Origin of the sequence: Bradyrhizobium sp. 87 (assembly GCF_023073015.1) — a bacterium.
Lineage (GTDB): Bacteria > Pseudomonadota > Alphaproteobacteria > Rhizobiales > Xanthobacteraceae > Bradyrhizobium > Bradyrhizobium canariense_D.
The window spans coordinates 52,645-141,063 of the sequence record NZ_JADPIQ010000135.1; the positions used below are offsets into that span (position 1 = coordinate 52,645).

The 88,419-nt window shown below is 63.9% G+C and carries 86 protein-coding genes, 1 tRNA gene and 2 pseudogenes (1 of these 89 only partly in view); 51 read left to right on the top strand and 38 right to left on the bottom strand.

What is annotated here, in order from left to right:
• Positions 1-64, top strand: the 3' end of a protein-coding gene (yidD, locus tag IVB50_RS36850; RefSeq protein WP_247299741.1) for a membrane protein insertion efficiency factor YidD. It extends 275 nt beyond the left edge of the window; 64 of the gene's 339 nt are visible here — the last part of the coding sequence; the start codon falls outside the window, past its left edge; its stop codon occupies positions 62-64.
• Positions 65-155: 91 nt separating this feature from the next.
• Positions 156-368: a hypothetical protein gene (locus tag IVB50_RS36855; protein WP_026232939.1), complete on the top strand. Its 213-nt coding sequence runs from the start codon at positions 156-158 to the stop codon at positions 366-368.
• Here IVB50_RS36855 and IVB50_RS36860 read toward each other — a convergent pair whose 3' ends face one another.
• Positions 369-1,583, bottom strand: a complete 1,215-nt coding sequence (locus IVB50_RS36860; protein ID WP_247299742.1) for a hypothetical protein — start codon at positions 1,581-1,583, stop codon at positions 369-371.
• Positions 1,584-1,585: 2 nt separating this feature from the next.
• Positions 1,586-2,953, bottom strand: coding sequence for an amino acid permease (locus tag IVB50_RS36865; protein WP_247299743.1), 1,368 nt, complete (start codon positions 2,951-2,953; stop codon positions 1,586-1,588).
• Positions 2,954-3,282: 329 nt separating this feature from the next.
• Here IVB50_RS36865 and IVB50_RS36870 point away from each other — a divergent pair, with 329 nt between their 5' ends.
• Complete coding sequence (locus IVB50_RS36870; protein ID WP_247299744.1) at positions 3,283-4,623, top strand: alpha/beta hydrolase; 1,341 nt, start codon at positions 3,283-3,285, stop codon at positions 4,621-4,623.
• A gap of 68 nt (positions 4,624-4,691) precedes the next feature.
• On the opposite strand, the gene IVB50_RS36875 is transcribed toward IVB50_RS36870, so the two are convergent.
• On the bottom strand, positions 4,692-5,081 hold the full coding sequence (locus IVB50_RS36875) for a hypothetical protein (RefSeq protein ID WP_247299745.1): 390 nt from the start codon (positions 5,079-5,081) through the stop codon (positions 4,692-4,694).
• Between the two features lie 92 nt (positions 5,082-5,173).
• Positions 5,174-6,346 (bottom strand): MFS transporter, encoded by a 1,173-nt coding sequence (locus IVB50_RS36880; RefSeq protein ID WP_247299746.1) that lies wholly within the window; start codon positions 6,344-6,346, stop codon positions 5,174-5,176.
• Positions 6,347-6,532: 186 nt separating this feature from the next.
• Here IVB50_RS36880 and thrS point away from each other — a divergent pair, with 186 nt between their 5' ends.
• The 3 genes from thrS to IVB50_RS36895 all read left to right on the top strand — a co-directional run bounded on the left by thrS (position 6,533) and on the right by IVB50_RS36895 (position 10,591).
• Entirely contained in the window at positions 6,533-8,602 is a 2,070-nt protein-coding gene (gene thrS / locus IVB50_RS36885; RefSeq protein ID WP_247299748.1) for a threonine--tRNA ligase, read from the top strand.
• Between the two features lie 93 nt (positions 8,603-8,695).
• On the top strand, positions 8,696-9,259 hold the full coding sequence (locus tag IVB50_RS36890) for a nitroreductase (RefSeq protein ID WP_018455367.1): 564 nt from the start codon (positions 8,696-8,698) through the stop codon (positions 9,257-9,259).
• 63 nt (positions 9,260-9,322) lie between these two features.
• Complete coding sequence (locus IVB50_RS36895) at positions 9,323-10,591, top strand: serine hydrolase domain-containing protein (RefSeq protein WP_085361737.1); 1,269 nt, start codon at positions 9,323-9,325, stop codon at positions 10,589-10,591.
• Between the two features lie 883 nt (positions 10,592-11,474).
• Here IVB50_RS36895 and IVB50_RS36900 read toward each other — a convergent pair.
• Positions 11,475-12,326, bottom strand: a complete 852-nt coding sequence (locus IVB50_RS36900) for a LysR family transcriptional regulator (protein ID WP_247299749.1) — start codon at positions 12,324-12,326, stop codon at positions 11,475-11,477.
• A 104-nt stretch (positions 12,327-12,430) separates the two neighbouring features.
• Between IVB50_RS36900 and IVB50_RS36905 the strand changes: the two genes are divergently transcribed.
• Entirely contained in the window at positions 12,431-13,423 is a 993-nt protein-coding gene (locus IVB50_RS36905; protein WP_247299750.1) for a zinc-dependent alcohol dehydrogenase family protein, read from the top strand.
• 80 nt (positions 13,424-13,503) lie between these two features.
• Here IVB50_RS36905 and IVB50_RS36910 read toward each other — a convergent pair whose 3' ends face one another.
• The gene (locus IVB50_RS36910) at positions 13,504-13,785 is read right to left on the bottom strand and encodes a hypothetical protein (protein WP_018455363.1); all 282 of its coding nucleotides are present in this window, start codon (positions 13,783-13,785) and stop codon (positions 13,504-13,506) included.
• 312 nt (positions 13,786-14,097) lie between these two features.
• A complete protein-coding gene (locus IVB50_RS36915; RefSeq protein ID WP_018455362.1) occupies positions 14,098-15,171 on the bottom strand; it encodes a hypothetical protein in 1,074 nt (357 codons plus the stop codon).
• A gap of 242 nt (positions 15,172-15,413) precedes the next feature.
• Between IVB50_RS36915 and IVB50_RS36920 the strand changes: the two genes are divergently transcribed.
• Positions 15,414-16,457 carry a patatin-like phospholipase family protein gene (locus tag IVB50_RS36920; protein WP_026232935.1) on the top strand — a complete coding sequence of 348 codons (1,044 nt, stop codon included), beginning with the start codon at positions 15,414-15,416 and terminating at the stop codon, positions 16,455-16,457.
• Between the two features lie 17 nt (positions 16,458-16,474).
• Here the strand turns inward: IVB50_RS36920 and IVB50_RS36925 are convergent, their stop codons facing one another.
• Together IVB50_RS36925 and IVB50_RS36930 are read right to left on the bottom strand one after the other, a co-directional pair.
• Positions 16,475-16,903: a CBS domain-containing protein gene (locus IVB50_RS36925; protein WP_018455360.1), complete on the bottom strand. Its 429-nt coding sequence runs from the start codon at positions 16,901-16,903 to the stop codon at positions 16,475-16,477.
• A gap of 189 nt (positions 16,904-17,092) precedes the next feature.
• A complete protein-coding gene (locus tag IVB50_RS36930) occupies positions 17,093-17,869 on the bottom strand; it encodes a rhomboid family intramembrane serine protease (protein ID WP_018455359.1) in 777 nt (258 codons plus the stop codon).
• Between the two features lie 526 nt (positions 17,870-18,395).
• On the opposite strand from IVB50_RS36930, the gene IVB50_RS36935 reads away from it, so the two are divergent.
• On the top strand, positions 18,396-18,950 hold the full coding sequence (locus IVB50_RS36935; RefSeq protein WP_018455357.1) for a PAS domain-containing protein: 555 nt from the start codon (positions 18,396-18,398) through the stop codon (positions 18,948-18,950).
• A gap of 13 nt (positions 18,951-18,963) precedes the next feature.
• Here the strand turns inward: IVB50_RS36935 and IVB50_RS36940 are convergent, their stop codons facing one another.
• On the bottom strand, positions 18,964-19,353 hold the full coding sequence (locus tag IVB50_RS36940) for a hypothetical protein (RefSeq protein ID WP_018455356.1): 390 nt from the start codon (positions 19,351-19,353) through the stop codon (positions 18,964-18,966).
• 145 nt (positions 19,354-19,498) lie between these two features.
• Here IVB50_RS36940 and IVB50_RS36945 point away from each other — a divergent pair, with 145 nt between their 5' ends.
• Positions 19,499-20,005 (top strand): GNAT family N-acetyltransferase, encoded by a 507-nt coding sequence (locus IVB50_RS36945; protein WP_018455355.1) that lies wholly within the window; start codon positions 19,499-19,501, stop codon positions 20,003-20,005.
• Between the two features lie 32 nt (positions 20,006-20,037).
• Here the strand turns inward: IVB50_RS36945 and IVB50_RS36950 are convergent, their stop codons facing one another.
• On the bottom strand, positions 20,038-22,023 hold the full coding sequence (locus IVB50_RS36950; protein ID WP_247299803.1) for a DEAD/DEAH box helicase: 1,986 nt from the start codon (positions 22,021-22,023) through the stop codon (positions 20,038-20,040).
• A 368-nt stretch (positions 22,024-22,391) separates the two neighbouring features.
• On the opposite strand from IVB50_RS36950, the gene IVB50_RS36955 reads away from it, so the two are divergent.
• Positions 22,392-23,132, top strand: a complete 741-nt coding sequence (locus tag IVB50_RS36955; protein ID WP_007602584.1) for a metallophosphoesterase family protein — start codon at positions 22,392-22,394, stop codon at positions 23,130-23,132.
• Positions 23,133-23,184: 52 nt separating this feature from the next.
• Positions 23,185-23,538: a cupin domain-containing protein gene (locus tag IVB50_RS36960; protein ID WP_085361730.1), complete on the top strand. Its 354-nt coding sequence runs from the start codon at positions 23,185-23,187 to the stop codon at positions 23,536-23,538.
• Between the two features lie 37 nt (positions 23,539-23,575).
• Here the strand turns inward: IVB50_RS36960 and IVB50_RS36965 are convergent, their stop codons facing one another.
• From IVB50_RS36965 to IVB50_RS36975, 3 genes are all read right to left on the bottom strand, one after another.
• A complete protein-coding gene (locus IVB50_RS36965) occupies positions 23,576-24,088 on the bottom strand; it encodes a hypothetical protein (RefSeq protein ID WP_247299754.1) in 513 nt (170 codons plus the stop codon).
• A gap of 114 nt (positions 24,089-24,202) precedes the next feature.
• Positions 24,203-24,631, bottom strand: coding sequence for a VOC family protein (locus tag IVB50_RS36970; RefSeq protein ID WP_247299756.1), 429 nt, complete (start codon positions 24,629-24,631; stop codon positions 24,203-24,205).
• Between the two features lie 113 nt (positions 24,632-24,744).
• Positions 24,745-25,896, bottom strand: a complete 1,152-nt coding sequence (locus IVB50_RS36975) for a zinc-binding dehydrogenase (RefSeq protein WP_247299758.1) — start codon at positions 25,894-25,896, stop codon at positions 24,745-24,747.
• Positions 25,897-26,196: 300 nt separating this feature from the next.
• Between IVB50_RS36975 and IVB50_RS36980 the strand changes: the two are divergent.
• The 4 genes and pseudogenes from IVB50_RS36980 to IVB50_RS36995 all read left to right on the top strand — a co-directional run bounded on the left by IVB50_RS36980 (position 26,197) and on the right by IVB50_RS36995 (position 30,246).
• Positions 26,197-27,389: pseudogene (locus IVB50_RS36980) on the top strand (MFS transporter).
• Between the two features lie 52 nt (positions 27,390-27,441).
• Complete coding sequence (locus tag IVB50_RS36985; RefSeq protein WP_247299760.1) at positions 27,442-28,608, top strand: MFS transporter; 1,167 nt, start codon at positions 27,442-27,444, stop codon at positions 28,606-28,608.
• Positions 28,609-28,676: 68 nt separating this feature from the next.
• Positions 28,677-29,288, top strand: coding sequence for a PilZ domain-containing protein (locus IVB50_RS36990; RefSeq protein ID WP_085396156.1), 612 nt, complete (start codon positions 28,677-28,679; stop codon positions 29,286-29,288).
• A 331-nt stretch (positions 29,289-29,619) separates the two neighbouring features.
• A complete protein-coding gene (locus IVB50_RS36995; protein WP_247299762.1) occupies positions 29,620-30,246 on the top strand; it encodes a transglutaminase-like cysteine peptidase in 627 nt (208 codons plus the stop codon).
• Between the two features lie 120 nt (positions 30,247-30,366).
• On the opposite strand, the gene IVB50_RS37000 is transcribed toward IVB50_RS36995, so the two are convergent.
• Positions 30,367-32,118, bottom strand: coding sequence for a CYTH and CHAD domain-containing protein (locus IVB50_RS37000; protein WP_247299764.1), 1,752 nt, complete (start codon positions 32,116-32,118; stop codon positions 30,367-30,369).
• Between the two features lie 332 nt (positions 32,119-32,450).
• Here IVB50_RS37000 and IVB50_RS37005 point away from each other — a divergent pair, with 332 nt between their 5' ends.
• Positions 32,451-33,263, top strand: coding sequence for a helix-turn-helix domain-containing protein (locus IVB50_RS37005; protein WP_247299766.1), 813 nt, complete (start codon positions 32,451-32,453; stop codon positions 33,261-33,263).
• A gap of 164 nt (positions 33,264-33,427) precedes the next feature.
• Positions 33,428-34,357 carry a tripartite tricarboxylate transporter substrate binding protein gene (locus IVB50_RS37010; protein ID WP_247299768.1) on the top strand — a complete coding sequence of 310 codons (930 nt, stop codon included), beginning with the start codon at positions 33,428-33,430 and terminating at the stop codon, positions 34,355-34,357.
• 42 nt (positions 34,358-34,399) lie between these two features.
• Here the strand turns inward: IVB50_RS37010 and IVB50_RS37015 are convergent, their stop codons facing one another.
• Positions 34,400-35,107 carry a GntR family transcriptional regulator gene (locus IVB50_RS37015; RefSeq protein WP_085396146.1) on the bottom strand — a complete coding sequence of 236 codons (708 nt, stop codon included), beginning with the start codon at positions 35,105-35,107 and terminating at the stop codon, positions 34,400-34,402.
• Between the two features lie 265 nt (positions 35,108-35,372).
• Here IVB50_RS37015 and IVB50_RS37020 point away from each other — a divergent pair, with 265 nt between their 5' ends.
• From IVB50_RS37020 to IVB50_RS37045, 6 genes are all read left to right on the top strand, one after another.
• Complete coding sequence (locus tag IVB50_RS37020) at positions 35,373-36,359, top strand: ABC transporter ATP-binding protein (RefSeq protein WP_085396144.1); 987 nt, start codon at positions 35,373-35,375, stop codon at positions 36,357-36,359.
• A gap of 42 nt (positions 36,360-36,401) precedes the next feature.
• Complete coding sequence (locus IVB50_RS37025; protein WP_007602563.1) at positions 36,402-37,691, top strand: PotD/PotF family extracellular solute-binding protein; 1,290 nt, start codon at positions 36,402-36,404, stop codon at positions 37,689-37,691.
• A gap of 4 nt (positions 37,692-37,695) precedes the next feature.
• Positions 37,696-38,655 (top strand): ABC transporter permease, encoded by a 960-nt coding sequence (locus IVB50_RS37030; RefSeq protein ID WP_018455339.1) that lies wholly within the window; start codon positions 37,696-37,698, stop codon positions 38,653-38,655.
• A gap of 3 nt (positions 38,656-38,658) precedes the next feature.
• Positions 38,659-39,537 carry an ABC transporter permease gene (locus IVB50_RS37035; protein ID WP_085351118.1) on the top strand — a complete coding sequence of 293 codons (879 nt, stop codon included), beginning with the start codon at positions 38,659-38,661 and terminating at the stop codon, positions 39,535-39,537.
• A 20-nt stretch (positions 39,538-39,557) separates the two neighbouring features.
• Positions 39,558-40,289: an aspartate/glutamate racemase family protein gene (locus tag IVB50_RS37040; protein ID WP_085361723.1), complete on the top strand. Its 732-nt coding sequence runs from the start codon at positions 39,558-39,560 to the stop codon at positions 40,287-40,289.
• Between the two features lie 176 nt (positions 40,290-40,465).
• A complete protein-coding gene (locus IVB50_RS37045; RefSeq protein WP_018455336.1) occupies positions 40,466-40,960 on the top strand; it encodes a hypothetical protein in 495 nt (164 codons plus the stop codon).
• Between the two features lie 179 nt (positions 40,961-41,139).
• On the opposite strand, the gene IVB50_RS37050 is transcribed toward IVB50_RS37045, so the two are convergent.
• From IVB50_RS37050 to IVB50_RS37070, 5 genes are all read right to left on the bottom strand, one after another.
• Positions 41,140-41,508: a hypothetical protein gene (locus IVB50_RS37050; protein ID WP_026232928.1), complete on the bottom strand. Its 369-nt coding sequence runs from the start codon at positions 41,506-41,508 to the stop codon at positions 41,140-41,142.
• 103 nt (positions 41,509-41,611) lie between these two features.
• Complete coding sequence (locus IVB50_RS37055; RefSeq protein WP_026232927.1) at positions 41,612-41,911, bottom strand: hypothetical protein; 300 nt, start codon at positions 41,909-41,911, stop codon at positions 41,612-41,614.
• 64 nt (positions 41,912-41,975) lie between these two features.
• On the bottom strand, positions 41,976-42,149 hold the full coding sequence (locus IVB50_RS37060; RefSeq protein ID WP_018455333.1) for a hypothetical protein: 174 nt from the start codon (positions 42,147-42,149) through the stop codon (positions 41,976-41,978).
• 71 nt (positions 42,150-42,220) lie between these two features.
• Complete coding sequence (locus tag IVB50_RS37065; protein ID WP_018455332.1) at positions 42,221-42,751, bottom strand: gamma carbonic anhydrase family protein; 531 nt, start codon at positions 42,749-42,751, stop codon at positions 42,221-42,223.
• A 90-nt stretch (positions 42,752-42,841) separates the two neighbouring features.
• Entirely contained in the window at positions 42,842-43,171 is a 330-nt protein-coding gene (locus IVB50_RS37070; protein WP_007602553.1) for a hypothetical protein, read from the bottom strand.
• Positions 43,172-43,393: 222 nt separating this feature from the next.
• Between IVB50_RS37070 and IVB50_RS37075 the strand changes: the two genes are divergently transcribed.
• A complete protein-coding gene (locus tag IVB50_RS37075) occupies positions 43,394-44,101 on the top strand; it encodes a hypothetical protein (RefSeq protein ID WP_026232926.1) in 708 nt (235 codons plus the stop codon).
• Positions 44,102-44,364: 263 nt separating this feature from the next.
• Entirely contained in the window at positions 44,365-44,949 is a 585-nt protein-coding gene (locus IVB50_RS37080) for a DUF1349 domain-containing protein (protein ID WP_026232925.1), read from the top strand.
• Positions 44,950-45,038: 89 nt separating this feature from the next.
• Here IVB50_RS37080 and IVB50_RS37085 read toward each other — a convergent pair whose 3' ends face one another.
• Together IVB50_RS37085 and cysE are read right to left on the bottom strand one after the other, a co-directional pair.
• The gene (locus IVB50_RS37085) at positions 45,039-45,257 is read right to left on the bottom strand and encodes a DUF3126 family protein (protein ID WP_007602550.1); all 219 of its coding nucleotides are present in this window, start codon (positions 45,255-45,257) and stop codon (positions 45,039-45,041) included.
• Between the two features lie 150 nt (positions 45,258-45,407).
• Positions 45,408-46,232 carry a serine O-acetyltransferase gene (cysE, locus tag IVB50_RS37090; protein WP_007602549.1) on the bottom strand — a complete coding sequence of 275 codons (825 nt, stop codon included), beginning with the start codon at positions 46,230-46,232 and terminating at the stop codon, positions 45,408-45,410.
• A 275-nt stretch (positions 46,233-46,507) separates the two neighbouring features.
• Here cysE and IVB50_RS37095 point away from each other — a divergent pair, with 275 nt between their 5' ends.
• Positions 46,508-47,866, top strand: a complete 1,359-nt coding sequence (locus IVB50_RS37095; RefSeq protein ID WP_247299770.1) for a hypothetical protein — start codon at positions 46,508-46,510, stop codon at positions 47,864-47,866.
• 157 nt (positions 47,867-48,023) lie between these two features.
• Here the strand turns inward: IVB50_RS37095 and IVB50_RS37100 are convergent.
• Together IVB50_RS37100 and IVB50_RS37105 are read right to left on the bottom strand one after the other, a co-directional pair.
• Positions 48,024-48,625, bottom strand: a pseudogene (locus IVB50_RS37100) (hypothetical protein).
• A gap of 188 nt (positions 48,626-48,813) precedes the next feature.
• On the bottom strand, positions 48,814-49,584 hold the full coding sequence (locus tag IVB50_RS37105; RefSeq protein ID WP_247299772.1) for an alpha/beta hydrolase: 771 nt from the start codon (positions 49,582-49,584) through the stop codon (positions 48,814-48,816).
• A gap of 214 nt (positions 49,585-49,798) precedes the next feature.
• On the opposite strand from IVB50_RS37105, the gene IVB50_RS37110 reads away from it, so the two are divergent.
• On the top strand, positions 49,799-50,761 hold the full coding sequence (locus IVB50_RS37110; RefSeq protein ID WP_247299774.1) for an AraC family transcriptional regulator: 963 nt from the start codon (positions 49,799-49,801) through the stop codon (positions 50,759-50,761).
• Between the two features lie 119 nt (positions 50,762-50,880).
• On the opposite strand, the gene IVB50_RS37115 is transcribed toward IVB50_RS37110, so the two are convergent.
• Together IVB50_RS37115 and IVB50_RS37120 are read right to left on the bottom strand one after the other, a co-directional pair.
• Positions 50,881-51,636: an alpha/beta hydrolase gene (locus IVB50_RS37115; RefSeq protein WP_026232923.1), complete on the bottom strand. Its 756-nt coding sequence runs from the start codon at positions 51,634-51,636 to the stop codon at positions 50,881-50,883.
• 34 nt (positions 51,637-51,670) lie between these two features.
• Entirely contained in the window at positions 51,671-52,807 is a 1,137-nt protein-coding gene (locus IVB50_RS37120; protein ID WP_247299776.1) for a hypothetical protein, read from the bottom strand.
• Between the two features lie 303 nt (positions 52,808-53,110).
• Here IVB50_RS37120 and IVB50_RS37125 point away from each other — a divergent pair, with 303 nt between their 5' ends.
• Together IVB50_RS37125 and IVB50_RS37130 are read left to right on the top strand one after the other, a co-directional pair.
• The gene (locus IVB50_RS37125; protein ID WP_007602543.1) at positions 53,111-53,356 is read left to right on the top strand and encodes a zinc-finger domain-containing protein; all 246 of its coding nucleotides are present in this window, start codon (positions 53,111-53,113) and stop codon (positions 53,354-53,356) included.
• Between the two features lie 19 nt (positions 53,357-53,375).
• Positions 53,376-54,578, top strand: a complete 1,203-nt coding sequence (locus IVB50_RS37130; RefSeq protein ID WP_247299779.1) for an FAD-dependent monooxygenase — start codon at positions 53,376-53,378, stop codon at positions 54,576-54,578.
• A gap of 25 nt (positions 54,579-54,603) precedes the next feature.
• Here the strand turns inward: IVB50_RS37130 and IVB50_RS37135 are convergent, their stop codons facing one another.
• A complete protein-coding gene (locus IVB50_RS37135) occupies positions 54,604-55,035 on the bottom strand; it encodes a twin-arginine translocation pathway signal (RefSeq protein WP_085351108.1) in 432 nt (143 codons plus the stop codon).
• Between the two features lie 172 nt (positions 55,036-55,207).
• Between IVB50_RS37135 and IVB50_RS37140 the strand changes: the two genes are divergently transcribed.
• Together IVB50_RS37140 and IVB50_RS37145 are read left to right on the top strand one after the other, a co-directional pair.
• A tRNA-Leu gene (locus IVB50_RS37140) sits at positions 55,208-55,296 on the top strand.
• Between the two features lie 160 nt (positions 55,297-55,456).
• Entirely contained in the window at positions 55,457-56,707 is a 1,251-nt protein-coding gene (locus tag IVB50_RS37145; protein WP_026232922.1) for a multidrug effflux MFS transporter, read from the top strand.
• A gap of 204 nt (positions 56,708-56,911) precedes the next feature.
• On the opposite strand, the gene IVB50_RS37150 is transcribed toward IVB50_RS37145, so the two are convergent.
• Complete coding sequence (locus IVB50_RS37150) at positions 56,912-58,507, bottom strand: glycosyltransferase family 39 protein (RefSeq protein WP_346771316.1); 1,596 nt, start codon at positions 58,505-58,507, stop codon at positions 56,912-56,914.
• 240 nt (positions 58,508-58,747) lie between these two features.
• Positions 58,748-60,355 carry an ABC transporter substrate-binding protein gene (locus IVB50_RS37155; protein WP_231190580.1) on the bottom strand — a complete coding sequence of 536 codons (1,608 nt, stop codon included), beginning with the start codon at positions 60,353-60,355 and terminating at the stop codon, positions 58,748-58,750.
• Between the two features lie 280 nt (positions 60,356-60,635).
• On the opposite strand from IVB50_RS37155, the gene IVB50_RS37160 reads away from it, so the two are divergent.
• The 8 genes from IVB50_RS37160 (at position 60,636) to IVB50_RS37195 (ending at position 70,807) form a co-directional block, all read left to right on the top strand.
• A complete protein-coding gene (locus IVB50_RS37160) occupies positions 60,636-61,766 on the top strand; it encodes a M20/M25/M40 family metallo-hydrolase (RefSeq protein ID WP_085361718.1) in 1,131 nt (376 codons plus the stop codon).
• A gap of 168 nt (positions 61,767-61,934) precedes the next feature.
• Positions 61,935-62,876 carry an ABC transporter permease gene (locus IVB50_RS37165; RefSeq protein WP_007602533.1) on the top strand — a complete coding sequence of 314 codons (942 nt, stop codon included), beginning with the start codon at positions 61,935-61,937 and terminating at the stop codon, positions 62,874-62,876.
• 20 nt (positions 62,877-62,896) lie between these two features.
• Positions 62,897-63,784 carry an ABC transporter permease gene (locus tag IVB50_RS37170; protein WP_085351104.1) on the top strand — a complete coding sequence of 296 codons (888 nt, stop codon included), beginning with the start codon at positions 62,897-62,899 and terminating at the stop codon, positions 63,782-63,784.
• Positions 63,785-63,798: 14 nt separating this feature from the next.
• Positions 63,799-65,448, top strand: a complete 1,650-nt coding sequence (locus IVB50_RS37175) for an ABC transporter ATP-binding protein (protein WP_247299806.1) — start codon at positions 63,799-63,801, stop codon at positions 65,446-65,448.
• A 212-nt stretch (positions 65,449-65,660) separates the two neighbouring features.
• A complete protein-coding gene (locus IVB50_RS37180) occupies positions 65,661-67,166 on the top strand; it encodes a M81 family metallopeptidase (RefSeq protein ID WP_247299781.1) in 1,506 nt (501 codons plus the stop codon).
• Between the two features lie 13 nt (positions 67,167-67,179).
• Positions 67,180-68,352: a M20 aminoacylase family protein gene (locus tag IVB50_RS37185; protein WP_085351102.1), complete on the top strand. Its 1,173-nt coding sequence runs from the start codon at positions 67,180-67,182 to the stop codon at positions 68,350-68,352.
• The gene (locus tag IVB50_RS37190) at positions 68,345-69,766 is read left to right on the top strand and encodes an amidase (RefSeq protein WP_247299782.1); all 1,422 of its coding nucleotides are present in this window, start codon (positions 68,345-68,347) and stop codon (positions 69,764-69,766) included. Before IVB50_RS37185 ends, IVB50_RS37190 begins: the two co-directional genes overlap by 8 nt.
• Positions 69,767-69,916: 150 nt before the next feature.
• The gene (locus IVB50_RS37195) at positions 69,917-70,807 is read left to right on the top strand and encodes a crotonase/enoyl-CoA hydratase family protein (protein ID WP_085351100.1); all 891 of its coding nucleotides are present in this window, start codon (positions 69,917-69,919) and stop codon (positions 70,805-70,807) included.
• Positions 70,808-70,819: 12 nt separating this feature from the next.
• On the opposite strand, the gene IVB50_RS37200 is transcribed toward IVB50_RS37195, so the two are convergent.
• Together IVB50_RS37200 and IVB50_RS37205 are read right to left on the bottom strand one after the other, a co-directional pair.
• Positions 70,820-71,797: an NADPH:quinone oxidoreductase family protein gene (locus tag IVB50_RS37200; RefSeq protein ID WP_247299783.1), complete on the bottom strand. Its 978-nt coding sequence runs from the start codon at positions 71,795-71,797 to the stop codon at positions 70,820-70,822.
• The gene (locus tag IVB50_RS37205; RefSeq protein WP_247299784.1) at positions 71,797-72,405 is read right to left on the bottom strand and encodes a 2-hydroxychromene-2-carboxylate isomerase; all 609 of its coding nucleotides are present in this window, start codon (positions 72,403-72,405) and stop codon (positions 71,797-71,799) included. Before IVB50_RS37205 ends, IVB50_RS37200 begins: the two co-directional genes overlap by 1 nt.
• Before the next feature lie 110 nt (positions 72,406-72,515).
• Between IVB50_RS37205 and IVB50_RS37210 the strand changes: the two genes are divergently transcribed.
• On the top strand, positions 72,516-73,538 hold the full coding sequence (locus IVB50_RS37210) for a methionine synthase (protein ID WP_085351098.1): 1,023 nt from the start codon (positions 72,516-72,518) through the stop codon (positions 73,536-73,538).
• Positions 73,539-73,542: 4 nt separating this feature from the next.
• Complete coding sequence (locus IVB50_RS37215) at positions 73,543-73,770, top strand: hypothetical protein (RefSeq protein WP_085351097.1); 228 nt, start codon at positions 73,543-73,545, stop codon at positions 73,768-73,770.
• Here IVB50_RS37215 and IVB50_RS37220 read toward each other — a convergent pair.
• The 3 genes from IVB50_RS37220 to IVB50_RS37230 form a co-directional block, all read right to left on the bottom strand.
• Positions 73,767-74,384 (bottom strand): hypothetical protein, encoded by a 618-nt coding sequence (locus IVB50_RS37220; protein ID WP_026232920.1) that lies wholly within the window; start codon positions 74,382-74,384, stop codon positions 73,767-73,769. The genes IVB50_RS37215 and IVB50_RS37220 overlap by 4 nt on opposite strands.
• A gap of 107 nt (positions 74,385-74,491) precedes the next feature.
• Positions 74,492-75,019, bottom strand: coding sequence for a xanthine phosphoribosyltransferase (gene gpt / locus IVB50_RS37225; protein WP_007602504.1), 528 nt, complete (start codon positions 75,017-75,019; stop codon positions 74,492-74,494).
• Between the two features lie 36 nt (positions 75,020-75,055).
• On the bottom strand, positions 75,056-75,793 hold the full coding sequence (locus IVB50_RS37230; protein ID WP_018455305.1) for a molybdopterin-binding protein: 738 nt from the start codon (positions 75,791-75,793) through the stop codon (positions 75,056-75,058).
• Positions 75,794-76,070: 277 nt separating this feature from the next.
• Between IVB50_RS37230 and IVB50_RS37235 the strand changes: the two genes are divergently transcribed.
• The 5 genes from IVB50_RS37235 (at position 76,071) to IVB50_RS37255 (ending at position 81,021) form a co-directional block, all read left to right on the top strand.
• Positions 76,071-77,489: a circularly permuted type 2 ATP-grasp protein gene (locus IVB50_RS37235; RefSeq protein WP_018455304.1), complete on the top strand. Its 1,419-nt coding sequence runs from the start codon at positions 76,071-76,073 to the stop codon at positions 77,487-77,489.
• 4 nt (positions 77,490-77,493) lie between these two features.
• On the top strand, positions 77,494-78,438 hold the full coding sequence (locus tag IVB50_RS37240) for an alpha-E domain-containing protein (protein ID WP_018455303.1): 945 nt from the start codon (positions 77,494-77,496) through the stop codon (positions 78,436-78,438).
• A gap of 68 nt (positions 78,439-78,506) precedes the next feature.
• A complete protein-coding gene (locus IVB50_RS37245) occupies positions 78,507-79,355 on the top strand; it encodes a transglutaminase family protein (protein WP_247299785.1) in 849 nt (282 codons plus the stop codon).
• A gap of 122 nt (positions 79,356-79,477) precedes the next feature.
• A complete protein-coding gene (locus IVB50_RS37250) occupies positions 79,478-80,236 on the top strand; it encodes a proteasome-type protease (protein ID WP_026232918.1) in 759 nt (252 codons plus the stop codon).
• Between the two features lie 26 nt (positions 80,237-80,262).
• Positions 80,263-81,021: an SDR family oxidoreductase gene (locus IVB50_RS37255; RefSeq protein WP_247299787.1), complete on the top strand. Its 759-nt coding sequence runs from the start codon at positions 80,263-80,265 to the stop codon at positions 81,019-81,021.
• A 238-nt stretch (positions 81,022-81,259) separates the two neighbouring features.
• Here the strand turns inward: IVB50_RS37255 and IVB50_RS37260 are convergent, their stop codons facing one another.
• On the bottom strand, positions 81,260-82,498 hold the full coding sequence (locus tag IVB50_RS37260) for an MFS transporter (RefSeq protein WP_247299788.1): 1,239 nt from the start codon (positions 82,496-82,498) through the stop codon (positions 81,260-81,262).
• Between the two features lie 158 nt (positions 82,499-82,656).
• Between IVB50_RS37260 and IVB50_RS37265 the strand changes: the two genes are divergently transcribed.
• Positions 82,657-83,907 (top strand): nucleoside transporter C-terminal domain-containing protein, encoded by a 1,251-nt coding sequence (locus IVB50_RS37265; RefSeq protein ID WP_085361711.1) that lies wholly within the window; start codon positions 82,657-82,659, stop codon positions 83,905-83,907.
• A gap of 103 nt (positions 83,908-84,010) precedes the next feature.
• Positions 84,011-86,137 carry a tetratricopeptide repeat protein gene (locus tag IVB50_RS37270; RefSeq protein WP_247299790.1) on the top strand — a complete coding sequence of 709 codons (2,127 nt, stop codon included), beginning with the start codon at positions 84,011-84,013 and terminating at the stop codon, positions 86,135-86,137.
• 12 nt (positions 86,138-86,149) lie between these two features.
• Here IVB50_RS37270 and IVB50_RS37275 read toward each other — a convergent pair whose 3' ends face one another.
• Both IVB50_RS37275 and IVB50_RS37280 read right to left on the bottom strand, forming a co-directional pair.
• On the bottom strand, positions 86,150-86,689 hold the full coding sequence (locus IVB50_RS37275; RefSeq protein WP_247299792.1) for a cupin domain-containing protein: 540 nt from the start codon (positions 86,687-86,689) through the stop codon (positions 86,150-86,152).
• 149 nt (positions 86,690-86,838) lie between these two features.
• A complete protein-coding gene (locus IVB50_RS37280; protein ID WP_007611911.1) occupies positions 86,839-87,126 on the bottom strand; it encodes an usg protein in 288 nt (95 codons plus the stop codon).
• Positions 87,127-87,499: 373 nt separating this feature from the next.
• Here IVB50_RS37280 and IVB50_RS37285 point away from each other — a divergent pair, with 373 nt between their 5' ends.
• The gene (locus IVB50_RS37285; protein WP_007611913.1) at positions 87,500-87,814 is read left to right on the top strand and encodes a co-chaperone GroES; all 315 of its coding nucleotides are present in this window, start codon (positions 87,500-87,502) and stop codon (positions 87,812-87,814) included.
• 44 nt (positions 87,815-87,858) lie between these two features.
• Positions 87,859-88,419, top strand: a 561-nt coding sequence (locus IVB50_RS37290) for a TCP-1/cpn60 chaperonin family protein (protein WP_275974681.1), incomplete at its 3' end; no start/stop codon positions are given.

Below are 88,419 nucleotides of genomic sequence, written 5' to 3' on the forward strand. Positions count from 1 at the left end.
ACAGGGCGCGCGCTGGTACTTGCCCTGGCGCTACGGCCGCTGGCGCGGCGTCAACGCATCCTGAGCATGATGCGGCGCCTCAGGTGTCGCTACCTTGAGTGGAACCGAAACTCTCTCCTCGCGTTGCTGTGATGCTCCCGCGGGAGGAAACAACAATGCGCTGGAAAATCAGCCCTCATTTTCACGTCAGACTTGGACCGGATTCCCGGGGTGGTTCGCGAGGCCACGATCCCAGAACCCTCGACATGCTCGCCATCATCGCCCTGCTGCTGCTCGTGGTCGGTTCCGGCTGGTATCTGGAGACGAGTCTTGCCACGCCGCCTAGCACAACGGCGTTCATCGTGCCAAGCCAGAGCGTGCACTGGTAATTAGCGGGACCAGAAAAAGCGTCCGGGTGGCGGCGGGACCGGCTCAGGCGGACGTGGCCGCTTCGGACGCAGCGGTTTCGGCGACGGCTCGGCGGACGAGGTGGTCTCCGCCCCCGGCGCCGTCTCGCTTCCCGGCACCTTCACCGCCAGCAGCAAGTTCGACTCGTGCATCCGCCAGCGGTAGCCGACGCCGAAATCGATCGGCTGGGCGCGCGTGAACAGCGCGGCGTAGCGTTCCTGGTAGCGGCCGGGAAATTCGCTGATCGGTCCGAGATAGCGGCCGAACGGGAAGAACCGCCATTGCCGCGAATTGTAGCTCGAAAGCGGAATGCCGGAATCGTCCTGGACGATGGTCGCGCTGTTGGCGAGCAACCAGTCGCGCGCCACGGTGAAATTGCCGGAGTGCAGCAGATAGGACGCACTCTTGATCAGGCTGTTGCCGGGTCCGAGCGTCTCGCAGAACTTCAGGAATCCTGCCGCGCGTGCACCTGAATTGGAGAGATCGGTCGAGAAATAATACAGCGTGCGCGCCTCGCCGTCGGGGCCCGCAAAGGTGATGCGGGCGCCGCGCGTCGCGTTCGGTCCTGGATTGTCGTTGCCGACATGCACGCCGCCCTTGTCGTCGAGTGCGACCATCTCGACATTGCGGATGATCTTGCCGGAGCGGACGAGGAAGACGTAGAGGATCGGCAAGGTGCCGTTGACCTGGTTGGTGTGCAGGTCGACCTTCATTTGCTTGGTGATGAAGAAGGAAAAACTCAGGATCGAGCCGAGCGAGCGCTCGACATTATAGAGCGCGGCGCCGACCGAACTGCGCGGCAATCGCGTCAGGTCAGCCACTGCACCGACCGGCTCCAGCGCGCCAAGCACGTAAGTGCTGGCCTTGGGATAGAAGGCGTTGGCGTAGAGGAAGTCGGGGCCGCTGAACCAATAAAACATGGTCGGCCTGGGCGCCGCCAAATTGACGTCGGCCCAGTTGCGGATCTTCGCGAGCTGGCGCTCCTCGAGCTGGGCGAAGGCACTGTCGAAGAATCTCGCGTGGCGTTGCCAACCCGAGTCCTTTGTGAGCGGCACCAGCGGCGAATCCGCCGAAGGCTGCATGCCCGCGAGGAAGCGCGCGGTGTCGTCGAAGGTTGCCTCGGCAGCACGTGCGGACGAGACGGCCGCAGCCAGCAAGGCGAGAGCCACGGCCGCAATTCTCATGGGTCGAAACATGTCTATTCGCGATTGTGTGACGTGCCAGCGGCGACCGGCCGCCTGCGGAAAACAGCATAAATCAACAGGCCCGAGACCATGACGAGCATCCCCGATAGCGATTGCACCGGCCGCTCAGTCAATAAATAGTACATCATCAACGCGGTCACGAGCAGGAACACGAGCGGCGTGAACGGGTATCCCCAGGCACGATAGGGCCGCGGCAAATCGGGATCCGTGATGCGCAGCTTGATGACGCCGGCGACCGTGAAGAACGAGCAGAACAGCAGCGCGAACTGGATGAAGTCGAGCACGGCCTCGAAGCTGCGCGTGAACAGCAGCAAATTGGCGACGGCGAGCTGAAACAGGATGGCATAGGCCGGCGCGCCGCGCACCGATCTCCGCGAGAACACGCGCAGCGCCGGAATATCCTCCCCCATCGTCATCATCACGCGCGGGCCGATCCACATCATCGCGCTGATCGAGGAGATCAGGCCGAAACAGATCATCGCGCCGACGATCCGGCCGCCGAGATTGCCGAAGATCGCGCTGCCGGCAACGCTGGCAACGTCGAGCTGTCCCGCGAGCGCGCCCACCGGCGTGGAATGCAGAAACACCGCATTCAGCGCGACGTACAGCACGAGCACGATCAGCGTGCCCGCGAGCAGCGCGCGCGGCAGGTCCCGCTGCGGCATGTTCATCTCGCCGATGATGTAGGTCGCGGCATTCCAGCCCGAGAACGAATACATCACGAATACGAGCCCGATCGCGAAAGGCGCGCTGACGATATGCGCGAGATCGCCCGCCTGCGGCGTGAAGGCGATCGGCTGCGGCTCGCCGACGATGAAGCCGGCAACCAGGAAGGCAACGATCAGCACGACCTTCAGGATGGTCGAGATCAACTGGAAGGTCGAGGAGTGCCTGACTCCGGTCAGTTGCACGAGCGAGACCAGCCACACCACGCCGATGGCAAGCGGGATCGGCGGCACACCGGGCACGACCGATTTGGCGTATTCGCCGAAGGCCATCGCAGCGAGCGCGACGGGCGCTGCAAAGCCAACCGTCGCCGACACCCAGCCGGCGAGAAAGCCGAAGGCGGGATGATAGGCACGGCCGAGGAAATTGTATTCGCCGCTCGAGCGCGGAAACATGGCACCGAGCTCGCTGTAGGAGAACACCCCGCACAGCGCGACGATGCCGCCGACCGTCCAAAGCAAGAGGATCGAGAAGCCCGAGGGAATGTCCTTGACCTGGAAGCCGAGGCTGGTGAAGACGCCGACCCCGATCATGTCGGCCACGACGATGGCGGTTGCGACCAGAACGGAGACCCCCGACCCGCTTCCGGTCAGCCGGCCGGTCCAGGGTGCAGTACCCGCATCTGATGCCGTCATCGCCGTCCTCAACCTCAGGCGTCACGCCTCGTGGGAAGCATCGTGCAGCTCGGTCCAGTCAATTCAAGCAGGGTTAACAAGGGTTAAATGAGGCGGGGCCAGATCGGTACTTCAGCACCGTCAAAGCAACTATCCGGGCGATAAAGCATCGTAAGCACCGGGACATCCCGTCTCCCTCCCCCACAATCACGACACGATTGCGTGGTCCCTTTGAGCGTTCCGGATGTGGGGAAGTTTCTCCGGACACTTAACGTCGCCTAACGCCCATCGGCTCAATTGCCTTAACGATTGCCGATGGACTTGTGGTCATGACTTGGGGTCACGGGTGAATGGTCGGGGCCGTTCCGAAACCGAGAGCTGACATCCGCGCCGACCGGACCACGTCCGGCGCACGCGGTCGTGCGCTTCGGACCGCTCTGATCTCAGCCTTGGTGCCGTTGTCGCTGACGCTGGTTCAATGCGGCAAGGCACCCAATCCGGCAGCACTCGCGGCGAACTCGCAGGCCAACGCCCAAGGCAACGTCCCAGCCAACGTCCAGGTCGTCGCGAAGACAAACCAGCTCGCAAGCAGCGACACGTTCGAGGATCGCTTCCCGGCCCCCCAGTTCAGGGAGCGCTTCCCATCCGCGAGCGAGGGTTTTCTGCAACGACAGATGTCGGACTTCTCACCCAAGCGCGCCGTGCAGCCGCAGCCGGAGCAGGCGCCTTACAAGGTTGCTTCGCTCGCGCCGCAGGTCCCCTACCAGCGTCCGCCACGCGAGGACCTGACGACGCTCGTCAGCATGAAATCGTCAGCCTTCCCCTATTTCGGCAACAACCCTGCCTCCGACGCGCCATTCCTCAACATCTCCAAGGGCGACCGCCGCGGCCACCGCAGCTATTCCGGGCGCGTGTTCTGGCAGGACGAGACTTACAACGATAACCGCGTCCTGATGCACGTGCCCGAACATTTCGACGTGCGGAAGCCAGGCGTGATCGTGGTGTTCTTCCACGGCAATGGCGCGACGCTGGAGCGCGACGTGCGCGACCGCCAGCTGGTGCCGCAACAGATCACTGATTCCGGCGCCAACGCCATCCTGCTCGCACCGCAGATGGCGGTCGATGCCGCCGATTCCAGCGCAGGAAAATTCTGGCAGACTGGCGGCCTCAAGCGCTTCATCGACGAGTCGGCGAACCATCTCGCCCGCCTCACCGGCGATCCCAACAGCGCCCGCGCCTTCGCCAACATGCCGATCGTGATCGTCGGCTACAGCGGCGGCTTCCTGCCGACGGCCTGGAGCCTCGAGGTTGGTGGCATCAGTGACCGTGTCCGCGGAGTCGTGTTGCTCGACGCCGTCTATGGCGAGATGGACAAGTTCGCCTCATGGATCGAGAGCCACCGCTCCGGCTTCTTCGTCAGCTCCTACACCCGCTACACCGCACGGCGCGACCGCGAACTGATGAGCACGCTGCGGCAGAAAGGCATAACCGTCTCCGAAGACATGGACGGCCCCTTGCGTCCGGGCAGCGTGGTGTTCGTCGAAACCGGGGACGGCATCACGCATCGTGACTATGTGACGCGAGCGTGGACGCGGGACCCGCTCAAGGACGTCCTCGTGAAGATGTCGGCGACGCCATCACTCGCGCTCACGCGCGTGGCCTCCACCAATCCATCCCCGTCGAGCCGGTAAGCCCGCGATATTGCGCCGTCGGTATTTTGGCTAGGTGGGCCTGTAACTGTCGCAGGCCCTGATCTGCCTCAGGTCTTTGGCAGCTTCGGAATGCTTTCGGCAAAGCCGTTGAAGCAGGCCAGCCGCTCGTCCTCTTCCTTGAAGAAACGGCAATCGGCGTAGCCCTTGGCCTTGGCCGGCTTCGGCTTTGGCGTCGGCGGGATCACGGCGTCGTAGCAATTGAGCCGGTCCTTGGTGCCGTCATCGAGGTCCAGGCAAGCCTGCAGCCGCGCCGCGATGGATTGTGGCTTGCCCTTCGGCGCGGCAGCCGGCTTGGCCGCAGCCTCCTTGGTGCCCGCCTTGGTCCCTTTGGACTTGACCTGCACCAACGGCTTGTCTCCGATCATTGGTGGCTTGTCGGCTTGCGCGAAAGCGGAAGCTGAATAGAGCACCGCGGCAACCGCCAGAATCATCCTCATCTCAGTCAACCCTCTTTGGTCCCCATGACCGGCCTTCTAGCCTCCCGGCGCGCGGTTTGCCAAGCACCTTGCGCACACAGGCACGCTTCCGTTCAGGCCGGGGCGGCTGTTGCCGGCCGGGGCCGGGTCAGGACGACCAGGATCAGCGCCACCACCACGAACCCGACTGCGACGAAGCCGAGCGTATGCAGGAGCTCGCGGGCGAACAGCAGTCCGCCGACGGCAGAGCCGACCGCCTGGCCGATATAAAGGACGGAGGTGTTGAGTGCGACGGTCGCCGATGCCAGCGACGGTGCGGCCGAGACCAGCCGCACCTGCTGCATCGAATTGATCGAGGCAAAACCGAGGCCCCAGATCGCGACCGCACCCGCCATCAACGCGAGCGTACCGGCGCCGAGTGCCCAGCCCGTGATTCCTGCAAGCAGCAGGCAGGTGAACAGCAGCGAGGTGCGATAGGGTCCCGAGGTGTCGACGATGCGGGTCGCGATGACAACGCCGAGGAAGCCGCAGACGCCATAGAGAGCGAACACCAGGCCGATCGCATCGGGCCCTGCGCCGGTCAGCTTGTTGAGCAGCGGCCCCATGAAGGTGAACACCACGAATTGCCCGGACATCTGCAACATCGTGATCGCAAGCAGAAGCAGGATCGTCCCGTTGCGACCGACCGCGCTCCAGGTGTTGAGATCCACCGGCGTCCCCTTCAAGCCCCCCGGCAGCCGCATCAGCAACAGCAGGAAACTGACGCAACCGAGCGCGCCGATTCCGCCATAGGCCGCGCGCCAGCCATAGCGGCTGGCGATGAAGGTGATCAGCGGCAGGCCGACGGCGGCAGCGAGCGACCAGCCGAGGAAGATGTAGGCAATCGTGCTGCCGCGACGCTCCACCGGCACGATCAACGCCGCCGTACCGGCGGCCTGCGGCGTGTAGAGCGCGCCGACCGCGAGCATCACCAGGCGGGTGACGAGGAGGCTCGCATAGTCGGGCGCAAAGGCCGAAGCGAGATTGCCAAAAGCGAGCACCGCCAGCGTCGTGGTGAGTAACGCCCGGCGCTCGATCCGGCTGGTGAGCCAGGCCGTCAGCGGCGAGCCGATGCAGAGGATGACAGCCCCGAAGGTGATCAGGAGCGCGGCCGCATGGATGCTGACGTCGAGCCCCGTCGCCAATTCCGGCAGCATGCCCGCCGGCGCCAGTACTGAGCAGCCGGTGACGAGATTGCCGAGCATCAGGGCGGTTGGCGCGAAACGGCCGGCGCGTGCATTTTCCATGCAAACGCATGTAGAGCCGCCTTGCGACCAGTTAAAGGGCGTTGCCCGGAATAGTTCGTGCAGCGCCTCCGCTTTTGCGCGCCGGTTTCTTGGAAATGCCGGATTGCGCAGGCCGACTCGCCTGATATATCGCTCGTTCCCGCTTACCTGCGCTCGTTCGCAGGAGTGAGCCTCAGGAGACATGCCATGACCGACCAATCCAAGGACCAATCCAAGTCCGAGCAGCCCAAATCCGAATCCGGCTTCCAGTACAGCCTCAGCAATTTGAGACCCGTGACCCCACCGGAAAAAATCACCCTCACCTTCCCCGACGGCGCCCGGCGCGAATACGCCAAGAGCATCACCGGCCTCGAACTCGCCAAGGGCATTTCGCCGTCGCTGGCCAAGCGTACGGTCGCGATGGCGCTCGACGGCGTGGTCTCCGACCTCGACGATCCCATCGAAGCCGATGCCAGGATCGAGCTGATCAACCGGGACGATCCACGCGCGCTCGAGCTGATCCGCCATGACTGCGCCCACGTGCTTGCCGAAGCCGTGCAGACGCTGTGGCCGGGCACGCAGGTTACCATCGGCCCCGTGATCGAGAACGGCTTCTATTACGATTTCTTCCGCAACGAGCCGTTCACGCCGGAAGACTTTGCCGCGATCGAGAAGAAGATGCGCGAGCTCATCGCGCGCGACAAGCCTTTTACTAAGGAGGTTTGGGATCGCGAAAAGACCAAACAGGTGTTCCGCGACAAGGGCGAGGCGTTCAAGGTCGAGCTGGTCGATGCCATTCCCGGCAACGAGCCGATCAAGATCTATTACCAGGGCGACTGGTTCGATCTCTGCCGCGGCCCGCACATGACATCGACCGGTAAGGTCGGCAACGCCTTCAAGCTGATGAAGGTGGCCGGCGCCTATTGGCGCGGCGACAGCAACAACCCGATGCTGACCCGCATCTACGGCACGGCATTCGCCAATCAGGAGGACCTCGACGCTTATCTGAAGCAGATCGAGGAAGCGGAAAAGCGCGACCATCGCAAGCTCGGGCGCGAACTCGACCTCTTCCACTTCCAGGAGGAAGGTCCGGGCGTCGTGTTCTGGCACGCCAAGGGCTGGACCATCTTCCAGCAGCTGATCGCCTATATGCGACGCCGCCTGGCCGGTGACTATAGCGAGGTCAACGCCCCCCAGATCCTCGACAAGTCGCTGTGGGAGACCTCCGGCCATTGGGGCTGGTACCGCGAGAACATGTTCGCGGCGCAGTCGGCCGGCGAGGAGGCCGAAGACAAGCGCTGGTTCGCGCTGAAGCCGATGAACTGCCCAGGCCACGTGCAGATCTTCAAGCATGGCCTGAAGAGCTACCGCGACCTGCCGCTGCGGCTCGCCGAGTTCGGCGTGGTGCACCGCTACGAGCCGTCCGGCGCGATGCACGGATTGATGCGCGTGCGCGGCTTCACCCAGGATGACGCGCACATCTTCTGCATGGAGGATCAGCTCGCCGACGAGTGCCTGAAGATCAACGAGCTGATCCTGTCGACCTATGCCGATTTCGGCTTCACCGGCGATCTCACTGTGAAGCTGTCGACCCGGCCGGAGAAACGCGTCGGCACCGACGCGATGTGGGATCACGCCGAGCGCGTGATGGCGACGGTGCTGCGCAAGATCCAGTCGCAGAACAATCACATCAAGACCGAGATCAATCCGGGCGAAGGCGCCTTCTACGGACCGAAGTTCGAATATGTGCTGCGCGACGCCATCGGCCGCGACTGGCAGTGCGGCACCACGCAGGTCGACTTCAACCTGCCGGAACGGTTCGGTGCGTTCTACATCGACCACGACAGCGGCAAGAAGCCGCCGGTCATGGTGCACCGCGCGATCTGCGGTTCGATGGAGCGCTTCATCGGCATCCTGATCGAGCACTATGCCGGCAACTTCCCGCTCTGGCTGTCGCCGGTGCAGGTGGTGGTCACCACCATCACGTCGGAAGCCGACGAGTATGCCAAGCAGGTGCTGGAGCAGGTCCGGCGTGCGGGACTTCGAGCCGAGATCGACCTGCGCAACGAAAAGATCAACTACAAGGTCCGCGAGCATTCGCTCGCCAAAATTCCGGCACTGCTCGTGGTCGGCAAGAAAGAGGCCGAGACGCAGTCGGTCTCGATCCGCCGGCTCGGCAGCGACGGGCAGCAAGTGACGACGACGGTGGAAGCCATCGCCGCCCTCGTCGACGAAGCGACCCCGCCGGATGTGAAGCGGGCGCGTGGCGCGACCTGACATCTGAAATCGGTCTAAACTCGCTTTCGGTTGCGGGCGTGCATTCCTATGTGGGGACTGCACGCCCCACGACCAGCCGAAGAGGAAACCGCAGTGCCCGACGCCATCGAACTCCTGAAGACCCGCCGCTCGGTCAAGCCGCGCGAGATGTCCGGACCTGGCCCCTCCCCGGCCGAGCTCGAGACGATCCTCACCATCGGCGCGCGCGTGCCTGATCATGGCAAGCTCGCGCCCTGGCGCTTCATCATCTTCGAGGGCGATGCGCGCCAGCGCGCCGGCGAGGTGATCGCGAAGGTGTTTGCCCGGAAGAATCCCGGCGCGCCGGCGGCCGACGTCGAGACCGAGCGCAAACGCCTCACGGATGCGCCGCTGGTGATCGGCATCGTCAGCTTCACCAAACCGCATCCGAAGGTGCCGGCCTTCGAGCAGGAATTGTCGGCCGGGGCCAGCGTTATGAACATCGTCACGGCCGCGGCGGCGCTCGGCTACGGCGCCTGCTGGCTGACCGGCTGGTTCGCGTTCGATCGCGACGTGCTGGATGGCCTCGGCCTCAAGCCGGACGAGAAGCTCGCGGGCTTCGTCCATATCGGCAAGCCGACCAGGCCGAGCGAAGACCGTCCGCGACCGGTCCTTTCTGAAATCGTGACGCGATTTTAATCGAAGGCGTGTTGACGCCTTCGACGTCTTGCGGCTTTGATCCCGGCGAGGGAGGAAGCCCGGATGAAGCGTCGTGAATTTCTGGTCGGAGCCGCGCTGCTGGCCGGCACGATGGCGCGAAGCCGCGCCGCCGACGTCCCCGCGCCGTCGTCCGACGGGCTCGACCGTATCACAGCGTATTTCGACAACGAGGTGACGAATGGCCGGCTGCCCGGCGCCGTGGTGCTGGTCCAGCAGCACGGCAAGCCGGTCTATCTGAAGACTATTGGCGTGCGCGACACCAGGACCGGTCTCGCGATGACGCCCGATACGATCTTCGCCATCCACTCGATGACCAAGCCGATCACCTGCCTTGGTGCGATGATGCTGATCGACGAGGGCAAGCTCGCGCTCACCGACCCCGTGTCGAAATACGTTCCCCTGTTCGCCGACACCAAGGTGGGCCTCGAGGTCACCAATCCTGACGGCACGTTGCACCTGGATCTCGTGGCCCCGGTCCGTCCCGTCAACATCGAGGATCTCCTGCGGCACACCTCGGGCATCAGCTACGACTACATCGGCGGCAAATGGGTCGAGCAGGCCTACAAGGCCGCAAATATCTTCGAAGGTCAATTCAACAACAGGGAATTCGCCCAACGCATCGCAAGGCTGCCGCTGGCACGGCAACCGGGAACGCTGTGGCGCTACGGTCATTCCACTGACGTCCTCGGCAGCGTCATCGAGATCATCTCGGGCCAGACGCTGTACGAATTCCTCAAGCAGCGCATCTTCGATCCGCTCGGCATGAGCAGCACCAAGTTCGCGCTGGCGACCGAGGACGAGCTTGCGCGGATGGCGCGGCCGCTGCCGAACGACAACATCCTGCTCGCCGCCGAGCGCGAGCGCCTCGATCACCCCGAATGGCAGTCCGGCGGCGGCGGGCTGCTCTCGACCATCACCGACTACCAGCGATTCGCGCAGATGCTGCTCAATGGCGGCGAGTTCGACGGCAAGCGCTATCTGAGCCCCGCTGCCTTCAAGGCCATGACGACCGATCACGTCGGGCCGGGCTCGGGCGTCGGACGCGATTACTTCTATTTTCCGGGCGACGGCTTCGGCTATGGCTATGGCCTCGCGGTGCGGACCGATCCCGGCAACGCCAAACCGCCGCCGCCGGGCTCACTCGGCGAGTTGAAATGGGACAGTGGCAGCGGCACCTATTTCGGCGTCGATCCCAAGCTCGACATGGTCTACCTGCTGATGCAGCAGACCCAGAACGAGCGCAGCCGCATCACGCCGGCCTTCAAGGCGCTGGTCTACGACTGCTATCCGTCCGAGTTACGCCGTCCGTGAATCTCGCTCGCCGAAATCGGCGAGCAGCTTTGCGATCTCGGCGGCGTATACTCCCATCATCCTCGTCATTGCGAGCGCAGCGAAGCAATCCGGACTGCCCACGCGGAAAGACTCTGGATTGGTTCGCTGCGCTCGCAACGACGGAGTCTGTGGGTGGAAGCGTCGCACTTTCATCGCATTCCGGATCGCAGACGCACCTTCGCATCCTCGCGGCTTGTTCGCCCGAGCTTTGCCTCGATGCCTTACCCTCAAATGAAAGAGGGCGCAGGGAGACCGGGTGCCGGCTGGCACCCGCGGTCCACTGTGCGAGATTGTCGAACAAAATTGCACAGCAGCATACAGGTGAAGCCAAAACATCCGGCCTTCCCTGCGCAGTGGTTTTACGGCTTATGTCGTGCTCTCCCCGGGGAGCGATGCACTATTGCCCCCGTCGCCTTACGGATGACTGATGCGCGAACCCGGTCGGGCCGCCACATCACCACAAGACTTGACGCACAGACCCCGGGCGTCAGGACCACACGATTTTGCCGTACGCCGATCACACCGGTCGTGTGCGCGACGCCTTCGCTCACGGTTGCCCGCCCTGCGAAACCATTCGCGCCGGTGTGGCCCAGCGTCCGCCGCCGTCCGGCCCGCGTTCGTGACGATCGCGATACGCCCCTCTTCCTTGGGCCGGGTTGCCGCGACACATACGCCATTTCCGAATTTCGGTAAAGTGGAATATTTTTGATGCCGCATGTTGACCGACCATTGGGGTGTTTTGCCCGTCGGGCAACGCAAGGTCTTGTAGCCCGGATGAGCGAAGCGATATCCGGGATTCCTACCACGGGCTGTCCCGGGTATCGCTTCGCTCACCCGGGCTACGGCAGCGTGTCAGGAGCCATCACCCTGCCAATCGCTCGATCACGAGATCGAGCAGCGCGCGCAGGCGGGTGAGGCGCTTGAGATCGCGATGATAACCCACAAAAGTGTCGCGGCCGGGTGGCGTCGCGCCGATGTCGAGCGCGACCAGCCGGCGGTCGCGGTCGCCGAGCGGGCGCGGCAGCACCGCGAGCCCGCCGCCGCTCGCGCAAAGCTCCGCCTGCGCCTGCCTGTTGTTGCTGCGCGAGGCGATTTCCATATTCGGCAGCGTGCACTTCAGCCACAGGGCATCGGGCATGTCGGCGAATTCGGTATTCATCGTCACAACGCGGACACCGCTTCCGTCGCCCGCGCGTGGCGGCTTGCTGCCTTTCTTGCCGTAGAGTGCGTAGGGAATGTGGAGCAGCTTTCGGGAGATCACTTCAGGCTCGCTAAACGGTTTGATGCGGAAGACGAGATCAGCCTCGCGGCGCGGCAGGCTGTAGAGGCGCGCATCGGTCAGAAGCTCGACGGTCACCTTGGGATGGCGCTTGCCAAAAGCGGCAATCACCGGCGAGAGTATTACCGTGCCGAACCAGTCCGACGACGACAGACGCAGCAAGCCATCGAGCTGCGTCTCCGCACCGGACGCACGCCGTTCCAAGGCGAGCGCCTCCTCTTCGATCCGCTCGGCATGGCGCAGCACAGCCGTTCCCTCGTCGGTCAGCACGAAACCATCCGCCGTACGCTGGAACAGCGTTTGCCCGAGCGACTGTTCGAGCGCGCGAAGTCGCCGTCCCATCGTCGGCTGGGTCTGGCCGATCTTGCGCGCGGCCGCGCCGAGAGTGCCTTCGCGCGCAATCGCCAGGAAGATGCGCAGATCACCCCAGTCCACCGGAAGCCTCCCTCATACAAAAACGCACGGACATCGTACATTCTCATTCCTTCCCATGCAAAAATTCATGAGCATATTGGGGCCACCAACGGAGCAAGACGATCATGACGAGACTATCGACCATGCGCGCGGCCGTCCTGGAGTCCCACAACGCGCGCCAGCGCCTCTCAACGATCTCCACGCCCGAGATCGGCCCACGCGAGGTGCTGGTGCGAATCCGCGCGAGCGGGGTCAATCCGCTCGACACCAAGATCCATGCCGGTGCCGCGGCGCATGCACGCCATCCGCTGCCTGCGATTCTCGGACTGGATCTCGCCGGCGTGATCGAGCAGACCGGACATGACATCTCGCGGTTCAAGCCGGGCGACGAGGTCTATGGCATGACGGGAGGCGTCGGCGGTGTACAGGGATCGCTCGCGGAATTCGCCGCTGTCGACGCCGACCTGCTGGCATTGAAGCCTGCCAATCTCAGCATGCGGGAGGCAGCCGCCCTGCCCCTCATCTTCATCACGTCCTGGGAAGGACTGATTGACCGCGCGGCGCTGAAGGCCGGCCATAAGGTGTTGATCCATGGCGGCGCAGGCGGCGTCGGCCACATCGCGATCCAGATCGCGCGCGCGTTCGGAGCAGATGTGTTCGCGACCGGCTCGGCATCGCAGCGCGCCACCATCGAAGGTTTTGGCGCAACCTTCATCGACCGTGACACCGCCATCGCGACTTATGTTGCAGAGCATACGGGCGGCCGCGGCTTCGACGTCGTCTACGACACCGTCGGCGGTAAGGTCCTCGACGCCTCCTTCGAAGCCGTACGCCGCTTCGGTCATGTCGTGAGCGCGCTCGGATGGGGTACGCATGGGCTTGCGCCGCTCTCGTTCCGCGCCGCCACCTATTTCGGCGTGTTCACGCTGCTGCCACTGCTGTCAGGCGAAGGCCGCGCGCATCACGGAGAGATCATGGCGGAGGCCACTCGCCTGGTTGAGGCGGGCAAGCTCTTGCCGCTGCTGGATCCGCGGCACTTCACGCTGGAGAGTGTCGATGACGCCTATGCGCTGATCCGCGATCACGCGACGCAGGGCAAGCTCGTCGTGGATATCTGACGGCGCTCGCAGAGAAGTCCCGTCCCCCCGATGGATGAGGCGCAAGGCGGGGCGGCGGAGACCCGCACGCGCAGTCGCGACTAGTCCTCGCTGGACGTCGCCAAGCGGTTGCGCAGATGGGCCTGCGACAACAGAAAGAACAATGCGCGCTCGCCATGATATTTGGCGGACGGCCGAGTGCGCTCGAAGCCATCGGCAAATTTCTTGCCGGATTGGTCGCACACCTGCCACCGCCAGCCGAACCGCTTACGCCTGGTGAGGATCACTTCGAACATGCCGACGAGCTTGGTCCCCTGCTCCTTGCCGGTCTCGCAGACGCACGAGCCTGCTCCGGCCTCCCCCGTTGGAGTGATGTCCGACATATAACGCGGCAGGATGGAAAGCGAATAAAATTGATTATCGGAAATAGGTATCTTGCACCGGCTGTGAGGAAGTCGCGGCGCCGCTGGAATAAGCCGGCGGTGCCGGTGTTGATCGGTCCTGCTTGGTAGCGCTGCCAGAGCTGTTCAAATCGAAACGCCAACAATCGCAACAGCAAGCGGAGCAGCGGAAAGCATCTGCTTTCGCACACGGGACTGGCAGTAATAAGATATGGGAATCCATGCGCTGAATGAGAAGTGTTCACCAGGCACGAAGACCAGCGTCGGGCCGCATGCGGCATCACCGCTCAAGCACTAGCGCGCGACGACCTCGACTTCGCCGTCGACGCCGTTGACGACATTGAAGCCGCGCTCGTAGACCTTGCCCTCGTTCTTGGCGATGGCGCGGTATTCGCCTTCGGAGAGCACGACGCGCGGAAAGGCGCCGATCGATTCCTTGATGACGTCGCCGCCTGGGGTCAGCACCGACCAGGCGGTGTTGGCGAGCGCCTCGCCGCCCCTGTCGCTGACGAGCTTGAGCGTGATGACGGCAGCGCGGTGGGTGATGGTGACGTCGGTGAGCTTGCTGGCCTGAACGCGGATGTCCGAGCGCACCACCGAATTGGCGTCGCCGTAATTCGAGATGATGTAGTAGGTGCCCTCCGGCAGCAGCACGACGTCGCCGGCGGCGACGTTCGGCACCAGGGAGGCGCGCTCGCCGGATTCGAACTGGCTGCCCTTGTAGATCGCGAACGAGATCTGGTTCTGCGGAATGCGGCTGGTGCCGACGCGGCCCTCGATGCGCAAGCCCCCGGCGGGCAGCACGAAGGACTCGCGATCGGTCTCGGCTTTCAGGCTGACGGTGCGCACCGCGCTGACGAGGCCAAAGGCGACATGCACGACGTAATTGCCGGGCGGCAACACGATGTTTGGCGTGGCATTACGATCTTCGCGAATCAGCTTGAAGGTGCCGTTCTCGTCGGGACGATCGGCAAACACGCGCCAGACCAGGCCGCTGGTGATCGGCGGGGTGTCCTTGCCGTATTTCGCGGTCAGCGACAGCACGCCCTGTCCGGGCACCGCCGCGTTGAGCGGCGGGGCGGATGGCACAGTCGTGACCGCGGGCGGCGGCATGCTGGGCGTGGTCGGCTGCAACAGGGTCGGCGGCAGGCTCGGCGGTCCGGCACCCGGGCCGGAGGGCGGCGCCAGACTGACGGCACCGCCGGGATCGGGCACCGATGCGGGCGGCACCGGCGGCGGACGATCGGAGAAAAGCTGCGCCTGCGCAGCATTTTGGCCGAGAGTATAGAGGCAGGCAGCAAGGACCAGCACCGGCAGCAGCGATGCGCTGCGCCGCCATCCGATGATGCCGTCACCCCCGAGAGTCATGCCACCTGCTTTTCACCGAAAACGCGGCAAATTCAAGCCTCTGGACCCCTGAGAAATACGGCCAATACGGTTCTTTGGAACCCGGCTGACGCCTGCGTGATTACCCTAGGGGCACCCGTCCCTCGCCATACTCCTGCCCCGCGCGCTTCCCAAACCGGCATAAACCATGCTTCGGCCCGGTTCTGGCGGAGCGCGAGTGCGGTGCCTAGTCTGATGGCGGGTCCCGGCGTAGGAGAGTTTCGGTGCTGGACATATTGAAGGGTCGGGGTTCGAACAGCGATAAGGTCGGCGAGAAAGTCGGCCTGGGCAGCATCCGCCGGCCGGTCATCGGGCTTGCCCTCGGCGGCGGCGCCGCGCGCGGCTTCGCTCATATCGGCATTATCCGGACCCTGCTCGCCAACGGAATCGTGCCTGACGTCGTGGTCGGCACCTCGATCGGCGCAGTGGTCGGCGGTCTCTATGCGGCCGGCCGGCTCGATACGCTGGAAGAATGGGGCCGCAGCCTGCAAGGGATGCGCAACATCCTCGGCTACCTCGACATCCGCCTCAACGGCTCCGGCCTGATCGGCGGCGAGAAGCTGGCGACCCGGCTCGAGGCCGCCTGCGGCCAGAGCCAGATCGAGGATCTCCCGGTCAAGTTCGCCGCCGTCGCGACCGAGGTCCGCACCGGCCACGAGATCTGGCTGACGCGCGGCCGCGTAGTCGACGCGATGCGCGCCTCCTACGCGCTGCCCGGCATCTTCTCTCCGGTCCTGATCGGCGATCGCTGGCTGGTCGACGGCGCATTGGTGAACCCGGTGCCGGTCTCGGCGGCACGCGCGCTCGGCGCGGAAATCGTCATCGCCGCAAATCTTTCCAGCGATATCTTCACCTATTCGACGACTGTCTATTCGCACGGCGCGATGCCTGAGCCGGTGATCCCCGCGACCGAAGAGCCGGCATCAAAGCGGCGCTTCCCGAGATTCTTCTCGCCTGAGAAGACGGTGAAGCGCGAGTTCTTCGGCGGCGGCAGCGCCCGGCCTGGCCTCTCCTCGGTGATGGTCGACGCTTTCAACATCATGCAGGACCGCATCACCCGGGCCCGCCTCGCCGGCGATCCGCCCGACATGCTGATCACACCGCGGATCGGTCAATTCGGCTGGTTCGATTTCCACCGCTCCGAGGACCTCATCGCGCTGGGCACCCGCGCAGCCGAGCGTGCGCTGGAGTCCATCCAGGAGGCAATCCACGAACTGGCGCCCGCGCCCGAGGGCGCCGCGCCCAAAGCCGACCAGCAGCAGGACTGATCAGGCCGTCTTACTGATCAGGCGGTCTTGATGTAGTCGCGCAGGGCTTCCTGCTCGGCCTCGTATTCCTGCACCCGGCGCTTGACGATGTCGCCGATCGAGATCAGGCCGACCACCTTGCCATTGTCGACCACGGGCAGATGGCGGAACTTGCCGGTGGTCATCATCTCCATAAGTTCGGCGACCGTGTCGGTCTCCTTGCAGGTGACGACCTTGCGGGTCATGACCTGAGAGACCGGTTCTTCCAGCGCGCCGGCGCCGCGCTCGCCGATCACCCGGACGATGTCGCGCTCCGACAGGATGCCTTCCAGCCGGCTCTGGTTCATCACCAGCACCGCGCCGATCTTCTTGTCGGCAAGCAGTTTGACCGCGACCGCCAGCTTCGCGTCCGGCTCGACGCTCATGATCTGGTGGCCCTTGGTGTTGAGAATCGAACGTACCGTCATTGTCGCCTCCCTGAATCGCAACCGTCCGCTGTTCGCGGTCCGGACTTGTTCTTCGAGTCTTCAACTAACAGTTTCAGCGCCGGTTTCACGTTCAGGCGCTTTGCGAAGCATCGCCGCTAGCGGCCTGTCGCTTCGGAACATTCTTCTCGGGAATGATGGATGAATTCGGGCGGCGCCGCAAGCGCCGCTTCAAATGCGGTCTGAAATGTCCCGTGATGACGCATCCGCAGCATCACTTCGCACGCGCGGCACCGGATCGAACAGCGCGAACAGCAACAGGCCGGCAAGGAAACCGCCGATATGCGCCTGCCAGGCGACGCTCGTGGTCTCGCTGTCGACGCCGATCGCACCGACGCCGAAGACGATGTTGACGCCGAACCACACCGCAAGAAAACCGAGCACCCGCCCGTCGCGCAACGCGCGCGACAGCGGCAGCGCCGGAACTCTTGCGGCGGTATCAGCATCCGATCGGCTGAACGACAGGAAGCTGCCGCGAACGAAGGCGAAGCGGATCGCCGCCGCCATCGCGCCGGACACCGAGGCCGAGGCGCCGATCATCGGCGCCACCGCGTGCTCATGCGTGACGAGATGGGCGAGCGCGCCGGCCGCCGCCGTCACCGCAAGGAACAGAAAGAACCTGATGGCGCCAAAGCGCCGCGCCAGCGCGCTGCCGAACGGCAACAGCCACAGCACGTTGAAGCCGAGATGGGTGAGATTGGCGTGCAGCAGCGAATAGGTGACGAAGGTCCAGACCTTGGCGCCGGCTCCGCCGGGGATCTCCAGATTGAGCAGCGAGGAATCGTAGCGCTTGGGGATGAAGCCGAAGACGTCGATGGTCCAGTTCTCGAGCTCCGGCGGCAGCAGCACCCGCAGATGGATCACCGCGAGCAGGAGGATATAGGCGGTCAGCGCGAACGGCAGCGTCAGGATCGGCTCGCGCGGAGCCTCCTCAACGACGGCCGGCACCCCCAGCGAAGCATCTTGCGACGAAGGATCTTGCGGCGGAGAATTTGGCGGGAATTCCAAGGGCGGCTTCGCTTTCAGGCGCGATCGGAGCGACAGGCTTCACGACAGGCCTTGGAGATAGTCGCCTTTGCCCGCGCTGCGCAAGTGCACAAAAGGAAAAGGCAGGGCCCTGGGAAAGCCCTGCCTATCCGTGTCGGACTTCCGGTACCCAGAGAGACGGGAGTATCCCCACCCCTCCCCGCGGCCGGTGACCAAACTGTTTGACGCCTGTGTACAGGCCTCGCCGAGAACCTGGAGAAAAGCGGCGAGGCTTGCGACCGCGATCACCATAGCAGCGGGGCGGTGCACGGAAAGCGCATAGTTAATTTAACGTTAACGACGCAAAGGCAGCGCCAGGAGCACCGAAAATGCCGCTGCGGCATGGACGCTGCAAAGCCCCTCCTGCACAACAACACAGGGATCGCGGCTGCACTGAAGCGGGACAGGTTTGTCCCGCGAGGTTGCGCCCCGGGGTAAGCGTTCAGCCATGAAACATCCGTCGAGCCGCGAGTTCTTCGCATATTGGGACACCAAGCGGGGCACTGCCCGGGCCCCTGACCGGGCCGATATCGATCCGGCCGCCGTGCGCGGCCTGCTCGGTGACATCTTCGTGCTGTCCTGCGAGCCCCATCTCGGCTTTCCGTTCCGCGTCGCCGGCACGCGCGTCTGCGCCCTCGCAGGGCGCGACCTCAAGGATGCGAGCTTTGCGGCGCTGTTCAACGAGGCTAGCCGCTGCGAGATCGAGGAGATCACGACCATCGTCGCGGACGAGAGCCTCGGGGCAATCGCCGGCGTCACCGCCGCGCGCGAGGACGGCAGCAAGGCCTATCTCGAGCTGCTGCTGCTGCCGTTCAACGCCCGCCCGCATACACCGGTGAGCGTGACGGGCGTGCTCGCGCCGTTCGACGACGAATGCGGCGCGCTGGGCCCGTTCGCCCTCACCTCCTGGCGCTATCTGCACCAGCCGGAAAAACTGCTGCCGCGCGCGATCCGCAAGCTGCAGATCGCACGCGGGCTGATGGTCTATGAGGGGCTGCGCTAGCAGTGCACCCCGCTCACGGCATCGCCAGATGCCAGGCGCCGTTCAGAAAGCCGTCGCCGGTGACGTCGCCGGGCTTGGTGTCCTTGGCAAAGGTGTAGAGCGGCTTGCCCTTGTAGGCCCACTGCTTCGAGCCGTCGTCGCGCGTGATGACGGTGTAGCCGTCGGCAGCGGCATCGCTCGCCTCGGCCTTCAGCACCGGCCAGTTGGTCGCACACTGATCATTGCAGGCCGACTTGCCGTCAGCATCCTTGTCGAAAATATAGAGCGACATGCCCTTGGCGTCGGTGAGCACGTTGCCCTTGTCGGTTTTGCCGGTCTTGGTCGGCGGTGCCGCAAAAGCAGCGGGAACCAGCGCCAGCGATATTGCGAGCGTGAGCGCGAGGCGGATCGAGGATGTCCTCATGGTCTCTCCTGTCAGGCAATGGGCTTGCATGGGTAGGACGCCGCGCGAGCCGTCGTATTCCTGAGATCGCGGCAAAGATATTTTTCGCTGCAAGCCTCGTCGCATCGGAATAAACTGGGATGATGGAGATGGACGACGGATCGACATGAGCAAGCCGCATTGGCGTCCCGCGCGCGCACCCGATCTGCCGGCGATCAGCAAGATCGCAGCGCAGATCCATCCCGATCTGCCTGAACGCCCCGACGTGCTCGCGGAAAAGATGCGGCTCTATCCCGATGGCTGCCGCGTGATTGTCGCGGACGACGGGATCGTCGGCTACGGTCTGGCGCATCCCTGGATGCAGCACCGGATTCCGCCGCTCGACGGCTTCCTCGAGCAATTGCCCGGCGATGCGGATTGCCTCTATTTGCACGACGTCGCGGTGCTGCCCGACTTTCGCGGCGGCGTCGCGCGCGACTATGTCATCGCGATCGAACAGCTCGCGCGCACATCAGGAATCGCGACGCTCGCATTGGTGTCGGTCTACGCCACGCGGCCGCTGTGGCAGCGTCTCGGCTTTCGGCCGGTCACCGCGGATGCGGAGCTGCGGGCGAAACTCGCGTCCTACGGCGACAGCGCGACCTACATGCTGCGCGACCTCGCTGCGACGTAACGCCCCTCCCCGTCGACGCCGGTAGGCCGCCGTCAGGCGCGATGCTTCTTTTTAGTCTTCGGCTTCTTTCCGGCGGCGCCCTTCTCAGACCACGACGTGACCGAGGGCTCAGCGTGGCCCGGCTTGTTCTTGTGCTTTTTCTTCTTTGCGAAGGAAGGAGCATCGTCGAATTTCGGTGTGCGTTCGGCGTACGGCTTTTCGTGCGGCTTGCCGTGAGGTTTGCCTTGCGGTTTGAACCCGTTCGGCTCGCGCGCGCGTTCGCCCTGGCGTTCACGATGATCGCTGTCGCCACTCTCGCGCCGCGGCGCGTGGGGCCGCTCTTCCGATACCGCCTGCCGTTGCGGCGCATCCGCCATCGGCTCGAGGCGGATATTGTCTTCCTTGTCCGGACGCTTGATCTTCACGGCGAAGGATTCCGCGACCCGCTCGGAAATTTCGAACTCGGTCGTGGTGTCCATGATCTTGATCGCGCCGATGTCGTTCTTGTCGATGCCGCCACGACGGCAGATCATCGGCAACAGCCAGCGCGCTTCCGCGTTCTTTTTTCGTCCGATGTTGGCCCGGAACCAGACGCTGCCATCCGCCATGCCATGTTTCGACGACGATTTTCCCGCTTTTGGTCGAGCCCTTTCGGTCCGATCATCGCCGCGCGAAGCGCGGACATCGTCGCGCGGCGCGCGCGTATCATTGCGGCCGCGATCCTCGCGCGGCCGGCCAGTTCGCTCGCCGGGATCCATGATGTCTTCGGGCGACGGCAGCCGCGCGCGATAGAGCCGTGCAAGTGACGCGGCGATCTCCTCGGCCGACCGCTCGGCCAAGAGCGCCTGCGCCAGCGCCAGATCGTCGGCGGTCGTCTCCTCCGTGAACAGCACGTCCTTCATGCGCTCGTGATCGAGCTTGCGGATCTCATCCGGCTGCGGCGCCGTCCCCCAGACCGCGTCGATGCCCGAGACGTTCAGCAGCATTTCCGCACGCCGCCGCCGCACGGGCGGCACCAGCATGACGCTCGTCCCCTTGCGGCCCGCGCGGCCGGTGCGGCCGGAGCGATGCTGCATGACCTCGGCGTCGTTGGGCAGGTCGGCATGAATGACGAGGTCGAGGCTCGGCAGATCGATGCCGCGCGCGGCGACGTCGGTCGCCACGCAGACGCGCGAGCGTCCGTCGCGCAGCGACTGCAGCGCCGTGGTTCGCTCGTTCTGCGTCAATTCGCCTGACAGGGCGACCACGGAGAAGCCGCGCTCCAGCAGTGCCGCCTGCAAGTGCCGGACGCCGTCGCGCGTGCTGCAGAATACCAGCGCGCTCGGCGCCTCGTAGAAGCGCAACACGTTGACGACGGCGTGCTCGGCATCACCGGGCGCGATCCGGATCGCGCGGTACTCGATATCGGCGTGACCGCCTTCGTCGCCGGCGACCTCGATCCGGAACGCCCGCTGTTGATACTGCTTGGCCAGCGCGACGATACCGCGCGGGAACGTCGCCGAGAACATCAGGGTGCGGCGCGTGTCCGGCGTGGTCTTGAGGATGAACTCCATGTCCTCGCGAAAGCCGAGATTGAGCATCTCGTCGGCCTCGTCGAGCACGACCACCTTCAATTCCGAGATATCGAGACGGCCGCGTCGCAAATGATCGCACAACCGGCCGGGCGTGCCGACGACGATATGAGCGCCGGCCGCAAGCTCGCGCTGCTCGCGCCTGGGGTCCATGCCGCCGACGCAGGAGACGACGCGCCCGCTCGCATGCTCGTACAGCCAGGCCAGCTCGCGATGGACCTGCAAGGCAAGCTCGCGGGTCGGCGCCACGATCAGGGCAAGCGGTGCACCCGCCCGCTCGAACCGCTCGGCGTCGCCCAACAGGTCCTTGGCCATGGCGAGCCCATAGGCCAGGGTCTTGCCGGAGCCGGTCTGTGCCGAAACCAAGAGATCGCGGTCAGCGGCCTCGTCCGTGAGTACGGCGAGCTGAACGGGGGTCGGACGGTCGTAATTGCGCTCGGCCAAAGCTCGGGCGAGCGGCGCACTCATGGTCGGAAAAGACACGGGATAAACCTTGGTTGGTCCAGGCGCGGAACGTCGAGCCGCGCGACCTGAAGCTGCGTAGGTGGCAAATGGTCCAGCCGCACGCGTGGTGATCTGATTTGGACGCTCTTTACGCCAAGTGCGGGCAAATCACCATGCCTATGACGCATGGCTTTGGTGATGCCGAGAATAAGCTTACTGGCCAGCTCGACCCGCTACATCCAGCATTTTCGGGGCATTTTACTGCATATAGCGGGATTTTGGGGCGAGGCTGCGGATTTTCACGGCCACCTCGCTTAAATTATGCGCGGTTGAAGCTGCCGGAGACGCACAACAGGGCTAAGCTCAGGCCGATTGGACTAGGGAGCACGACGATGCGATTGGCAGTCATTTCCGATATCCACGGCAACCTTGCCGCGCTCGAGGCGGTGCTGGCCGACATCAAGGCGCGTGGCGTCGATCGTACGGTCAACCTTGGCGATTGCGTCACCAGCCCGTTGTGGCCGAAAGAGACTTTCGAAGCGCTTGAGGCGCTGTCGTTGCCGACCGTACGCGGAAACCATGATCGCTGGATTGAGGAGTTTCCGGACGACAAGCTCTCGTCGGCAGGTCTGTTTGCGCGCAACGCATTGACTGCGGAGCAACGTCTCGCGCTCCACAGCCTGCCTTCCCAAATACGGCTGGACGATGGGATCCTGGCCTGCCACGGCACGCCCGACAACGATACGACATGCCTGCTGGAAGAAACGCTCGACGACGGCCGCTTCGTACCGGCACGCCGCGACGTGCTGGCAATGCGCCTCGCGAGTGAGCCGACGGCGCGTGTGGTGCTGTGTGGTCATAGCCACCGCCAGGCCGTCGTTCACGGACCTCATGACTGTCTGGTTCTCAATCCAGGGAGCGTTGGTTGCCCGGTCTTCGCAGACATTCCCGTTGCCGCAAACCTGGAATACCGCTCGCCGCACGCGCGATATGCAATCCTCACGAAGCGACAAAGGGGCTGGCAGGCCGAACTCTTGGCCCTCGAATACGATTGGGACGCCGCATCGTCCCGTGCCCTCGCCAACGACCACCCGAAATGGGCGCGGGCCATATCGTCGGGATATGTCAAATAGCTGCTGGCATCGCTCGACCCAAATTGTGCCGCACGGAAGAACGGGAGAACACATGGCCGACGGAATCTCGCTTGCCGACAAGCTCGCGACATTTGGGGATTTCTGGTCCCCACGCACGATCACGACCTTCAACGATTGCGACGTGATGGTGGTGAAAGTGAAGGGAGAATTCACCTGGCACAAGCATGACGACACCGACGATTTCTTTCTCGTCCTGAAAGGCAGTTTGGAGATCGAATTACGGGATCGCACGGTGACGCTTGGTCCGGGCGAACTCTATGTCGTGCCCAAAGGTGTCGAGCATCGCCCGGTCGCGCGCGAGGAAGTTCATCTCCTGCTCATCGAGCCGACCGGCACGCCGAACACGGGCGACAAGGCCACCGCCGCGGACCGCAAGCTCGCATAGATGGCAACTCGCCCAGCGCAGCTCTATGCCTGCAGCCTTAATCCCTGGAGGTCACCAGGCTGCTGAAGCCGCCGACCAGTCTAGCTCTTGCCCGCACAAGAGTGTCCCTGGCCGCGCGGCTCAGTGCGCGGATGGTGCGCCAGGCGTCGGTTGCCTGCAGCCACGCCTTCACCTCGGAGTACTTCCCATAGGCCCAGGCGAAGGCCGGAATCCGCATCAGCTTGTCGCGCGTGAGATGGAACAGGCGCTCGACCAGCACCAGCTTAAGCAGTTCGCCGACAAGAAAAGTCACGGCCCCCATCACGATTTGCCCGGTCGCCGCGAGATAGGCTGCCACGGGCTTGACCGGCTCCAGGATAATGACGGGTACCGAAAACAAGGCGAGCGAGCAATAAGGCGACAGCGATCTGATCCAGCCCCGCAATCGCTTCAATTGGAGATGCCGCCCGATCCAGCGCGAGATTGGCCTCGCCACGGCCATGAAGACCGCATCCACCAGGAAGTAGATGGCGGCCGCGATGTAGGTCAAGGGCTTCAGGTTCTGCTTCACGATGAACTCTCCCGTGAACTGAAAGCCGTAACCTGGGCCTAAGTTTCACCCCGGCTTGAATAACTCGCGGATTTTCGATGGAACTTTTCGTGTACGGGCCCGCCGCTGCCCGGTTCAGATCTCCGCATAGATCTCCAAAAGATTACCGTCGGGGTCGCGGAAGAACAGCGTCCGATGCCCGAACGACTGGTTCGTCGGCGGTGACAGCAGCGCCACGCCGTGGCGTGCGAGTTCGTCGGCACACGCATCGACTTCGGCCGCGGATACCTTGAAGGCCAGTTGCAGCGCGGCACTGCCCGCCGGCGTCGGCGCGTCAGTCGCGGTTCGGCCCGGCCTTGCGAGAGCCAGCGTGTTGGGGCCCAAGCCGTACTCGATCCAGTTCGGCGACAGCTCCCGCATCAGCGGAAATGCGAGGACGTCTTCATAGAAGCGCCGCATCGCCGCCATGTCGCGCACGAAAATGACGGTGTAGTCGATCGCACGGATGGCGCGGAAGGGGGAGCGGGAGCGCTGACCTGGTTCGGTTGTGTGTTCTTCCATCATCGAGTCTTTCATTCCAAACGTCGGCGGGTAGCCCGTATGGAGCGTAGCGGAATACGGGGAGCTGTCGGCGAGAATTCCGCATTGCGCTGCGCTCCATCCAGGCCACGAACTTCTCACTCCACCAGCTCCGGCCACGGCACGATCGTCGACTTCACCGTCTTCATCGCCATGGCATCCCTGACCGCCTGCGCGACGCCGTCTTCCGTGAACGGATAGATCGTTTGCATCTTCAGCCAGGGATATTTGCCCGCCGTGCGATGGAGCATGTCGACGCCGAGCGGCAGATCGTTGGCGGTAAAACCCCAGGAGCCCAGCACGTTGATATCCTTGGTGCAGATGCGGTGCCATGAAGTCTCGATCGAGCCGGCGTCGGTGAACTGGCCCATCTCGACATAAGTGCCACCGTCGCGCAGCATCTCGACGCCTTCGGGGCCGGCGGAGGGGTGACCCGAGCAATCCATCACCAGATCGGCGCCGAAGCCGCCGACGATGTCGCGCACGCGGGCGATGCGGTCCCGCGCTGACTTCAGTTCCTCGATGTTCACTGTCGCCTCGGCGCCGAACTCACGCGCGAGCTTGAGCCGCGGCTCCTCCGGCGCACCGACGCAGATCACGCGCCCTGCTCCCATCTCCTGCGCGGCGGCGACCGCGAGAATGCCGATTGGACCCGAGCCCTGGATCACCACCGTGTCGCCCCAGGTGAAACCGCCGGCGCGGCTGGCGCGGTTGAAGGCGCGGATGCAGGACGTCAGCGGCTCCGACAGCGCACCCAGCCGCAGCGACATGTCGTCAGGCAATTTGTAGATCTTGGTGCCCGGCAGCATGTCGAGATCGACATAGACATATTCGGCCCAGCCGCCCCACATGTGAGGCGCTTTGTCGAAGCCGAGATAGCGGCCGTAATAGACCGGCGTCAGGCACTTGTTGGCGACTTGGGGATAATGGATGCAGTAATAGCAGCGGCCGCAGGGCATCAGCGGCGGGATCATCACTTTTGATCCGACCTTGAGCGGCTTGCTCATGAAGTCCTCGGTGAATTCGTCGCCGCATTCGACGATGATTCCGCCGAGCTCATGGCCGAGCGTGAACGGCCACGGCAGCCGCTTCGGCCAATGCCCCTTCAGAATGTGCAGGTCCGTGCCGCAGACGCCGCACGCGCCGACCTTGATCAGCGCGGCCCTCTTGCCGACCTTCGGCCACGGCACGGTGCGAATGACGGGTTCGCTGCCCGGCCCTGCGTGGGTGCAGACGCGGATCTGGTCCATGGCGTGTCCTCGCTGCCCGTCTGTTATGATTGATTGGTGCGGGCTGAAGCGAAGCGTATGTGAGATGCGCGCTGGTGCCAAGCCGCGGTCTCGTAACCCGCATGAGCGAAGCGACATGCGGGGCCAGCATTCCCGGATATCGCTTCGTCATCCGGGCTACGGGACCCTGGTCTCCACACACCCAAGTGCCTTGAGCGCTCGACGGCGAACGTGTAGGCACGGCGCCAAAGTCCCACCCCAGGTGCCCGCTTGAACCCCCTCCCTCAAAATCCCGTCGTCGCGTCCGGCTCGTTCGCAGCGATGAGGTCGGTGCCCTACCGGCTCCAGTTCATCGCTTACGTGCTGGCGATGATGGCCGACAATATCGAGCATGTGATCAGCTATTGGGTGGTGTTCCAGAAATTCCATTCGCCGGCGCTGGCGGGTTTTGCCGTGCTGTCGCACTGGTTGCCGTTCCTGCTGTTCTCGGTCGCGGTTGGCGGGCTGGCGGACGGGTCGATCCGCGCCGCATCATTCAATGCGGCATGCTGCTGTTCATCGTGGCCTCGGCTGGATGGGGTTTCTTCATCACCGACACCATCCAGATGTGGCACGCCATGCTGCTGCTGGTGATCCATGGCTGCGCCGGCGTGTTGTGGCAGACGCCGAACCAGCTGCTGCTCTATGATCTCGCCGGTCCGGCCGATCTTCCGAGCGCGGTGCGGCTGAATGCGATGGCGCGCTATCTCGGCATTTTGGTCGGACCTGCCGTCGGCGGCATTATCATGCTGACGCTCGGCACCTCGCATGGCATTATCTTCAACACGCTGTTCTATCTGCCGATGCTGCTGTGGCTGTTCTGGGCGCCGGTGCGGGACAAGAGTGTCGCGGTGCGGCGCTTCGCCGTGCGCGGCCTTGCCGACATCATGCTGACCATCCGCGCCATCGGCACGCAGCCGGTGCTGACGGCGATGACATGGCTCGCCGGCCTCACCTCCTTCATGATCGGCAATGCCTATCACGCCCAGATGCCGGGCTTTGCCGGCGATCTCGGCCACGGCGATCCCGGAATCTCCTACAGCGTGCTGCTCGCGGCCGATGCCGCCGGCGCACTGCTCGCCGGCATCGCGCTGGAATCCTGGGGGCGGCTCAAGGGCACGCCGCGCACCGCGATCATGCTCGCGATGCTGTGGAGCGTGGCGCTGCTCGGCTTCGCCTCGGTGCGGATCTATCCGGTCGCGATCGTGCTGTTGCTCTTTGCAGGCTTCTTCGAGCTGTCGTTCAATACCATGGCGCAGGCGCTGGTGCAGTTGAACGCGCCGTCCGACATTCGCGGTCGCGTCGTCGGCCTCTACAACATGGCGGGGCTCGGGATGCGGGCGTTCAGCGGCATCACGGTCGGACTGTTCGGTGCGGCGATCGGCATCCACTGGTCGCTCGGGCTCTCAGCCGCAGTGCTGCTGGCACTGCTATGTCTTCTCTATGGGCGCGCGACGAGGAAGACGGCCGGTTGACTCCGGCGTCTCCCCACCGCACGCTCGATACAGGGTTTGGGGAGATGAAGCGTTGCGCAATCGCTGGGGCATACTTGCGATCCTGTTCGTCGTTCGCCTCACCATCGCATTCCAGTTCCAGAGCGTGGCCGCGGTCGCGCCGCTGCTGCAGCAGAGCTTCGGCGTCGGACTCGCCGATATCGGCATCCTGATCGGACTCTATTTCACACCGGGCATCGTGCTAGCGCTGCCGGGCGGCGCGATCGGCCGCACCCTCGGCGACAAGCCCACCACGATCGTGGCGCTGCTGCTGATGACGGCGGGCAGTCTCGTCATGGCCACCACCGACGTCTGGGGCTGGCAGATGGCGGGCCGGCTCGCCTCCGGCGCTGGCGGCGTGCTCCTGACGGTCCAGCTCACCAAGATGGGCACCGACTGGTTTGCGGGGAAGGAGATCGCCACCGCGATGGCGATCTTCGTCAACTCCTGGCCGGCGGGCGTTGCGATCTCGCTGCTGGTGCTGCCGGCGATCGGCACGGCCTACGGCGCAGGCGCCGTGTTTCTCGTGGCCGGCGCGCTGACCGCGATCGGCATTGTGCTGATCATTTTCTACCAATCGCCGCCGGGAGCAACCGCCAGCGCGGCCGGCTCCGGGCGGCTCGATCCGCTCGCTCTCTTGGCGGTGATCATCGCGGGCGCGATCTGGGGCCTTTATAATATCGGCTTCGCCATGATTTTCTCGTTCGGCCCCTCATTGCTCGTCGAGCGCGGCTGGAGCATTGCGGCGGCGGGCTCGGCGATCAGCCTCGTGATGTGGCTGTCGGTGATCTCGGTGCCGGCAGGCGGATATCTCGCCGATCGCACCAAGCGGCCGTTCGTGCTGGCGATCGTGGCCAGCCTGGTGGTGGCCGGGCTGCTGGCCTGGCTGACCCGGTCCGACGCCGTGATCACGATCCTCGTCCTGATCGGCCTGATCGGCGGCCATCCGGCCGGGCCGATCATGAGCCTGACCGCCCGCGTGCTCGTGCCGGAAACCAGGGCGATCGGGATGGGCGTGTTCTACACTCTCTTCTATGCCGCGATGATGCTGGGACCGGCGGTGGCGGGCCGGCTCGCCAAATCGGCCGGCACTGCCGCGGTCGCGCTCGACCTCGGCGCGCTGACGGTGCTGGCCTGCCCGCCCCTGATGTGGCTTTTCGAACGCATTGTGTCTGTTCGTCATCGCCGCGCCCGATCCTAACGCGGCATTAACCCTGTGCACCTTAGGGTCGTCCCGGACTCCGCCAGGCGGGGGGTCGGGTTGTGAAAATGGCGTTGGCGCACAAAAGATTTCTTCCGGCCGCCGAGGAACGTCGGCGTTTCCAGCGGGTGAAGGTTCACCTGCTCGGCCGCTACATGCTGCCGGACCGCCGTGAATTCCCCTGCCAGGTGATCAACATGTCGCCGGGCGGGCTGGCGCTGCTGGCCCCCGGCATCGGCAATGTCGGCGACCGCGTGGTCGCCTATCTCGACCATATCGGCCGCGTCGAGGGCAAGATCACCCGCATCATCGACAATGGCTTCGCCATGACGGTCGGTGCCACGCCGCGAAAGCGCGACAAGCTTGCGGCACAGCTGACCTGGCTCGCCAACCGCGACATCCTCAATTTGCCGGAAGACCGCCGCCACGATCGTATCGTGCCGCGCAATCCGATCGCGGTGCTGACGCTCGAGGACGGCACCAAGATGACCTGCCGCATCATCGACCTCTCGCTGTCGGGCGCCGCCATCGCCGCGGAGAACCGCCCCCCGCTGAAATCGACGGTTCTGCTCGGCCGGGTGCAGGGCCGCGTGGTCCGAAACCTCGAAGATGGCTTCGCGCTCGAGTTCATGCATTCCCAGCCAATTGAAACTCTCGAAGAGAGCGTTACCGCGCGGTAAAGCGCGAAGGCACCAAAACCACTGCATTTCCAGTACTGAAGGCGGCCTCCGCGATGCGGACGCCGCCTTTTTCATGGGTGGCGTCGAGGCTCGCGCGGGTTAACGCGGAGGCTGCGGGAGCGTGCAAACAACGGTTCCGCCAGCGTTTCCGCGTTAATCCATAAAATTTGAATCAATTGCAGTCATATCGAATTTTATTCAAGTTTGACTCAAGTATAGATCGAATTCGCCGCGTGTTTTACTTGCATTCGTCTCGACTTGACTTGACTGACTTAGCGGCAACTCAAAAGCTGCCTGCGCAATGTGGTCCCAACAAGAAACGGGGGCCGCAATGTTTGATTTCAGGGGACAGGGGAAGGGATTGGCGCTCGCCGCCATGCTCTTCGGAATGAGCGCGGCAGCGCAGGCCGGCGAAGGCCGTCTGCTCTACGCAAGCCTCGGCGACACCACGCGTGCGCCGATCGGCTGGGTCGAGTTCTGTGCGGACAATGCCGCTCAGTGCCACGGCGCACCGACGCAACCGCGTGACATCGTGATGTCGCAGGCTGCATGGCGCGACCTCGTCAAGGTCAATCGCTGGGTCAACGAGACCGTCAAGCCTTTGACCGACCAGGAGCACTGGGGCGTGATCGAAAAGTGGTCGCTGCCGTCGGACGGTTACGGCGACTGCGAGGACTACGTGCTGTTGAAGCGCAAGATGCTAATCGATGCCGGATGGCCGCGCGAGGCCCTGCTCATCACCGTGGTGCGCGACAAGAAGGGCGAAGGACACGCGGTGCTGACGGTGAAGACCGACAAGGGCGAGTTCGTTCTCGACAATCAGAACGAGAACGTCGTTGCCTGGACGGAGACCGGCTACCGCTTCGTCAAGCGCCAGTCGCAGAGCGATCCCAATGTCTGGGTCTCGCTCGGCGACACCAAGCCGGCGGTCTCCACCGCCAGCGCAAGGGATCAGTAGAGACAAACGAAAGAGATACGCGACCCGGTCACATCCCCACCCCTCCCCGTCCCAGACCGGTTCGCGCGCGGCCAGCCATCCCCCAATGGCTGGCCGCAACTTTTTTAGGGTGTACTTCGCTTAGTTCTGCGGCGCCTGCCGCGACCAGGGCACGCGCGCGACGGTGAAATCGCGCCATGTGCTTTGCAGGACGGGTTGCACCCCGATCGACGCGCGCGCCTGCCAGCCTGCGATCGCCGCCGCGGCGATGGTGCCGTCGGGCTCGGCATCAAGCCCGTCCAGCAATGATGCCGTAACCGCCATGTCGTTGACGGCGCCAAGCTGCTCCTGCAAGCCGGAGAGCCTTCGCGAGAATTTTCGCGTGGATTTGCGGTCTGCGAACAGCGGCAGCAGAAACTCGCTGAGATAGCGCAGCCGCTTGGTCGCGAGCCGCAGGCGGTGCAACTGTTCGGCGGAAAGCGACTTGAAGCGGCGGCCGCGCTTGAGCACCTTGGCGTATTGCGCCGATAGGATGCGTGCCGCGAAGTCGGCCGCGGGTTCGGCGAGCTGGCCGAGATCCTCGGTGGCGACGTCGTTGCGCCAGCCCCGCGCCTCGATCCAGTTGCCGAGGCCGAGCAGGAACATGGCGCAGCGGCGATCTTCGAGGGCGCCATGCGCCTTGCGATAGGCGTCGGACTGGCGCCCGGCCGCAGCCAGGCCCAGTGCATCGAAGCCCGCGACCGACGGACAGGCTGTTGCGATCTTCGGCAAGGTATCGAGCCGGAACACATCCCAGTCGCGCGCGGCGGAGAGCTCTTGCGCCAGCCATCTGGCTTCCAACCGCAGCGCATCGAGATTGCTGAGCGCGCCGACCGACCCCATCAGATCCAACGCCGATCGAAGCCGGCGCAGCGAGACGCGCAGCTGATGGATTCCTTCCGGATTGCGGCCATCCTCGGCCGCCGGCAGCGACTGAAGCAAATGGAGGAAGCAGGAACGCAGGATTGTCGCGAACGCCTCGTCCAATGTCACCGACGGATCGAGACGAAGTCTTCGCGGACGCCGCGCCGAGGGTGGCTTGTCGGCGGCAAGATCGAAGCCGCGTGCCGATTTGGAGCGAATGGACGGCTTTACGTCGCCGTGCTCCGCGAGCCGCAGCGCGATCTCGTAGACCGCGCTCGCGCTGCCGCTCTTGAGCTCCAGCTCGATCTCGCTCACCGGCAGTGAACGGTCGCCGGCCGTCAACTCACCCTGGTCGAAGGCGATCTCGACCGTGCCTGACGGCAGTTCGATCGGCCGCGCATGGCGATGGACATCGGCAGTGAAGACCGATTCGAGCGGCTGCGCTTCCAGGTTGCCGCGAAGCTTCTCGGGAATGAACGGCATTGCCAAACCGAGATCGGGCGCAAGCGACAGTACCCTCATCTCCCACTCACCACGGCGGAGCGGATCGTCCACCGCATCGGTCTTCACGGTCTGCACGAAGCGCGCGCCGCTCTGACGAACGCGCAAGCTCAAGCCGTGGCGACGCAACGTCCGCTCCGGCGTGTCGTAATAGACGGACTTGAGATGTTTGCGCGCGCCCTTGTTGCGCGCGTTCATCGCGATCACAGGCGCGGCCTTGAAATGCGCCATGCGATCGGCATCGACGAAAAGCTTGAGCTCGATCTCACCGGCACCATGCGCGGCAGCGCTCGACCGCAGTGGTTCCGTTGCCGGTTCCGCGTCTTGCAATGGCGTCTGATCGATCACAGGTTCCGCGACGAGTTCGGCCGGCTCACGCTGCCTGAAGAAGCCAGCAACGACTTGCGTTCTCTTGTTTTCCCTTGCAACAGGATTTCCATCCCGCGCGCTCGGAGCCTTGCGAACCGGCGTTGCGTCTGACTTCAGCATTTACGGTAACATGACAGTTCGATGACAGAGCGCCATCCTATAGCCGGTGTGGCTCGCGAGGAATAGTCACGTGACGTCGCAGCGCCCTACCGTCCACACGAGGCTGGGAGCGCACAATCCAGCTTGACCACAGGAACTAAATTGCCGCTGGGCACAGCAAGCGATCGAGTTGACTGCGAATCCCGCCCTTCTCGAAACCGAGATGAACGCGTCAGCGAGCTTGACTCATGCCAACCTTCCCGCAATCGGTGGCGATGGCGTCGAGCGCGCTGCCCTGTCCCTCCGGCCGTTGCTTCATCGGCTAGCGGCACAGGCAATCACAAGGAGTTGGCATGACGTCGTTCCGTCCCGTCATCGCGTTGTCCAGGGGCCTCGAAGTCCTTCGGGTGATCAATCAGGAACGGCAGTCGACCGTCGGCTCGCTGCACAAGGCGACGGGGCTGAACAAGTCAACGATCGTCCGCATGCTCGAGACGCTGGAACATGAAGGTTATGTGGTACGTCGTACCGAGCCGGCCAGCTACGCGCCGACGGGACGGGCGCTGCTGCTCAGCGCAGGCTATGATGAGCCGACCTGGATTGGCGGCATCGCCGAACCCATCCTGAACAAATTCCGCAAGCAGATCCATTGGCCGTCAGACATCGCGGTGCTCGATCAGGAGTCCATGGTCATCGCCCACACGACGCGCGTCGATGGATCGCTGCTGTTCAGCCGCCCGCCGGGTTTTCGCTTTCCCGTCCTCGGCACCTCGATGGGAAGCGCCTATCTCGCCTTCTGCGAACCCGCCGAGCAGGAGCGCATTGCCGCACGGCTGGCCCTTGGTCCGGAGCCCTGGAACGATCTGGCGCGCAATCCCGGCAGACTTGCCAAAGTGCTGCGCACGATCCGTAGCGCGGGGTTCGCAGTCATGGACGAGACCTACAGCCGCCGCGTCTTCGGGGGCGCAGTGTGGGCGATCGGCGTACCCGTCGTTTTGCGGAATCGCCTGTTCGGCAGCATGAACGTGATGATGCTTCGCGAGGCGGTCGGTCTGGAGGACGGTGTGCGGCGCTTCGTACCGCCGATGAAGAAGGTCGCTTCCGCACTTGCCGAGGCGCTCGGTGCCAAGCTTGCTGCGCCGGGTTCTCCTGCAGGTCGGCGATGATCATTTCACACAGTGAAACGATATTTTGATTTCTTGACCCCCCCTTCCTGCCCGTGTGACACCTCGTTGCGGCGGCTGCCGGCTGCCCAATGACACAGGGAAAAGGGGAGGCCGAAGTGCGGACATCCGCGAGAATTTGGGCTGCCGCGATGGCATGCCTGACGATGGCCGCTTCTGAAACGGCTTTGGCCGAAGCCTGGCCGACCCGGGCAATCAGGATCGTCGTCTCCACGCCGGCAGGCGGCATCACCGATGCCTTCGCCCGCGCCTATGGCGACTATATCTCGCAGAAGCTTGGCCAGCCGGTCATTGTCGAAAACAAAACCGGAGCCAGCGGTGCGCTGGCGGCACAGTCGGTGAAGGATTCCCCGGCCGACGGCTACACGCTGATGTACACGATCTCGTCCACCTTGCTCGGTAACCGGCTGTTGTTGAAATCGCTGGCCTATGATCCGGACAAGGATTTCACGATCGTCGCGATGACGCCTTCGGGGCATCTGCCGCTGGTGGTCCATTCCGCCACCAATGCAAAGACGATCGAAGAGTTCGTCGCGTACGCACGTGGCAACAAGGTCACGGCCGGCTCGTACGGCATCGGCTCGTTCGCACATATTGCGATCGCCGAGCTCAACCGGCAATTCGGTCTCGACATTTCCATCGTGCATTACCGCGGCGAAGCGCCGATGTGGCAGGATCTGGCCGCGGGGGTGATCCAGGCGGCCGTCGGCAGCTATCAGGCTGCGCTACCGGTGCTCGATACCGGCATCGGCCGCCCGATTGCCGTGCCGACACCAGTGCGCATGAAGAAGCTGCCCGAAACCAAGACATTTGCCGAGCAAGGGGTCACGGGCAATGTCTTCCAGCTCATCAGTTTTACCGCGCTGGTGGCGCCCGCTGCGATGCCGGCAGACCGGATCGACATGCTCGCCAAGTTGATGGTCGAAGGCGGCAAGACGGAGCGCGTGCAGAAGCTGCTCGATGCCTTCGGCGTCGACCAGCCGGCCATGGATCGCGCATCCTCGATTGCGCTCTACGAAAAGGAAGGGCCGATCTGGCTCGAGTCGATCAAGACTCTCGGATTAGAGCCGCAATAGCCGCCGTCGCGCCCAGCCGGGTGCGGACGCGCCTCGTTGAGCTCAGACCCCGAGCACGTCCGCGAGCCGCAACTCGTCAGCGGCGGGATCCTTCAGAAACAGCTCGGCCTCGATCTCGTTCAGATGCGACAACATCTGCGCGCGCGCGGCCTCCCTGTCGCATTTGCGGATCGCGGAGACGATTCCGGCGTGATGATCGGTGCCGCAGGCCGGCGTGTCGTGCCGGCGGTAGAGCAGGATGATCAGCGAGGACCGCGCGATCAGCTCCTTGAGAAAACCAAGATAGATGCTGTGGCCACTCATCTCGGCGACGAGTCGATGGAAGTCGCCGGAGAGGCGGACCGAAGCACGCGCATCGCCACGCAGCTCCGCCTCGCGCTCCTCGGCAAGATGCCGCTGGAGACGCCCGATCCAGGCCGGCGACACCGCGTCAACGGCGTGATCGACGATTGTCGGCTCGATCAGGCGGCGCGCCTCGAACACTTCGCGGGCGTCCGCAGGCGTCGGCCGCGCGACGAAGGCGCCGCGGTTCTTCTCGATGTTGACGATGCCCTCGTGCGCGAGCTGTTGCAGCGCGGTGCGAACCAGCGTTCGGCTTGCTCCGTAGATCTCGCCGATCTCGTCCTCGCCGAGTTTCGTGCCGGGCAACAGGCGATGCTCGAGGATCGCCGCAGTCACACCTTCCCGGATGCGGCTGACGCGATCGCTCGCATCTGGCGCGTCGGAGTTCGGTCGGGACTTGACGGCCATGGGGGTGAGGACTCGATCGTCGACGAGGGCGTTGAATCCTAATCGACCAGCTGTATCCAATCACAGGCGAAACTTTATACAATCCGCGCCTGTTTTGTGTGCACGCAACTGCGAAGGCAGCGAACCGCCCAAGCCCGTGGGATTCGATCTAACGATCTGACTCCGCTGCACTGTTTTGGAATTCGGCCGGCCGAGAACGATTCAAGCGCGATTGGCATGGACCTTGCGGAGAGAGGCGCAGCATCGCCCTCGCCCCGGACACGCCATGGCCACTCCCGCCGCCCTCGAACTGGTCGCCGTCACCAAGCGCTACGACACGACGCTGGCGGTCGACACCGTCAATCTGAAAATCCCGGCCGGCACTTATTGTTGCCTGCTCGGCCCCTCCGGCTGCGGCAAGACCTCGACCTTGCGCATGATCGCCGGCCACGAGGCCGTCAGCGAAGGCGACATCATCCTGGGTCCGCAGAACGTCACGGATCTCGAACCCGCCAAGCGCGGCACGGCGATGATGTTCCAGTCCTACGCGCTGTTTCCGCACCTCACCGTGCTCGACAACGTGGCGTTTGCCCTGAAAATGCGCGGCATCGACCGGGCGACGCGGCACAAGCGCGCCGGCGAGTTGCTCGAGCTGGTGGCGATGACGCCCTATGCGGCCCGCCTCCCCGCACAGCTGTCCGGCGGCCAGCAGCAGCGCGTCGCGCTCGCCCGCGCGCTGATCACGGAGCCGCAGATCCTGTTGCTCGACGAGCCGCTCTCGGCGCTCGATCCGTTCCTGCGGGTGAAGATGCGGGGCGAATTGAAGCGGCTGCAGCGCGAGCTCGGCATCAGCTTCGTTCAGGTCACGCACGGCCAGGAAGAGGCGATGGCGCTGGCCGACCACATCGTGGTGATGAACCAGGGCAGGATCGAACAGCAGGGAAGCGCCCGCGACATCTTCCATCACCCCCGCACCGAATTCGTGGCGCGCTTCATCGGCGGTCACAACGTCCTCAGCGACGCAGGCAAACTCATCGCCGTGCGCGCCGATCAGCTCGGCATCGCGCCGTTCACTGACGGCGCCTTCGGCGCGCCCGCGCTACTGACCCAGACCGAGTACCAAGGCTCCTACATCGCCGTCTCGCTCACGCTCGACGACGGGACCGCCCTGTTTTCCCACCTTCCCGAGGCCGCCTTCGACGTCCACCAGTTCCGGCCGGGCGATCGCGTGCTGGCCATCTGGGATCCCGCCAAGGCGCAACGTCTGCAATAGCGCCGATCAATCACCGGAATGCGCAACAGAGGAGTGAGTGATATGACCGAAACGACCAGGAAGAAGGGCCTTAGCCGCCGCACGCTACTGAAGAGCACCGCGGGTCTCGCCGGACTTGCCGCGGGCTCCGGCGCCATCACAGGCTTTCCCTATGTAATGTCGGCCGAGCCGAAGGTGCTGCGCTATCTCGGCACCGCAGTGAACGAGGGTGACGAGATCTCCAAGCAGTGCCTGAAGGACACCGGCATCAAGATCGAATATATCACCGCGACCACCGACGACGTCACCAAGCGCGTGATGACCCAGCCGAATTCCTTCGACGTGCTGGACACCGAATATTTCGCGCTAAAGAAGATCGTGCCGTCGGGCAACATCCTTGCCCTCGACGCGAGGAAGATCAAGGAATTCGACAACATCACGCCGGTCTTCACCAAGGGCGTCACGCCCGGCGGCAAGAAGATCGGCGGCCAGGGCACCGCACCCTGGAAGGTGCTCTATCTCGAAGGCAAGGACTCCAAGAAGTTCGCGACGTCTGCCACCGAGTTCGTCACGCTGATCCCGACCGTCTACAACGCCGACACGCTCGGCATTCGCCCCGATATCATCAAGCGTCCGATCAGCTCGTGGGCCGAGCTGCTCAACCCCGAGTTCAAGGGCAAGGCCTCGATCCTCAACATCCCCTCGATCGGCATCATGGATGCCGCGATGGTCGTGGAAGCCACCGGCAAGTACAAATATGCCGACAAGGGCAACATGACCAAGGAAGAGATCGATCTCACCATGAAGGTGATGACCGAGGCCAAGAAGGCGGGCCAGTTCCGCGCCTTCTGGAAAGACTTCAACGAGAGCGTCAACCTGATGGCCTCGGGCGAGACCGTGATCCAGTCGATGTGGTCGCCGGCGGTGACGAAGGTCCGCTCGATGGGGATTGCCTGCACCTTCCAGCCGCTCAAGGAAGGCTATCGCTCCTGGGCCTCCGGCTTCTGCGTCTCCAAGGGCGTCTCGGGTGCGAAGCTCGAATGGGCCTATGAGTTCGTCAACTGGTTCCTGTCCGGCTATGCCGGCGCCTATCTCAACCGCCAGGGCTACTACTCGGCCGTGCTCTCCACCGCGAAGGCGCATATGGAGCCTTACGAGTGGGCCTATTGGATGGAAGGCAAGGCGGCCGAGAAGGACATCAAGGCGCCCGACGGCTCGCTGCTCGAGAAGGCTGGCGCCGTGCGCGACGGCGGCTCCTACGAGGACCGCATGGGCGGCGTCGCGTGCTGGAACGCCGTGATGGACGAGAACGACTACATGGTCCGCAAGTGGAACGAGTTCATCGCGGCGTAATCTGATGGACACGTCGGAGGACATTTTGCAACAGGCATCTCCGGACCTGGTCCGGGGATCGGAGACGGCGCGCCGCAGCAAAGCGGCGCGGCTGTCACCCTCCTTCATCTCCTGGCTCCAGGCCGGGCCGATGATGCTGGTGTTCCTCGCCTTCTTCCTGATCCCGCTCGTCTTCGTCGTCATCGTCTCGTTCTGGGACTACAACGAATACCAGTTGCTGCCGGCCTTCTCGGGCCGCGGCTACACCGACACGTTCGAGGGCTGCATCGCGCAGCTCCCCGATCTCTGCACGATCGCCAAGACTTATCTGAAGACGCTGAAGCTTTGTTTCATCGTGTGGGTCATCACACTCTTCATCGGCTTCTGGGTCGCCTACTTCCTCGCCTTTCACGTCAAGTCGAAAACTTGGCAGATGGGACTGTCGCTGCTCTGCACGATCCCGTTCTGGACCTCCAACGTGATCCGCATGATCGCCTGGATTCCGCTGCTCGGGCGCAATGGCCTTGTCAACTCAGGCTTGGTGAAGACGGGGCTGATCAACCATCCCGTTGAATGGCTGCTGTTCTCCGAATTCTCCGTGGTGCTGGCGCTGGTGCACCTCTTCACCTTCTTCATGGTGGTGCCGATCTTCAACTCAATGGTTCGCATCGACAAATCGCTGATCGAGGCCGCCTATGACGCCGGGGCGACCGGTTTCCAGACGCTCGTCAACGTCATCATTCCCCTGGCAAAACCCGGCATCGTGATCGGCTCGATCTTCGTCATCACCATCGTGATGGGCGACTTCATCACCATCGGCGTGATGGGCGGGCAGCAGATCGCGGCCGCCGGCAAGATCATCGAGACGCGGGTGAATGCGCTGCAATTCCCGGCAGCAGCGGCCAATGCCGTGATCCTGCTCGTCATCACGTTCCTGATCATCACCATGATGTCGCGTATCGTCGACATCAAGAAGGAGCTCTAGAGCATGAAGGAAGGACGCCCGCGCTCTTTCTACGTGCTCGCGATCTTCTTCGCGGCCTACACGCTGTTCCTCTACGGCCCGATGATCGCGATCTATGTGCTGTCGTTCCAGGGACCGCAGGGCGGCCTCACCTTCCCGATGAACGGTGTATCGACTTTCTGGATCGCAAAATTGTTCCAGGGCACCGGCATCGTCGATCTCGGCGCCGCCTTCCGCCGTTCGCTGCTGCTTGGCATTATCGTGATGATCGTCACCGTCGTGCTGTCGGTCGCAGCGGGCATGGCGTTTCGCCGCAAGTTCAAGGCGCAAAGCATCCTGTTCTACTCCGCGATCGCGAGCCTCATCGTGCCCTCGATCATCACCTCGCTCGGCATCTCGCTTGAATTCCGCATCATCGACGATCTGATCAAGGCGCATTGGAACGAGAGTTTCGAGACCTCGATGGGTCTGCTCACCTCGGGCCTCGGTGCACATCTGACCTGGACGCTGCCGTTCGGCCTTCTCATCATGTTCGCGATCTTCAATCGCTTCGATCCCAGGCTCGAGGAAGCCGCGCGCGATCTCGGTGCGACACCGTGGCAGGCGTTCCGTCATGTCGTGCTGCCGATCATCCTGCCCTCCGTGATCGGCATTGGACTGTTCGGCTTCACACTGTCCTGGGACGAACTCGCGCGTTCCAGCCAGGCGATCGGGGCGGTGAACACGCTGCCTCTCGATCTCCAGGGACTCACCACCACCGTGACGAACCCCGACATCTATGCGCTCGGCACCGTGATCTCGGCCGTCTCGTTCACGGTGATCGCGCTTGCGCTTGGCACCATCCACATGCTCAACAAGCGACAGGCGGCCAAAGGCTCGGACGCCGGCAAAGGGCTTGTCTGAGAAGGGGCTTGTCTGATCCGATGCGGCTTCACGTCGTCAATCCCAACACCACTGCGTCCATGACGGTGAAGATCGCCGCTGCCGCGCGCGCGGTCGCCCTGCCCGACACCGTGATCGATGCGCGCCAGCCCACGATGGGCCCGGTCTCGATCGAGGGATTTTACGACGAGGCGTTCGCGGTGCCGGGCATGCTCGGCTGCATCCGCGAGGCCGACCGCGACGGCGCGGATGCGCATGTCATCGCCTGCTTCGACGACACCGGCCTCGACGCCGCGCGCGCTGCGGCAAGGGCACCAGTGATCGGCATTGGCGAGGCCGGCTTCCACATGGCGAGCCTGATTGCCGCGCGCTTCGCCGTGGTGACGACGCTCGGTGTCTCCATCGTGCCGATCGAGCATAATTTGCGGAAATACGGCCTCGCCGAACGCTGCGCGCGCGTCCGCGCCGCCGAGGTGCCGGTGCTCGCGCTCGAGGAGCGCAACACCGATGCGCTCGCAAAAATCTCTACGGAAATCACGGCCGCGATCCGCGACGATCGCGCAGAGGCCATCGTGCTCGGTTGCGCCGGCATGGCCGATCTCGCCAATGAACTCGCCGCCACGCACAGCCTGCCCGTGATCGACGGCGTCGCCGCCGCGGTGACCTTGGCAGAATCACTGGTGCGACTGGGACTGAAGACCTCCCGGCTCGGGCCCTACGCGGCGCCGCGCTCGAAGACCTATTCCGGTCCGTTTTCGCTGTTTCAGCCCTGATCTCTGCCTCTGACGGGGGCACGGATGCCCTAAGGCATCCTGATTGTTGGTTTTTTTGCTCTTAGCCTCTTTTTGGTCCCATTCCTTGCCGACACGTAACGCTTTCGGGACGCCCCGGTAACCTCAGGTTGCCGGTCTTCGCCACTCACCAAGTTTCAATTTGGGTTTTGTCAGCGATGATCGATCTCGCAGAGGACACACGGTCCCATCCCCTCTTTCGCCTTGGCGCCCAGCCTATCGCGCTGACCGCCGCCGCGCTCCTGCTCCTGATCGCGGGGGTGACCTCGATCGCGATCTGGCGTGCCTATACCGGCGCGGCCCCTGAGACCGACCGGGTGGTGGCGTCGCGGCAGCTGCAGGCTCGCACCGCACAGGCATCCGAGCAGCTGGTCGAGAAGACCAAGGGGCTGGAGGCAACCCAGCAGGAATCGATTGACCAGCTCCAGGTCGTGCAAGACCAGCTCCAGAGTGTGAAGCGCTTGCTCGCATTCCAGCAGGCCGACACCAAGCGTCTGTCCGAGCAGGTCACGATACTCAACGAGTCCATCGATGGCCTGCGGCAATCCTTTGCCAGCGCCCGGGCGAGCGAGGCGGAGACTCCCTCAGTTACCCGCAGGAAACCTGCACGGCATCGTGTCCATGCCAGTGCACGCAAGCGCTCGCGCGGCTGAGCAGCCGGCGCCGCCACCCTTAAATTTTTGGACTTGTGAACTGGATCACATTCGCCCGTGTGATTCCAAGCGATGCTCGCCGTTACCGGATGGCGTGAGCCGATTTCAATGTCCGGGGCTGGCAAGGTCGTTGACGGTATATTGCGTCAACGGCCTTGTTTTTTGACGGGTACCGCCGCCTATTCGCAGACATCCACGGGGCGGATGCGCCAGCCCGATGGCGTCATGACGCGCTTCCGCACAACGTAGCAGCCGCCATAACCGCCATCATCGTATCCGGTACCATAGTAATATGGATTGCCGTAATACGGTTGGCCGTAGCCGTAATACCCGCCGTAGTAACCTGCGCCGGCGATACCGGCACCGATGGCGACGCCTGGCCAGAAGCCACCGCCATGCCAGTGGCCGCCATGACCCCAGCCGCCACCATGGCCCCAGCCACCGCCGCCATGACCCCAGCCGCCGTGACCGCCCGCTTGTGCCGCCTGCGGCATCGACGACCCAACCGCCACCACAGCCAGCGCCGTCAACATCATCTTCCGTAACATCACTCGATCCTCTGCGTGGATACCCTCCACGCTCCAAAGCAGGACCAAGCTAATCGGCTTGAGGCGTTCCTGACAGCCTCACTGTCTCACTTCCCCGCGAGCGTCAGCAGCCGCGGCAGATGCTCTTGAGCTTCTTGTCGAGCAGCCGGTTCTCGGCGTTGACGGCGGCGTCGGTGGACCCACCTGCGCCGGTCCCAGTGGTGACGCCGGGTGCATTCGCACCGGACGATTGGGCGGTCCCCAGACTGTTGGTGCCTGGCGCGGGAGCCGGAGAATTGGCGACACCTCCGGCCGATCCTGTGGAGCCGCCGGTGGCTTGCGCGAACGATGCGGCCGGCACCGCGGCAAGGGCGAAGATCACGATCACGGTCTTGATTGAACGGGCTATAGGCAATCTGGCCATTGAAATTCTCCTTCGCCGATCAACCGCCGCAGCAAGGACCGGTTCCGGAACAAATGCCGTCGCATCAGCTTGAAACCGGGAAGGCGGGCACGATCACGCGCAAGCTGATCTTCTGCTCCGCAAACAGAAAGGCGCAGTCACGATGAACGATCGCGATGCTTTTGCAGAAGGCGAACGCGCGGCGCGTAAAAACATTCCGGCGGAAGCCAATCCGTACCAGGACGGTAGCGATGAGCATGCCCTATGGTCCGCGGGGCACGAGAAGGTCGCAAGCGCAATAGAAGCGCGCGAGTCCGAAGGAAGCTGAGTTCACCCGATCCGCTTGAGGCCCTTTGTGAAGCGCGGTCCATTGGCGACGTAGAACTTCGCAGCACTCCCCATCTTCTGCACCTGAGCATCGTCGAGCGTGCGGATCACCCGCGCCGGCGAGCCGATGATCAGGGACCGTTCGGGAAACTCCTTGCCCTCGGTGATGACGGAGCCGGCGCCGACGATGCTGTTGCGCCCGATCCTGGCGCCGTTCATCACGATTGAGCCCATGCCGACGAGTGCGCCCTCCTCGATGGTGCAGCCGTGCAGGATGACATTATGCCCGACCGTACAGTTCCTGCCGATCTGAAGCGGAAAACCGAGATCGGTGTGGCAGGTCGAGCCGTCCTGCACGTTGGCGCCCTCGCCGATCTCGATCCACTCATTGTCGCCGCGCAGCACCGCGCCGAACCAGACGCTCGCGCCCGGCTTCAGGCGCACGCGGCCGATCACGGTAGCGGTCTCCGCGATGAAGTAGTTGCCGTCGGCGGGAAGGTCGGGCGCCTGCCCGTCGAGCTCGTAGATCGCCATGAGGGTCTCCTGTCGCGTCAGCCCCAGCCATAGCGAAACGGCGGCCTTGACGCAAAGGGCCGCCGCGCAGGCAGCCCTATAGCGCGCGCATCAGACCAGAACGCCGGCCGCGCGGAGCGTCATCAGGAAGAAGGTGCCGCTCATCATGCTCCAGAAGCCGGCGATGACGGTCGCCATCATCACGAATTCGACGCGGCGGCTCTCCACCTGCCTGCCGCGCAGAGTATTGCGCATGATGATGAAAGGCGCCGCGAACACCAGGAACGGAACCGCCGCGAAGGTCTTCGGCGCCACGCCGTCCTGCAACAGACCGAAGCCGGCCGGCCGCTGTGCGACCGTCTGGTATCCGCTCACGAGCGCTCCCGCGAGCGCGAAACCAATGCCGATCGAGAAGAATGTGTTGAGAGCTTCAGGTGTCATCGGAACAGTCCGCCCTTACGCAACGCGAGGTACCTTCCTGTGACAAAGAGTGCCGGTTAACGCTACATTATCCTTAAGGGAAGGTTAACGCCGCCAGCCGTTCCACGCAGGCCTCTCTCCCTTCCCTGCAGCCGGCCAACGCTCCGCGAAATCGCCACCACGTGGCATATTCGCCGCTGATTCGTCGGCCATCGGCCGACTTCCGGCTCATTCGCGCGGCTCATGACGGTGTTTTCGGCAATTTCCCCTCAATCTCCCCGGGTGCGCACCCTGGCCCACGTCGTCCCGATCGTGCTCGGCGGCATTGCCGCGGTGTGCGCCGTCGCGCTCGTCGCCTATTTGTTGTGGCCGACCTGGGGGCCGAGCGGCGCGAACGCCCCAGACAAGCTGCCGGTGAGCGTCGGCGGCACGCTGTTCAACCTGCCGACCAACGCGATCCGCATGAAGATCCAGCGCCACTCCGGACCGCAGGAGCGGATCGATCTCGACTTCCTGTATCCTTCGCTGGAGCCGCCGGGCGCGCCGAAGCACGTCACCGCCGATAGCGTGGATGCGGCGATGCAGCCGATCGACCGCATCTTCCTGTCGATCGCCGCGCATCGCGATGCGCTCTCGCCCGAGCAGCGCACCGCCACGATTTATCCACGCTATCTCGACCAGGCCGCGGCAATGCCTCAGGACGGGCTGACGATGCGGATATTCCGCGCTGACACGCCTTACGGCACCGAGGATCTCTATTCTGCCGCAAGTCCCGCGCTGACCGCGCGCTGCACGCGCGATGGTGCGACGCCCGGCATGTGCCTCGCCGAACGCCGCGTCGGCGGCGCCGACCTCACCTTCCGCTTTCCGCGCAGCTGGCTGTCGCAGTGGCGCGATACGGCGGAAGCGATGGAGAAACTGACGGCGCAGCTGCGCGGCCCGAAGGGCTGAACGCGACCGCGCGACCTGCGCCTCCAAAACAAAAACTGCGAAAACAACCCCATGCACAGTAGCCAAGCTCCTGTAATGCTTCGTATTTTTCGAAGTCAGCTTCGCGCGTATGGTGTCAGGATGGGGCGGCGGTGAAGCTGTTGCTCGTCCTTGCGAGCGAAGCGAAGCAATCTCGGCTACATTGCCTTTTCATCTCAATGCACGATGCCGTGCTCGTCCGACTCACGGACCGAACCGGCAGGCATCCGCGACAGAGGTTAGTCATGATTCTCCGCAGAAGTGACGGTGTGTGGCTAAATGAACCGCAGCGATGGGCGGCAGAGGGTGATGACCTGCGGATCCTCACGGACAAGGCCACGGATTTCTGGCGCGAAACCCATTACGGCTTCAATCGCGATAGCGGACATTTCCTGGGCTTTCCGACAGGCGAAGCATTCACCGCAGATTTGCGTGTTCAGGGCGATTTCCGGGCGCTCTATGATCAGGCGGGCATCATGGTGCGCCTCGACGCGCATCATTGGGTCAAAGCCGGAATCGAATTGTCAGATGGCCGCGCTATGCTCGCGAGCGTGCTGACAAACGGGCAATCAGACTGGGCGACAGCACCCTATGAGCATAATGCCAGCGACTTCTGGGTCCGCGCGACCATCGCCAACGGTGTCCTTCGTCTGCAGGTTTCGGCCGACGGCAAATCCTGGCCCCTCATGCGGCTGGCGGCGTTTCCTAAAGCAAACTCCTACCTTGTGGGACCGATGGCCTGCACACCCGAACGGGCGGGGCTAGAAGTCGTATTCTCGACGTTTCGTCTGACACCTCCCCTCGGAAAAGACCTGCACGACCTGAGCTGAACATCACCCTCGCAGATATATGTTCTTGCAAGAAAGCAAAGGCATGGAGCCGCGCCCGCGCGGCCCCGTTGAGCGAGACGATCGCCGAACTATTCCTGGTCGACGAGGTCGTCCTCGAGGATCGCCATCTGGAATTGGAACGAGCGATCATCGTCCTCGTCGTCGACGAAGAGCACACCGATGAATTCCTCGCCGATATAGACCTCGGCGGAATCATCCTTCTTCGGCCGCGGCACGACGCGGATCTTGGGATTGCCGAATACGCGCTTCAAATACGCGTCGAGCTTCCTAACTTCCTTGACGTCCACGGCAAGTCTCCAATCGAAATCTGGGTTGGCGCGGGTTTTAGGACGAGACGCGACCAACCGCCAGCATGAATTGCCAAAGAATTTTGGGACGAAAGGGGCGGAAAATCCGCCCATTCCGACAAGCTCGAAGGCCCGCCTCAGAGGCCCATCTCAGAGTCCCATGGCGTTGATCATCTGATCCATGGTGCGCGACGGCTCGGCGCAGCCAGCTTCGCCGACGACCTTGGCAGGCACGCCTGCGACCGTCACGTTGTGCGGCACCGGTTTGACCACGACCGAGCCCGCCGCGATGCGCGCGCAATGACCAATCTCGATGTTGCCGAGGATCTTCGCGCCGGCGCCGATCAGGACGCCGTGGCGGATTTTCGGATGGCGGTCCTCGTTCTCCTTGCCGGTGCCGCCGAGCGTAACGCCATGCAGGATCGAGACGTCGTCCTCGATCAGCGCAGTCTCACCGCAGACGAAGCCGGTGGCGTGGTCGAGGAAGATGCCGCGGCCGATGCGCGCGGCGGGATTGATGTCGGTCTGGAATACCGCAGACGCCCGGCTCTGCAGATAATACGCAAAATCCTTGCGGCCCTTCAGATAGAGCCAATGCGCGAGGCGGTGGGTCTGGATGGCGTGAAAGCCCTTGAAATAGAGCAAGGGATCGATGAAGCGCGAGGTCGCGGGGTCGCGATCGTAGACGGCGACGAGATCGGCGCGGAAGGCGTTGCCGAGATCGGGATCGTCGCGCAGCGCCTCGTCATAGGTCTGGCGCACGAGATCGCCCGACAGCGCGGAATGATCGAGCCGGTCGGCGACTCGATGGATCACCGCATCTTCCAGGCGGCTGTGATGCAGCACCGTCGAATAGATGAAGGTCGCAAGCTCCGGCTCGCGATGGACGATGTCCTCCGCTTCGCCGCGGATCCGATCCCAGATCGGATCAAGCGTTGCAAGCTTTCCTCCCGGATTGACCTGATGCACTGCCATGAGATCTGCTCTTTCGAATTGGCTCGTTTCACTGGTTCTATAACACAGTCTAGGCGACAAAGTCCTGACGGGCTTGCCTGAGAGTGAACAGTGCGTTGTCCGGCGGGGGCATGCCAACGCGTTGAATCACAACAGTTTCTTCCGACACCCCGGGCGGCAAGGTCGGCTCAAAATGGTCAGGGTTTCGCCAAATTCAAGCCGGGCGGCGTCAAACTATTGGTGAATTCCGCCTCAACGGTAATTGCGGGCATGGTCCGAGTGAGGACGGAGCGGATTTGACCATCACCACCGATCATGCGCGCGCGGGCGCCGCGGGCTCACTCTGGCTGCGGCTCGCCGCCATCGCCCTGCCGCTCCTGTTGATCGCGCCGGCATTCTGGAACGGCTATCCGCTGTTGCAATGGGATACCGGAGGCTATCTGGCGCGCTGGTACGAGGGCTATCTCGTCCCGAGCCGCTCCACCGTCTTCGGCATCTATCTGCACTATGGCGAAAGTTCAGGGTTCTGGATCAACCTCGCGGTCCAGTCGCTGGCCACGCTGTGGCTGTTGCAGCTCACCTTGCGCGTGCTCTCGATGATGCAGACGTTCCGTTTCGTCGTGATCAGCCTGCTCCTGATCCTGTCGACTGCGCTGCCCTGGCTTGCGAGCATGCTGCTCACCGACATTTTTGCAGGCCTGTCGGTGCTGTCGCTATTCCTGCTGGTCATCGGTGGGCCGCGGACCTCGGCGCTCGAAAAAATCTCGCTGTTCGTCTTCACGGCCTTTGCCGCCGCGACCCACAGCGCCACGCTCGGCGTGCTGCTCGGGCTCTGCATCGCCGGCTGGATGGCGCGGCCGTTGCTGGGGCGCCGGCTTCCGATCGCCGGATTGGCCCAAGCGAGCCTCACCATCCTCGCTGGCGGCCTGATGCTGGTGTCGGCGAACCATGCCTTGTCGGGCAAGTGGACGTGGACGCCCGGCGGCACCGGCGTCGCCTTCGGCCGCATGATGCAGGACGGCATCGTTGCGCGTTATCTCAATGACCATTGCCCACGCGAAAAACTCAAGCTCTGCCCCTATCGCGACCAATTGCCGGCGAGCGCCGACGAATTCCTGTGGGGCAAGAGCATGTTCAACACGCTCGGCCGCTTCGAGGGCATGAACGACGAGATGGGCACCATCGTCGTGGGTTCGCTCGCCGACTATCCTGTCTGGCAGGCCGGCGCGGCCTTGCAGGCGCTGGGCCAGCAATTGCTGCATGTGGCGACCGGCGAAGGCACCAATGGCTGGATCCCGCACACCCGCGGCATCATCGAACGTTATGTCCCCTCGCAGGCCGCGCCGATGCGCGCCGCACGCCAGCAGAATTGGGGACTCGATTTCGACACCATCAACTGGCTGCACGTTCCCGTCGCGCTGGCCTCGATGCTGGCGCTGGTCGCGCTGCTGGCGCATGCCCTCGCGAACCGCCGGCTCGACGACCTGACCTTGCTGGCGGCGACCATCACGCTGGCGCTGCTCGGCAATGCCTTCATCTGCGGCGTGATCTCCGGCCCGCACGACCGCTACGGCGCGCGGATGGTGTGGGTTGCGACCTTCACCGTGCTGATGGCGCTGGCGCGCCGCCTTGGGGAAGACAGCAAAGCGCGGTGAGATTGGGGTGAAGCGCCATCGTGCCTGGTTTCGTCCGAGCAGCGATCGCGTTTATCCAGTAAGACCAGCGCATTCGTTCTCAAGGGTGTTTGGAGCCCTTCATCGCCCCCGCAAATCGGCACACGCGGCGGGGCGGTGGCATGAGCACGACCAGCCGTTAGTCAGCCGACTGCGTGAAAACGGACCCAAGTGCGAGACGGTCAGTGCCGTACAACAACTGAGGCGTTCCGCGGCTAGCTCTTTGTGCCGGTGCCGCCGGCACCGGAAGAATGATTTCGGAAGCGACCCTCCAGTCCTTCCCGACGCGAAGCCAGTTGCTGATCATGAGAAACGGCCTGGCTGTTCCATCTTGCCCCGCATAAGAGACGGTGATGGTCATCGGCACATAGGACTCGGCGACGTCGCGCGTCAGGCCGACAACCCTGAGCTTCGAAAAATCTGGCTCGAGTACGACCGGACGGGGCTACCGATATCATGCAGCTATTGATCAATCGCCGCGTTACCCCAAAAGCCGGCCCAGTTTCCCTCGGACGGGATCGCGCTCTTGGCCACCAAAAGGGCCGAGGGCGATTGCCAGAACATCCGATACAGAGCCTTGAAATCATGCTTGTTTGCCAATTCCATCAGCCTGCCGAACTTCGATTTGATTGCGCTGAGCGTCGCAGCATTCAGCGGCTCTCTGCTGACGGCGGGAGCAGACGCGGCAGACACGGTGGTAAGAGCCACAGCAGTGAGGGTGACAAGAAGTGCCTTATACATGCAGGAATGTCCGTTCCAATGCGTCGCTCACATCATGACAACACTTGTTGCGTTTCCGCGATTGGAGGTGTTCACGTCCGTGAGCTGAAGTGTCGTCAGGACGTTTCAGCACTCTACGGATGCCTGGCTTAAAATGGTCGAGCGGGAGCGCGCGGGCTCCCGGCGCCACAGCGCCGGGAGCGGTACCGTCACCTCGTGAGGGCGGCTTTTTCGATCACCTCAGCGACCTGCTTCGCATGGACGACGAGCGAGGCATGGCTGCCGGTGACTTCCGTCGTCTGGGCGTGGATCCTGGCCGCGAACGACTTCTGGGCCTCGGGCGCGAGGACTTTGTCCTTCGTGCTGATGACGTAGAACGTCGGCTTGTTATGCCAGGCCGCAACGTCGACCGGGGCTTCGAATGCAACGTGGTTCAGCGGAAGCTGCGAGTTGGCCAGGTGCGCGGCGATCTCCGGAGGAAGGTCAGCCGCGACGGCTGACGGAAACACCTTTGGATCGATGTACAGATTGCCCTTCGCATCGGGGTGGATCGCCTTGCCGCCTTCGGTCGGCGGACCGGCCTTTGCCAGCGACGCCAGGGATTCACCGACCTCCGGCGCAAAGGCGGACACATAAACCAGCGCCGAAACCTTGGGATCGTTGCCGGCTTGCGTGATCACCACGCCGCCCCATGAGTGGCCGACCAGAACGGTCCTGCCGGCTTGCTTCGCGAGCGCCTGTTTGGTCGCATCGACGTCGGCGGCGAGCGAAGTGAGTGGATTTTCGACGAGCGTGACGTTGTAGCCTTTCTTGGTGAGAATATCGGCAACCGGCTGCCAGCTCGTCTGGTCTACGAAGGCGCCGTGCACGAGCACGACGTTGTGGGCTGCCCCCTTGGGCAGTTCGGCGGAATGTACGGCTCCGACCAACGTCGTTCCGGCCAGGAGGACGGTGGCGGCTGAGAGGAGAATAGTTCGCATTGTTTGTTCCTGTTGGCATATCGGACGAAAGTAGTCCGGGGGAATGGACAGGCGTTTCCAGCAAGGTCGCGGTTCTTCCATCTGCCGTTGGCGAAATGGTTGCCGCACGTCCCGTCGGCCCGCCGTGGCATGACGTATTCCGTGGACCTCTCGGACGATAGGGACCAATCGTCCGTGTCTTGTGTCCGATCGTCCGCGGTTCTAGTCTCGGGGGATGGATATACTCACCCAGGTGCTCGATCGGGTTCGTCTCGGCGGGACGCTGCTCTTTCACTTCGAGCTCGGCCATCCCTGGCATCTTGAGTTGCCGGCGCGCCCCTACGCCCTGTTTCACTATCTCAGCCAAGGTTCAGCGACCCTCGCGCTCGAACAGGGAGAGGAAATCCAGATCACCGGGGGCGATTTTGTCGTCATCACACGTGGCGAGCCCCATGTGTTTTATTCGGATCGCCGGGCCGAGCCTTTGCGCATCGTGGATATCGAACGGTCGTCGCCACGCCTCGGATTCGTTCGTCACGGCAGCCGTGCAAAGCCGCTCTCGACCATGCTCTGCGGCAATTTCACGGTGTCGCGGCCGACGTTTGGCAGCGTGCTGGAGTTGCTTCCACCCGTGCTCTTGCTGAAGCCGACGTCCGACCGTGGTTGGCTTGAAGCCATCCTGCGCCGCATGATGAGCGAGTCCGCGCTCGAGCGTCCTGGCCAAGGCGTCGCGCTTTCACGACTGACGGAAGTGCTCTTCGTCGAGGTGCTGCGAAGCTGGATCGCGTCTCTCAGTCCCGGGCAAGGCGGCTGGATCGGGGCCATTTCTGACCCCCATATCGGACCGGCGCTGAAGCTGATTCACGAAAGTCCGGAGCAGCTTTGGACGCTGAGCGACCTAGGCCGTCGCGTCGGGCTCGGCCGCTCGGCATTTTCGGCGCGCTTCACTAGGCTCGTGGGCCAGCCCATGCAACGTTATGTGATCGAACCCCGGATGGCGGAGGCGGCGTTCCTGCTGGAAACCAGCGACGAACCGATCGCACGGATTGCCAACCGGATCGGTTACGAGACTGCAGCGGCGTTTTCGAAGTTGTTTCACCGGCACATTGGTCAGTCGCCCGGCCGTTACCGGGCTGCGCGACGCGCCGACGGAGCCCGTGCGCAGTTGGACGGATCGGAATTGCAAGTATCCGATTGACCTCGATAAAGCTGTGGCTTCGAGCTGAGTCTCATATGCGCCCTTAGCGAACCCCGATCCCTAGGTACAGGAATGGACGGTTGCCGAACGGAGTGGATGGCCCACACCGCCTCATCGCCTCAGGCGCGGCGTGAGAGGAAATCGAGCACGCCAGTCTTGTAGACCTTGTCGCCGACTGCGCGCATGTGATCGCGACCGGGAATATCGAGCACTTCCGAACCCGGGATGATGGCACCGAGTGCGCTGGCCGAACCCGCGACGTCGTCGGTGCTGCCGACCGCGATCAGCACGGGCACGTCGATGCGCGCGGCTTCGTCCTTCGTCATGAGATCGCGCGTGCCGCGCAGGCAGGCGGCCAGCGCCTTGCGGTCGGAACGGGTTTGGTCTGCAAAAGCACGAAACGTGCGTCCGACGGGATCGGAGACGTCGTCGAGCGAGGGCGCTTCCAGCGCCTTCGCGACGTTCTCGCCGGGCCCGGTGCCCTCGATCAGGCCGCCGATGCCGATGCCGCCAAGGATTGCCGAACGCAGGCGCTGCGGCTCGTTGAGGGAGAGCCAGGCCGTCATCCGTCCGCCCATCGAATAGCCCATGAGATCGGCCTGCGGGATGGCGAGGTGATCCATCAGCGCGAGCACGTCGGCGGCCATGGTCGGGATGGAGTACTGCGCGGGCTCGTAGAGCTTTGCGCTTTCGCCATGGCCGCGATTGTCGAGCGCAATGACACGGCGGCCGTTCTTGCGCAGCTCCGAGACCCAGGTCGGATAGACCCAGTTCACGTTCTTGCTGGAGGCAAAGCCGTGCACCAGGATGATCGGATCGCCCTCGCCTTCGTCGAGATAGGCAATTTCAACGGCGCCGTTGTGAAAGCTCGGCATCATCAGTTCCGCAATCTTGAGGGGAAGAGGTATCTTAGGCCGTGATGGCAGGGCTTGCCAGAACGGCTTCGGCGGCGATCCGCGCCTGGCGAAGTCGCCGCGCCCGTCTGCGATCGCACCAGGCCTGGGTCAGGCGCTCCGTCGTCGCCTTGATCGAGGACAACAGGCCGAGCAGCGTCAACGCCGCACCGAACAGCCAGAGTGCAAGATTGAACGCCCCGCCGATCAGCAGCAGCGCGCCGCGGCCGAGCAGCTTCAGAATCGCGCGCGTCTTGCCGCCCTGCGCTTCCGCGAGCCGCGCCGCGCGTGCGACGTCCTTGGGACCTTCAGCGATGCGCAAGCTATCCATCGCGCCGCGCGTGCCGGTCTTCTCGACCACGCGCGTAACATCCTTGCCGAGCCGAACCAGCGCGCCGGCCTTCTCGGCGCGGAACGCGGCCTTGATCGCGCTCAAGGTCTGGCCCGGCCGCAGCACCGAGCCGGAGGCAACCGCGTTCTGGAGCATCGGCGTATCGACGACCTCGCGCGCGGACCGGCCGGCCCACGCCGCTAGTCCCTCGCCGAGCCGGCCGACCTTGCGCGCGTCCTTCACCAGCGTCAGCCCGGCGCGAACCGGCGCGGCACCGCCGACGGAGACGTAGGTCACGGCCGTGACCGCGAGACCCGCGGCCGCAAGGCCCAGCACCAGGCGATCGGTCTCCTCGCCCATGGCGAGGTGCTTGCCCTCGCGGACGACGTCCCTGATGTCGCCGATGACGAAGAGATCGCCGGCCACGGTTCCCGACAAGCTCGCAACATCATCCGCGTTGCCGGTAACGAGACCGGTGGCAAACCGTTTTGCGAAATGCGAGGTGGAGTTTTCGGCTTTGACCGCGTCACCGACACGGCTCGGGAGGTCGTCAGGCAGCGCGATGTTGCGGTCGCGCGCCAGTGCGACAAAACTGTCGGCAAGATCGGCATCGCCCGATGCGAGCGCGACCTCGATGTTGTCTTGAATCAGGCGGTCGTTGTGCCGCAGCAGCGCGTCGAGCTTGATCTCTGAGAGCGCGGCGGGATCGTCCTGGGCGGCCAGAATCGCCCCGGCCTCGCGGGCGTGCGGTGCTACCTGCGCGAGCATGAAGCCGCATGCCGCGATACCGGTCAACGCTGTGCTGATTCGCAACCACTTCATGCGGAGAGCCTGGACGGTCCTGAGATCGTTGACGCCTAACGGTTGTCTTTCGTCGCAATTACGCTCGTCCACAGACATAGTATGCCAAAATTGCGACACAACGTCCCCGACGAAAGAAGGGCTTCTCTCAGGCCGCAAGATTGTGTCGAATTTGCATGAGCAAATGAGCATGGGGCATTGCGGAGCTTTCGGTTCCGCTGGACTAGCAATCATCTCCACCCACCAGTATGGTCCGCGGCGCCTTAATAATGCCGCGGCAGTCGTGATTGTGTCTGCCGCCATTGCCACTCCAGGATGAGTACGATGTCCGACCATGTCGTCCCGCACTTCCACAACGATGCCGGTGTCCCCGTCATCGAGATCGGCTCGCAAGAGTTCATGTGCGTGGGCGCCAACCCTCCGTTCGATCATCCGCACGTCTTCCTCGACCTCGGCAACGACAACGAGATCATCTGCCCGTACTGCTCGACTCTGTACCGTTTCGCCGCCGACCTGAAGGCGGGCGAAGCCCGTCCGCCGGAATGCGTCCTGAAGGACAAGGTGGCCTGACCGCTTCGATCGGCCAGGGGTGGCGCTCCCCCGAACGATTGTCATCGCCGGTGCCGGCATCGGTGGACTGACGGCTGCGCTTGCGCTCGCGGCCCGCGGCTTCCGCATCATCGTGCTGGAAAAGGCCGAGCGGCTCGAGGAAGTCGGCGCCGGTCTGCAACTCTCCCCGAACGCCAGCCGCGTGCTGGTCGAGCTCGGCCTCACCGAGCGCCTCAAGTTGCGCGCCGTGATCCCGGAGGCAGTCTCGATCATGAGCGCGCGGGCCGGCGGTGAGCTTTTGCGCATGCCGCTGGGAGAAGCCGCCGCCGAGCGCGCCGGCGCCCCCTATTGGGTGGTGCACCGCGCCGACCTGCAATCCGCCCTCGCCGGCGCAGTTTCCGACCATCCCGATATCGACCTGAAACTCGGCGCGACCTTCGAAGACGTCGCGCCTCACGTGAAGGGGCTGACGGTGGTTCATCGCAGCGGCACGATCCGGCGCAGCGATCTCGCCAGTGCGCTGATCGGCGCCGACGGTATCTGGTCGACGGTGCGCCAGCATCTATTCCCCGAGGTGCAGCCGCGCTTCTCCGGGCTGATTGCCTGGCGCGGTACGCTCGATGCCACGCAACTGCCGAAGGACTACACAGCGCGCCGGGTCCAGCTCTGGATGGGCCCGAATGCCCATCTCGTCGCCTACCCGATCGCGGGCGGACGCCAGATCAACGTGGTCGCGGTGCTGCCGGGCACCTGGAACAGGCCGGGCTGGAGCACGCCCGGCGATCCCCGCGAAGTGCTGGACGCCTTCGCCGCGCCGCGCTGGCCGCCGCCGGCGCGCATGATGCTCGCCACAGTCGACAGCTGGCGGAAATGGGCGCTGTTCGGCGTCCCCGACGACTGCCCCTGGAGCAAAGGCCCGGTCGCGCTGCTCGGCGACGCCGTGCATGCGATGCTGCCGTTTGCGGCCCAGGGCGCCGGCATGGCGATCGAGGACGCCGCAGTGCTCGCGCAGCATTTGAGCCCTGAGATCGCCGAGACCACCGCGGGCATCACGGCAGCGCTGAGACAATACGGCCGGACGCGCCAGGCGCGCGTGCGGCGGGTGCAGCGGACCGCGCGGCAGCAGGGCCGCATCTATCATTTCAGTGGGCCGCTCGCGTTCGCGCGCGATCTTGCGGTCCGCGCCCTCGGCCCGGAACGCATGCTGGCACGGCAGGACTGGATCTACGGCTGGCGGCCCTGACGCGAGGCGCTGATGTCAGGACGTTTCAGCGCACTGCTCTTGTCGATTTCGGGCCAGGCTTGATCGGGCCAGGATTGGCTGCGGGCGCCGCGGCGGCCGGCGTCGCCTCGGGGGGCGTTTCCCGGCACTTGTTGCGGCGCCAAGCGTCATCGGCCATCTGCGCCTGCCCGCGTACTGCGATGTAGTCGTTGCGATAGGCAAGCTCCGACACCACGGCGCCGCCCGCGCCGGTCTGTGCCTTGTCCATCAGCCTCTGCAAATCGCCGGTGCGGTTGGCGATCGACTTGCGCTCGCCTTCGAGCTGCTTGCAATCGTACAATTCGTACTTGGCGGGATCGGCAAAGGCCGGAGCGACCGTCTCGCTCATGCCGGCGCAGCCGGACAGCGCGAAGTCGGCCGCGAGCAGCGCGGCGACCACGCAGCACGGGCGCAGGCGATATTGGATCAAAGCTGACATGCCGGATGAATAGTCCCCGTCGATTGAGAATGCCTAAAGCAACAACAGATGTCCGGATTGAGGCTTTGCCTTGTGCCGCCGGCTCGCCTAAGGAAGAACCACCCCTCCGGCCTGCAAATGCCAATTCCAGACCGCCGGCAAGGGACTTAAGTGGCTGATCTCGTTGGATCAAGCGGGCATGGCGGAATTGGTAGACGCAAGGGACTTAAAATCCCTCGGCGCGCAAGCGCTGTGCCGGTTCGACCCCGGCTGCCCGCACCACGAAAGCTGCGCGGAGGATCCCGCCGCGCGCGGCGGCCGCGAGCGCTGATACCTCATCAATTCCTGTCTGCTCCTGCACCGCCTGCCAGCCATCCCGAAACGTTGCTTGTGCAACGCAGCATTGAAGATAGATAAGGGCCTCAAATCAGAGGTGAGCTTCTTGTCCGACGTCAATGCCGACGACTGGGTGTCCTCGGGACACCGTCCCATGGGTTTCCCCGAATTCGTCATCGTGATCGCGTCGATCATGGCGCTGAATCCGCTTGCGATGGACATGATGCTCCCGGCACTGCCCAATATCGGGTCGGCCTTCAATATCCCCGTCGCCAACCATCTTCAGCTGGTGCTGTCGACCTTCCTGATCGGCTTTGGCGCGGGGCAGTTCGTCATGGGCCCGCTGTCGGATCGCTTTGGCCGCCGCCCGGTGCTGCTCGGCGGGATGGCGGTCTATGCGGTGGCAAGCGTGCTGGCGATTGCGGCGCCGTCGTTCGAGACGCTGCTGCTGGCACGCGCACTGCAGGGTTTCGGTACCTCGGCGACTCGCGTGATCGCGACCTCGATCGTGCGCGACTGTTACGTCGGCCGCCGCATGGCGAGCGTGATGTCGCTTGCGATGATGATCTTCATCGCCGTCCCCGTGATCGCCCCTTCGTTCGGACAGGCGGTGCTGCTGGTGACGCAATGGCGCGGCATCTTCGTCGTGCTGATGCTCTACGGGCTGCTCGCGCTTGCATGGTCCGTGCTGCGGCTTCCGGAGACCCTGCCTGAGAGCGAACGCAGGTCGCTTGCGCCGGCCGACGTGCTCACGGCCTACTGGCAGACCGTGACCCATCGCCAAACCCTCGGCTATGCGCTCGCCGCCGGTAGCGTCATGGGCGCGCTGTTCGCCTACGTATTTTTGGCTCAGCAAGTTTTTGTCGGCATCTATCACCTCGGCCATTATTTTCCGCTCGCCTTCGCCGGGATCGCGGCCGGCACCGCCATTGCCGGCTTTCTCAATGCGCGATTCGTCGGGACCCTCGGCATGCGCGTGATCTCGCACGGCGCGCTGACGCTCTACACCGCGGTGGCGGGAGTGATGCTGCTGACGGAAAGCCTCGCCGCGTTGCCGCTTCCCCTGTTCATGGTGCTCTCGGCGCTGATGATGTTCTCGTTCGGCATGATGGTCGCCAACTTCACTGCACTCGCCATGGAGCCGCAGGGCCACATCGCCGGCACGGCGTCCTCGCTCTACGGCTCGATCACCACGCTGATCGGCATCGCCGTCGGCATGGCCATCGGACAAAGCTTCGACGGCACGTTGCTGCCGTTCTCGGTCGGCTTCTTCGTGTCGTCCCTCGCCGCGCTCGCGATCGTGCTGGTGGTGGAGAGAGGACGGTTGTTCAGGCCGCATCATCGCGCCATCGGCTGAGGAACTCCGTGGCGCTCTCGATGTTGTACTGCAACAATTTGAAAGGGCGCTTCAATGGAACCGAAACACCGTAAAGACCACGACGCTGCGGAACGGGCGGAGACGGAACGCACGCCGTCGAGCGCCGAAAAGACCGCCGTCACCGTGCCATTCGCGAGTGAAGGGCTCGAGCGGGTCCGCGACAGCCACTGCTGAGCAAGACGCCTATTCCGTTGCGCGCCTGCTGGCGCTGAAATCGTCCGCAATGCCTTCGGGTGCCGCGCCGCTTCCACGGGGCGGCACCATCAGCACAAACACTTCCCGCGTGAGACCGGGCCGGCCCCATAGCTGCGCCTGTATGATAAGTTCCCGCCTGATGAAATGCCCGGCGCGCCCGGCCACCGAGTCCATCCACCGGCTGCAGTCATCCTGATCGCGAAAACAGAGCGCGGCCCAGCCGCGCTCCAGCGTCGTCTTGTGCGGCAAGCCCCCGGGATATTGATCCTCGAACGGCCGCACGTGGTGCGGGTGGTCCGGGCTGTAGAAGGCTGTCGCGAAGGCCGGTGAATCGTCGCCGCTGACGGCGGCGAGCGGCTCGTCCGTCAGTTCGCGCCACTCGCGTGTCAATCGGCTCGCCGCCTGCGCGTAGAAATTGCGCCCCTCCTCGTAACCGTGATGGTTGCGATAGACCGCGTGGGTCGGCGCGGCGACGAGGACGGCCGTGAGCGCGACACCGGCCACGACCACGGTGAGGTTGACGGTGTAAAAGCGCTCGATTGAATAATTTGTGCCGCAGACCACGAGAATGGCGAACAGAAACAACCCTTGCAAAGCCCATAGCGACGGCAGATCGGTGCCCATCACGAGCGAGATCAGGACCGGCAGCGCAATCGTGCCGACGGCAACGTAAAAGAGGAGCCGCAGGCCCGGATTCATTGCCGCGAAATCGTCCGGAAACTGCTTCGGCCGCGTGCCGGCGATCAATACCCAGCTGACGGCTGACACACTCATGGCCGCCAACAGGCCCAAAAGGAAGTTCCTGACATCAGCAGCAGAACTCGCCGCAGTGCCGTTGGCATGGTTCAGCGCGTAGGTGAAGGTCGATGCCCCCGTGGTCGCGAGCCAATGAAGATGCGGTGACAGCGCCGCAAGCCCGACGACGACCGAAATCCAGGGCGAGGCGGAAGTGAAATAGGCGCGTCGCGCCGGATGCGCCAGCGCGGCAAACGTGAAGCTCGCGACAAGGAAGATCGAATAATATTTGCCGACCATGGCCAGTGCCGTCGTGCATCCCACGGCAACCGCCCACGACGCCGCTCGGGTCTCGAATGCGCGCAGGAAGCACCAGGTCGCCAGCGGCCAGACCGCCAGCAGCACCGCATTGGCGTTGAAGCGCTGGGCATGGAATTGATAGGCCGGCGTCAGCATCAGGATCAACAGCACCAGGACGCGCTTGTGCCCCCTCACGAATTGCCGCGCGATCCGATCGACGAAGACCAGCGCGAGCCCGGCGTTGGCCATCGCCATCAATTGCAGCGACCAGTCGGTGAGCGGAAAAATGGCGCTCCAGCTCGCGGCAACCCAGCCGGTCAATGGCGGATGCTTGGGATAGCCCCACGCGAAATGCCGCCCCAGCGTCCAGGCCTCCAGCGTATCGGGGTGCAGACCGCTGCCGGCATAGGCGACTGCCAGATAGAGCGTCCAGATCCCGACGAAGCAGGCGACGAGAAGCGGCACGGCCCAGCCCGTCTCGACGCCATCGAGCCAACGCCGGAATGGCCGGCGCCATCGTGCCGGCGCGCGATCGGACCGTTCGGCCATCGCCTGGAATGCAAAATCGATCGGCACTGGAATCAAATGGAGGGAGGAAGATGATGCGCGAGCACGACACATCTAGTTCTGGATCGAAACAAATAGCAATGACCGCAGACTGGGAACGTTGAAAGCATCCGCTTTCTCAGCCGGCGTAAGGTCAACAAAGGACCGAGACTGGCAAAAGAGCGGCGCCGCTGATGACAGCGGCGCCGCATGATGATCCGGACGAAAGGAAGGGCCTTTGCCCTACTCCGACTTGTCGACGTTCCAGAACAGCGGGGTCGCGGGACCGTCGAGCACGCCGGTCAGCGATTTGCGCCAGCCGCTCGGCAGGAGATACTGCCCCAGCGGGATGTAGATCACCTGCTCATAGGCTTCCTTCTGGATGTCAGAGGCGATCTTCTTCTGATCGTCGAGCGAGGCGGCGCGAACGAAGTCGTCCTTGAGCTTTTCGATCTTGGCGTTCTCGGCCCAACCGAACCAGCCCTTCTTGCCTTGGCCGCCGATCGAGAGATTGGCGATCGGGTTGGAGACGTCGGCCGCGACCCAGTTGGTGAAGAACATGTTCCAGCCGCCCTCTTTCGGAGGCTTCTGACTGGCGCGGCGGCTCACCACCGTCTGCCAATCGGTCGCTTGCAGGTCGACCTTGAAGCCGGCCTCGCGCAGCAACTGAGCCGCAACGATCGGCTGCGCCTTCAGCGTCGTGACATCGCCGGGGGCCATGATCACGATCGGGGTGCCGTCATAGCCGGATTCGGCGAGCGCCTTCTTGGCTTCGGCCATGCCGTTGCCCTTCACCAGGGTCTCGGCACCGGCCTCCGTCGCGAACGGCGTATCGCACACGAAGAAGGCGCCACAGACCTTCTGATATTTGGCGTTGCCGACGAGCGCGTCGAGAACGTCCTTCTGGTTTATCGCCAGAAAGGCAGCACGGCGCACTTTGACATTATCGAACGGCGGATAAAGGAAGTTCATCCGGCCGAGCGTCTGGAAACCGAACTTGTTCGAGACCTCGATCGTGATGTCCTTGTTCGCTTCCAGTAACGGGAGCATGTCGTAAGGCAGATTTTCCACGAAGTCGATGTCGCCCGACTGCAACGCGTTCACCGCGGTCTGCGAGTCCGGCATGGTGATCCACTCGACGCGGTCGACCTTCACCACCTTGCCGCCGGAGGTCCAGCTCGACGGCTCCTTGCGCGGCACGTAATCGGTGTTCTTGACATAGACCGCCTTCACGCCCGGCTGGAATTCCGACTGCACGAACTTGAAAGGACCCGAACCGATCTGCTCGGGGATTTGCTTGTCCGGCGGCGTCTCGGCCAGGCGCTTCGGCATCATGAAGGCAACGCGGGAGGACGGCTTGCCGATCGAGTCGAGCACGAGGCCGTAGGGCTCCTTCAGCTTCAGCGTGATGGTCTTGGCATCGGTCGCCTCGATGCTGGCGGTGAAGTCGAGCAGTTTCTGGCCCATGCCATCGACTGCGGCCCAGCGCTTGAGCGAGGCGACGCAGTCCTCCGCCGTCACCGGCGCACCGTCATGCCACTTCAGGCCGTCGCGCAGCGTGAAGGTGTAGGTGAGCTTGTCGTCGGAGATCTTCCAGTCCGCCATCTGCGGCTGGATCTTGAAGTTCGAATCGGGCGCCACGAGCGTGTCGTAGATCATGTAGCCATGGTCGCGCGTGATGTAGGCCGTGGTGAAGATCGGATCGATGATGCGCAGATCCGAATGCATTACCGCCGTGATGGTCTTGCCGGCCGCAAGCACCGGCGAGGCCAGTGCGGTCGAAAGCGCGACGAGCGACAGCGCAAGTTTGGAGGCGAACGCGCGAGGCCCCCGGCGCATCAACTTAAACATAAAAAGTTCTCCTGACGTGAAACTGTTCAAAGGCAGGTTATTGATTGAGCATCCGGTTCGTTCTTTAGGCGAACGAACCTCATGCAATGCCTTTATCTTTTCGAGACTTGCAGACGGTGCCGAGCGCGTCAATCCGGTTTCGCCGCAAGCCCAAGCGGCGCGCACACGGGCTCCACAAGGATCGGTTTGGCTCTACAACACTCTCCGCCTGTCCTGCCCCGCGCCGATGCAATGCGCGTTCCATGTTCCAAAGCCCAAGAGACATTGGAGAGACATTGAGATGAATCCAGCCAATCTTCCCTTCGATTCCGAAGCGATGCTCCAGGGTCTGCGCGGCTGGGTGGAATGCGAAAGCCCGACCTGGGACGCGAGCGCCGTGAACCGCATGCTCGATATCGCAGCGCGGGAGATGGCGATCATGGGTGCGACGATCGAGCGCATCGCCGGTCGCCAGGGCTTTGGCGGCGTGATCCGCGCCCGCTTTCCGCATCCGAAGCAGGGCGAACCGGGCATCCTGATCGCCGGACACATGGATACGGTCCACCCCACAGGCACCATCGAGAAGCTGAAATGGCGCCGCGAGGGTAACAAGTGCTATGGCCCCGGCATCTACGACATGAAGGGCGGCAATTATCTTTCGCTGGAAGCCATCCGACAACTGGCCCGCGCCTCGTTCACGACGCCACTGCCGATCACCGTGCTGTTCACGCCCGACGAGGAAGTCGGCACACCCTCCACGCGCGATATCATCGAGGCGGAAGCCGCGCGCAACAAATACGTGCTGGTGCCGGAGCCCGGCCGCGCCGACAACGGCGTCACCACCGGACGTTACGCCATCGCGCGCTTCAATCTCGAGGCGACCGGCCGTCCCAGCCACGCCGGCGCGACCTTGTCGGCGGGCCGCTCGGCGATTCGCGAGATGGCGCGGCAAATCCTCGCCATCGATGCGATGACGGGCGAAGACTGCACGTTTTCAGTCGGCGTCGTGCACGGGGGTCAATGGGTCAATTGCGTTGCCACGACCGCCACCGGCGAAGCGCTTTCGATGGCCAAGCGCCAGGCTGACCTCGATCGCGGCGTCGAGAGGATGCTGGCGCTCTCCGGTACAACCAATGATGTCACCTTCAAGGTGACGCGCGGCGTGACACGTCCGGTTTGGGAGCCCGATGCCGGCACCATGGCGCTGTATGAAAGGGCGCGCGGGATCGCCAAGTCGCTTGGCGCAGAACTGCCGCATGCGAGCGCCGGCGGCGGCTCCGACGGCAATTTCACGGGCGCAATGGGCATCCCGACTCTCGACGGCCTGGGCGTGCGTGGCGGCAACGGCCACACGCTCGAAGAGTATATCGAGGTTGAAAGTCTGGTCGAACGCGGCCGGCTGATGGCGGGGCTGCTCGCGACTCTGGAGTAACGGCGCGAGCCACATCGCCAAAACCGGGCCAGATCACCGAAACAAGTTGACCGCACTGCAAAAACGGTGGCCCGGATGGCATGGGAATTGCTGAAATGTTAGGCTGGTGGCAGAACCCCAGGCTCCAGCCGCTGTCTCTGATTTGACTCTCATCTGACGGGATCCAACTTGCTCGGATATCTCCTTCGCCGAATTCTCGCCGCCGTGCCTGTGATGGGCGTGGTGGCGCTGTTCGTCTTCCTCCTGCTCCGCCTCACCCCGGGCGATCCCGCCGCGATTCTGGCCGGCGACAACGCCACGCCGGAGCGGCTCGAGCGCATCCGCACCTCGCTCGGGCTCAATGAGCCGCTGATCGTGCAGTTCATCACCTGGCTGAACAAGCTGCTGCATGGCGATCTCGGAACGTCACTCATCTCCAACCTTCCGGTGATGAAGATGATCGGCCAGCGGGTCGAGCCGTCGATCTCGATCGCGCTGTCGACCATCATCCTCGCCGTCATCGTCGCGGTTCCCCTAGGTGTGATCGCGGCGTGGAAGCACGGCACCTGGATCGACCGCTTCGTGATGGGCCTGTCCGTGCTCGGCTTCTCGGTGCCGGTGTTCGTGGTCGGCTACATCCTGATCGAGGTCTTCGCGATCGACCTGCGCTGGGTGCCGGTGCAGGGCTTCCGCAGCATCTCGAACGGGTTTGGGCCGTTCTTCGAGCGCATCATCCTGCCGACCTGTGCGCTGTCCTTCATCTATATCGCGTTGATCGCGCGCATGACGCGCGCGGCGATGCTCGACGTGCTCGGGGAGGACTACGTCCGCACCGCGCGGGCAAAAGGCATCAACGAAGTCGCCGTGATGATGCGGCACGCGCTGCGCAACGCGGCCGTGCCCGTGATCACGGTGATCGGCACCGGCTTTGCGCTTTTGATCTCCGGGGTCGTCGTCACCGAGAGCGTGTTCAACATCCCCGGCATCGGCCGCCTCACGGTGGATGCGGTGCTGGCGCGCGACTATCCGGTGATCCAGGCGATGATCTTGCTGACGTCGCTGATCTATGTCGTCGTCAATCTCCTGATCGACGTCGCCTACACGCTGCTCGATCCCCGGATCCGGTACTAGGGCTAAGGATAACAACAAAAATGTCGGTCGATACCCTTCCCCAGTCCTCCATCCCGATCACGTCGCCGCTGCGACCGCGCCTCGGATTCCTGACCTCGACGCCGATCATCGCGGCGGCGACCATCTGCCTGGTGTTGGTTGTGCTGATCTCGATCCTGGCGCCGTTGATCGCGCCGTATGATCCGATCCAGCTTGCGCCCTCGCAGCGGCTGAAGCCCTCTTCGGCGCAATTCCTGCTCGGCACCGACGCCTATGGCCGCGACCTGCTGTCGCGCGTGATGTATGGCGGACGCATTTCGCTTCTGATCGGCATCGGCTCGGCGATCATGTCGATCGTCATTGGGTTGGCGATCGGCCTCGTCTCCGGCTTCTTCAAGCTGGTCGATTCCGTCATGATGCGGATCATGGACGGCCTGATGGCAATGCCGAGCATCCTGCTGGCAATCGCCGTGGTGTCGCTGTCCGGCGCCAGCCTCTGGACGGTGCTGATCGCGATCACGATCCCCGAAGTTCCGCGCGTGGCACGCCTGGTGCGTTCGGTCGTGCTGTCGGCGCGCGAAGAGCCCTATGTTGAAGCGGCGATCTCGGTCGGCACATCCCTGCCAAAGATCATGTGGCGGCATTTGATGCCGAACACGATCGCACCTCTGATCGTGCAGGGCAGTTACGTCTGCGCGTCCGCGATCCTTACTGAGGCCATCCTCTCCTTCCTCGGCGCCGGCATCTCGCCGGAGACGCCGACCTGGGGCAACATCATGGCCGAGGGCCGTCAGTACTTCCAGCTCAAGCCGACGCTGATCTTCTGGCCGGGCCTGCTGCTCTCGATCGCCATCCTCAGCATCAATTTGATCGGCGACGCCGCCCGCGATGCACTCGATCCGCGCATGAAGCAGCGGGAAGGCAAATGATGACCGATCAAGTGATGACCAGCCCCATCCTCGACATCAACAACCTCGTCGTGTCCGTCGGCAAGAAGCCGAATGCTGCAAACATCCTCGACGGCATCTCGATCCAGGTGCACGAGCGCGAGACGCTGTGCCTTGTCGGCGAAAGCGGCTCAGGCAAGTCGGTGACCTCCCTGACCACGATGGGTCTGCTGCCGAAGGGCACGCTCGTTCCCACCGGCGGCAGCGTCAAGCTGGTCGGCGAGGAGATTCTCACCGCGACCGACCGCCGCCTGCGGCAGCTCCGCGCGACCCGAATGGCGATGATCTTCCAGGAGCCGATGACGGCACTCAATCCGGTGATGCCGGTCGGCCGTCAGATCGACGAAGTCCTGCGCGCGCACACCAAACTCGACGCGAAGGCGCGCAAGAAGCGTATCCTCGACATGATGGAGCAGGTGCGCCTGCCCCAGGTCGAGCGTATCTTTGCCTCCTACCCTCACCGACTCTCCGGCGGTCAGCGCCAGCGCATCATGATCGCGATGGCGCTCGTGCTCGAACCGAAGCTGCTCATTGCGGACGAACCGACCACCGCACTCGACGTCACCACGCAGAAGCAGATCTTGACCCTGATCCGCGACCTCCAGCGCGATCACGGAACCGCCGTGCTGTTCATCACCCACGACATGGGCGTGGTCGCCGAGATCGCCGACCGCGTCGCCGTGATGCGGCAGGGCCGACTGGTCGAGACCGGAACGCTGGATTCCATCCTGCGCAATCCGACCATGGAGTACACCCGCAACCTGCTTTCCGCAGTGCCGAGCCTGGTGCCGCGCGCGGCACGGCTTGAGACCAAGGAACCGGTGGTGCTGGAAGCCAACGAGCTTGGGAAGGTCTACCGCGAGCGCGCGTTCTTCGGTAAAGGCCGCGAAGTCGTCGCTGCCGACAAGGTCACGCTGACGCTGCGCAAGGGCCGCACGCTCGGCATCGTCGGCGAGAGCGGCTCAGGCAAATCGACCGTGGCGCGCTGCATCGTCCGCCTGATCGACCCGACTTCGGGCGGCGTGCGCCTCTCCGGCCGCGAGATCTCGGACATTTCGCGGCGGCTGTTGCAGCCGCATCGGAAGAAGATCCAGATCGTATTCCAGGACCCCTACCGCTCGCTCAACCCGCGCGTCACCGTCGGCGAAAGCATCGCGGAAGGCCCGATCAATTACGGCGTGTCGCATGCCGACGCAACGAAGCGTGCGCGCGAATTGCTCGAGCTGGTCGGCCTGCCCGCCGATGCGGTCGCGCGCTATCCGCACCAGTTCTCCGGCGGCCAGCGTCAGCGCATTGCGATCGCCCGCGCGCTCGCACTCGATCCCGACGTGCTGGTCGCGGACGAGGCGGTCTCCGCCCTCGACGTCTCCGTGCAGGCGCAGGTGCTGGAACTGTTCGACGAGATCCAGCAGCGGCTCGGCATCGCCATCCTGTTCATCACTCACGATCTACGCGTCGCAGCACAGATCTGCGACGAGGTCATGGTGATGCAACACGGCCGCGTCGTCGAGCAGGGTCCGGCCGCCGAAGTGCTGACGCATCCGAAGGAGGCGTACACCAGAGCCTTGCTCGAGGCAGCGCCAGGCCGCGGCTGGGATTTTGCGAACTTCCGGCCGGTGGCCGAGGGCGCGGCGGCCAGCGCCTAGTCTCTCGCCTCGTCATTGCGAGCGCAGCGAAGCAATCCAGACTGTCCCCGCGGAGGGATTCTGGATTGCTTCGCTTCGCTCGCAATGACGGTGGTTGCGACAAGCATTCCCAAAACGGCTTGACGCCATGCGCGGCGCGATTGCTTCCCGGCTTGCTCTCGCCGCAAGCACAGGGCTAACGTCGCGCACTTTCAATTGCTGGACTTGAGTTGATGACACGTATCGCCGTCGGCGGCTTCCTGCACGAGACCAACACCTTCGCTCCGACGAAGGCGACGTTCGCGGACTTCCAGCACGGCGGCGGCTGGCCGGCGATGACGCAAGGTCCCGACGTGCTGAAGGTGATGCGCCGCATCAATGTCGGCCTCGCCGGTTTCGTCGACAGCGCCGAGGCCCACGGCTGGGAACTCATTCCAACGATTGCCTGCGGCGCGAGCCCTTCGGCGCATGTCACCAAGGACGCCTTCGAGCGCATCGTGAAGGTCATGGTCGATGGCATTGCAGCCGCCGGCCCGATCGACGCCGTCTATCTCGATCTGCACGGCGCGATGGTCACGGAACATCTCGACGACGGCGAAGGCGAGATTCTCGCGCGCGTGCGCCGCGTCATCGGCAAGGACATTCCGCTGGTCACCAGCCTCGATCTCCACGCCAACGTCACCCCCGAAATGATTGAGCATGCGGACGCGCTGATCGCCTACCGCACCTATCCCCATGTCGACATGGCCGAGACCGGCCGCGCCTGCGCGCAACATCTCGCATTGCTTCTGAAGACACAGCGGCGTTTCGCAAAGGCCTTCCGGCAATTGCCGTTTCTGATTCCGATCAGCTGGCAGTGCACCAACGACCAGCCGACCAAACGCATCTACGAAAAGCTTGCCGCGCTGGAGAGCGACGCGGTTCCGACGCTGTCCTTTGCCCCCGGCTTCCCCGCCGCCGATTTCCGCGATTGCGGGCCGAGCGTGTTCGCCTATGGCAAGACGCAAGCCGATGCCGACCGCGCGGCGGATGCGATCGTGAAGCTGATCGAAAGCCACGAGGACGATTTCGACGGCAAGATCTGGTCACCTGATGACGGCGTACGCCACGCGATGGAACTCTCGAAGGGCGCCAGCAAGCCGATCATCATCGCCGACACCCAGGACAATCCCGGCGCCGGCGGCGATTCCGACACCACCGGCATGCTACGCGCGCTGGTCCGCAACAAGGCCAGCGCCGCGACCGGCGCGATCTACGATCCGGAATCGGCCAAGGCCGCGCATGCAGCCGGCGCCGGTGCCACCGTGACGCTGTCGCTCGGCGGCAAGTCCGGCATTCCCGGCGACGAGCCCTATCGTGCGACCTTCGTCGTCGAAAAACTTTCGGACGGCCGCTTCATCGCGCCCGGTCCCTACTACGGCGGCCGCGAGATGGAGATGGGCCCGTCGGCCTGCCTTCGCATCGGCGATGTCCGGGTCGTCGTATCCTCGCATAAGGCGCAGCTCGCCGATCAGGCAATGTACCGCTATGTCGGCATCGAGCCGACCGAAGAGAAGATTTTGGTCAACAAGAGCTCGGTGCACTTCCGCGCCGATTTCGAGCCGATCGCAGAAAAGCTGATGATCTGCGCCGCCCCCGGCGCGATGCCCGCGGACACAGCCACGCTGCCATGGACGCGCCTGCGGCCGGGCATCCGCATCAAGCCGAACGGCCCGATTTTCACTCCCTCCTCACGCTAACTGGACAGAACACATGCCCACGATCGACCGCATCGACGGCTATGCCGACGAACTCACTGCTATCAGGCGCGACCTTCACGCCCATCCGGAAATCGGCTTCGAGGAAGTGCGCACCTCCGGAATCGTCGCGGACAAGCTGAAGAGCTGGGGCATCGAGGTGCATCGCGGTCTCGGCGGCACCGGCGTGATCGGAGTCATCAAGGGCAAGGGTTCGAGCGGCAAGCGTATCGGGCTTCGCGCCGACATGGACGCGCTGCCGATGGAGGAGAACACCAATCTGAAATGGAGCTCGAAAATCCCCGGCCGCTTCCACGGCTGTGGCCATGACGGCCACACCACCATGCTGCTCGGCACCGCGCGCTACCTCGCCGAAACCAGGAACTTCGACGGCACCGTGCACCTGATCTTCCAGCCGGCCGAGGAAGGTCTCGGCGGCGCCCGCGCGATGATCAAGGACGGGCTGTTCGAGAAATTTCCCTGCGACGAACTCTACGGCCTGCACAACGCGCCCGACCTCAACCACGGCGAGATCGCGATCCTGCCCGGCCCCGCGATGGCCAGCGCCGACTTCTTCGACCTCCGCATCACTGGCTACGGCGCGCACGGTGCGATGCCCGAACGCTCCAAGGACGCGGTGATCATCGCGACCACGCTGGCGCAGGCGATCCAGACCATCGTCAGCCGCAACGTCGAGCCGCTGCAGGCCGCCGTCGTCTCGATCACGCAGATTCACGCCGGTTCGGCGTACAACGTCATCCCCGGCGAAGCGCATCTTTGCGGCACCATCCGCACTTTCTCGAAAGAAGTCCGCATCCTGATCAGCGAACGCATTCGCACGATCTGCGCCGGCATTGCGAGCGCCTATCAGTGCGTGATCGACGTCGACATCCGCGACACCTTCGATGTGCTGGTCAACCAGGTCGAGCAGTCCAAGGTGGTCGAGGAGGTCGCGCGCACCATCGTCGACCCCGCCAACGTGATCACCCGCGCCCAGCCGAAGATGGGCAGCGAGGATTTCGCCGACATGCTTCAAACCATTCCCGGCGCCTATTTCTGGGTCGGCCACGACGGCTCGGTGCCCGTGCACAATCCCGGCTTCGTGCTCGACGACAAGATCCTGCCGATCGGTGCCAGCATGTTCGCCCGGATCATCGAGACCCGGATGCCGGTGGGTGCCCATGCATAAAAAGGGTGTCGAAGAGGAAGTCACCTCGCTGCACGATCTCTCTGCGGTCGATCTGATCGCGGGCTATCGCGCCAAGCAGTTCTCGCCGAGCGAGGTGCTGGAAGACGTGCTCGCGCACGTCGCCGCGTGGGAGCCGCACCTCAAGGCGCTTTATGCATTCGATCCCGACGGCGCGCGCGAGACCGCGAAGGCCTCGACCGCGCGCTGGTCCGGGGGCGAGCCGTCCGGAGCGCTCGACGGCGTGCCGGTGACGGTGAAGGACAACATCGCGACCAAAGGCGTGCCGGTGCCGCTGGGCGCGGCCAGCGTCAAGCTCGTGCCGGCCGAGAAGGACGCACCGCCCGCCGCGCGCCTGCGCGAAGCCGGCGCGATCATCTTTGCCAAGACCACCATGCCCGATTACGGTATGCTGTCCTCGGGGCTGTCCTCCTTCCACGCGCTCGCCCGCAATCCCTGGGACCTCTCCAAGAACCCCGGCGGCTCCAGCGCCGGCGCGGGCGCCGCTGCGGCGGCTGGCTATGGTCCGCTGCATCTCGGCACCGATATCGGCGGCTCGGTCCGCCTGCCCGCGGGCTGGTGCGGCCTCGTCGGATTGAAGCCGAGCTTTGGCCGCGTGCCGATCGATCCCACCTATGTCGGCCGCGTCGCCGGCCCCATGACCCGCACCGTTGACGATTGCGCGCTGATGATGAGCGTGATCGCAAAACCCGACCGGCGCGACGGCATGAGCCTTCCAGCGGAGCCCCTCAGCTGGAAGGGGCCGGAGAAATCCCCGCGCAAACTGCGCATCGGATTGATGCTCGATCCCGGCGTTGGCCTGGCGCTGGAGAAACCGGGGCGCGAGGTCGCGGTAAAGGCGGCGAAAGCGTTCGAATCCGCAGGCGCCGTCGTCACCGAGGTCGACGGCATCCTCACGCGCGAGATGCTCGACGGGCTCGACAGCTTCTGGCGCGCACGGATGTGGGACGATCTGTCCAAGCTGACGCCCGCCGAACAGGCAAAGGTGCTGCCCTACATTTTCAAGTGGGGCGAGTCCGGCGCGAAGCTCTCGGGCGTCGACGTCATCAGGGGCTTCAACCAGACCATGGCAATCCGCGCTGCGGCATCAAAGCTGTTCTGCGAGCTCGACTATGTGATCTCGCCGACCGCGCCGAACGTGAATTATCCGGCGGAGTGGGCCTCGCCGACCAACGATCCCATGAAGCCGTTCGAACACATTGCCTATACCGTGCCATGGAATATGTCGGAGAATCCGGCGATCTCCATCAACGGCGGCTTCGACGCCAAGGGTTTTCCCATCGGCGTGCAGATCGTCGGCCGCCGCTTCGACGATATCGGCGTGCTTGGCATGGCCAAGGCTTTCGAGAGCCTGCGCGGGCCGCAGAAGCCCTGGCCGAGCCCGCCGGCGAATTAGATACACTCCGTCATGGCCGGGCTTGTTGTTTAGACTGGCCATCCGCGTTCTCTTACTGGCCGCCACATGCCCAGTCCGCGCAAGACGGACGCTGGCGGCTATGCATGACGTCTCTTCGAGACAGAATTCAGGACAGGGAAGGAAACCACCATGGCGTATGAGACGATCAAATACGAGGTCGCCGAGCAGATCCTCACCATCACGCTGAACCGGCCCGACAAGCTCAACGCCTTCAACGCGCAGATGCAAGGAGAGCTGATCGACGCGTTCGACGCCGCCGACAAGGACGACGACGTCCGCGCCATCATCGTCACAGGCGCCGGTCGCGGGTTTTGCGCGGGCGCAGATCTTTCGTCGGGCGCGGACACCTTTGATCGCGACGCGCGTCGCGGACCGGTGAAGCGCTTCGCCGACGGCAAGGTCGACTACAGTGATTCCCAGGTGCGCGACGGCGGTGGCCAGGTGACACTGCGCATCTTCAAATGCCTGAAACCGGTGATTGCCGCGGTCAACGGTCCCGCGGTCGGCATCGGTGTTACCATGCAGCTCGCGATGGACATCCGCATCGCCTCCGATGCGGCGCGCTTCGGCTTCGTGTTCTCCCAGCGCGGCATCGTGCCGGAGGCGGCCTCGAGCTGGTTCCTGCCGCGCATCGTCGGCATCTCGCAGGCGCTGGAATGGTGCTATTCGGGCCGCGTCTTCCCGGCGCAGGAAGCCCTCGCAGGACGTCTCGTCAGCAAGGTCGTGGCCCCCGATGATCTGCTGCCGACCGCCCGCGCGCTCGCCAAGGAATTCGCGGCCAAGACCGCGCCGGTATCGGTGGCGCTGATCCGGCAGATGATGTGGCGCATGATGGGCGCTGACGACCCGATGGAAGCCCACAAGGTCGACAGCCGTGGCATCTACGCCCGCGGCCGCTCCGACGACGTGAAGGAAGGCGTGGTGTCGTTCCTGGAAAAGCGCCCCGCGCAGTTCAAGAACAAGGTATCGAGCGACATGCCGGATTATTTCCCGTGGTGGACTGAGCGGGAGTACAAGTGACCTTGTAGGCGCTTAGTCCATCACCAGCGCCACACGCCCGATCGCCTTGCGGTCGATCAGCAACCGCATCGCCTGCGCAAACTCCTCCAGCGGCAGGCGATGCGAGACGTTAGGGCGCAGCTTGCCCTCTTCCGCCCATGTGAGCAGCGCCCTCAGGCGCACTTCGCCAAGCGCTGGATTTTTCCGCACGGCCTCGCCGGCACGCACGCCGAGCACGCTGGCGCCTTTGATCAGCAAGAGATTGGTTTTCGCCGAGCCGATGCCGCCGGTGAAGCCGATCACCAGCAGCCGTGCGCCCCAGGCGATGCAACGCATCGAGTTTTCGAACACTTCTCCGCCGACGGGATCGAACACGACGTCGGCACCGCGCCCGTCGGTAATACGTTTGACAGCATCACGAAACGGCTCGCGATCGTAGCGCACGAGATGATCGGCGCCGCGCGCCTTGGCGACCGCGAGCTTTTCGTCGCTGGACGCCGTCGCGATCACGGTGGCACCCAGCATCTTGCCGATCTCCACGGCAGCAAGGCCCACGCCACCGCCGGCGCCATGCACCAGCAGCACCTCGCCCGGCGCAACCCGGCCGCGGTCGATCAGCGCGTGATAGGCGGTGCCGTGCCCGGCGAGATAGGTCGCGGCTTCCGCATAGTCGAACGTCGATGGCATCGGGGTGAGCTGCGACGGCGTCACCACGGCTTCATCCGTGAAGGCACCGTGTCGCATCTTGACGATGACCTTGTCGCCGAGGAAGACGCCACTCGCCTCTGCGCCGACCTCGGTCACGTCGCCGGCCGCCTCCATGCCCGGCGTGAACGGCAGCTCCGGCTTGAGCTGGTATTCGCCGGCCGCCATCAGCACGTCGGGAAAATTCAGGCCGGCGGCACGGATCGCGACGCGCACTTCGCCCGGCTTCAGCTCGCGCGACGGAAACTCTTCGAGCTGCAATTTTTCGGGCGCGCCGAGCGCGCGGCAAACGACAGCCCGCACCATCAGGCCGCGCTCGCCTTGCCGCGCAGCAGCGCCTCGCGGATCAACGGCAGGCGGTCATTGCCGAAATACATGTCGGTCTTGCCGAGAAAGATCGTCGGCGAGCCAAAGCCGCCGCGGGCGACGACTTCTTCGGTGTTGGCCTTGAGCTGATCCTTGATCCCCTGCCCCGAAATGCCCGCGAAGAATTTCTGCTCATCGACGCCGACCTTCCTGCAGATCTCCGCGAGCACTGAATCCTGCGAGATGTCCTTGTCCTCGCCCCAATAGGTCTCGAACACCGCCGTGGCGAAAGGCACCGATTCCTGCCCGAGCCAGATGCAGCCGCGCATCGCTTTCACGCTGTTCACCGGAAATACCGTCGGCGGCATCTTGATCGCGAGACTGGCCGAGCGCGACCAGTCGGCAAGGTCCTTTTTCATGTAGCGCGCCTTCAGCGGCACCGGCGTCTCACGCTGCGCGTAGACACTTGGGTTGACCGTATTGAAGATGCCGCCCACCAGGATCGGCCGCCAGATGATCTCCGCGCCAACCTCCCTGGCCAGCGGCTGGATGTTGTGGAAGGCGAGATAGGTCCAGGGGCTGGAACAGTCGAAGAAGAATTCGATCATGGCGTTTCCGGTCCGGCGCCGCCGGTTTCAAGGCGACTTTTGTTGTTCTGTACCTCGACGTTAAGACATGGCAGGAAGGGGCGCAATCATAACCCGCCGAGAGGGCCGCCATGCTGTTTCCAACCACGATCGCCGGCTCCTTGCCGAAGCCGGAATGGCTCGCCGAACCCAACATGCTCTGGGCGCCCTGGAAGTCGCAAGGCGACGAGCTCGTCCGCGCCAAGCGCGATGCGACGATGCTTGCCGTTAAAGTCCAGGAGGACGCCGGGATCGACATCGTCACTGAGGGCGAGCAGGCCCGGCAACATTTCGTCCACGGTTTCCTGGAGAAGATCGAGGGCATCGATTTCGCCCACAAGGTCGAGATGGGTATCCGCAAGGATCGCTACAAGGCGATGGTGCCGCAGGTCGTCGCCCCGCTCCGGCTGAAGAGCCGCGTCCACGCCGACGAGGCGCGTGTCGCCCGCGCGCACACGATGAAGAAGCTGAAATTCACCCTGCCCGGCCCGATGACCATCATCGACACCATTGCCGATCGCTACTATGGCGACCGCGTCAAGATGGCCTTTGCGTTCGCCGAACTGCTGAACGAGGAAGCCAAGGCGCTCCAGGCCGACGGCGTCGATCTCGTGCAGTTCGACGAGCCCGCGTTCAACGTCTACATGGACGAGGTCAACGATTGGGGCATCAAGGCGCTGGAGCGCGCCGCGCAGGGCCTGACCTGTGCCACCGCCGTGCATATTTGCTACGGCTACGGCATCAAGGCCAACACCGACTGGAAGGAAACGCTCGGCGCGCAATGGCGGCAGTACGAGCAGATATTTCCCGCGATCGACGCCAGCCCAATCCAGCAGGTCGCGATCGAGTGCCGCAACTCGAAGGTGCCGCTCGACCTGCTTGCGCTGCTCAAGACCAAGATCGTGCAGGCCGGCGTGATCGACGTCGCCAGCGACACGGTGGAGACGGCCGAGGATGTCGTGCAGGTGATCGACGCGGTGTCGAAATTCGTACCCAAGAGCAACATCATCGCCACCACCAATTGCGGCATGGCGCCGATGCGGCGCGAGATCGCCGAAGCCAAGCTGATGGCGCTCGGCGCCGGTGCCGCGCTGGCACGCGAGAAGCTGGGTTAGGGATGTGATCCGTCTGGCGTTCACCATTGCAACGCTTGCCGCGTTCGCGCTGTCGGCGCGCGCAGAGGATCGTTCCGTGCTTCTCAATTGCAAGGCAATCGTGGAGCGTGCGTCGAAGGATGCGAATGCCGCGAGCGAAGCCGAGCTGACGCGCTGCCGCCAAGTGATCCGCGAATGGGCACTGCGCGATGCGCGGACCACAGTGGATGAGCACGGCAAGCCGCTGCGCTAGCGGCGCGCGGTCCGATGCAGCACAGGTTGATATCCAGCGATGATCGCGCGCAGCGTGGAAGGCGGCGTCAACAGCAACGGGTGATCGAGGGCGCTCGGATGCAGGACGTAGCCCGCGGGTGACCACAGCAGCGCCTTGCCCTGCGCGAGGAGGAAGCAGTCATCGCCCTGTTGCACCATCGCGCCGTCAGGCAATTCCGCGAGCGGCATCGACAGCACATGCAGCCGTTTCTTGCCACGATCGAGCCGCTCCCGATGCAGTACGGCATCCATCGCCTTGGCGCTGATGCCGCGGGCATCGTTGCCCATCTCCCATGCAACGCGAAATCGCTTCGCATCGTCGCGGCGGCAGAAGAAGCAGGGCCGATGGCCGGCGGCAAAAGCCGTGGCCTCGTCGAGGAAGAACAGCTCGGTCCAGCTCCGCCGCGCCATCACCGGCCGACGCCAGCCGCGGAATTCGCACAGGCAGGTGATCCAGGCCGGCGACGACCAGCGCTTTTTCAGCAGCGTCTTCGTCGCGGGATCATGAATGATGCCGCGGTTGCCGGTGAACATGCCGCGGTGCGGTGTCGCGATGATCTCGCCGGTCGGCGTGACGCGGTTTTGCAGGGGCATGGTCGCCTCCACCGGTCATTGCGAGCGAAGCGAAGCAATCCAGAAATGCATCCTCGGAGGTAGCCTGGATTGCTTCGTTGCTTCGCTCCTCGCAATGACGGCGATAATCACGCCGCCCCGTCGCGAAGCGGCGGGTGATAGGACAGCGCGGTGTCCCAGGGGAAGAAGATCCAGGTGTCCTGCGAGACTTCGGTGATGAAGGTATCGACCAGCGGACGTCCCTTCGGCTTGGCGTAGACGGTTGCGAAATGCGCGTCGGGGAGCATCGCGCGCACCAGCTTGCCGGTCTTGCCGGTGTCGACGAGATCGTCGACGATCAGGAGCCCCTTGCCGGTGCCGCCGCCGAGCTTCATCACGTCTTCGGAGATGCCCTTCAGCACTTTAAGGTCGCCCTGCTTGTCGTGGTCGTAGCTGGCGATGCAGACCGTATCGATCACGCGCACGCCAAGCTCGCGCGCCACGATCGCCGCCGGCACAAGCCCGCCGCGGGTGATCGCGATCACCGCATGAAACGGACCAACTTCATTGAGCCGCCAGGTCAGTGCCCGGCAATCCCGGTGGAACTGGTCCCACGACACCGGAAAGGGGCGGCCCGCCCGTTCTTCCGCACTTAGTTCCGGTGCTTCACCAGCCATCGTCGTCTCCTGCTTCGTCTGCCGGCAGCTAGGTTGCTAGCGGGTGATGTTCAATCCCGCCAGCATTTCCTTCACCGCCGCCATTGCGGCTGCGAGCTTGTCCGCATCGCGCGAGCGCACCACCAGATTGGTGTTCGGCTTCTGCTCTTCATCCATGAAGGGATAGCTGCCGATGATGGTGTCGGGATGTTGGGCGGCAATCGCCCGCAGCGGGCTGCCGATGTCGCCTTCCCGCGCATTGGCGCGGACCGATTCGGAGAGCATGCGCACGCCCGATTTCAGCTTGGGCGAGACGATGTCCATCATCGCCTGCATGATCGAGGGCACGCCCGCCATCACGATGACATTGCCGATCTTGAAGCCGGGAGCGAGGATGGTCGCGCTCTGGATCAGCTCGGCACCATCAGGAATGCGGGCCATGCGCAGGCGGGCCTCGTTGAGGTCCTGCTCGCTCCAGCGCTCGCGGAAACGGGCGACCACCTCCGGGTGATGGTCGATGCCGACGCCGAACGCCTTGGCGACGCTATCAGCGGTGATGTCGTCATGGGTCGGCCCGATGCCACCTGTGGTGAAGACATAGGTGTAGCGATGCCGCAGTGCATCCAACGCGGCAATGATGTCGGACTCGTCGTCGGAGACGACCCGGACCTCCTTCAGGTCGATGCCGATATTGGTCAGGTATTCGGCGATGAAGCCGATGTTCTTGTCCTTGGTCCGGCCGGACAGGATTTCGTCCCCAATGACCAGAATACCCGCCGTGACGATCTCGCTCATACCTCAAGTCCCTCACCTATCGGCCCGACTTTGCCGAGGTAACGCGTTGAAGTCACGCGGTTTTGCTGCCGAAATAAGCAGTCCTCAGCCATTTTTTCAGGCAAGCCGCCGGCCATCCCCGGCAAATGTCCTCTCCCCATGCTTATCGCGCTGGCCCGGCCCTTGCTACCGCATGAAAGTCATGCACTCTTGCCGCATGGCCAGGACGTTGCGGTCTTCACCAGGGCCTCGCGACCTGTCGAATGGCGCAACGCCTTGCGGAGACAAGTCGGGATCTATGGCAGTCGCGTTTGATGAAATGAACATTCCCGGTGGGGACCTTCGGCCCGCCTATCAGGAGCTGGCGCGCTGGCTCAAGGAGACGCCTCCCGAGGCGCTCGAATATCGCCGCCAGGAGGCCGAGCTCCTCTTCCGCCGCATCGGCATTACCTTCGCGGTCTATGGCGACTCCGAGTCCACGGAGCGCCTGATCCCCTTCGACGTGATCCCGCGGATCATGTCCGGCAAGGAATGGGCGCTGCTGGAGAGGGGCCTGAAGCAGCGCGTGCGCGCGCTCAACATGTTCCTGCGCGACATCTATCACGGCCGCGATATCCTCCGTGCCGAGATCGTGCCCGACGACCTCATCTTTCAGAACCCGGTCTTCCGTCCCGAGATGAACGGCCAGCAGGTGCCGCACGACGTCTACGTGCACATCGCCGGCATCGACATCGTCCGGGTCGATGCCGAGGACTTCATCGTGCTGGAGGACAATGCACGCACGCCCTCGGGCGTGTCCTACATGCTGGAAAACCGCGAGATCATGATGCGGCTGTTTCCGGACCTGTTCGCCCGCCACAGGGTGGCGCCGGTCGAACGCTATCCGGACGAGCTGCTATCCGCCCTGCGCTCGGTGGCGCCGCAAAGCGCCTCCGGCGAGCCGACCGTCGCGTTGCTCACGCCGGGCGTCTACAACTCGGCCTATTACGAGCACTCCTTCCTCGCCGACAAGCTCGGTATCGAGCTGGTCGAGGGCCGTGACCTCATCGTCAAGAACAACGAAGTGTTCATGCGGACGACCGAGGGCGTGAAACGGGTCGACGTGATCTACCGCCGCGTCGACGACGACTACCTCGATCCCCTCACCTTCCGCCCCGACTCCGCCCTCGGCGTGCCCGGGCTGATGTCGGCCTATGCGGCCGGCAACATTACGCTCGCCAACGCGGTCGGCACCGGCATCGCCGACGACAAGGCGATCTACTCCTACATGCCGGACATCGTAAAATTCTACCTCGGCGAGGAGCCGATCCTGAAGAACGTGCAGACCTGGCGCTGCCGCGAGCCGAAGGACCTCGCCTATGTGCTGGACCATCTGAGCGAGCTCGTCGTGAAGGAGGTGCATGGCTCCGGCGGCTACGGCATGCTGATCGGCCCTGCCGCGACCAAGGCGACGATCGAAGCCTTCCGCGAGAAGCTCAAGCGCGAGCCCGAGGGCTTCATTGCGCAGCCGACGCTGGCGCTCTCGACCTGCCCGACCTGCACGGCATCCGGCCTTGCGCCCCGCCACGTCGACCTGCGACCGTTCGTGCTCACCGGCAGCAAGAGCACCACGATCGTGCCCGGCGGGTTGACACGCGTTGCCCTGAAGGAAGGCTCCCTGGTGGTGAATTCGAGCCAGGGCGGCGGCACCAAAGATACCTGGATCCTGGACGAGTAGAGAGATGCTGTCGCGTACCGCCGAAAACCTCTATTGGCTCGCCCGCTACGTCGAACGGGCCGAGTATCTTGCGCGCACCATCGATGCGACGCTGCGCGTCACCGCGCTTCCCGCCGCCTATATCGGCAAGACCAACGAATGGGACTCGGCGCTTTTGACCGCCGGCGTCGCCGCAAGCTTCTATCAGCAGTACGAAGAAGCCAACGAGCGCAACGTCGTGGATTATCTCTCGTTCTCGGCGGATAATCCGTCCTCGATCAGGAATTGCATCGAGGCCGCGCGGCTGAATTCGCGCTCGGTGCGCACAGCGCTGACGAGCGAGATGTGGGATACCATCAACTCGGCCTGGATCGAGTTGCAGGAGGTCTGGAGCAGAGGGACCTCCACGCGCGAGGATCTCGCAAAGTTCCTGCGCTTCGTGCAGGAGACCTCGCTGCGCTTCGACGGCTCGGCCTACCGGACCATGTTGCGCAACGACGCCTACTGGTTCTCGCGGATGGGCCTGCATCTCGAACGCGCCGACAACACTGCGCGCATTCTCGACGTGAAATACCATGTGCTGCTGCCCGAGGAGGAGCATGTCGGCGGCCCGCTCGATTTCTACCAATGGACCTCGATCCTGCGCTCGGTCTCGGCGCTGACGGCCTATCACTGGGTCTATCGCGAGACGCTGAAACCCTGGCTGATCGCGGACCTCTTGATCCTCAACGATTCGCTGCCGCGTTCACTGGCGAGCTGCTACGGCAACCTCGTGCGCAATCTCGATCAGATCGGGGTAGCCTATGGCCGCCAGGGTCCGGCCCAGCGCCATGCCCGCGGCATCCGCAACCGGCTGGAACACAGCAATATGAACGACATTTTCCAGCATGGCGTGCATGAATTCATTCAGGAATTCATCTTGGACAATTCCAGGCTGGGCGAAATCATCACGAAGCAGTATTTGATCTGATACTGCTGTCATTCCGGGGACGCCCGCAGGGCTAGCCCGGATCGATGACGCTAGAACAACGGTCCACCATGCGCCTGCGAATCCTGCACACCACGACCTATCGCTACGAGCCGCAGGCCACGAGCGTGATCCAGATCCTGCGCATGACGCCCGGCAGCCATGACGGGCAATATGTGGCGGAGTGGCAGATCGACGTGTCGACCGACACCAAGCTCGACACGCACGAGGACGCGTTCGGCAACGTCACCCACGTGCTGTCCTGCGGACCGGTCGGCGACATCAAGATCACCGCCGAGGGCCTGATCGAGACCCACGACACCGGCGGCGTTCTGCGCGGCGCCGACGAGCGCTTTCCGGCCGGCATGTTCTTGCGGGCCACCGACCTTACCACGGTCAATCCCGCGATGAATGCGGTCGCGCGCCAGCTGCGCAGCGAGGCCGAGAGCGACACGCTGGGCTTCCTGCACACGCTGATGACGCAAATCAGCGATCACATGACCTTCGACGAGGACCCGACCAACAGCGGCACGTCGGCGGCGGAAGCGTTCACGCTCAAGCGCGGCGTCTGCCAGGACTACGCGCACATCTTCATCGCCTGCGCCCGCAGCGGCGGCGTGCCGGCGCGCTTCGTCTCCGGCCATTTCCTGCGCTCCGACGGCACGGTGCATCAGGACGCGGGCCATGCTTGGGCGGAGGCCTATGTCGACGGTCTCGGCTGGGTCGGCTTCGATCCCGCCAACAGCATCTGCGCCACCGACGCCCATGTCCGCGTCGCGATCGGGCTCGATTATCTCGGCGCCGCCCCCGTACGCGGCACCCGCTATGGCGGCGGCGCGGAGACGCTGTCGGTGGCGGTCAAGGTCCAGCAGGCCGGCCGTGGCGGCCAGTCGCAATCGCAGTCCCAGCGGCAGAGCTGAGCCGCGCCCCGCGCGCCCCTCACCCACGGTCTGTTTCCACCCTGCCGCCCCGCGGCAATCGGGGGTTGGAGCGGCCGTTGAAATTGGCTAGTAATCCGCGCAAACGCGTTCGGGGACAGGAAATGACCTATTGTTGCGGAATTCTGGTTCGGGACGGTCTGGTGATGATCGCCGACACCCGCACCAATGCCGGCCTCGACAACGTCTCGACCTTCCGCAAGCTCCACATCTTCTCCAAGCCCGGCGATCGCATCATGGCAATTGCCAGCGCCGGCAACCTCGCCATCAGCCAGTCGGTGCTCTCGACGCTGACCGAGGGCCTCGAAGACCCCGACACCGGTGAGATCGAGACGCTGATGAACGCGCCGACCATGTTCCAGGCCGCCCAGCGCATTGGCCGGGCGATCCGGGCCGTGCACGCGACCGAGGGCCCCGCACTGAGGTCTGAGGACGTATCGTTCGACGTGTCCTTCCTGTTCGGGGGCCAGATCAACGGCGCGCGCATGCGCCTGTTCATGGTCTACACCGCCGGCAATTTCATCGAATGCACCACCGACACACCCTATCTGCAGATCGGGGAGCACAAATACGGCAAGCCGGTGCTCGACCGCGCCATGCATTACGACGTCGAACTCTACGAGGCGCTGAAGACCGGGCTGATCTCGATGGATTCGACCATGCGCTCGAATCTCGGCGTCGGCCTGCCGATCGACGTTCTGGTGGTGCGCGCCGACGCCTGCGAGGCCGACCTCAACCACCGCATCGAGGCGGGCGAGCCCTATTTCCACGATTTGCGCTCGCGCTGGTCGGCGGCCTTGCGCGCCGCGCATCAGAACATTCCGCGGCCGCCCTACAAGAACGAAAAAGAATCCAAAACCTGACAGATCAAGAGAAAAGGCAGGAAACGATGAGTGAAGCGAAAAAGATCGCAGTGGTGACGGGCGCTGGCACTGGAGTCGGGCGCGCGGCGTCACTGGCGCTGATGAACACAGGCTTCACCGTGGTGCTGGTCGGGCGCCGGCCCGAGATGCTCGAGGAGACGGCCAAGCTCGGCCCCGCCGGAAAGAGCCTCTGCATCACCGCCGACATGACCAAGCCGGACTCGATCGCCGCGCTGTTCGACAAGGTCAAGGCCACCTATGGCCGGCTCGACGTGCTCTTCAACAATGCCGGGATGGGCGCACCGCCGGTGAATTTCGAGGATCTCAGCCTCGAGCAGTGGCAGGCGGTGGTGAACACCAACCTCACCGGACCGTTCCTGTGCACCCAGCACGCCTTCCGCATCATGAAGGACCAGACCCCGCGCGGCGGCCGCATCATCAACAACGGCTCGATCTCGGCGCATGCGCCGCGGCCATTCTCGGCGGCCTATACCTCGACCAAGCACGCCATCACCGGCCTCACCAAGGCGTCCAACCTCGACGGGCGCATGTACGACATCGCGGTTGGCCAGGTCGACATCGGCAATGCCGCAACGCCCATGACCGACCGCATGGTCAACGGTCCCGGCGTGCTGCAGCCCGACGGCACGTCGAAGCAGGAGCCGCGCATGGACGCGAAGGCGGTCGGCGATGCCGTCGCCTACATGGCCGGCCTGCCGCTCGATGCCAACGTGCTGACCATGACGGTCATGGCAACCAAGATGCCGTTCGTGGGACGCGGCTGAACAAAAAACGCGAAAACAACCCCATGCACAGTAGGCGGCATGGGGTTGCAGCCTCGCTCCGCAAGCGGACGTGAAGTCGGCTAAATCTCCGCACTGCTTCAACAATCGTCATTGCGAGCGCAGCGAAGCAATCTAGACTACCACCGCGGCAAGATTCTGGATTGCTTCGTCGCGCCAGCGCAAAATTACTTCACAATTTGTCGCGGGCTCCTCGCAATGACGGGGAGAGAGCGAGCTCCTACTCCAAACTCTCCACCCGGCGCAGACTCGGAAACAGCTTCATCCACAACAGCGCCACCGCAACCGTGCAGACGCCGCCCAGCACGGCTGCCGGCATCGCGCCGAACAGTGCGGCAGCCACCCCGCTCTCGAACTGGCCGAGTTGGTTGGAGGCGTTGATGAAGAGGAAGTTCACCGCACCGACCCGGCCACGCATCTCGTCGGGCGTCGCGAGCTGCACCAGCGAGAAGCGGATCACGACGCTGATCGTATCGGCCGCGCCGAGAACGGCGAGCGCGAGCACCGAGAGCCACATCCAGGACGACAGCGCGAACACGATCGTTGCGACGCCGAACACGATCACTGCCTGAAACATGCGCAGGCCCACATGCCGCGAAATGGCGTGACGGGCCAGCACCATGGTCATCAGCAGCGCGCCGACCGCGGGCGCGGCGCGGAGGATTCCGAGTCCCATCGGACCGGTCTGGAGGATGTCGCGGGCATAGATCGGCAGAAGCGCCGTGACGCCGCCGAACAGCACCGCGAACAGATCGAGCGAGATGGTGCCGAGGATCGCCGGATTGCCGCGGATGAAGCGGACGCCGGCGAAGATATTGTCGGCTCCCGCGATATCCTTGGCGATCGCCTGCGGGCGCGGCCGGATGAAGCCGGTCAGGATCATCCCGAAGATCCAGAACAGCACCATCACCGCGTAGGCGAGATGCGGCGCAACCGCGTAGGCAAAACCGCCTAGCGCCGGACCGGTAATGGTCGCGACCTGCGCCGCACCGCTGGAGACGGCGGTGGCGCGCTGGAGCGAGCCCTGCGGCGCGATCGCCGGCAGCAGCGCCGCGGTGGTCGGGCTCTCGAACGCGCCGGCAATGCCGAGCACGAAGGTGGCCACGAAAATCTGAACTTCGCTGACCAAGCCGAGATAGGTGATGACGCCGAGATAGAGCGCGGTCGCTGCTTCCACGAGTTGGCAGAGCTGGACCACGCGCTTGCGCTCGTAGCGGTCGGCGGCATGGCCGGCGATGAACACCAGCAGCGCCGTGGGCAGGAATTGCACGAGGCCGACCATGCCGAGATCGAAGGCCGAGCCGGTGAGATCGTAGATCTGCCAGCCGATCGCGACCGCCGCAATCTGGCTGGAGAAACGCGACAGGCTGCGCGAGAGCAGAAAGAACAGAAAGGCGCGATGGGAGAGGAGCGCGCGGGCACTGACCGGCGGGTTTCCCGATATGGGCTGGTCTGGCATCGCCTCTTCGGTCACGCTCGGGCTATCCGGCTCCTGATGTCGACGTGCTCCGCGTGGCTGACGCGGACCTGCTTGTCAACAGCGAGACGCTTCGACAATCTCCCGGCATTGCGTTTGCAACGCAGGGGTGGCCATAATCATCGGGGTTTGGGGACATCATGCTGCGGCTGCAATCGGCACTCGGCGTTTTCGCATTGCTGTTGATCGCCTTGGTCCTGAGCGAGAATCGCCGCGCGGCCTCGCTGCGCCAGGCGGCGATCGGCCTCGTCGCCACCTTCGTCACCGCGATCGTTCTCCTGAAGGTGCCCGTCGTCGCGCGCGCGTTCGGTGCCATCAACGACGCGGTGGGCGCGATCTCGGCGGCCTCGCGCGCCGGCTCCTCCTTCGTGTTCGGCTATGTCGGCGGCGGTCCCCTGCCCTTCGACCTGAAAGCACCGGGTGCCGATTTCGTCCTGGCGTTCCAGGCGCTGCCGATCGTGCTGGTCATGAGCGTGCTGACGACGCTCTTGTTCTATTGGCGCGTGCTGCCGCCGGTCGTGCGCGGCATGGCCTGGCTGCTGGAGCGGACGCTCGGCGTCGGCGGCGCGGTCGGACTCTCGACCGCCGCCAACATCTTTCTCGGCATGGTCGAGGCGCCGCTGTTCGTGCGGCCTTATCTCGCGCAAATGACCCGCAGCGAGTTGTTCCTGGTGATGACCGGCGGCATGGCCGGCATCGCCGGCACGGTGCTGGTGCTGTATGCGACGCTCCTTGCTCCCCTCATTCCCGACGCAGCCGCCCATTTCGTCATCGCCTCGGTGCTGGGTGCCCCGGCCGCGATCCTGGTCAGCCTCATCATGGTGCCGGAGACATCCGACAAGCGCACCGGCGGCGCGCTGGAGGCTCCCGAGATGGAGGTCTCCAGCACGATGGACGCGATCGTGAAAGGGACGGGCGCGGGGATCGAGCTGCTGATCAACATCGTCGCCATGCTGCTGGTGCTGGTGGCGCTGGTCTATCTCGTCAATGCGATCCTCGGCCTGCTGCCTGATGTCGGCGGCGCTGCGATCTCGTTGCAGCGCCTGCTCGGCCTCGTGATGGCGCCGGTGTGCTGGCTCATGGGATTGCCGTGGGACCAGGCGATCACCGCCGGCAGCCTGATGGGCACGAAAACCGTGCTGAACGAGCTGATCGCCTATGTCGACTTCTCGAAGCTGCCGCCCGGCACGCTCGATCCGCGCTCGCGCCTGATCATGCTCTATGCGATGTGCGGCTTCGCCAATTTCGCCAGCCTCGGCATCATGATCGGCGGTCTCGGCGTGATGGCGCCGGAACGGCGCGAGGAAATCAATGCGCTCGGGCTGAAGTCGATCGTGTCGGGAACGCTGACGACGTGCCTGATGGGAGCAGTGGTGGGGGTGTTGACGTGAAGCTTGTGTGAGGCTGGCGCCCTCGCAGCTCCGATGGGGCGCAGCGCAATCGCGACAATCCTTCCATGTTAATCTCTTCAGGAGATTCGGCTGGAATTGATTCATGAGCAACAGCGCAGGCCAGCGGGCATTTCAAAATGCCCGGCTTCAGAAACGGCAAAAAGCCGAGCTAGGGCCGTTGCTCGCGCGCGCCCTCCAGCTGCACAAGGCGGGACTTCTCCCCGAGGCCAAGACGGCCTATCGCGAACTCCTGGAGCTTGCGCCCGACCAATTCATCGCGCTGCATTTGCTGGGCGCTTTGGAGTCTGAAGCCAAAAACTATCGGCAGGCGCAAGTTTTGCTGAGCCGAGCGGTGGCCTTGGATCCGCGATCTGCCGAAGCCCATATGAGCCTGGGCGTCGCGCTCAACGGGCTGAAACGTCACAATGAGGCCCGCGAGAGCTATCGGAAGGCCCTCGCCCTTCGCCCCAACTACGCCTTGGCCCTGTCCAATCTCGGCAACGCAAGCGCGGCCCTTGAACTTTACCAGGAAGCGCTCGAGAGCTACGACAAGGCGCTCGCAATCGACGGAAGACTTTCCGAAGCCCATAACGGCCGGGGTTGGGCGCTCTGCCGTGTGCGCGCCTATGACGAAGCGATCGCAAGCTTAAACCGCGCGCTATCGATCAAGCCTGACTACGCCTCGGCGCTGTCGACCCGCGCCGTTGCATTGCGGGAGCTTCAGCGATTTGACGAAGCCATGGCGGATTGCAATCGCGCAATCGCCCTCGCACCCGACGACGCGAATGGATGGCTCTGGCGGGCCAGTATCTTGCTCCTGACCCGGCAAGTTGCCGAAGCATTGTCCGATTGCGAGAAGGCTCTCGCGGCCGATCCCGGCTTCTCTCAGGCCCACAGCCTGCTCGGCCAATGTCTCGCGGCACTTGGCCGGGTCGACGAAGCCCTCGCCAGTTTCGACAGAGCTCTCGACATCGAGCCTGATCAGAGCACGATCTCCAGCAAGATATTCACCCTCGATTTCATGGCCGACGCCAGCGTTGCGCAGCATCAGCAAGCGCGACATGTATGGTGGGAGCAGATCGGTGCGAAGATCGCCTCAGCAGCGGCGGGATCGCATGAGAACAGCCGCGATCCGGATCGCCGTCTGGTGCTGGGTTATGTCTCGTCGGATTTTCACACACATTCAGCGGCGTTCATTTTCGAGCCGGTCCTGCAGCACCATGATCGGGCACAGTTCGAGATCGTGTGCTACGCTTGTTCACCGAAAACGGATGCGACGACCAGCGAGTTTCAGGGGATCGCCGATCGCTGGCGCGACGCCTCGCAATGGTCCGACGATCGCCTCGCCGCTCAGATCCGCGCCGACGGCGTCGATATCCTGATCGATCTGTCCGGCCACACCAGCGGAAACCGCCTCGGTGTGTTTGCGCGCAAACCGGCACCTGTTCAGGCGCATGGCTGGGGCCATGGTACCGGGACCGGGTTGCCAACCATCGATTATCTATTCTCGGACCCGGTCGCGATTCCTGCCGCGGTTCGGCATCTGTTTGCGGAGACCATCGTTGACCTGCCGTGCTTTGTGACGCTGGCGCCGCTGCCACCCGGGATTGCGCGGGCGCCGACGCCGGCGCTCGCGAACGGCTTCATCACATTCGGTGTCTTCAACCGCATCAGCAAGATTTCGAACGAGGCGGTGGAAGTCTGGTCTAGGATTCTCGAGCGGGTGCCGGGTTCGCGACTGCTGATCAAGGATACTGCACTGGACGCTCAGCTGGTCCGCGACAATCTGCTGGCGCGGTTTGCCGCTTGCCGGTTGCCGGCCGAACGCGTCGATCTGCTCGGAGCCACGTCGCGAGACGAACATCTGGCAACGTTCAATCGCGTCGATATTGGCCTCGACCCATTCCCGCAGAATGGCGGCGTCAGCACGTGGGAAGCCTTGCAGATGGGCGTGCCGGTGGTGGCGAAGCTCGGTCACAGCCTGCCGAGCCGTGCTGCCGGCTCCATCCTCACCGCGCTGGGCCTGCCGGAGTGGGTCGCGGACAGCGATGAGGCCTATGTCGAAATCGCAGCGAGCCGTGGGTTGCAGATCGGCGAGCTCGATAAGTTGCGCGGCGAACTGCCCGGACAGATCAGGGCTGCCGCCGCCGGCAACCCAATCTCATACGTGCAAGCGGTGGACGATGCCTATCGCGCGATGTGGAAACGCTATTGCAACGACGGCGGCTGATCTCCGCCTCGCCTACGCCTTAAACTCCACGGTCCTGAACTCCGCCGGCAGGATCACCTCCAGCAGCTCGACGTCGTCCGAATAGTCCAGGATCATGTGCTTGATCTTCGGCGGCTGGGTCCAGGCGCTACCTTCTTTCATCAGCGTCTCGCCCACTCCGTCCATATAGGTCTTCACCCAGCCCTTGAGCACGTAGACCATCTGGAATTCGACGTCGTGAAAGTGCAGCTTCGACACTTCGTCCGGATTGCAGGGGCCTTGCAGCCGGATCACGTGCGCCTGCGCGAGGCCGTGGCTGGCGGCGGCGATGCCGAGGTCGCGATATTTCGCGTAGGTACGCAGACCGTCGGCTTTGAAGTCTTCCTCGCGGTGATGGCTGATCGCAATGCGCTGCTTGGGCCGCGCCGGTTTCTTGGCGGATGACTTTGCCGTTGTCGTGGGGGCTTTTGCCTTCACCGCCGTGCGCGCCGTGGATCGTGCTGCGGGTTTGGCCCCGCTACGCCTCTTCACCGCGGCTTGCGATGCGCTGCGCGATTTTGCTTTCTTGGCCATGGGCGGCCTCCCCTGTTGTTATGGGGAGAGGCTAGCACAGAATGCGAAATCGCAGGGCGGGTTAGCGCTAACGTACCCACCACTTCTTTGCGCAAGCGTTGAAGCATGGGGGGTTACACTGACGCTAACCCACCCTACAGCTCCGCCCTTCAATGCAGCCGGAATACTCCGTCCACCGCGCGCAACTCGGCCGGCTTGATCAGCTTGGAATGCGCCACTGTCACCGAGTGAAGCGGTCCGTCGAGCTTTTCCTGCCAGAACGCCAGAAAATCCTTCAGCGCCGGAAATTTCGGAAACATGTCGTAGTCCTGCCAGACGTAAGTCTGGAGCAGCGAGGGATGATCCGGCATCCGGTAGAGAATCTGCGCCGTCGTCATTCCGTAACCCAGCAGCTGTTTCCGGAAATCGTCCGAAACGGCTCCACTCCGCAAGCCCATGCCAACCTCCTTTGCAGGAGCGCATTCAAGGAGTGGCTTTCCGGTGCGCCTTAAGAGCCACCCGCTGCTGATGCGCTCACATAAGAGAAATGTGACGCAAACTGACAATCCATCTCAAGCCCAAAAGTTTAACAAGCTGTTGAAATTCAATGCGTTAGCAGCAGATCTAGCTCCGTGCTAATACTGCGCCGAGCGCGATTAACGATGGAAAGAGATTTTGGCAGGCGGCGCCTCCGAGTGCTATTTTTCTGCTACAAGCCCTTGCTCCCGCCAAAATCCTGCCTTATCTCAGTTGTGCCTGCGCTGGCACTCGCCGGCGTAGACTGCTAACAACCCAAAATTCCCAAATCGTGCAAAAGCTTAGGAGAACTGCATGAATTTCCGTCCGCTTCACGACCGCGTCGTGGTCAAGCGCATCGACGCAGAAGAGAAGACCGCTGGCGGCATCATCATTCCCGACACGGCGAAGGAAAAGCCCTCGCAGGGCGAGATCGTCGCCGTCGGCCCGGGTGGCCGCGACGAAGCTGGCAAGCTGATCCCGATCGACCTGAAGGTCGGCGACCGCGTGCTGTTCGGTAAGTGGTCCGGCACCGAGGTCAAGATCGACAACGTCGACCTGCTGATCATGAAGGAAAGCGACATCATGGGCGTCCTCGACGTCCCCGCTTCCAAGAAGAAGGCGGCCTAAGAGCCCCTCTCTTATCCAGTTAAACACCTAAGGAAAAAATCCAGATGGCAGCTAAAGAAGTCAAATTCTCGGTCGATGCGCGCGACAAGATGCTTCGCGGCGTCGACATTCTCGCCAACGCGGTGAAGGTCACGCTCGGTCCGAAGGGCCGCAACGTCGTGCTCGACAAGTCGTTCGGCGCTCCCCGCATCACCAAGGACGGCGTCACCGTCGCCAAGGAGATCGAGCTCGAGGACAAGTTCGAGAACATGGGCGCGCAGATGGTGCGCGAAGTCGCCTCCAAGTCCGCTGACGCGGCCGGCGACGGCACCACCACCGCGACCGTGCTGGCCCAGGCGATCGTGCGCGAAGGCGCCAAGTCGGTTGCCGCCGGCATGAACCCGATGGATCTGAAGCGCGGTATCGATCTCGCGGTCGAAGCCGTCGTTGCGGACCTCGTCAAGAACTCCAAGAAGGTGACCTCGAACGACGAGATCGCGCAGGTCGGCACCATCTCGGCCAACGGCGACGCGGAGATCGGCAAGTTCCTCGCCGACGCCATGAAGAAGGTCGGCAACGAGGGTGTCATCACCGTCGAGGAAGCCAAGTCGCTCGAGACCGAGCTC

Bases quoted from the DNA above. Each gene is read 5' to 3' on its own strand.
- IVB50_RS37155 (WP_231190580.1), bottom strand. From the start codon at position 60,355: ATGTTTAAGTTGATGCGCCGGGGGCCTCGCGCGTTCGCCTCCAAACTT.
- IVB50_RS37010 (WP_247299768.1), top strand. From the start codon at position 33,428: ATGGCCGCTTCTGAAACGGCTTTGGCCGAAGCCTGGCCGACCCGGGCA.
- IVB50_RS37120 (WP_247299776.1), bottom strand. From the start codon at position 52,807: ATGAAGTGGTTGCGAATCAGCACAGCGTTGACCGGTATCGCGGCATGC.
- IVB50_RS36855 (WP_026232939.1), top strand. From the start codon at position 156: ATGCGCTGGAAAATCAGCCCTCATTTTCACGTCAGACTTGGACCGGAT.
- IVB50_RS37000 (WP_247299764.1), bottom strand. From the start codon at position 32,118: ATGCTGAAGTCAGACGCAACGCCGGTTCGCAAGGCTCCGAGCGCGCGG.
- IVB50_RS37065 (WP_018455332.1), bottom strand. From the start codon at position 42,751: ATGGCGATCTACGAGCTCGACGGGCAGGCGCCCGACCTTCCCGCCGAC.
- IVB50_RS36870 (WP_247299744.1), top strand. From the start codon at position 3,283: ATGGTCGGGGCCGTTCCGAAACCGAGAGCTGACATCCGCGCCGACCGG.
- IVB50_RS37160 (WP_085361718.1), top strand. From the start codon at position 60,636: ATGAATCCAGCCAATCTTCCCTTCGATTCCGAAGCGATGCTCCAGGGT.
- IVB50_RS37220 (WP_026232920.1), bottom strand. From the start codon at position 74,384: ATGCCCCTGCAAAACCGCGTCACGCCGACCGGCGAGATCATCGCGACA.
- IVB50_RS36935 (WP_018455357.1), top strand. From the start codon at position 18,396: ATGAAACATCCGTCGAGCCGCGAGTTCTTCGCATATTGGGACACCAAG.
- IVB50_RS37040 (WP_085361723.1), top strand. From the start codon at position 39,558: ATGCGGCTTCACGTCGTCAATCCCAACACCACTGCGTCCATGACGGTG.
- IVB50_RS37115 (WP_026232923.1), bottom strand. From the start codon at position 51,636: ATGCCGAGCTTTCACAACGGCGCCGTTGAAATTGCCTATCTCGACGAA.
- IVB50_RS36950 (WP_247299803.1), bottom strand. From the start codon at position 22,023: ATGAGTGCGCCGCTCGCCCGAGCTTTGGCCGAGCGCAATTACGACCGT.
- IVB50_RS37015 (WP_085396146.1), bottom strand. From the start codon at position 35,107: ATGGCCGTCAAGTCCCGACCGAACTCCGACGCGCCAGATGCGAGCGAT.
- IVB50_RS37235 (WP_018455304.1), top strand. From the start codon at position 76,071: ATGGCAGTCGCGTTTGATGAAATGAACATTCCCGGTGGGGACCTTCGG.
- IVB50_RS37210 (WP_085351098.1), top strand. From the start codon at position 72,516: ATGCTGTTTCCAACCACGATCGCCGGCTCCTTGCCGAAGCCGGAATGG.
- IVB50_RS37265 (WP_085361711.1), top strand. From the start codon at position 82,657: ATGCTGCGGCTGCAATCGGCACTCGGCGTTTTCGCATTGCTGTTGATC.
- IVB50_RS36865 (WP_247299743.1), bottom strand. From the start codon at position 2,953: ATGACGGCATCAGATGCGGGTACTGCACCCTGGACCGGCCGGCTGACC.
- IVB50_RS37270 (WP_247299790.1), top strand. From the start codon at position 84,011: ATGAGCAACAGCGCAGGCCAGCGGGCATTTCAAAATGCCCGGCTTCAG.
- thrS (WP_247299748.1), top strand. From the start codon at position 6,533: ATGACCGACCAATCCAAGGACCAATCCAAGTCCGAGCAGCCCAAATCC.
- IVB50_RS37035 (WP_085351118.1), top strand. From the start codon at position 38,659: ATGAAGGAAGGACGCCCGCGCTCTTTCTACGTGCTCGCGATCTTCTTC.
- IVB50_RS37020 (WP_085396144.1), top strand. From the start codon at position 35,373: ATGGCCACTCCCGCCGCCCTCGAACTGGTCGCCGTCACCAAGCGCTAC.
- cysE (WP_007602549.1), bottom strand. From the start codon at position 46,232: ATGGCAGTGCATCAGGTCAATCCGGGAGGAAAGCTTGCAACGCTTGAT.
- IVB50_RS37055 (WP_026232927.1), bottom strand. From the start codon at position 41,911: ATGGCCAGATTGCCTATAGCCCGTTCAATCAAGACCGTGATCGTGATC.
- IVB50_RS36970 (WP_247299756.1), bottom strand. From the start codon at position 24,631: ATGATGGAAGAACACACAACCGAACCAGGTCAGCGCTCCCGCTCCCCC.
- IVB50_RS37245 (WP_247299785.1), top strand. From the start codon at position 78,507: ATGCGCCTGCGAATCCTGCACACCACGACCTATCGCTACGAGCCGCAG.
- IVB50_RS37260 (WP_247299788.1), bottom strand. From the start codon at position 82,498: ATGCCAGACCAGCCCATATCGGGAAACCCGCCGGTCAGTGCCCGCGCG.
- IVB50_RS37275 (WP_247299792.1), bottom strand. From the start codon at position 86,689: ATGGCCAAGAAAGCAAAATCGCGCAGCGCATCGCAAGCCGCGGTGAAG.
- IVB50_RS36990 (WP_085396156.1), top strand. From the start codon at position 28,677: ATGGCGTTGGCGCACAAAAGATTTCTTCCGGCCGCCGAGGAACGTCGG.
- IVB50_RS37110 (WP_247299774.1), top strand. From the start codon at position 49,799: ATGGATATACTCACCCAGGTGCTCGATCGGGTTCGTCTCGGCGGGACG.
- IVB50_RS37030 (WP_018455339.1), top strand. From the start codon at position 37,696: ATGGACACGTCGGAGGACATTTTGCAACAGGCATCTCCGGACCTGGTC.
- IVB50_RS37070 (WP_007602553.1), bottom strand. From the start codon at position 43,171: ATGACACCTGAAGCTCTCAACACATTCTTCTCGATCGGCATTGGTTTC.
- IVB50_RS37280 (WP_007611911.1), bottom strand. From the start codon at position 87,126: ATGGGCTTGCGGAGTGGAGCCGTTTCGGACGATTTCCGGAAACAGCTG.
- IVB50_RS37060 (WP_018455333.1), bottom strand. From the start codon at position 42,149: ATGCTCATCGCTACCGTCCTGGTACGGATTGGCTTCCGCCGGAATGTT.
- IVB50_RS37025 (WP_007602563.1), top strand. From the start codon at position 36,402: ATGACCGAAACGACCAGGAAGAAGGGCCTTAGCCGCCGCACGCTACTG.
- IVB50_RS37175 (WP_247299806.1), top strand. From the start codon at position 63,799: ATGACCAGCCCCATCCTCGACATCAACAACCTCGTCGTGTCCGTCGGC.
- IVB50_RS37240 (WP_018455303.1), top strand. From the start codon at position 77,494: ATGCTGTCGCGTACCGCCGAAAACCTCTATTGGCTCGCCCGCTACGTC.
- IVB50_RS37195 (WP_085351100.1), top strand. From the start codon at position 69,917: ATGGCGTATGAGACGATCAAATACGAGGTCGCCGAGCAGATCCTCACC.
- IVB50_RS37075 (WP_026232926.1), top strand. From the start codon at position 43,394: ATGACGGTGTTTTCGGCAATTTCCCCTCAATCTCCCCGGGTGCGCACC.
- IVB50_RS37150 (WP_346771316.1), bottom strand. From the start codon at position 58,507: ATGGCCGAACGGTCCGATCGCGCGCCGGCACGATGGCGCCGGCCATTC.
- IVB50_RS37005 (WP_247299766.1), top strand. From the start codon at position 32,451: ATGACGTCGTTCCGTCCCGTCATCGCGTTGTCCAGGGGCCTCGAAGTC.
- IVB50_RS37080 (WP_026232925.1), top strand. From the start codon at position 44,365: ATGATTCTCCGCAGAAGTGACGGTGTGTGGCTAAATGAACCGCAGCGA.
- gpt (WP_007602504.1), bottom strand. From the start codon at position 75,019: ATGGCTGGTGAAGCACCGGAACTAAGTGCGGAAGAACGGGCGGGCCGC.
- IVB50_RS36915 (WP_018455362.1), bottom strand. From the start codon at position 15,171: ATGACTCTCGGGGGTGACGGCATCATCGGATGGCGGCGCAGCGCATCG.
- IVB50_RS37105 (WP_247299772.1), bottom strand. From the start codon at position 49,584: ATGCGAACTATTCTCCTCTCAGCCGCCACCGTCCTCCTGGCCGGAACG.
- IVB50_RS36875 (WP_247299745.1), bottom strand. From the start codon at position 5,081: ATGAGGATGATTCTGGCGGTTGCCGCGGTGCTCTATTCAGCTTCCGCT.
- IVB50_RS37170 (WP_085351104.1), top strand. From the start codon at position 62,897: ATGTCGGTCGATACCCTTCCCCAGTCCTCCATCCCGATCACGTCGCCG.
- IVB50_RS37125 (WP_007602543.1), top strand. From the start codon at position 53,111: ATGTCCGACCATGTCGTCCCGCACTTCCACAACGATGCCGGTGTCCCC.
- IVB50_RS36960 (WP_085361730.1), top strand. From the start codon at position 23,185: ATGGCCGACGGAATCTCGCTTGCCGACAAGCTCGCGACATTTGGGGAT.
- IVB50_RS36995 (WP_247299762.1), top strand. From the start codon at position 29,620: ATGTTTGATTTCAGGGGACAGGGGAAGGGATTGGCGCTCGCCGCCATG.
- IVB50_RS36945 (WP_018455355.1), top strand. From the start codon at position 19,499: ATGAGCAAGCCGCATTGGCGTCCCGCGCGCGCACCCGATCTGCCGGCG.
- IVB50_RS37200 (WP_247299783.1), bottom strand. From the start codon at position 71,797: ATGGTGCGGGCTGTCGTTTGCCGCGCGCTCGGCGCGCCCGAAAAATTG.
- IVB50_RS36895 (WP_085361737.1), top strand. From the start codon at position 9,323: ATGAAGCGTCGTGAATTTCTGGTCGGAGCCGCGCTGCTGGCCGGCACG.
- IVB50_RS36975 (WP_247299758.1), bottom strand. From the start codon at position 25,896: ATGGACCAGATCCGCGTCTGCACCCACGCAGGGCCGGGCAGCGAACCC.
- IVB50_RS37190 (WP_247299782.1), top strand. From the start codon at position 68,345: ATGCATAAAAAGGGTGTCGAAGAGGAAGTCACCTCGCTGCACGATCTC.
- IVB50_RS36880 (WP_247299746.1), bottom strand. From the start codon at position 6,346: ATGGAAAATGCACGCGCCGGCCGTTTCGCGCCAACCGCCCTGATGCTC.
- IVB50_RS37255 (WP_247299787.1), top strand. From the start codon at position 80,263: ATGAGTGAAGCGAAAAAGATCGCAGTGGTGACGGGCGCTGGCACTGGA.
- IVB50_RS36925 (WP_018455360.1), bottom strand. From the start codon at position 16,903: ATGACGGTACGTTCGATTCTCAACACCAAGGGCCACCAGATCATGAGC.
- IVB50_RS36905 (WP_247299750.1), top strand. From the start codon at position 12,431: ATGACGAGACTATCGACCATGCGCGCGGCCGTCCTGGAGTCCCACAAC.
- IVB50_RS36860 (WP_247299742.1), bottom strand. From the start codon at position 1,583: ATGTTTCGACCCATGAGAATTGCGGCCGTGGCTCTCGCCTTGCTGGCT.
- IVB50_RS37045 (WP_018455336.1), top strand. From the start codon at position 40,466: ATGATCGATCTCGCAGAGGACACACGGTCCCATCCCCTCTTTCGCCTT.
- IVB50_RS37135 (WP_085351108.1), bottom strand. From the start codon at position 55,035: ATGTCAGCTTTGATCCAATATCGCCTGCGCCCGTGCTGCGTGGTCGCC.
- IVB50_RS37205 (WP_247299784.1), bottom strand. From the start codon at position 72,405: ATGATCGAATTCTTCTTCGACTGTTCCAGCCCCTGGACCTATCTCGCC.
- IVB50_RS37180 (WP_247299781.1), top strand. From the start codon at position 65,661: ATGACACGTATCGCCGTCGGCGGCTTCCTGCACGAGACCAACACCTTC.
- IVB50_RS37185 (WP_085351102.1), top strand. From the start codon at position 67,180: ATGCCCACGATCGACCGCATCGACGGCTATGCCGACGAACTCACTGCT.
- IVB50_RS37285 (WP_007611913.1), top strand. From the start codon at position 87,500: ATGAATTTCCGTCCGCTTCACGACCGCGTCGTGGTCAAGCGCATCGAC.
- IVB50_RS36910 (WP_018455363.1), bottom strand. From the start codon at position 13,785: ATGTCGGACATCACTCCAACGGGGGAGGCCGGAGCAGGCTCGTGCGTC.
- IVB50_RS37250 (WP_026232918.1), top strand. From the start codon at position 79,478: ATGACCTATTGTTGCGGAATTCTGGTTCGGGACGGTCTGGTGATGATC.
- IVB50_RS36940 (WP_018455356.1), bottom strand. From the start codon at position 19,353: ATGAGGACATCCTCGATCCGCCTCGCGCTCACGCTCGCAATATCGCTG.
- IVB50_RS37050 (WP_026232928.1), bottom strand. From the start codon at position 41,508: ATGTTACGGAAGATGATGTTGACGGCGCTGGCTGTGGTGGCGGTTGGG.
- IVB50_RS36955 (WP_007602584.1), top strand. From the start codon at position 22,392: ATGCGATTGGCAGTCATTTCCGATATCCACGGCAACCTTGCCGCGCTC.
- IVB50_RS37230 (WP_018455305.1), bottom strand. From the start codon at position 75,793: ATGAGCGAGATCGTCACGGCGGGTATTCTGGTCATTGGGGACGAAATC.